Genomic DNA, 112,883 nt, shown 5'->3' with positions numbered 1-112,883 from the left:
GAAAAAATTTTGTATTTGTATGTTATTTTTCAAAGCTCAATTCAAACGTAATTTATACGATGATGCAACCTCTATAAATTTTGAATTTTTTCCCAAATTTATTGATTTGAAAAATTAAATTAGTACGTGTAGTGTTTTTTTGGTTTAATGAATAGCAAATTACTTATCGAAAAAAAATTTTGCAACGATTGGCGTTTTGAAGTGAAGGTTTAAAAAATTTTGAAATTTCCAATTGACATAGAACAAGGTGATTCTCGCCATATCTGGGGAGTTGTGGTGCCTGACCTTCCCGGCTGCTTTTCAGGCTCAAACCGAGGCATTGAACACGCCATTGATAACTCCAAAGAGGCAATTGAGTTGTGGATAGAAACTGCCCTAGACATGGGCCAAGTAATACCTCAACCTAGCCTCATATCAAAATTTCATCTACAAAATGAATACAGTGGATGGATTTGGGCCGCGGTGGAGATTGATACTACACTTTTGTCTGATGAAATGAAACGATTCACCCCTCTTCTCTAAATGTCCTGGCGCGATTAGATTCACTTGCTAAAAATATGGCAAAACCTGACTTGGCCTAATTGCACAGCTGGCATTGATGATTGAGTAAATGAAGCCATGTCACAATTGTTTTTACTAGACTCAATAGCACACATTAGCAATGCACATGCTAATGCGATTGTCATCTCTGGATCTCATGGCGGAAAATCAGCCGCTGAATTTGTCATTGCACTCAGCCAAAAACCAAGCTGCGTTTTCTTCAACGATGCGGGTGGTGGCAAAGACAACGCAGGAAAAGTTGCGCTAGAGATACTGCAAGCTCACAACGTTCCATGCGCTTGCTATTCCCATTTGTCTGCGCGCATTGGTGATGCACAAGATGGGTATGACAATGGCGTCGTATCTGCTATGAATGAATTAGCGCAGCTAAAAGGCGTCGAACTGAACATGCCAGTCAAGGTGGCCATGCAAATTGATTGGTCATCACATTAGGGAATGCCTGATCTGGACAGCCCAGTTTGATGCCACCAAAATGGTCTCTCCATTCACTCAGGAGAGGTCATGTCCATTTCGCGTCGTGATGTTTTACAAGTGGCCGGTGTGGCCAGTTTGCTCAGCGCTGTTGGCCAGCAGGCTTGGGCGCAAGCCCAACTTGAGAGTTTGAAAATTGTCACTGGCTTCCCGCCTGGTGGCACATCCGATGCCATCTGCCGACGCGTCTCCGAAAAGATCGCGCCCTCTGCCTATACCAAAGCCGCCTTTGTTGAAAACAAAACAGGTGCTGGTGGTCAAATTGCCGTGCAGTTTGTGCGCAACGCGCCCGCCGACGGCGCCACGGTGTTGCAAACACCCATGTCCATGCTGGGCATCTATCCGCACATCTACAAAAAGCTGCCCTACGATCCAGTAGGCGATTTAGCGCCTGTCTCTTTGGGTGCTGTGTTCGACTTCGGTTTTGCAGTGGGCCCTATGGTGCCAAACAGCGTCAGAAACGTTCCAGAGTTTTTGGCTTGGTGCAAAGCCAATCCCATGTTGGCCAACTTTGGTTCACCCGCTGCGGGCTCTACTCCTCACTTCATTGGATCCCTGCTTGGCCGAGAGGCCAACGTTGACTTGAAGCACATTGCGTTCCGCGGCACACAGCCTGCCATTCTGGACATGATCGGCGGCCAAATTGCCGCGGTGTCTGGCCCCATTGGCGAGTTCACGCAGCACGTGGCGGCCGGCAAATGCAGATTGCTGGCGGCTACTGGCGCCAAGCGCAGCCAGTTTGCGCCCAACACACCCACGTTGGTTGAGCAAGGTTTAAAAGGATTTGTTTACGACGAATGGTTTGGCTTTTATGTACCCGCCAAAACCCCCACCGACATCATCAATCGCCTCAACGCCGTCATGCGCGTGGCCTTGGCCGCCCCCGAAACCGTCAACGGCATGGCCATGATGGGCCTGGTGGCACAGTCCTCGAGCCCCGCCGAATTGGCAGCCCGACTCAAATCCGACACCGAACTGTGGGGCCCCTTGGTCAAAACCATCGGATTCTCAGCAGACGCTTGATGCGAAAAAAAAGCACCTGGCGCTTCCGCTAGGTGCTTCATCTAATTGGGGTCAGATCAACATTAATTTTTTCAAATTAATGTTGATCTGACCCCAATGACCTTCTCCTGTACAGTTCAGTGTTAACGAATCCAATTCAACATGAACTTACAAGGCACCCAACGTAAAGTCACTTACGTTGCCATCTACGAGGCCATCGCTTTCTTGTGCGGCACGCTTGGCTTTTTCAGTTTCAGCGACAGCAGCCTCGAGCGCGCAGGTGCCCTGGCTGTATTTGCATCACTCTTCGCGGTGGGTTGGAATTTTTCCTACAACGCTTTGTTCGAGCGCTGGGAGTCTAAAAGACTCACGCGCGGCCGTGGCTTTGGGCGTCGCGTACTGCACGCCGTGGGCTTTGAGATGGGCTTTCTGGTGGTGCTGATGCCGGCGGCAGCATGGTGGCTCGACATCAGTTATCTGCGCTCATTCACAGTCAACCTGGGATTGAACGTTTTCTTTTTTGTTTACACGTTTGCTTTTACGTGGTGTTTTGATCGGGTGTTTGGACTGCCTGAATCAGCGTCAGCGACAGGTACGGTATGAAGTCGTCACAATGAGTCGATGAACAATCATCAAAATTAATGTTGATCTGACCCCCATTAATTTCAAGGTTTGGTCGATCTTCTCAAAGCGCGATCAAACGGGTTGATTTTTGGACTCAGCAGTGCCGCCTCTTTCTTTAGCAAGTCCACCACAACCAACAATCTGTCGCCGCTCAATCGGGTGGACAGTGTTGCCACACTCAAAGCGCCAATCACCTGGCCTGCTGCGTCCCACACCGGCACAGCAACTGCTGCCACCCCTTCAATGACGCCCGTATCTTCTGCCGAATAGCCTTGCTGTTTGGTTCTTAAAATGGAGGCTCGCAACTGCACGCCATCCAAAGTTCCCATGCCCATCAGGCGTGGCACGTTGTAACGCAAAATTTCTTCGCATTCTTCGGGCGCAAGATGCGCAAGGATAGCCATGGCCCCTTGACCTCCACCCAACGGAACTCTGCCTCCCACATCCCCTGTGAGAGTTCGAATAGGAAACTGCCCCTCCCAACGATCGAGGCAAACGGCGTCAAACCCTGAACGCACAAAAAAGAAAACACTTTCACCCAATGCTGCACCCAATCGAGCCAGCACAGGGCGACAAAGTGATTTAAGCCCTCCGGGACCTTCACCCCCATGACTGACTTGTTCAACGGCATGCGTTGCAAGCGTGGCCAATCCCAAGCCAAGCGCATACCGTTTGTCTTCTGGAAACTGACACACCAATTCGCCTTCGGTCAGTTGTTGCAAAAGTCGATGGGTGGTGGCTTGTGTGTAGCCCAGGTGGCGGGCGAGATCGCTAATGCGGCTGGGACCCAACTCACTCAAGGCTTGCAGAAGTTCAAGGGCGCGCTTGAGACTTGTGACACTGCTTTCAGATTTTTTCTGCAATTTGATTCCACATATTGGACTTAAATTTATTGAAATCGACTTTATTTCCAAATGGTGGAACTAACCATGGGTGTTTTCCCTTTTTCGGAATCGCATCTATTGACCCTGAATTCATTCGTGCAATACGATGGGCAAGAACTATGACAAATCAAGCGTTCCCCATTTACACGCAACCCTGTGGTTGGAATGCATTGCTACCCCACCGAGAAGCGCGCCCTGCCGCTACAGGACAACTGGATGTTCAGTACGTTGTTGTAGGCGCGGGGTTTACAGGCATGGCAGCGGCCAGACGACTTAGCAAACTCAATCCAAATGCAGACATTCTTTTGCTGGAAGCCAGCACTGTCGGAGAGGGATCGTCTGCACGCAACTCCGGCTTTTTAACGCGCGAAGAGTATCCAAGCAGCAACTCTGCACAGGACGTCGAACAAAACAAGGTCTTGAATGCCTTCAACACTGAAGCGTTTGATGATTTGAAGCAAATCATTGAAGATCACCAAATTGAATGCGACTTTCATGCCAGTGGAAGAATCAGGGCTGCCGCAACACCTGATGGTGCGAACACATTGCGCAAAATCCAACAGGCACTTGAATCGACGGGACACGCAACGCAAACTCTGGATGCCACATCGCTTAACCAACTGATCGGTACAAGCTATTACAAATTTGGCGTTCAAACAGACACTGGCCACCTGGTTCAACCTGCTGCCTTGATCAGAGGCCTCCTTGGTGCCCTTCCCCAACAAGTCCAAGTTCATGAAAACTCGCCCGTGCTTGATTTAAAAAGGCACGGCAAGCGCTGGGTGCTGAAAACTAGTTCAGCCCAAATCACAGCAGACCATGTCATCATGGCCACCAACCCGTCCGTCAAATTTTTTGGCTACCTTCAAGACAAAATCGTCACCATTCACACCTACGCCGCTCTGACCGAGCGACTGAAGCCATCTGAAATGGCAAGCTTGGGCTCTTTGCAAAGTTGGGGCGTCTTACCCGCGCACAGACTGGGTACCACTGTGCGGCGAGTGGGCGCAGATCGATTGTTGGTCCGGTCACTTTACGCTTATGAACACAGTCTGAGCGAAACAGAAGTACACGAGGCACTGCGCCGGCGTTTCCACAACCGATACCCCGCGTTGACACACATTCAACTAGAACATGTTTGGGGTGGCGTGACCGCCTTGACCCTCAACGGATCCCCCTACGTCGGTTGCTTGGAACCAGGCCTCTATGCCTCGGCAGGCTGCAACGGTTCTGGCATTGTGAAAGGAACCGCGCTGGGCAGTTATTTGGCTGAACTTGCGCATGCCAACAAAATAGATCCGAAAATTCTCGAAGCCTACGGCACTGCGAACAAAATTCTGCCCGATCCTTTCAGAGCCCTTGGGTTCAAAGTGATTTCCGCTTGGGAAAGTCGAAAAGCAGGCCTTGAATCCTAACAGTGACAACTTCGTTTCAATTGATCAAAACCGCTGACAGCCAACCGTGAACCACACCGACTATTTATCTCTGCAAGGTTTGAGCAAATCCTACGGCAAAGTGACCGCGTTGAATGACTTTAATTTGACGGTTGCACAAGGTGAGTTCATCAGCCTGCTGGGGCCTTCTGGCTGCGGTAAAACCACCACGCTTCAATTGCTGGCAGGGTTTGTGCAGCCTTCTACAGGCGATATTCTGCTCAACGGCAAAAGCATCTCGCACCTTCCACCCAACGAAAGAGGCTTGGGCATCGTCTTTCAAAGTTACGCCTTGTTCCCACACATGACGGTGCGAGAGAACGTCAGTTTTGGACTTGAAATGCGCAGAATGGACCCTGTCGAGCGCACAGAAAGAGTGAGTCGAATCTTGGCCATGGTTCAACTGGCTGACTATGCAGACAGGTACCCCCGAGACCTTTCTGGTGGGCAAAGGCAGCGAGTTGCGCTGGCCAGAGCCATCGTCATTGAGCCGCCTGTTTTGTTGTTGGACGAACCCTTGTCCAATCTCGATGCCAAGTTGCGCGAAGCCATGCAGTTTGAGCTGCGCAGAATTCAACGCAAACTGGGCACCACCACATTGATGGTGACACACGATCAAGCCGAAGCCTTGTCCATCAGCGATCGCGTGGTGGTGATGGACAACGGCAGAATTCAGCAAATTGACACGCCCCACGCTGTTTACGAATCCTCTGGCAGCAGGTTTGTGTCAACCTTTGTCGGAAAAACTAACTTCTTAAAGGCCGCTGTGCGCGGTGGCACCTTGCAACTAGGCGCCAATATTCATGTGCAGGCGCAAGAGGTGCATGCACCTGAGGGCAGCGAAGTCACTTTGAGCATCCGCCCCGAAAAACTGAAATTCGCAACAGCCTCTGACACCCAGAAACTGAAAGTGCAAATTAAAGAGCGTTTTTTCCTGGGCAACCTTTGGCTCTACCGCGTAGACTGCGAACTGGGCGAGTTGGAAGTGAGTTGCATCAATGACGGCACGGCACCAAAACATGAATCGGCAGACGATCACCTAACATGGGATGACGCTCACTTTAAGCTGATGTCAGCCTTCGAGGCCTTGAAGTGATTCACAACACAAGAACCCCCTATTTCCTGAGCGCACCCGCACTGGGCTTGTTCGGCTTAATGGTTCTGTTTCCGTTTCTCTTAACTTTCTTTTTATCCTTCCAGCGCTTTGATCATCAAGTAGGCATTGTTCCTGGCTTCACATTGGATGTGTACAAGCACATCGTGAATGATCCGTTTTACTGGGAGGTTTTTGGCAGAACCGCTTGGGTGTCACTCACCACCACTTTGCTGTGCGTGTTGATTGGTGCCCCCGAAGCCTATGTCTTAAGCAGAATGAAAGCGCCATGGCGATCGTTCTTCTTGGTGGTCATTCTTTCCCCGCTGCTGATCTCAGTCGTGGTCAGAGCATTTGGATGGAGCCTTGTTTTGGGACCTGCAGGCTTATTGAACAGCTTCTTACAAACAATTGGACTCGATCGCGTTCGCATTCTTTACACGCCCACTGCTGTTGTCATTGCATTGGTGCATGTGATGTTGCCTTTCATGGTCATTCCTATTTGGACCTCACTGCAAAAACTCGATCCACAGATAGAGAATGCAGCACTGTCACTGGGCGCATCCAAGTTTCAAGTGTGGCGCCGGGTCGTTTTGCCTCAAATTACCCCTGGATTGTTGTCGGGTGCTTTGATTGTTTTTGCACTCAGTGCAAGCGCCTTTGCCATTCCAGGCTTGGTGGGTGGCCGAAGGGTCAAAATGGTTGCCACCCTGATTTACGACGAGTACTTGCATGAACTCAACTGGCCTTTGGGCGCCGCCATCGCCTTGATTTTGCTGCTGATCAATTTGCTGGTCATGTACGTCACGCAAACTTTGGTGGAGGGACGCTACGCGCGTCGCATGGGATCATGAAAAACGGCCCACTCGCCCTCCTCTTTCACACACTGGTGCTCGCCTTCATGTTGGCGCCGCTGGTGGTCATTTGCCTGGTGGCTTTTACGCCTTCCAACACACTGCAAATTCCTTGGGGCAGCTATTCATTGCGCTGGTTCTCGGCGGTTTTTGAGCACAGCGATTTATTGCAATCGTTTTGGAACAGTTTGGTTCTGGCAGGATTGGCGGCCACCATTTCTGTGGTGATGACGGTGCCTGCGGCCATCGCCATCACCCGTTACAACTTTGCTGGCAAACAACTGGTTCAAGGTCTTTTGATGAGCCCTTTAATAGTGCCGCATTTGGTGCTGGGAGTTGCCATGCTCCGACTGTTCACCCTCATCGGCGCCAAAGGTTCATTTGAATGGCTGACACTGGCCCATGTGATCATCGTAACGCCCTACGCATTGCGGCTCATGATCACGGCACTGGTGGGCGCAGAACAAAACGTCGAACAAGCTGCGGCTTCCTTGGGCGCAAAGCCTTGGGTGGTGTTCAGGCGCATTACCTTGCCGCTAATGTTGCCTGGCATTGCAGGCGGCTGGATTTTGGCCTTCATCAACAGTTTTGACGAAGTCACGATGTCGGTCTTCATCACATCGCCGCAAACCATCACCTTGCCTGTGCGCATGTACATGCTGGCCACCGAATCGATTGACCCCATGATGGCAGCTGTTTCGGCGCTCATCATTGCACTCACGGCTATCACCATGTTTGCACTGGACCGCTTGTATGGGCTGGACAAAGTACTGGTCGGTCAAAAATAATGAGCAAATCAGCAAACGGAGATCACACATGGCCCCATGACGATGCACTTGCAAATTCAAGCCCTAATTTCTAAAACCACACCCCACCTTTGACAATTAAATCGCCACGGCGATCAAGGAGAAGACAATGAACATTCAAAAAATCGGATTGCTCAGCGCTGCATTGCTGACGGCATTTGGCGCCAGTGCGCAAGTTAAAACGCTCTACATCGGCATGAATGGCGGCACCACAGAGCAAGCCTACGTGAAATACGTATTTCCAGAATTTGAAAAAAAATTCAACGCCAAAGTGGTGGTGGTGCCCGGCACTTCTTCAGACATCTTGGCAAAAGTTCAAGCCAGCAAAGAAAAACCACCTGTGCATGTGATGCATTTGGATGACGGTGTCATGATGCGCGCCGTTCGCATGGGGCTGTGCCAAAAACTGGCCGACACCCCTGTGCTCAAAGATCTGTATTCCACCGCTATTTTGGCTGGCGGCATGGCAGCCGGTGTCAGCGTGACCACCACCGGCATTGGCTACAACAAGAAATTGTTCGATGAAAAGAAATGGGCTGCGCCAACTTCTTGGATGGATTTTGCAGATGCCAAATACAAAGGCAAAGTTGTCTTTCAATCTGCGCCCTCCAGCAGCTATGGTTTGCACGGTTTCTTGATGATCAACCGCGCAATGGGCGGCACCGAAAAAAATGTGGAACCTGGCTTTACCAAATGGGCTAGCACCGTGGGCCCCAACGTGCTCGAATACATTCCAAGTTCTGCCAAACTCAGCGAGATGGTGCAAACTGGGGATGCGGCTATTTTCCCCTTGACGCCCACCGCTATCGATGGCCTAAAGGCCAAGGGCATTCCCATGGAGTACGCACAACCCAAAGAAGGATCTGTTGTGTTGATGGTCGGCCAGTGCGTCACAGCCAACAACGATGCCCCCGAGTTGGCTCAAAAACTGTCTGAGTTCATGTTGCAACCCTTTGCGCAAGCCGCCATGATGGAACATGCAACTCAAATACCGACCAACCCCAAAACTCAATTAACTTCGGCACCTGCCATTCAAATGATGGATCAGTTCCGTGGCTACATGAAAAATGCTGTGGCATTGGATTGGGACACCATCAACACGGTTCGTCCAGAATGGAACAGCCGTTGGAGCAGAACCATTGAGAAATAAACAGGAGTAAGCTTGGGTGAAAAAAAAGCGCTTACGAATGTTCGTAAGCGCTTTTTGAGTTTTTGGTGGGCAGTACAAGTTTCGAACTTGTGACCCCTGCAGTGTGAATGCAGTGCTCTACCCCTGAGCTAACCGCCCTATCGCTTTTCAGCGTAGCTCTAAATTATGCCACGGTTTTTTGGGCATTTTCAAGGTTTTTAAAAGTTTCAGGCTGCCGCGCTTTGTTCACTGCTGAGCTGTCGCCAGAGGGTTTTGCCGCCGCTGGCTTTGTCCAATTGGGCCAGCTGCTCTTGGTGGGCCGCTTGCTCTTGGGCATTGGCCTGGATGACCGGCAAAACAAAGCCTGACAGGTCGACAGACTCTTCAGAGCCGGCCTTCCCTTCATCACCACCGGCGTCGATCAGCAAAGCCTCTTGGCCGCGGGTGAGGTTAATGTAGACATCGGCCAGCAGCTCGGCATCGAGCAAGGCGCCGTGCAAGGTACGGCCAGAATTGTCGACGCCCAAACGGTCGCAAAGTGCATCAAGGCTATTGCGCTTGCCGGGGTACATTTGCTTGGCCATGACCAAGGTATCGACCACACCATTCACATAGGTGGTGAATGGCTTTTTGCCAGCCAACTCGAGTTCCTTGTTCAAGAACCCAACGTCGAAGGCGGCGTTGTGGATGATGATTTCTGCGCCGTCCACGTAGTCCAAAATTTCTTGTACGACGTCTTTGAACTTGGGCTTATCGCGCAGAAATTCATTGCTGATGCCGTGCACCTTGAGCGCATCTTCGTGACTGTCGCGGCCAGGGTTGAAGTAGAAATGCAGGTTGTTGCCCGTGAGCTTGCGGTTGACCAGCTCAACGCAGCCCAACTCAATGACGCGGTCACCGCCTTCAGCGGAAAGACCGGTGGTTTCGGTGTCTAGAAATAATTGGCGCATGACCTAACTGTAATCCCAATTCAAGCGCAAAAAACTGTCAATGGTTTTCTTTGGCGTGGTTGATGGTGTACTTGGGAATTTCAATGACCACGTCTTGCTTGCCCATAAACGCTTGGCAGCTCAAACGGGAATTGGGCTCTAAGCCCCACGCACGGTCTAGCAAGTCCTCTTCTGTTTCTTCGGCTTCGTTCAAGCTGTTCAAGCCCTCGCGCACAATGACGTGGCAAGTGGTGCAAGCGCAGCTCATGTCGCAGGCGTGCTCAATGTTGATTTTGTTGTCGAGCAAAGCTTCGCAAATGCTGGTGCCTGCAGGCGCAGAAATTTGAGTGCCTTCGGGGCAGTATTCAGCGTGCGGCAATATTTTGATAACGGGCATGGTGTTCTTTGTTAAAGGCTTTGAATGTTCTGACCCGACAAGGCTTTTTGAATGCTGTGGTTCATGCGCTCCGCGGCAAAGGCTTCTGTGCCTTTGGCCAAGGCTTCGGTGGCATCTTCCACGGCTTGGGCATCGGTGGCCGTGTCAACCGCTTGCCTCAATGTCACCATCAGTTGCTCAATGTGCGTGCGGTCTTCAGTACTGAGCAAATGGCCATCGGCATTGAGCGCACTTTGTGTGGCCAACAACATGCGATCGCCATCCACCCGCGCTTCCACCAAGGCACGTGCCTTCATGTCCACTTCGGCAGTTGTAAAACTGTCTTGTAGCATTTTGGCAATTTGATCGTCGCTCAAACCATAAGAAGGTTTGACATCGATCTTGGCCTCCACGCCACTGATCTGCTCTTTGGCAGCCACACTCAACAAGCCATCGGCATCAACCGTGAAGGTGACGCGAATGCGCGCTGCACCGGCAGCCATCGGCGGGATGCCGCGCAGTTCAAAGCGCGCCAAGCTACGGCAATCGACCACCAAATCGCGCTCGCCCTGCAACACGTGCAATGCCAAAGCGGTTTGACCATCTTGGTAGGTGGTGAAGTCTTGGGCCATGGCCGTGGGAATGGTTTGGTTGCGCGGAATAATGCGCTCAACCAGGCCGCCCATGGTTTCAATGCCCAATGACAAGGGAATCACATCTAACAGTAGCAAGTCGCCTGCGGCGTCGTTGCCGGCCAATTGATTGGCTTGAATGGCAGCGCCCAGCGCCACCACTTCGTCGGGGTTCAAATTGTTGAGGGGTGCTTTGCCAAAGAAATCAGCCACGGCCGCTTGCACTTGCGGCATGCGGGTAGAACCGCCCACCATCACCACGCCTTGAATGTCTTCGGCTTTGACTTTGGCATCGCGCAAAGCTTTTTTAACAGCCGACATGCAACGAGCTGTGAGCGCAGCAGTGGCTTCTTCAAATTGCGCACGCGTGATGTTCACTGCATGTGTTTGATCTGCATGGGTCCATGTCAGGGTCGCTTCAGAGGCTGAAGTCAAAGCTTCTTTCGCCTCACGCGCAGCCGCTTTCAAACGTGTTTTGTCTTCTGCGCTCAAGCCCGCTTGCACATCTTGCAGGCCCATTGATGCCAGGGCTGCATCGGCCAAAGCATGATCGTAATCATCGCCACCCAGGGCAGAGTCACCACCGGTGGCCATGACTTCGAACACACCGCGTGTTAAACGCAAGATAGAAATGTCAAAAGTACCGCCGCCCAAATCGAACACGGCGTAAATGCCTTCGCTGGCATTGTCCAAGCCGTAGGCAATGGCCGCCGCAGTAGGCTCGTTGATCAAACGCAGCACGTTGATGCCGGCCATTTGGGCCGCATCTTTGGTGGCTTGCCGTTGCGCATCATCGAAGTACGCAGGCACCGTGATCACCGCGCCGTGAAGGTCATCATTGAACGTGTCTTCTGCGCGGTAGCGCAGCGTGGCCAAAATCTCGGCACTCACTTCAACGGGCGACTTCTCACCTTGCACCGTTTGAATTGACAGCATGCCTTTTACAGATGCACCATCGGGCTTCACAAATTTGTAAGGCAACTTTTCTGGATGGGCAATGTCAGACAAACTGCGTCCCATGAAGCGCTTCACAGAAGCCAAGGTGTTCTCTGGGTCTTGCGCAGCGTTGGCCACGGCTTCTTGGCCAATTTGACGACCCTGGCCTGGCAAGTAACGAACCACCGAGGGCAAGATCACTTGGCCTTTGTCATCGGGCAAGCACTCCGCCACGCCGTTGCGCACCGAGGCCACCAAAGAATGGGTGGTGCCCAGGTCAATGCCGACGGCAATGCGTCGTTGGTGCGGATCCGGTGCCTGACCGGGTTCTGAAATTTGCAAAAGTGCCATGACTTATTGTTTGAATGTGTTAGCTGCAAGCGTCTAACTGGTGTTGCACTTCTTGTGAAAACTTGTCGATGAACATCAACGCCCTGACCTGCCCTACAGCTGCTGCAAAGTTGTGGTCCACATCGATCAATGCAGCCATCTGCTTCAAGACTTGGGCCTGCGAGGCGTCCACTTCGTCCAACAGTTTTTCCAATGCCTCTATTTTAGAGTCGACAACTTTGATGGCCTTGCAATCGTCCAAGGCTTCACGCCATTCCATTTGCTGCATCAAAAAAGCAGGCGGCATGCTGGTGTTGTTTTCGGCATTGACGGCAGCGCCGTTCAATTCACACAGGTAGGCTGCGCGTTTGAGTGGATCTTTGAGGCGGTTGTAGGCTTCGTTGATGCGCACAGACCACTGCATCGCAATGCGCTGCGCAGAGGCGCCTTCAGAGGCAAACCGGTCGGGGTGCGCCTCGCGTTGCAAAGACTTCCATTGCAAATCGAGTTGCGCGCGGTCCAATGCAAAAGTCGGCTGCAAACCGAACAGCTCGAAGTCTGACGCCTGCAGTGAAATCACACGCGGAACGATTCGCCACAGCCGCAGCGATCGCGCTCATTGGGGTTGTTAAAACGGAACCCCTCGTTCAAACCTTCACGCACAAAATCAAGCTGGGTGCCATCGATGTAGGCCAAGCTTTTGGGGTCGATCAACACCTTCACGCCGTGGTCTTCAAAGACCACGTCTTCGGGCGCGACTTCGTCCACGTATTCCAGTTTGTACGCCAAGCCAGAGCAACCGGTGGTTTTAACGCCCAAGCGCACACCCACGCCCTTGCCGCGTTTGGTGATGTAGCGCGACACGTGACGCGCTGCAGCTTCTGTCAATGAAATGGCCATGATGTACTTCCAGCAACCACCGCTTAGGCGGTTGCGTGTTTTTTCTTGTAGTCTTCGACGGCTGCTTTGATGGCGTCTTCGGCCAAGATGGAGCAGTGAATTTTGACGGGTGGCAAAGCCAACTCTTCGGCAATTTCGCTGTTCTTCAAGGCAGCGGCTTGGTCCAGTGTTTTGCCCTTCACCCACTCGGTGACCAGAGAGCTAGACGCAATGGCAGAGCCACAACCGTAGGTTTTAAAACGTGCATCTTCGATCACGCCCGTTTGGGGGTTGACCTTGATCTGCAACTTCATCACGTCGCCGCAGGCAGGTGCGCCCACCATGCCGGTGCCCACATCTTCGTCGCCCTTTTCAAAGGAGCCCACGTTGCGGGGGTTTTCGTAGTGATCAACAACTTTTTCGCTGTAAGCCATGGTGTTACTTCCTTAATCTGTTCTTGAACGCTAAAACGCTTAGTGTGCAGCCCACTGAATGGTACTGAGGTCGACGCCGTCTTTGTACATTTCCCACAAGGGGCTGAGTTCGCGCAACTTGGCCACGTTGGCTTTGATGGTCTCAATGGCAAAGTCAATTTCGGCTTCGGTGGTCCAACGGCCCACGGTCATGCGCAAACTGCTGTGGGCCAATTCGTCGCTGCGGCCCAAGGCGCGCAATACGTAGCTGGGCTCCAAGCTGGCAGAGGTACAGGCAGAACCTGATGACACCGCCAAACCTTTGATACCCATGATGAGCGATTCGCCTTCAACATAGTTGAAGCTCATGTTGATGTTGTGGGGCACACGCTTGGTGGGGTGACCGTTCAAGAACACTTGCTCAACGTCTTTCAAGCCATTGATCAGGCGCTCTTGCAAAGCTTTGGCCTTGGCAATGTCTTGGTCCATTTCTAAGCGCGCAATGCGGAAGGCTTCGCCCATGCCCACGCACTGGTGTGTCGGCAAAGTGCCAGAACGCATGCCGCGCTCGTGACCGCCACCGTGCATTTGCGCTTCGAGGCGCACGCGGGGTTTGCGGCGGACATACAAAGCACCAATGCCTTTAGGACCGTAGGTTTTGTGCGAGGCCAAGCTCATCAAATCGACGGGCAAGGTGTTGAGGTCGATGGGCAATTTACCGGTGGCTTGCGCAGCATCCACATGGAAGATGATGCCCTTCTCACGGCAGATGGTACCAATGGCGGGAATGTCTTGAATCACGCCAATTTCGTTGTTCACAAACATGACGCTGACCAAGATGGTGTCGGGGCGCAAAGCAGCCTTGAACACATCGAGGTTGACCAAGCCGTCTTCTTGCACGTCAAGGTAAGTGACTTCAAAGCCTTGACGCTCTAGTTCACGCATGGTGTCGAGAACAGCTTTGTGCTCGGTCTTGACCGTAATCAGGTGCTTGCCGCGAGATTTGTAAAACTGCGCTGCGCCCTTCAAGGCCAAGTTGTTGGACTCGGTGGCACCACTGGTCCACACAATTTCGCGAGGGTCGGCACCGATGAGGTCGGCCACGTCTTTGCGGGCTTTCTCGACGGCTTCTTCTGCTTCCCAACCCCAAGCGTGGCTGCGTGAAGCTGGATTGCCAAAGTGCTCGCGCAACCAAGGAATCATGGCATCGACCACGCGCGGATCACAAGGATTGGTGGCGCTGTAGTCGAGGTAAATGGGGAAATGAGGTGTGCTGTTCATGCTTGAAAACTTCTCAAGATTTCATCAATGTGTTGCCCAAGGCAAACACGGAATTGGGGGCGTTCACGCGCACAGGCTGAACCACTGGCATGGCCGAAATGGCGCGCTTGATGGCGGGCTTGTCTTCAATGGTGTGACCTGCGGCCAATTGGTCATCAACCAATTTTTGCAAGTTGACCGAGTCCAAAAACTCAACCATGCGGGAGTTGAGGGAGGCCCACAAATCGTGGGTCATGCAACGGCCAGTGCTGCCGTGGCAGTTTTCTTTGCCGCCGCAATGCGTGGCATCGATGGGCTCGTCCACCGACAAAATGATGTCGGCCACGGTAATGTCGGAAGCTTTTTTGGCGAGGGTATAGCCGCCGCCAGGTCCGCGGGTGGACTCGACCAATTGATGGCGACGCAACTTACCGAACAACTGCTCTAGGTAAGACAAAGAGATTTCTTGACGCTGGCTGATGGCAGCCAAAGTGACCGGGCCTGAATGCTGTCGCAGGGCCAAATCGATCATGGCGGTGACCGCAAATCGACCTTTGGTGGTGAGGCGCATGGCTAGATCCTAGGTTGTTGACTAATTCGCTCGACTATAGCAGAACTTGAGCGGAATAGTAGGAATACGATTTGAAGGTCTTTATGGTCATGGGGGAAAGCGCCCCACGCCCATTTCGGGCTCTGCTTCAGGCTTTCAGCACCACCACGTTGTCGGTTCCTGGTGCACCAAAAGCTTGCGCCTTGAGCATCTGCAGCTGGTCTCGCACCTGGGCCGCCTTCTCGAAATCGAGGTTTTTGGCGTGTTCCATCATCTGCTTCTCGAGTTGCTTGATGGCTTTGGAGATGTCCTTCTCGCTCATCTCCTCCACTTTGGCCCGTTGAACGGCGGCCAACTCTAAGCGTTCGGCTTCTTTGCCCGCCTTCTCGCTGTACACACCATCAATCAGGTCGCGCACTTGCTTCACGATGCTGCGCGGCGTGATGCCCATGGCTTCGTTGTGGGCCAGTTGTTTGGCCCGCCGGCGCTCGGTTTCGCCGATAGCCCGATTCATGGAATCGGTCATGCGATCGGCATAAAGAATAGCCCGGCCATGGAGGTTTCGCGCTGCACGGCCAATGGTTTGGATCAAGCTGCGTTCTGAGCGCAAAAAGCCTTCTTTGTCGGCGTCCAAAATGGCCACTAAAGACACCTCGGGAATGTCCAAACCTTCGCGCAACAAATTGATGCCCACCAACACATCGAAGGTGCCAAGGCGCAGGTCGCGCAAAATTTCAACACGCTCCACAGTGTCGACATCGGAGTGCAAGTAACGAACCTTCACGCCGTTGTCAGACAAATAGTCGGTCAGCTGCTCGGCCATGCGTTTGGTCAGTGTGGTGATGAGTACGCGCTCGTGCTTTTCAACGCGGATGCGAATTTCTTGCAGCACATCGTCCACTTGGTGAATGGCGGGTCGCACTTCCACTTGGGGGTCGACCAAACCTGTGGGCCTGACCACCTGCTCCACCACTTTGCCTGAATGCGTTTTTTCGTAATCGGCTGGTGTGGCCGACACAAAAATACATTGACGCATTTTGGTTTCAAACTCTTCAAATTTAAGCGGCCGATTGTCCAGCGCACTGGGCAACCTGAAGCCATATTCCACCAGCGTGGTTTTGCGTGCGCGGTCGCCGTTGTACATGGCGTTGAGCTGACCAATCATTTGGTGGCTCTCGTCCAAGAACATGATGGAATCCGAAGGCATGTAGTCGGTCAGGGTACTGGGTGCGGCACCAGGTTCTGCGCCCGACAAATGACGGGTGTAGTTTTCAATGCCTTTGCAGTGCCCCACTTCACTGAGCATTTCCAAATCAAAACGCGTGCGTTGCTCTAGCCGCTGTGCTTCCACCAATTTGCCCATGCCCACCAGTTGTTGAAGGCGCTCGGCCAGTTCAACTTTGATGGTTTCCACCGCAGCCAAAACTTTGTCGCGCGGTGTGACGTAGTGGCTGGAAGGATAGACGGTGAAGCGGGGAATTTTTTGACGGATTCGACCTGTTAGGGGGTCAAACAATTGCAGGCTTTCAACTTCGTCGTCAAACAACTCAATGCGCACCGCCAACTCAGAATGCTCGGCGGGAAACACATCGATGGTGTCGCCTCGCACACGAAACTTGCCGCGGCTAAAGTCTTGGTCATTGCGCATGTATTGCATGCGAATGAGTTGAGAGATCACATCGCGCTGCCCCACTTTGTCGCCGGTGCGCAATGTCATGATCATGCGGTGATAACTCTCGGGCTCGCCAATGCCGTAAATGGCCGACACGGTGGCCACAATGACCACGTCGCGACGTTCCATCAAACTCTTGGTGCACGACAAGCGCATCTGCTCAATGTGCTCGTTGATGGCGGAGTCTTTTTCAATGAACAAATCGCGCTGAGGTACGTAGGCTTCGGGCTGGTAGTAGTCGTAATAGCTGACGAAATACTCAACGGCGTTTTTAGGAAAGAACTCTCTAAATTCTGAGTACAGCTGTGCGGCCAAGGTTTTGTTGGGCGCAAACACAATGGCGGGCTTGCCCATTTGGGCAATCACGTTGGCCATGGTGAAAGTCTTGCCAGAGCCCGTCACGCCCAGCAAGGTTTGAAACACTTCGCCGTCATTCAGCCCCTCCACCAAACCTTCGATGGCGGTGGGTTGATCGCCCGCTGGCGGATAGGGTTGGTACAACTCAAAGGGCGAGCCCTCGTAATGCACAAATTTGCCTTCAGGTGCCACATGCGGCACGGCTTCGAGGACGGGTTCAAAAGAATCGGGTGAGACGACCATGGAACTTCTTGAGATGGGTCAATTTGGGGCGAAAAATGGAAGAAAGAGCCGTTAAAATTAGGGGCAACCCTAAAGCCTAACCTAGGTTTGGGATTTCTGCCATCCGCAACCTCCTTATCAAGGACTTTTTTCATGTCTCTGTTTACCGCCGTCGAAATGGCCCCCCGCGACCCCATCTTGGGTTTGAACGAACAATTTGCAGCCGACACCAACCCCAACAAAGTGAACTTGGGTGTGGGCGTTTATTTCGACGACAACGGCAAACTCCCCTTGCTCGAGTGCGTGCAAGCTGCTGAAAAAGCCATGATGGACAAACCCAGCGCCCGTGGCTACCTGCCCATCGACGGCATTGCCGCCTACGACGCCGCTGTGAAAAGCCTGGTGTTTGGTGCCGACAGCGAACCCGTCAAGTCTGGTCGCGTGGCCACCGTGCAAGGCATTGGCGGTACCGGCGGCCTCAAAATTGGCGCCGACTTCCTGAAAAAAGTCAGCCCCAACGCCAAGGTTTTGATTTCCGATCCCAGCTGGGAAAACCACCGCGCGCTGTTTGCCAACGCGGGCTTCCAAGTTGACACCTACGCCTACTACGACGCCGAAAAACGCGGCGTCAACTTTGACGGCATGTTGGCCAGCCTCAACGCAGCAGCGGCTGGCACCATTGTGGTGTTGCACGCTTGCTGTCACAACCCCACCGGCTATGACATCACAGCCGCCCAATGGGATCAAGTGATTGCGGCCGTCAAAGCCAAAAACCTCACAGCCTTCTTGGACATGGCCTACCAAGGTTTTGGCCACGGCATTGCCGAAGACGGCGCTGTCATTGGCAAGTTTGTGGCCGCCGGCCTCAACTTCTTTGTGTCGACCTCTTTCTCTAAGAGCTTCAGCTTGTACGGCGAGCGCGTCGGTGCTTTGTCTGTGGTCTGCGCAGACAAAGAAGAATGTGGCCGTGTTCTCAGCCAATTGAAAATTGTGATCCGCACCAACTACTCCAACCCTCCCATCCACGGTGGCGCGGTGGTGGCGGCTGTGTTGGCCAACCCCGAGTGGCGCGCCACTTGGGAAAAAGAGCTGGCTGAAATGCGCGTTCGCATCAAAGCCATGCGCCAAAAATTGGTCGACGGCCTGAAAGCCGCTGGCGTAAAGCAAGACATGAGCTTCATCACCACCCAAATCGGCATGTTCAGCTACTCTGGCCTGACCAAAGACCAAATGGTTCGCTTGCGCTCTGAATTTGGCGTTTACGGCACCGACACAGGCCGCATGTGCGTGGCCGCGTTGAACAGCAAAAACATCGACTACGTTTGCCAGGCCATTGCCAAGGTGATCTAAAAGTCCCAGTTTGTGAACCTGAATGTCGCGCATTCAATTCAATTTAGATGCGCGACTCCATTTTCCATGCATCACAACTGCTATATTGCTGCAGTGCAACAATTTAAGGTGATTTAGTCATGCTCTACCAAATCTACGAAACTCAGCGTTCCATCATGGAGCCTTTTGCAGACTTGGCTCAGGCTGCCGCCAAGATGTACAGCAACCCGCTCAACCCCATGGGCAATTCGCCTTTGGCACAGCGCGTGTCTGCCAGTTACGAATTGATGCACCGTTTGGGCAAGGACTATGTCAAGCCCGAGTTTGGCATTCGCACGGTCAAAGTGGGCAAGGTGGATGTGGCCATCCACGAGCGCGTCGAAATTGACAAAGCCTTTTGCGAGTTGCGCCGCTTCAAACGCTTCTCTGACGATGCACCCACACTGAACGCACTCAAAAAACAACCCGCTGTTTTGATCGTTGCACCTTTGTCTGGCCACTACGCCACGCTGCTGCGCGACACCGTCAAAACCATGCTCAAAGACCACAAGGTCTACATCACCGATTGGAAAAATGCCCGCTTGGTGCCTTTGGCTGATGGCGAATTCCATTTGGACGACTATGTGAACTACGTGCAAGAGTTCATTCGCCATGTGCAAGGCGTGTATGGCAACTGCCACGTGGTCAGCGTGTGTCAACCCACGGTGCCTGTTTTGGCAGCCGTTTCCTTGATGGCCTCGCGTGGCGAGAAAACACCTTTGTCCATGACCATGATGGGCGGCCCCATTGATGCGCGCAAGTCGCCCACTGCGGTCAACAACTTGGCCATGAACAAGAGCTTCGAGTGGTTTGAAAACAATGTGATTTACAAAGTGCCCAGCAACTTCCCTGGTGCTGGCCGCCGCGTTTATCCTGGCTTCTTGCAGCACACAGGCTTTGTGGCCATGAACCCCGATCGCCATGCCACCAGCCATTACGATTATTTCAAAGACTTGATCAAAGGTGATGACGCCAGCACTGAAGCGCACCGCAAGTTTTATGACGAGTACAACGCAGTGCTCGACATGGATGCCGACTACTATTTGGAAACCATCAAAACGGTTTTCCAAGATTACAACTTGGTGCACGGTACTTGGAACGTCAAGAACCCTCAAGGCAAATCCGAACTGGTGCGCCCTCAAGACATCAGCACCACCGCATTGCTCACCGTTGAAGGTGAGTTGGACGATATTTCGGGTTCTGGCCAAACGGCTGCGGCACATGGTTTGTGCAGCAACATCAAGCCCAACAATCGCAAGCACTTGGAAGTACCAGGCGCCGGTCACTACGGCATTTTCAGCGGCCGCCGTTGGCGCGATGTGGTGTACCCCGAAGTGGTCAAGTTCATTTTGGCGCACAACGATGTCAGCGGAAAAAAGAAGCCTGCAAGCAAAGCCGCCGCAAAACCAACAGTGAAAGCTGCTGCCAAAACCACAGCCAAAGCTGCGGTAAAGCGCACCGCCAAATCTGTGACTTCTAAAGCCGTCGCTCGCAAAAAGTGAGTTCGCTGGCTGACCGCATCAACGATGCGCTGCCGCAAACGCAGTGCACACGATGCGGCTATCCCGATTGCAAGGCCTATGCGCAGGCCATTGCGAATGACAACGCACCCATCAATCAGTGTCCACCCGGTGGCGCGGCAGGCATTGCCGTCTTAGCCCAGCTAACCCATCAAGCGCCCTTGCCTCTCAACCCTGAGCATGGGGTAGAAGCCCCGATGACCGTGGCCGTGATCGATGAGGCTTGGTGCATTGGCTGCACGTTGTGCATCAAGGCCTGCCCTACCGATGCCATCTTGGGCAGCAACAAGGTGATGCACACCGTCATAGAAGCTGTGTGCACTGGCTGCGATCTTTGCCTTCCTGTTTGCCCCGTTGACTGCATTGAGATGGTGCCCATCTCTGGCCACAAAACAGCTTGGGCGGCCTGGTCACCCGAATTGGCTGCACAAGCCAGACAACGCTATGAAGCACGTCAGCACCGACTGGTCATTGAAGAACGTGAACAAGCAGCAAGACTAGAAGCCAAAGCCGCCATGAAGCTGGCGGATTTGGAAGCACACACACGTCCGATGGAAACGCCATCGGGAACGACTTCCGATCAAGATGCGGCGGACAAAGAAATGGCCCGCAAGCGGGCCATCATCGAAGCGGCCATAGCCAAGGCCAAAGCGCGCCAAAAGGCTTGAAGCTTTAAGCGTATTGCGCGGCCAATGCGCCAAAGGCTTTGACCACTTCGTCGGGCGCTTGAACCAACTCGATCAACACACCCTCGCCGCCAATGGGCAACTCTTCATTGCCCTTAGGGTGAATGAAGCAGATGTCAAAGCCGGCTGCACCTTTGCGAATGCCACCCGGCGCAAAGCGCACACCTTGCGAAGTGAGCCACTCAACGGCCACTGGCAAGTTGTCAATCCACAAACCCACATGATTCAAGGGTGTGGTGTGAACGGCTGGTTTTTTCTCGGGGTCCATGGGCTGCATCAAGTCCACTTCCACTTTGAAGGGGCCCACACCCATGGCGCAAATGTCTTCGTCCACGTTTTCGCGGTCGCTTTTGTAGGTGCCCGTCACTTCTAGGCCAAACATGTCGACCCATAGTTTTTGCAGTTTGACTTTGTCAGGTCCACCGATGGCGATTTGCTGAATGCCCAAGACCTTGAAGGGACGGTTGATCACACTCATGCTTCAAACTCCACAATCACTTGGTCTACCGAGAGAGATTCGCCTTGAGCGGCCAAGACCTTTTTCACCACACCATCGTGCGCAGCAAACAAGATGTTTTCCATCTTCATGGCTTCAATCACCGCCACGCGCTCGCCGGCTTGCACTTTCTGACCAGGCGTGACGGCCACATTGACCAACAGGCCAGGCATGGGCGACAGAACAAAACGGCTCATGTCGGGTGGTGTTTTGAACGGCATCATTTGGTGCAACTCAGCCATGCGGGGCGACACCACCAAGGCTTCAATGCGCGTGCCGTTGTGTTGGATTTGCAATGCCAAAGGATTTTTGGGTGTGCCGCGTTCCACCTGTGATGTGAAAGGTTTACCGTTGACCGTACCGCTAATGCGCACATCGTTCAAACGTGAATGGCTTTCAATGATGTAGTGGTTCTCACCCACCTTGATGATGGCTTTGCCGCTCTGACCACGGAACTCGTCCACATGGACACTGATGTAGCGGTTGTCGCCTTTGGCACCCAACACAATGACACTGTAGTCATGGCCAATTTGCACGTCATAGCCTGGCAACTGGCCGCTGATGTTGGCGGCACGCTCGCGTGATTTACGACGAACAAACGCAGCCAAGGCTACCAAGAAATCAGGATCGTCGTGCGGCACATCTTCTGCGCGGAAACCATGCGCATAGTTTTCAGCAATGAAGCCTGTGTTGAAATCGCCGGCCACAAATTTGGGGTGTGCCAACAAAGCCGCTTGGAACGGAATGTTGGAGCTGATGCCGCGAATGACGAAACCATTCAAAGCTTCGCGCATTTTGGCAATCGCGTCATTGCGGTCGGCACCGTGCACGATCAACTTGGCGATCATGGAGTCGTAGAACATGGGGATCTCGCCACCATCCTGCACGCCGGTGTCCACACGCACGCCCAACAGGTCTTGCGTGTTGGACTGGAACATCGTTTGCACAGGCGTTTGGAAACGCACCAAGCGGCCTGTCGAAGGCAAGAAATTGCGGAAGGGATCTTCAGCATTGATACGGCACTCAATGGCCCAGCCGTTGCGCTTCACATCGGCTTGTGTGATGGGTAACTTCTCGCCGTTGGCCACACGAATCATCATCTCCACCAAGTCAACGCCCGTGATGGCTTCGGTGACGGGGTGCTCCACTTGCAAGCGCGTGTTCATCTCCAGGAAGTAGAAGCTTTGGTCTTTGCCGACCACAAACTCAACCGTGCCTGCAGATTGGTACTTCACAGCTTTGGCCAAGGCTACCGCTTGCTCACCCATGGCTTTGCGTGTGGCATCACTGATGAAAGGTGACGGCGCTTCCTCAATCACTTTTTGGTGACGACGTTGAATAGAGCACTCGCGCTCGTTCAAGTAAATCACATTGCCATGGCTGTCGCCCAAGACTTGAATTTCAATGTGACGGGGCTCTTCGACAAACTTCTCAATGAAGACGCGGTCATCGCCAAAGGAGTTGCGGGCTTCGTTGCGGCAAGACGTGAAACCTTCAAAGGCTTCTTTGTCATTGAAGGCGACGCGCAGACCTTTGCCACCGCCGCCAGCTGAGGCTTTGATCATGACGGGGTAGCCAATGCCCTTGGCAATTTCCACAGCTTGCTCGGCTGTGTCAATGGCATCGTTGTAACCAGGAATGGTGTTGACTTTGGCTTCGTTGGCCAATTTTTTCGAGGCAATTTTGTCGCCCATGGCGGCAATCGAGAAGTGGCGTGGGCCAATGAAGGCAATGCCCTCGTCTTCACAGCGCTTGGCAAAGGCTTCGTTTTCAGACAAGAAGCCGTAACCTGGGTGAATGGCTTGCGCACCAGTGGCTTTGGCCGCAGCAATGATCTTGTCGGCCACCAAGTAAGACTCGCGCGATGGCGCTGGGCCCAACAACACGGCCTCGTCGGCCAGCATCACGTGGCGAGCTTCTTTGTCGGCTTCGGAATAAACGGCAACCGTGGCAATGCCCATTTTCTTGGCGGTTGCAATGACACGGCCGGCAATTTCACCGCGGTTGGCAATCAAAATTTTGGTAAACATATTTTTTCTCCTAATGGCGTAATCAGTTCAAGCTTCGTCGGTCATGCCACTTAGAGTGGAATGTTGCCGTGCTTGCGCCATGGGTTTTCTACTTTTTTGTCTTTCAACATCACCAACGAACGGCAAATGCGTTTGCGTGTTTCGTGCGGTTGAATCACGTCGTCAATGAAGCCGCGTGCACCAGCCACGAAGGGGTTGGCAAAGCGGTCTTTGTATTCAGCTTCGCGCGCAGCCAACTTGACGGGATCGTTTTTGTCTTCGCGGAAAATAATTTCCACAGCACCTTTGGCACCCATCACAGCAATCTCAGCGTTGGGCCATGCAAAGTTAACGTCGCCGCGCAAGTGCTTGGACGCCATCACGTCGTAGGCACCGCCATAAGCTTTGCGTGTAATGACCGTGATTTTTGGCACTGTGCACTCTGCATAAGCGTAGAGCAATTTAGCACCGTGCTTGATGATGCCGCCGTATTCTTGTGAGGTACCCGGCATGAAGCCAGGCACGTCCACAAATGTCACCACAGGAATGCTGAAGGCATCGCAGAAGCGCACAAAGCGTGCCGCTTTGATGGAGCTCTTGATGTCCAAGCAACCGGCCAAGACCAAAGGCTGGTTGGCCACGATGCCCACAGTTTGGCCGGCCATGCGGGCAAAACCGATCAGGATATTTTTGGCGTAGTCGGGCTGGAGTTCAAAGAAGTCACCATCGTCCACCGTCTTGATGATGAGTTCTTTCATGTCGTACGCTTGGTTAGCGTTCATGGGCACCAGGGTGTCCAAGCTCATGTCTTGACGATCGGTCGGGTCGCCACTTGCGCGAACAGGGGCTTTTTCGCGGTTGTTCAGTGGCAGGTAGTTGTACAGACGGCGCAGCATCAGCAAAGCTTCCACGTCGTTTTCAAACGCCATGTCGGCCACACCGCTCTTGGTGGTGTGCGTTAAAGCGCCACCCAACTCTTCAGCCGTCACTTCTTCGTGCGTCACGGTCTTGACCACTTCAGGGCCCGTCACAAACATGTATGAGCTGTCTTTCACCATGAAGATGAAATCGGTCATGGCAGGCGAATACACAGCACCACCTGCTGAAGGACCCATGATCATGCTGATTTGCGGAATGACACCGCTGGCCATGGCATTGCGTTGGAACACTTCGGCATAGCCACCCAAGGAGGCCACGCCCTCTTGAATGCGCGCACCGCCCGAATCGTTCAAACCAATGACCGGGGCACCGACCTTCATGGCTTGGTCCATGATTTTGCAAATCTTCTCGGCATGCGATTCAGACAAGGCACCACCAAACACGGTGAAGTCTTGGCTGTACACAAACACCAAACGGCCATTGATCATGCCGTAGCCTGTGACCACACCATCACCTGGAATTTTGTTGTCTTGCATACCAAAGTCTGTGCAGCGGTGCTCCACAAACATGTCCCACTCTTCGAAGGTGCCTTCGTCTAGCAACACTTCCAGGCGTTCACGCGCCGTGAGCTTGCCTTTGGCATGTTGTGAGTCAATGCGTTTTTGTCCGCCGCCCATGCGAGCCGCAGCGCGTTTAGTTTCGAGTTGTTGAATGATGTCTTGCATGATTTACTTTCTTCACTCCAATGCGGGAAATTTCAATTCGTAGGAAAACCGGTTGCTTGATAAGCAGCCAGCAGTTGTCTTGCAGCAGTGGACGCAGGCATTTGGCCTGAAATCACTTTTTGCGAAAGCTCAGGCAACAGTGCTTGCACGGTCTCCTGACCTCGGAAGTTTTGTTTCAAGCCCGCATCAATGCGTTCCCACATCCATGCTTGGGCTTGTTGTTGTCTGCGATGTTCAAATTTGTGGTTTGCTTGTTGCAGGCGCTTGAACTTTTGTACGCGATACCAAAAACTGTCAACCCCTTGATTGAGCAGTGCACTGATCTGCAACACTTCAGGATGCCAAATGTCTTCGTTGTAGTGCGCATGATCGTGGTTGCCGTGCAAACCCAACAAACGCAATGCGCTGGTAATTTGCGCTTCGGCGCGCGTCGCAGCTGAAGTGTCAATGTCGGCCTTGTTGATCACCACCAAATCGGCCAATTCCATCACGCCTTTTTTAATGGCCTGCAAATCGTCACCGGCGTTTGGCAACTGCATCAGAACGAACATGTCAGTCATGTTGGCCACAGCGGTTTCGCTCTGGCCTACCCCAACGGTTTCCACAATCACCACGTCGTAGCCTGCTGCTTCGCACACCAACATGGCTTCACGCGTTTTCTCAGCCACGCCGCCCAAGGTGCCACTCGAAGGGCTGGGGCGAATGTAGGCTTTCTCGTGAACGCTCAGGTGCTCCATGCGCGTTTTGTCGCCCAAGATTGAGCCGCCAGAAACGGTGGACGAAGGGTCGATGGCCAGCACAGCCACACGATGACCTTGTGCAATTAAGAACAAGCCCAACGCTTCAATGAAAGTGGATTTACCGACGCCCGGCACACCACTGATGCCTAAGCGAAAGGACTTGCCTGAATGGGGCAACAATCCCGTGAGCAGTTCATCCGCTTGCACACGGTGTGCAGGCAGAGTGGACTCGAGCAAGGTGATGGACTTGGCCATGGCACGGCGTTGAACCGCCGGCTGGCCCTGCAACACACCCTGCATGAGGTCTTGAGGGCTCAACCTAAGGCCTTTTTGATTTGCTCCAATACATCTTTGGCGCTAGCTGGAATAGGCGTGCCGGGGCCGTAGATGCCCTTCACGCCGGCTTCGTACAAGAAGTCGTAGTCTTGACGTGGAATGACACCACCCACAAACACGATAATGTCGTCGGCGCCCTGCTTCTTCAACTCGGCAATGATGGCAGGCACCAAAGTTTTGTGTCCTGCTGCCAAGGTTGAAACGCCCACCGCGTGCACATCGTTTTCAATGGCTTGGCGTGCGCACTCTTCTGGCGTTTGGAACAAGGGGCCCATGTCGACGTCAAAGCCTAAATCAGCAAACGCAGTAGCCACCACTTTGGCGCCGCGGTCGTGGCCGTCTTGGCCCAACTTGCTGATCATCACGCGAGGACGACGGCCCTTGGTGTCAGCGAACTCATTGATTTCTTTTTTCAGTTGATCCCAACCTTCGGCTGAGTCGTAAGCAGCAGCGTACACACCGGTCACCTTTTGTGTATCGGCGCGATGGCGCCCAAAAACTTTCTCGAGCGCATCGGACACCTCACCCACCGTGGCGCGCAAGCGAATGGCTTGAATGCTGAGATCGAGCAAGTTGCCTTGGCCGCTTTCGGCTGAAGCTGTGAGTGCGTCCAAAGCGGCTTGCACTTTGGCGTTATCGCGTGTAGCGCGAATTTTCTTCAAGCGTTCAATTTGACCGTCACGCACTTTCACGTTGTCGATGGCCAAGATGTCAATGGGATCTTCTTTGGCCAACTTGTATTTGTTCACACCCACAATGACGTCTTTGCCAGAGTCAATGCGAGCTTGCTTCTCGGCCGCGGCTGCTTCAATTTTGAGCTTGGCCCAACCGCTGTCCACCGCCTTGGTCATGCCGCCCATGGCTTCAACTTCTTCAATGATGGCCCAGGCTTTGTCGGCCATCTCTTGCGTCAGCGATTCCATCATGTAGCTGCCGGCCCAGGGGTCGATCACGTTGGTGATGTGCGTTTCTTCTTGAATGATCAGCTGGGTGTTGCGAGCAATGCGCGAGCTGAACTCGGTAGGCAACGCAATGGCTTCATCAAAGCTGTTGGTGTGCAAAGATTGTGTGCCACCAAACACAGCGGCCATGGCTTCAATGGTGGTGCGCACCACATTGTTGTAGGGGTCCTGCTCGGTAAGTGACCAGCCAGAGGTTTGGCTGTGCGTGCGCAACATGAGGCTCTTGGGGTTCTTAGCATCGAAGCCCTTCATGATGCGGCACCACAGCAAACGCGCGGCACGCATCTTGGCAATTTCCAAATAGAAGTTCATGCCCACCGCCCAGAAGAAGGACAAGCGGCCTGCAAAGTCATCCACATCCATGCCTTTGGCAATGGCGGTTTTGACATACTCTTTGCCATCAGCCAAAGTAAAGGCCATCTCAAGCGCCTGATTGGCACCGGCCTCTTGCATGTGATAACCCGAAATGGAAATTGAGTTGAACTTCGGCATGTTCTTGGCCGTGTACTCAATGATGTCGCCAATGATTTTCATCGAGGGCTCGGGTGGGTAGATGTAGGTGTTGCGCACCATGAACTCTTTCAGAATGTCGTTCTGAATGGTTCCCGACAATTTGTCTTGGCTGACGCCCTGCTCTTCGGCGGCCACTACGTAACCTGCCAACACGGGCAACACCGCGCCGTTCATGGTCATGGACACAGACACCTTGTCGAGGGGAATCTGGTCAAACAAAATCTTCATGTCTTCGACAGAGTCGATGGCTACACCGGCTTTGCCCACATCGCCCGTAACGCGGGGATGGTCGGAGTCGTAACCGCGGTGTGTGGCCAAGTCGAAGGCCACTGAAACGCCTTGACCGCCTGCTGCCAATGCCTTGCGGTAGAACGCATTGGACTCATCAGCCGTAGAAAAACCTGCGTATTGACGAATGGTCCAAGGACGTACGGAATACATGGTGGCTTGAGGGCCACGCAAGAACGGCTCGAAGCCTGGCAAGGTGTTGGCGTACGGCAATGACGCTGTGTCTTCTGCCGTGTACAAAGGCTTGACGGAGATGCCGTCAGGCGTTTTCCAATTGAGGGCTTCGACATTGCCGCCGGGCGCAGACTTCTGCGCTGCACGCATCCAATCTTCGAGTTGTGCGTTCTTGAATTCGTTCTTGGGCTGGGTCATGTCACGGGGTCCTCAATATGATTCATAATTATTGATGCAAAATATTGTACTTGCCTTACAATCCGCCAAACGGCCCACTTTAGGCCAATTTTCACGATTTAGCCACCATGCCTGCCCTGTCTGCCGTCCCGTCTTTGGCGCCACGCGCGCTCTATGAAGAAGTTGCTGAACTGATCCGGCAGCGCATCTTCAGACGCGAGCTGGAACCTGGCAGCTGGATTGACGAGCTTCAAATTGCCAAAGCTTATGGCATCAGCCGCACCCCCCTCCGGGAGGCTTTGAAAGTATTGGCCGCTGAAGGCCTGGTCACCATGAAAGTGCGCCGCGGTGCCTATGTCACCGAGGTTTCAGAAAAAGATCTGCGGGATGTTTATCACCTGCTCAGCCTTTTAGAAAGCGATGCGGCTGCGGTGGTGGCCCAAACCGCCTCCCCTGCAGACTTGAAGAAACTGCAATCACTCCATGCCGAGCTAGAAGCAGCTGGCAAACCTGGCAAAGAAAAACACGACAAGTTTTTTGAAGTGAACGAAGCGTTTCACATGTGCTTGTTGGAGCTGGCCCAAAACAAATGGCGTGACCAAATGGTGGCCGACTTGCGCAAAGTGATGAAACTCAACCGTCACAACTCGCTCTTTAAGACCGGCCGCATTACCGAGTCGTTGGCTGAGCATCAGGCCATCATGGCAGCTCTCAATGCCAAAGACCCTGTGGCAACTGCCGCAAGAATGCAAGCGCATTTCGCCAATGGCCTGATGGCGGCTAGCGCTAGCCAGACATCTGCAAACTGATACCCAATGATGAAGGCCGCTTAGATTAAGCGGGGATTTCCGCACCTTTGGCCAGCGCTTCACGTGCAATGGCCATCACCTCTCGAGGTGGCATGGGTTTGAGTTTGTGATTGCTCCAAACCTGACGCCACAAGCGCCCACCTCGTTGGCCATGGTAAAGCCCCAACATGTGCCGCGCTATGGCATACCAAGGGCAGCCATCTTCTTTGAATGCACGCTCCATGTAAGTCACCATGGCTTCTTCCACCGCCTCGCGCGTGATGCTTGATCCGTTTGCATTGAAGAACTGCGCATCCCATGTGGTTAAGAGCCATGGGTTGTAATAAGCCTCGCGTCCAATCATGACGCCGTCGACCTCATTTAAGTGTTCTGCTATTTGGTCATTGCGCGTGATACCGCCATTGATGGCAATGGTGAGCGACGGAAAATCTTTCTTAAGCTGGTAAGCCAACTCATAACGCAACGGTGGAATTTCGCGATTCTCTTTGGGCGACAAACCTTGCAACCACGCATTGCGCGCATGAACGATGAAAACACTGCAGCCTGCGTCTTTAACTGTGCCCACAAAATCGCGAACAAAGTCGTAGCTTTCAATTTGGTCGATGCCAATGCGGTGCTTAACGGTCACGGGAACAGACACCACATCGACCATGGCCTTGACGCCATCGGCCACCAACGGAGGCTCGTTCATGAGGCATGCACCGAAAGCGCCGCGCTGCACACGATCGCTGGGGCAACCACAGTTCAAGTTGATTTCGTTGTAGCCCCATTGCTCTCCTAGCTTGGCGGCGAAGGCCAGGTCGGCGGCATCGCTGCCGCCGAGTTGCAAAGCCACGGGATGTTCTTCTGCGTTGAAGCGCAAATGGCGCTCAACACTGCCGTGTCGCAAAGCGCCCGTAGTGACCATCTCGGTGTAAAGCAAGGTGTGTTGCGTTAGCAAACGATGGAAAAACCGGCAATGCCGATCGGTCCAGTCCATCATGGGTGCAACTGACAGGCGCCAAGGACTTATTGAGGGTATGGAAGAATCAATCACAGCCCAATCATAATTAATAAATGAAAGGCTTCATGTCCTTCAGTAATTGCTTGTCTAGCTCGGGCAGAGATTTGGCCAAATTAAGTTGCTTGGTGAGCTGAGCGACTTGAAACTCGGGCTCATTGACCTGGTATGCCATTTTTTCACGCAACCAGGTCAGCAGGTCGGCCAAATGCCACATGACGGCTTTGCCCTCATGGACGGGTGCTGGAAATGAGGGGTGGTGCTGCAACATCAGCTTGCGCAAGTTTTGGCGGGTAACCCCAACCGAATCGGCAACATCAGACAAGCCAACAAAATCTGGCGCAGCCTCAATCAGCATAGCTTCTGGCAAGGCCTTTCGAACATCTGCCAAGGCACTCAAAAGCGCAAGTTCTGCTGATTTTGCTTTGCGAGAAAAGTTAAGTGCAATGCGACCGGGCTGACCTAAACCTAACAATGCATCATCGCAGCCCCCGCCTCCTAGACGTTCTGCAATATCGTCTCCGCCATCATCTCCGTGGCTGATTTGATACTTTAAAGTGAAGTGGTATTCCATGATTATTTCTTTTCAATCTTGATGAACTGCTGAATCAACCGTCGCATGTTTGAAACACGCACCTCGCATTTTTCGACAACTCGCTTTAAAGCCCGCGCATGGTTTTCGGTATCTCGGGGCGTACTCCAAATGGAGGTAATACAAAACTCGCCACAACGGCAAGTCTCTTGGTTAAAGGGGCAAAACATCTTTCCCCATGCATGCGATCCACCCACATCGATCCGCCATTTTTCTGACTCTGCAAATCGCAAGGCTGCTTCAATTTCTTTGTTGGGATGTTTGGCGCGTTTCAAATGAGTCTCCAGAATAGTTGCATTTGAATTGGTTGTCAATCGACAACCAATTATTGTTGATCGAAATAGCATTTATTCAGGGATTCTTTCAAGGAATCAACTTCTCAAACCTGCAATTGCTTGCAAACTGATGGCCCAAAAGAAAAACCCCGCCGAAGCGGGGTTCTGTCACAAGGCAGCAAGTGCCAAGTGCTGGGATCAACCCATGTGCAAACCGCCGTTGACGGAGAAGTCTGCGCCAGTGGCGTAACCACCTTCTTCAGACGCCAACCAGGCAATGATGGATGCAATTTCGCTGGGCTCGCCCAAACGCTTCACAGGCACAGTGGCCACAATTTTCTCAAGCACATCAGGACGGATGGCCTTGACCATGTCGGTACCAATGTAGCCTGGGCTGACTGTGTTGACTGTGACGCCTTTGGTGGCCAACTCTTGCGCCAAGGCCATTGAGAAACCGTGCATACCCGCTTTGGCAGCGGAATAGTTGGTTTGACCTGCTTGACCCTTTTCGCCGTTTACCGATGAAATGTTGACAATGCGGCCCCAGCCCTTTTCAACCATGTCGGCTACCACTTGCTTGGTCACGTTGAACATGGAGTTGAGGTTGGTTTCAATGACTGCGTCCCAATCTTCGCGTGTCATTTTCAAGAACATGCGGTCTTTGGTGATGCCTGCGTTGTTCACCAGCACATCAATGGTGCCGTGCTCTGCTTTGGCTTTGGTGAAGGCTTCAACCGTTGAATTCCAATCACCCACATTACCCACAGACGCATAGAACGTAAAGCCCAAAGCTTTTTGTTCATCAAGCCATTTGGTGAAATCACGCGTGGGGCCACAACCCGCGATCACTTTGAAACCCTCTTTGTGAAGGCGCTGGCAAATGGCGGTTCCGATGCCACCCATACCACCTGTGACGTAAGCTACTTTTTGACTCATGGTTTGTCTCCTTAAAAATGAGTTTTAGTTATTGAAAATTTATCGCTCGAGTGTCAATGACACGCCCATACCACCACCAATGCATAACGCTGCCAAGCCTTTCTTGGCATCACGGCGCTGCATTTCGTGCAGCAAGGTGACCAAAATACGACAACCAGACGCACCAATGGGGTGTCCGATGGCAATGGCGCCACCGTTCACGTTGACGCGCGCAGGATCAATGTCCAAAGCTTTGTTAACTGCGCAAGCTTGTGCAGCAAAGGCTTCGTTCAATTCAAACAAATCGATGTCGCTGGCTTTCCAACCAGCGCGCTGCAAAGCTTTTTGCGATGCAGGTACGGGGCCCATGCCCATGGTGGCGGGGTCCAAGCCACTGGTACCAAAGGAAGCAATGCGGGCCAATGGCTTCAATCCCAAAGCAGCTGCCTTTTTGGCAGACATCACCACCACTGCAGCCGCTCCGTCATTAATGCCTGAGGCATTACCTGCTGTCACTGAACCAGCTTTGTCAAAGGCAGGACGCAAACCCGCCAGAGCTTCAGCGTTGGTTTTTTTGTTGATGAATTCGTCTGTGTTGAAGACCAAAGGATCGCCCTTGCGCTGCGGAATGAGCACATCCACAATTTCATCTTTGAACTTGCCAGCATCTTGTGCAGCACTGGCTTTTTGTTGGCTACCTAGCGCCAATGCATCTTGCATTTCGCGCGTAATGCCATTGGCCTTGGCCACATTTTCTGCCGTGATGCCCATGTGATATTGGTTGTAGACATCCCACAGACCGTCAACGATCATGGAGTCGACCATGTTCCAGTTGCCCATGCGTTGACCGTCGCGTGAACCGGTCAACACGTGAGGAGAAGCGCTCATGTTTTCTTGGCCACCGGCCACCACGATGTCGCTGTCGCCCCAAGCCACGGCTTGTGCAGCCAACATGACGGCTTTCAGACCAGAACCGCACACAGCATTGATGGTCAGTGCCGGTGTTTCTTTGGCAACGCCTGCTTTCATCATGGCTTGACGCGCAGGGTTTTGGCCTGCACCCGCGGCCAACACTTGGCCCATGATGACTTCGCCAATTTGATCCATGCCAAGTCCTGCACGTGCGATGGCTTCGCGAATGGCAATGCTGCCCAATTCTGGTGCTGAAACCTTGGCCAGCGAGCCCCCAAATTTACCCACAGCGGTGCGGGCAGCTGAAACAATAACGATGTCTTCCATGTTGTCTTCCTTGTTTGTTAATCGGTCAATTTCAATTTGCATTAAGCACGTGCTTTGACGTACCGTCCTGGTGCAGGTTCTATGGTTTTAGACTTGGCGTCCTTGCCATAGTGTTTGGGCGCAGCAATTTGCTTGCCAGCGTGTGTTTTAAGCCAATCGGACCAGTCGGTCCACCAGCTACCTGGCAATTCTGTTGCGCCAGCAATCCACTCTTGGGCCGTTGCAGGAAACTTGCCATCTTCGCGCAACCAGTGGCTGCGCTTGTTGGCGGCAGGCGGATTGATCACACCCGCAATGTGGCCCGACGCCCCCATGACAAAACGCTTCTTGCCTGGCAGGTGCTGTGTGGATGCGTAAGCACCACCAATGGGCACGATGTGATCTTCGCGTGAGCCATAGATGTAAACCGGCATGTTCACTTTGCCGAGGTCAATTTTTTCACCACAGACAGTGACAGCGCCGGGTGTGACAAATTTGTTTTCAAGGTACGTATTGCGCAGGTACCACGCATAGAACGGACCTGGCAAATTGGTGGAATCGCTGTTCCAATAAAGCAAGTCAAAAGGCGGTGGCGACTCACCTTTGAGGTAATTGCCGACCACATAATTCCAAACCAAATCGTTGGGGCGCAAGAAGCTGAAAGTGGATGCCAAGTCTTGGCCCTTGAGCAAACCGCCCTGCCCCATTTGCATTTCGCGAAACTTCACAAAGTTCTCGTCGATGAAAACATCCAACACGCCGGTGTCAGTGAAATCAATGAGGGTGGTGAGGAAGGTGGCGCTGGCCACTGGCTTTTCGCCACGCGCCGCCAACACGGCCAGGGCATTGCTCAGAATGGTGCCACCGACACAGAAGCCCAATGCATTGATTTGTTTGGCGCCGGTGATCTCTTGAACTTGCGCAATCGCTTTGATGGCGGCATTTTCAATGTAATCATCCCAAGACTTTTGCGCCATGGACTCATCAGGATTGCGCCAACTGACCACAAAGGTGCGATGACCTTGGCTAACGGCATAGCGAATGAAAGAGTTGTTGGGCTGCAAATCCAAGATGTAAAACTTGTTGATGCAAGGCGGGATCAACAAAAACGGTTTTTCGTAAACTTTGGCGGTGAGTGGTTTGTACTCAATCAATTGAAAATATTCATTTTCAAAAACCACAGCACCTTCCGTGGTGGCCACGTTCTCACCCACCACAAACTTGCTTTCATCGGTCATCGACACATGGCCTTGTTGCATGTCGTGCAACAAATTCTGAATGCCTTTGGCCAAGCTCTCACCCTTGGTTTCGATGGCCTTTTTCTGGGCTTCCGCATTGAAGGCTAAAAAGTTGCTGGGGGCTGACGCCGCCACCCACTGCTCCACTGCAAATTTGATTTTGTTTTGGGTGTGCTCATCCGCTTCAACAGCTTCTGCCAAACCCATCATGGTTTTGGCATTGAGCAAATAGGCGCCTGCGGTAAATGCCGCCATGGGATTGCCCGTCCAAGCATCACTTGAAAAACGACGGTCTTTGATGTCATGCTTCGCTTCCAACCCGTGATTCCACAACGCGGTGGCCTCTTCCAGATAAGCCGCTTGGATAGCCTTGAGTTTTTCTTGAGAAAAACTCAAAGGTGTTGCAGCTTTTTCAGCACCGGGCAAAATACCGCCCAAGTCCATGGTTTGAAAAGTTTGCATGGCTTGGCCCCAGCTCTTGGCAAGGTTTTGCTGAAACTCTTCTCCGGCGCGAGACCAAAATTCATGGTTTGAATTCGTCATGTGCACTTCTCCTGTCTTTGAGCAATTTTTATCATGTACATCGTCCCAATCGCCTGGCTCTACGTCGCACTCATGATGAGCGTGGCGGAAGCAACCAACACCAATGGAACTGTCCTTGGAGGTATTCTGACCTTCATTCTTTACGGAATCCTTCCAACTTCAATCATCGTTTACGTGATGGGGGCCCCAAATCGTAAAAAAGCCAGATTAGCAGCGGAACAGGCTCAGAATGAGGCCACGCAGTTACAAAACGACGACAAAACCAGTCCTAAGCCGTAATCCAGATGTAAGCCGCCATGCGGCCCGAGCCACCTTTGGCCACTGCATCGCGCCTGTGAGAGTGATAAAGCGCTTCTTGTCGATAGGTGCACCAAGGCAAACTGCTGTCATTGCCATGGACCGACCCAAATCCTGCCAATTTCAAACGCTCCCGCGCTAAACCCGCCAAATTGGCCATGTATTTGGTCGGTGATGTCTGAACGAACAAATTTTCGGCGTTGTCGGATTTATCTAACAAACTGCCAAAGGCGGCGAAGACGTCTTCACCTACTTCAAATGCGGTGGGCCCTATGCAGGGGCCTAACCAAACCACACAGTCTTGAGGCGCTAAACCATGCGCTTTGGCTGATTGCGCCAAAGTTTCCACCACACCATGACCCTCAAGCCCCGCCAAACCACGCCAACCTGCATGCGCACCGGCCACCCATTTGGCCGTGGGGTGGCACACCAAAATGGGCAAGCAATCGGCCGCCATGATGGCAAATGCAACACCCGCTTGGGTGGTCCAGGCCACATCCGCTTCGGTGTTGGGCGGCGTCGATGGTGTGACAGCCACACCGTGCGTGCCATGAACTTGCCGCATGTAAACCGCTGGGACACCTAGCGCTTGGTCAACCAATGCGCGGTTCTGCTGCACGTCTGAGACCTTATCGCCCGACAAAAGGCCTAAATTAAGTTCATTCCAAGGCGCTTTGGAAACTCCCCCTTGTCGGGTGGTCATGAGGGCCCGCACAAAAGGCGGTGCAGGCCAATCAGGCTCAAAACCAATCAATGGCTTACTCTGCATCGGGACAGGCAGAGGGCTGTGCTTTTTGAAATGCTTCCAACTTCATGCAGGCATCAAAGGCACCCATGGTGAGGGGCAAGCCATCAAAGTTCACATCAAAGCGTTTGCCATTGAAAATTTGGGGTACCAAGCAACAATCGGCCATGGTGGGTGAGTCGCCAAAACAATAGGTCGATTTGGGACCCTGTGCCAACTGACGCTCAAAAGCATCAAGGCCTTCGCGAACCCAGTGTCGGTACCATGTGTTTTTTTGTTCTTCGCTGAGGCCCAAAGTTCCCGACAAATATTTCAACACACGCAAGTTGTTGATGGGATGAATTTCACAAGCAATGGACTGCGCCAAAGCCCTCACGCGAGCGCGGCCCAATGCATCTTGGGGCAACAAGGCGGGCGTGGGATGCGTTTCATCCAAATACTCCATGATGGCCAATGACTGACTTAAATGCTCGCCATCGACCAACAAATTGGGCACCAAATTGTCTGCAGCGACTGCGCTGTAACCAGGCAACTTGTGCTCGCCTTTGGCAATGTGAACCGCGATATATTCATAGGGCAAGCCCTTCAACTGAAGTGCAATGCGAACGCGAAAAGAAGCAGAAGATCGGAAGTAGTTGTAAAGTTTCATAAGCATTAGCATAAACTGGAAACATGTCCGCCGACACCCCTCAACCCCACTTGCCTTGGATTGAAAGCCAAGATCCTTTACCCCCGGTCGAAACCGCTTGGGGTAAGGACTCTGAGGCACCTGGTTTATTGGCAGCGGGCGCAGACCTTGGCGTTAATAGGTTGCTAGAGGCTTATGGTCAAGGTGTGTTTCCTTGGTTTAACCCCGATCAGCCTGTGTTGTGGTGGAGTCCAGACCCGCGCATGGTTCTCCAAATTAAAGACTTCAAGTTGCACCGGTCGCTGCGTAAAACGCTGGCTCGTTACGCGACGCATCCCCAGTTTGAATTGTGTTTTGACCGATCATTTGACCAAGTGATTGAGGCTTGTTCGCAGAGTCCCCGCGAAGGACAAAATGGCACCTGGATCGTACCCGCCATGGTTGAGGCCTACAAAGCATTGCACCAAGCAGGTCATGCCCACAGCGTTGAAACATGGTTGGACGGCAAGTTGGTAGCCGGTCTGTATTTTGTTTGCATTGGACGTGCTGTTTTTGGTGAGTCCATGTTCAGCACCATCAGCGATGGCTCCAAAATGGCCTTGGCCGCCCTGGTTCAAGTTTGCGAGCATCAAGGTGTTGTGGCCATCGATTGCCAACAAAACACCGCCCACCTGGCCTCCATGGGCGCCCAAGAAATGTCACGCGCTGAATTTTTAGCATTGACGCACACAGCCAAGCATGCACCCAGCCCCGACTGGCAAAATGCCACCATCGATTGGGACCACTGGCGAAGCGGCAAAGCAGCATGACACACCTGAAAGATTTGCCCTTTAGCACGCTGCAGTTTTATGCCACTGCAGCCTACCCTTGCAGCTACTTGGATGCGCGAGAAGCGCGCTCGCAAGTTGCCACACCCAGCCACCTGATTCAAAACGAGGTTTACTCTGATTTGGTGGCCAGAGGTTTTCGGCGCAGTGGTTTGTTCACTTACAGGCCTTATTGCGATGGTTGCCAAGCCTGCGTGCCCTTGCGCGTGCTGTGTGACGAATTCAAACCTGACCGCAGTCAAAAGCGTGCCTTGAAAAAACATCAAGATCTGGTGGCCAAGGTGTCACGACTGGGCTTTGAGTCAGAACACTACGACTTGTATTTGCGCTACCAAAACAGCCGGCACGAAGGTGGCGGCATGGACCAAGACAGCGTGGAGCAGTACAAGCAATTTTTGTTGCAAAGCCGCGTTAACTCGCGCCTGGTTGAGTTTCGTGAACCCACGGTCGATGGCGGCTTGGGTGAGCTCAAAATGGTCAGCATTGTGGATGTCTTGAACGACGGCTTGTCGGCCGTTTACACCTTCTTTGACCCCGATAAAGAAGCGAGCTTTGGCACCTACGGTGTGCTGTGGCAAATCAAGCAAGCCCAATCTTTGGGGCTACCCTATGTTTACCTAGGCTATTGGATTGGGGCCAGCCCCAAAATGCAATACAAGGAACGCTTTAGCCCCCATGAGCGCTTGATGAACGGCCAATGGCGCCGTCATTTCAAATCACCTCACGATTAGGCTACCCAAAGCCAATTTCATCTTGTAAAATCAAATTTCGCAATGTCTTCACATCGTGAAGGCCCCTTCGCTTTCAAAAAGACCGAGGTTAAGTCCCATGAGAAAAGCTGAAGCACCCACACCGGCTGTCCCCACCATTCAAGTCATTGAGCGACTGTTTTCACTCATGGATGTTTTGGCATCCAGGGAAGACGCCATCTCACTGAAAGAAATCAGCGAAAAAACGGGCCTGCACCCGTCCACAGCGCATCGCATTTTGAATGACCTCACCATTGGCCGTTTTGTAGACCGCCCCGAGCCTGGCAGCTATCGACTGGGCATGCGTTTGCTTGAACTGGGCAACATGGTCAAAGCACGACTGAACGTGCGCGATGCGGCGCTTGCACCCATGCGCGACTTGCACAAACTGATTCAGCAACCCGTCAACCTCAGCATGCGCCAAGGTGATGAAATTGTGTACATCGAGCGCGCTTACAGCGAGCGCTCTGGCATGCAAGTGGTGCGCGCCATTGGCGGTCGTGCGCCCCTGCACCTCACCTCGGTTGGCAAGTTGTTCTTGTCGGTGGATGAGCCGATGAAAGTGCGCAGCTACGCCACGCGAACTGGCCTCAGTGGTCACACCAAAAACAGCATTACCCAATTGCCAGTGCTAGAGCGAGAGCTTTCCAAAGTTCGCCAATACGGCATTGCACGCGACAACGAAGAACTCGAATTGGGTGTTCGCTGTATTGCCGCAGGCATCTATGATGACCAAGGCAAGTTGCTTGCGGGATTGTCCATCTCGGCGCCTGCAGATCGACTGGATGAAGCATGGCTACCCAAGCTGCAAGCCACAGCTGAGGGCATTTCACAATCCCTAGGCTACAAAGCTTAAAGAAAAAAAAGCCCGTCGATGACGGGCTTTTTGTTGGGCAACGTGATTTACGTTGGCGTGAAGACTCAACCTGCTGTGTTGGCGGATGCCACGACGTGACGCGCTTGGTTTGTTTCAACCCAACGGCGCACACGCTCTGCGTCGGCGATGCGACTGAGTTTGCCCGCTGAATCCAAAAACACCATGATCAACTTACGACCCGACACCTTGGTTTGCATGACCAAGCACTGGCCAGCTTCAGAGATATAGCCTGTCTTTTGCAAACCAATGTCCCAGTTAGGGCTCTTCACCAAACGGTTGGTTGTGTTGTATTGCAAAGTGCGGCGGCCCACGGCCACTTCGCGGCCTGGCGATGTCGACAATTCACGCAGCAAAGGAACGTTGTAGGCAGCACCTACCAGCACAGCCAAATCGGTGGCACTGGATTGGTTGCGGCTAGACAAGCCGGTAGGCTCAACGTAGTGCGTTGAGCTCATGCCCAAACCACTTGCGCGATCGTTCATGGCTTTGACAAAGGCTGACAAACCACCTGGATAAGTACGACCCAGCGCATGGGCTGCTCGGTTCTCGCTGGACATCAAGGCCAAATGCAACAAGTCACCACGGCTGAGAACAGATCCAACTGCCAAACGAGATGAACTGCCCTTTTCGGTGTCCACATCCTCTTGCGTAATGGTGATCATGTCGCTGTGTGGCAAATTCGCATCGCTGATGACCAAGCCCGTCATGAGTTTGGTCAAAGAGGCAATGGGCAAAACGGCTTGATCGTTTTTACGCAGCAAAACTTCGTGTGTGTCTTGGTCAATCACCAGCGCCACACTGGAGCGCAGGTCGAGGGCATCACCACTTTGATGCAGACCTGCAACACGGCCATAGGAAGGTCGCGTGTCAACCGGTTTGGCTTTGGCAACTTTGCGCGCTTTAGGCGCAGGTTTGGCGGCCTGTTGGGAGGCTTTGCTGGAATTAGCAGGCTTCCGAGCCTTTTCGCCGTCAGCCGCGAAAGATGAGATAGACATCAGGGCCATGATGCACACAGGCACGCAAAGGCTGATGAAACGGCGGGTGACCAAGCGATTTAGTGGAGTCAAAGCGGTACTTTCAATGCCCAAAATCAATCAGAATTTGGCGAGTGTAATAGAAACTTCCGACAGTGTACATAAATAAAAAAAATCGCGCAAGATCAATACCTTGCGCGATCTTCTTGAAGACGTTTTTCAGTCTACTGGCTTCTAGGCTTTAACCTTGTGCCGCAACCCGGTCGGCCTTGCTTTGAAGCTTGTTCAAGGCGCTCAAGTAGGCTTTGGCAGAGGCGACGATGATGTCGGGGTCTGAACCTACGCCGTTCACCACGCGACCACTGTTTTGCAGGCGAACCGTGACTTCCCCTTGGCTTTCGGTCGATCCGCTGATAGCGTTGACGGAGTAAAGCACCATTTCTGCCCCACTTTCAACGATGGATTCAATGGCTTTGAGAGAAGCATCGACGGGGCCGTTGCCATCGGACTTGCCATGGACTTCTTTGCCTCCCATGGTGAACACGATGGTCGCTTGTGGTTTTTCGCCAGTTTCACTGTGTTGCGCCAAAGACACAAAAGCGTACTGTTCTTTGTCCTGAGTAACGCTCTCTTCGCTGACCAAAGCCAAGATGTCCTCGTCAAAAATTTCACTCTTGCGATCGGCCAATTCTTTGAATCGGGTGAAAGCAGCATTCAACTCGGATTCACTTTCAAGCACCACACCCAACTCTTGCAAGCGTTGTTTGAAAGCATTACGGCCACTCAACTTACCCAACACAATTTTGTTGGCCGACCAGCCCACATCTTCTGCGCGCATGATCTCGTAAGTGTCACGGGCTTTCAAGACGCCATCTTGGTGAATACCTGACGCGTGTGCAAATGCATTGGCACCCACCACGGCCTTGTTGGGTTGAACCACAAAACCAGTGGTTTGACTGACCATGCGGCTGGCAGCAACGATATGAACCGGATCAATGTTCATCTCAAGGCCGAAATAGTCTTTGCGCGTCTTAACCGCCATGACAATTTCTTCCAAAGAGCAATTACCCGCACGCTCGCCCAATCCATTGATGGTGCACTCGACCTGTCGAGCGCCGCCCAACTTCACGCCCGCCAAACTGTTGGCCACCGCCATGCCCAAGTCATTGTGGCAATGCACGGACCAAATGGCTTTGTCTGAGTTGGGAATGCGCTCACGCAATGTCTTGATGAACTGGCCGTACAACTCAGGCACGGCATAACCGACTGTGTCGGGCACATTGATGGTGGTGGCACCTTCAGCAATCACAGCCTCAAGCACTTGGCACAAGAAGTCCATGTCGCTGCGGTAGCCGTCCTCAGGGCTGAACTCCACATCGGCCACCAAGTTGCGTGCAAAGCGCACGGATTGCTTGGCCTGCTCCAACACTTGCTCGGGTGTCATGCGCAGTTTCTTTTCCATGTGCAAGGGTGAGGTTGCAATGAAGGTGTGAATGCGGCCACTGTTGGCGCCCTTCAAAGCCTCTGCCGCTCTGGAAATGTCGCGGTCGTTGGCACGCGACAAAGAGCAGATGGTGGAGTCTTTGATGGCATTGGCAATGGCTTGAACCGCTTCAAAGTCACCGTTGGAGCTGGCTGCGAAACCTGCCTCGATCACGTCCACGCGCAATCGTTCCAATTGACGCGCAATGCGCAGTTTTTCGTCACGGGTCATGGAAGCGCCAGGTGACTGCTCACCGTCGCGCAATGTCGTGTCAAAAATAATCAATTTATCGGCCATGTTTCACTCCTGGTTTGAAAACTTCAAAAAAGCAAATTCAAAATAAAAAAAGCCCGCTGCGGTTGGCAAACGGGCTTGATGGGAAATAGAACAGCGTGCGCTACATATCCCGCCCGAGGGGCGTCAACAGTAGAGCTAGCAAGTTCAATTTCATGAGACGACTGTATCACAAGTTTTTGAAAACTGTTTACTGGTGTAAACCCCGTTCATCGGGATCTTCTGTGGAAGTGCTGATCACGCTGGTTTGTTGCCCCTTAAAACGGCGCCATCCGTAGAGGGCGTAACCGCTGAGGCCATACAAAACAAACAAGCCAAAAAGCACCATAGGTGGGTGAATGTTGACGGCAGCAATGCCCAAGGCAATGAGAACGATCACCACAAAGGGCACGCTCTGCTTCATGCTGACATCTTTGAAACTGTAAAAAGGCACGTTGGTGACCATGGTCAGGCCAGCAAACATGGCCACAACAAACATGGGCCAGGCCATGCTGGCTGCAGAAACTTCGGCATCGGTCATGATGGAAATGAAACCCATGACCAGCGCTGCGGCTGCCGGCGAAGGCAAGCCTTGAAAAAATCGTTTGTCAACGACGGCGGTGTTGACGTTAAAACGTGCCAGGCGCAATGCCGCGCAAGCACAGTAAACAAAGGCAGCAATCCAACCCCAACGGCCGAGCCCCTTCAAAGACCACTCATAGGCAATGAGCGCAGGCGCAGCGCCAAAGGAGACCATGTCGGACAAGGAGTCCATCTGCTCTCCAAAGGCACTTTGCGTGTTGGTCATGCGGGCCACACGGCCATCCAGGCTGTCGAGCACCATGGCGCAAAAAACTCCCACGGCCGCCATGTCAAAACGGCCATTCATGGCCATCACGATGGCGTAAAAGCCACCGAACAGGGCTGCCAACGTGAACAAGTTGGGCAGGACGTAAATGCCCTTGCGAGGCTTACGCACTTGTCCAGCCGAGTCGGCGTCGTCAGGAGTTTCTATGCCATCGTGCATGCGACAGTTCTTTCAGGTGTGTGGTTCACAACATCAGTTGCGTGATTTGTCGACCAATTTGTTTTTAGCAATCCAAGGCATCATAGAGCGCAATTGTGCGCCCACAACTTCAATGGAGTGCTCGGAGGTCAAGCGACGACGGGCTGTCATGCTTGGGTAGTTGGTACGGCCTTCCAAAATGAACATCTTGGCGTACTCACCGGTTTGGATGCGCTTCAAAGCATTGCGCATGGCAACACGAGATTGCTCATTGATCACTTCGGGGCCTGTCACGTACTCACCATACTCTGCGTTGTTAGAGATGGAGTAGTTCATGTTGCCAATGCCGCCTTCATAGATCAGGTCAACAATGAGTTTCAACTCGTGCAAGCACTCGAAGTAAGCCATTTCGGGGGCGTAGCCAGCTTCAACCAAAGTCTCGTAACCCATCTTGATGAGTTCGACGGCGCCGCCGCACAAAACAGCTTGTTCGCCGAACAAGTCGGTTTCTGTTTCTTCTTTGAAGTTGGTTTCAATGATGCCGGCCTTGCCGCCACCGTTGGCCATGGCGTAGCTCAGTGCCAATGCACTGGCTTTGCCGCTCTTGTCTTGGTGCACTGCCACGAGGTGGGGCACGCCGCCGCCTTGTGTGTAAGTGTTGCGAACGGTGTGGCCTGGGGCCTTAGGGGCAACCATCCAAACGTCGAGGTCTTCACGGGGCACCACTTGGTTGTAGTGAACGTTGAAACCGTGTGCAAATGCCAAAGAAGCACCTTTTTTGATGTTGGGTTCAACATCGTTGCGGTACACGTCGGCGATTTGTTCGTCGGGCAACAAAATCATGACCACGTCAGCAGCTTTCACTGCATCAGCAACTTCCATGACTGTGAGGCCAGCTTTTTCAACTTTGGGCCAGCTTGCGCCGTTTTTGCGCAAACCCACCACCACTTTCACGCCACTGTCGTTCAAGTTTTGGGCGTGTGCGTGGCCTTGTGAGCCGTAGCCAATGATGGCCACTGTTTTGCCTTTGATGACGCTGAGGTCACAGTCTTTGTCGTAAAACACTTTCATGGGTTCTCTCCTTCAAAAATCGTTCAAAAAGTAAATGGGTCAAACGCGAACTGACGCGCTAAGTTAGACGCGCAAAATGCGCTCACCCCGTCCAATACCACAGGCACCGGTGCGGACTGTTTCAAGAATGGCGCTGCGGTCGATGGCTTCCAAAAACGCATCGTTTTTGGATTGATCGCCCGTCAGTTCCACGGTGTAGCTTTTGTCGGTGACATCGATCACACGACCACGGAAGATATCGGCCATGCGCTTCATCTCTTCACGTTCTTTGCCCACAGCGCGAACTTTGACCAGCATGAGTTCGCGTTCGGTGTAGGCACCTTCTGTTAAGTCAACCACTTTGACCACTTCAATGAGGCGGTTGAGGTGCTTGGTGATTTGTTCAATGACGTCATCCGAACCCGCGGTTTGAATGGTCATGCGGGACAGGCTGGGATCTTCGGTGGGCGCCACACTGAGAGACTCAATGTTGTAGCCACGTGCGGAAAACAAGCCGACGACCCGCGACAAGGCGCCGGGTTCGTTTTCTAGCAAAACTGCGATGATGTGTTTCATGTGCGATTCCTCTTTTCGCCGCCCTCCCCTGCACACGGTAATGCGCAGGCTTGGCGGTCAATAGATTCTTCTAAAGTTAATTCAAATGATGGCCGTGGTTCAAAGGTCTTCGGGGCTGAGCAACATTTCTGTAATGCCCTTGCCTGCTTGAACCATGGGGAACACGTTTTCGGTGGGGTCTGTTCGGAAGTCCATGAACACCGTGCGGTCCTTCAATTTACGAGCTTCGCGCAAGGCTGGCTCAACATCTTCAGGACGCTCAATGAGCATGCCCACATGGCCATAGGCTTCGGCCAACTTCACAAAGTTGGGCAAGGCGTCCATGTAGCTGTGGCTGTAACGGCCCGAATATTCAATTTGTTGCCACTGACGAACCATGCCCAAGTAGCGGTTGTTCAATGACAAAATTTTGATGGGCGTGTTGTACTGCAAGCAGGTAGAGAGTTCTTGAATGCACATCTGCACAGAACCTTCACCCGTCACGCAGAACACTTCTGAATCGGGCTTGGCCAATTTGATGCCCATGGCGTAGGGAATGCCCACGCCCATGGTGCCCAAACCACCCGAGTTGATCCAGCGACGGGGCTCGTCAAACTTGTAGTACTGGGCAGCCCACATTTGGTGCTGACCTACGTCAGACGTGATGTAGGCATCGGCATCTTTGGTCATGCCATACAAAGTTTCAATGACTTTTTGGGGCTTGATGACTTCAGTGTTGTTGCTGTCGTACTTCATGCAATCGCGCTTGCGCCAGCCGTCGATGGTGGACCACCAGGCGCCCAATGAATTGTTGTCGGGCTTGAGGCCAGACTCTTTGATCATGGCGATGAGTTCGGTCAACACATCTTTGACGTCGCCCACAATGGGCACGTCCACCTTCACGCGCTTAGAAATGCTAGAGGGGTCGATGTCGATGTGAATGATCTTGCGTTCGTTTTGCGCAAAGTGTTTGGGGTTGCCAATGACGCGATCGTCAAAACGTGCGCCCACGGCCAACAACACGTCGCAGTGTTGCATGGCGTTGTTGGCTTCCCAAGTACCGTGCATGCCCAGCATGCCAAGGAACTTGGGATCGGTGGCGGGATAAGCGCCCAAACCCATCAAGGTGTTGGTGACGGGGTAACCCAACATGTCCACCAAGTGGCGCAACTCGGCTGAGGCGTTGCTCAGCAACACACCGCCACCGGTGTAAATGTAAGGACGCTTGGCGGCCATCAACAACTGAAGGGCTTTGCGAATTTGTCCGCTGTGGCCTTTGCGCACAGGGTTGTAAGAACGCATTTCAACGGTTTCGGGGTAGCCGGTGTAAGGCACCTTGTTGAAAGAAACGTCTTTTGGAATGTCGACCACAACAGGGCCAGGACGACCGCTACGCGCAATGTGAAACGCCTTCTTCATGACCTCAGCCATGTCGCGAGCGTCTTTCACTAAGAAGTTGTGTTTGACGATGGGGCGTGTGATGCCCACGGTGTCGCACTCTTGGAAGGCATCGAGGCCAATGGCGGCAGTGGGCACCTGGCCACTGATGATCACCATGGGAATGCTGTCCATGTAGGCGGTGGCAATACCGGTCACCGCATTGGTCAGGCCTGGGCCTGAAGTGACCAACGCAACACCGACGTCGCCAGTGGCACGCGCATAGCCATCGGCCGCATGAACTGCGGCTTGTTCGTGGCGAACCAGCACGTGCTGAATGGTGTCTTGTTTGAAGAAAGCGTCATAGATGTGCAAGACAGCACCACCTGGGTAGCCCCAGATGTATTTGACGTTTTCGGCTTGGAGCGCTTTAACGAGGATTTCGCCGCCGCGCAATTCTGCGGGGGACGATGAAGCTGCCGCGGCAGCTACGTTGGCCGCATTGGCCATTTCTGTTTTGGAGATTTCCATATTCAACCTTTGTGAATTTCTCTAACGAAAAACCTTGGGTGCTCTTTTGCGGGACTCTTGTGAAGTCGCATCAGAACTTAAGACCACCAACATAAGCCTGCACATGTAAGTGCCTTGGCCGGATGGTGATCCGTTTGCGTTTTTTCAATTGCAACCCAGCATTATAGGGCCCAGAATGCCATAATCCGACTCGCACAAAATGGGTGCAAGCTGTGGCCACCGAACAAGAACTTTCAGATTTCCTCAAAAACACGGAGAAGCGCGCCTTCAAACGCACGCTGTACCACGTGCGCAACGAGGAGTCGGCGTTGGACATCGTGCAAGACAGCATGATCAAGCTGGCCACCCATTACGGGGACAAACCAGCCGCCGAGTTGCCCATGCTGTTCCAGCGAATTTTGTCAAATACCACCCTCGATTGGTTCCGCCGGCAAAAAACCCGAAACGCTTTGTTCTCCAACATGAGCGACTTTGGGACTGACGCAGATGGCGAAGATTTTGACTTTTTAGAGAATTTGGGCGGTTTGGGCGAGCCAGGATTGGGCGAAAGCACCGAGGACCAAACCCATCGGAAACAAGTTTTTCACCAAATTGAAGCAGAAATTCAAGAATTGCCTCCGCGTCAACGGGAAGCCTTCCTGCTGCGTTACTGGGAGGAGATGAACCTTTCCGAAACCGCAGCGGCCATGGGCTGCACGGAAGGCAGTGTCAAAACTCACTGTTCTCGGGCTGTTCAGGCGCTGAGCAAAGCACTTCGCGCCAAAGGATTTAACACATGAAAACGCAAGCCAATCTCGACATGACACGCGTTGACCGGTTAGGTCAGGCGCTAGCGCGCCGTTTAAACGATCACGCCACAGAATTACCCCACGACATCACAGAGCGTTTGCGCGCCGCACGCATGCAAGCCTTGGCACAGCGCAAACGCGAGCCCATCCTCAACACCGTTCCACAGCTGGTTATGGCAGGTGCAAATGGCACCCCTCCTCTCGACGAAGGCTTGAACTTGTGGAGCCGTTTGGCATCCGCCCTGCCCGTGATGGCCTTGCTGTTTGGCTTGGCCAGCATTCATGTGTTTCAAAATGAACACCGAACCAACGAAATCGCATCGCTCGACGCCGAACTCCTCACCGATGACCTGCCGCCCGATGCCTACACCGACCCTGGCTTTTTGATTTTCTTGAAGTCCAATCCTTCGCACTCAAAGGTGTCGGATTGAAAATACAAGGCTTTCTCGCCATCGCTCTCAGCCTCATCCTCATGGGGTTGGGAAGTGTGTCTGCGCAGAATGCAAACACCCCTAGCGGCAAGCCGGCAACAACGCAAGCGCCACAAGATGCGGGTTGGCAAGCCTTAAAACCTCAACAAAAGAAAGCCTTGGCGCCCTTGGCCCCCCACTGGTCGCAAATCAGCGTGGCGCAAAAAAGCAAGTGGTTGGCCATGTCCAACAATTTCGACAACTTGTCCCCCAAAGAACAAGCCACCCTGCATGAACGCATGGCCGATTGGGCCGCTTTAAGCCCTCAGCAACGCGCGCAAGCTCGCTTGATCTTCAACGAAACCAAAAGCCTGGCCGCTGATGAGAAGAAAACTCAATGGGAGGCCTATCAGGCTTTAAGCCCTGAAGAAAAGAAGAAGCTTGCCGCCATGCAAACCACGGGTATTCAAGGGGCCGCAACAGCATCTCAGGCAGCACCCCCCAACAAAGTGATTCGCATGCCCAACAAGTCAACGCCTGCAGAAACCCCAGGTAAGTCGACACCGAGCATCGTGATCGATAAAAAAACCCTCCTCCCCACCCCCGTCGTGATTCCAGAAGGCACCTGAGTTGAGCGATTCGCCAAATACAGTTGCGACAGCTGAGCTGACAGCCGCTTCACAAGAACCCTCCTCCTTCGTCACGCCCTCCTTAGGCCGAAGAATGGCGTGTTGGTTGTACGAAGGCATGTTGCTCTTTGGCGTTGTGTTCATTTCAGGCTATTTATTTGGCACCCTTAGCCAAACCAAACACGCCTTGCACAATCGCCACGGGCTTCAAGCATTTCTATTTTTGGTGTTTGCCATTTACTTCACTTGGCTGTGGTCCAAGGGGCAAACATTGGCCATGAAGACTTGGCATATTCGGGTGTTAGACACATCCGGCCGGCCTTTAACGCAAGCACGCGCATTCTGGCGTTATCTGCTCAGTTGGTTTTGGATTTTGCCTCCTATGTTGATCACAGCCCCCTTCCAATTGCCTGCCACTGAAGTTGCGGTTTTGGTTTTGGGCTGGGTCATGGTGTGGGCCGTGTTAAGTCGCTTCCAGTCACGTGGACAATATTGGCATGATGTCTGGGCGGGTACACAATTGGTAGACGTCCAAAAACCACCCGTATCAACAGCTTCGGCTTCCAACTCATGACCGACTTCAACGTCAATCCTCAAAAAGCACGCAAGGGCTTGTCGCGTATTTTTCATGCGGGCGGCTATTCCCTTGCAGGACTTAAAGCAGGATGGGGCGAAACCGCTTTCAGGCAAGAAGCCATTTTGGCTTGCGTCTTATTGCCACTTGCTTTTTGGCTCGGCCAAACGTGGGTCGAAGTGGCTTTGCTGTGTGGCTCTGTCATCTTTGTGATGGTGGTTGAGTTGTTGAACACCGGCATTGAAACGGCCATTGATCGGATTGGCACCGAATGGCACGCTTTGTCCAAACGCGCCAAGGACATGGGCAGTGCTGCTGTGCTGCTCAGCCTGCTGCTGTGTCTGGGCATCTGGGCTGCGGCCATCTGGAAATTCATACATGGCTGAGCCCGCATTCTCCCTGTGCGTTTACTGTGGCTCTAAGGCAGGCGATCTGCCCGAATTTGCGTCGTCAGCCGTCCAAGTGGGTCAATGGATTGGTCAGCATGGCGGTCAATTGGTGTACGGAGGCGGCCGAAACGGCCTGATGGGCATTGTGGCCAATGCCACCTTGGCAGCAGGCGGCATGGTTGTCGGCGTCATTCCCCGTGCCCTGGTTGAAAAAGAATGGGCACACACCGAATGCACAGAGTTGCACATCGTTGAAACCATGCACGAGCGCAAACAATTGATGGCCGAACGTGCCGATGCTTTTCTGGCCTTGCCAGGCGGCATCGGAACTTTTGAAGAGTTTTACGAAGTTTGGACATGGCGCCAGCTGGGCTATCACAACAAGCCCATTGGCCTGCTGAATTTGAATGGCTATTACGACACCATGCTGAGTTTTCTCAATTCAGTGGTGACACATGAATTCATGGGCTCTTGGCAAATGGACTTGATCCAAACACATTCAGATGCCAAACAACTGCTGCCCTCTTTGGTCCAGGCTGCTGCCCTGCCAACGCCCTTTCAAAGCGAGTCCATTTAACAATAAGTCAATTGACCCATTGACCTTGATGCTTAAACTGCATCGTCGTCCAGTTCACCCGTGCGAATGCGAATGACGCGCTCAACGGAAGTGATGAAGATTTTGCCGTCGCCAATTTTGCCGGTACGGGCCGCTTTCACGATGGCATCCACGCAACGCTCAACGTCGTCGTCTTTCACAGCCACTTCCACTTTGACCTTGGGCAAGAAATCGACGACGTACTCGGCACCGCGGTACAACTCTGTGTGGCCTTTTTGACGGCCAAAGCCTTTCACTTCTGTCACGGTCAAGCCAGTGACGCCGCATTCGGCCAGGCCTTCGCGAACTTCTTCCAATTTGAAAGGCTTGATGATGGCTGTGATTTGTTTCATGAAATAGTCCAGACTGAAAAAATTAAGCTCGGAATCGATTGGTTATAGGATAACGCCAATCTTTGCCAAAACTGCGGTGCGTGACACGAATTCCAACCGGCGACTGGCGTCGCTTGTATTCGTTCAGTTTAATCAAGCGGGTGACTTTCTCAACATCGGCGCGTTCAAACCCATCGGCCTCGAGGGCATGAATGCCCTCGTCATTTTCCATGTAACGCTGCACAATGGCATCGAGCACTTCGTAAGGCGGCAAGCTGTCCTGGTCTTTCTGATCCGCGCGAAGCTCGGCACTGGGCGGCCGGGTGATGATGCGCTCTGGGATGGGGTTGGCACCCGTGCCATAGGGATCGTGCTTGTTACGCCACTCGGCCAAGTGAAAAACTTGCGTCTTGACCACATCCTTGATGACGGCAAAACCACCCGCCATGTCGCCATACAAGGTGCAATAACCCGTGGCCATTTCGCTCTTGTTGCCGGTGGTCAGCACGATGGCACCCGTCTTGTTGGACAAAGCCATCAGCAAAGTTCCGCGAACCCGAGCTTGAATGTTCTCTTCGGTGGTGTCCTCGGCCAAGCCCTTGAACTGATCAGACAATGCCGATTTAAAGCCTTCAAACAATGGCGCTATGGCGATTTCGTCGTAGCGCACGTTCAGACGTTTGACCATGTCGCGGGCATCCAACCAGCTGATGTCTGCCGTGTAAGGCGACGGCATCATGACGGCGTGGATTTTGTCAGCACCAATGGCATCGACGGCCAGCGCCAACACCAACGCGGAATCGATGCCGCCCGAAAGTCCCAGTATGGCCCCCGGAAAACCGTTCTTGCCCAAATAGTCTCGAATGCCCAAGACCAAGGCGTGCCAAAGATCTTCTTCCCAGGTGCTCTCGGGCACAATTTCACGGCCAGACAAGCGAACCCCCTGCGTTGCGCCATCCGCTTTCAGATCGATGTATTGCAAACACTCTTGGAAAGCAGGCGCCCTGGCCACCACTTTCGCATTGGCATCGATGGCAAATGAACGGCCCTCAAAAATCACCTCATCTTGTCCGCCAACTAGATGTGCATAGACAAGGGGTAATTGGCAGTCTTTCACGCGCTGGCTCATTTGAACCTCACGCTCTAGCCCTTTGCCAACGTGAAATGGCGACGCATTGAGCACCAGCAAGGCTTGTGCGCCAGCTTCACGCGCTTTTTGGGCGGGCGCCTCAAACCAAGCGTCCTCGCAAATCAGCAATCCCAACTTAAGGCCAGCCACCTCAAAAACACATGGCTGTTGGCCAGGTGTGAAATAGCGACGCTCATCGAACACTTGGTAGTTGGGCAACTCTTGCTTGGCATAGCTGGCCACAACCTGCCCTTCGCACAACACAGAAGCCCGGTTGAAGCGCTGCGTGATGGCCACACTTTTGCTTTGAATGCCGCCGCCCTGAGGATGGCCCAGCACCACATGCATGCCCTTTAACCCAGCCAGCTCACGGGCCACTGTTTTCAGGGCATCATCGCAGGCATCGATGAAGGCGGGTCGTAACAGCAAGTCTTCAGCGGCATAGCCACAAATGGCCAACTCGGGCGTGACCAAGACGCGTGCACCCTGAGCATAGGCTTGGTGAGCCGCGTCGATGATTTTGCGGGCATTGCCCGTCATGTCACCCACCACAAAGTTGAGTTGGGCAATACAAAGTTGAAGGGTCATACAGGTGCAGGAATTCAGTTCCAACAATTATGTCATCGCGGTGCAGGATTCCATGCGAAATATCACTGCGTCTGCATGGGATTCTTTGTTGGCTTCTCAATCTGAACCCACACCCTTCATGCGGCACGCCTATCTGTGGGCCATGGAAGAAAGTGCCTCGGCTTGCCCAGAAACAGGCTGGACACCTCAAGTTATCTGCCTATACCGCCCCAACGCAAGCCCAGAAACTGGTTTGGCCGCAGCAGCCGTGCTCTATGTCAAACCCCATTCCTATGGTGAATACGTGTTTGACTGGGCTTGGGCCGATGCCTATCACCGCCACGGCTTGGATTACTACCCCAAGGCTGTGGGTGCCGTGCCCTTCACGCCCGTTCCAGGCTCTCGCCTTTTGGCCGATAGCAAAGAGAGCAAGGCTGCATTGATTCAAGCCATGGTGCAAATGGCCCAAGACGCCAAGTGGTCATCTGTGCATGTTTTGTTTTTGTCAGGCGACGACCTGCAGGCCACTGAGGAGGCGGGCTGGCTCGAGCGGCATACCGTTCAATTTCATTGGCACAACGCTCAATACGAAGACTTTGATCATTTCTTGGCCAGCTTGAATCAAGAAAAGCGCAAGAAGATTCGGCAAGAACGGCGAAAAGTCCATGAAGCTGGCGTGACCTTCAAAACCCTGCGTGGCCAAGAGATTCAAACTCAAGACTGGGACTTTTTCTACAAGTGCTACGCGCAAACCTATTTTGAACACGGTAACGCACCTTATTTGAGCCGTGATTTTTTTCAACGCATGCAAGACACGATGCCCGAGAACTGGGTGCTGTTCATTGCCGACAAAGATGGCCAGCGAATGGCCTGCAGCCTGATCGCCATTCAAGGTGATGTCGCCTATGGCCGCTATTGGGGCGCTTTGGAGCGTGTTGACTGTCTGCACTTTGAGGCTTGCTACTACCAGCCGATTGCCTGGTGCATCGCCAATGGCTTTGTCCGCTTTGAAGGCGGCGCGCAAGGTGAGCACAAAATGGCCCGCGCTTTGCTGCCCGTCAAAGCCAGCAGCGCGCACTGGTTGGCGCATCCCAGTTTTGCGGATGCGGTAGAGCGCTATTTGGAAAAAGAAGGCCGCGGTGTTGCGGCCTATTTGGAAAACTTAGAAGCCAGATCACCCTTGAAAAAGGGCTGAGCTGGCACCCTGAACCCATGGCGAGTTCAAGGTACAGCTTGCGCCTGATTAGGCGTTGGCTTTTTGGTAGTTGGCGATGCCGTCCAAGATTTCTTTCTTGGCAGACTCTGGGCCTTCCCAACCCAAAATCTTGACCCATTTGCCCTCTTCCAAATCTTTGTAGTGCTCAAAGAAGTGGGCAATGGTTTTCAAACGCAAGGGGTTCAAATCTTCAGGCTTTTGCCATTGTGTGTAGATCGACAAAATTTTGTCGGTTGGCACAGCCAAGACCTTGCCGTCTTCACCGGCTTCGTCTTGCATTTTCAAAATACCAATGGGACGGCAAGGCACCACCACACCGGGAATCAAGGGCACGGGTGTGATCACCAACACATCGACAGGGTCGCCGTCGCCGCTGATGGTTTTGGGCACATAGCCATAGTTGGTGGGGTAATGCATGGCCGTGCTCATGAAGCGGTCGACAAAAATAGCGCCAGTGGCTTTGTCCACTTCGTATTTCACGGGGTCGGCATTCATCGGGATTTCGATGATGACGTTGAATTGCTCGGGAACTTTGCTGCCTGGGGTAACGTTGTCTAGGGACATTTTTCTGAAAATTAAAAGAGTTGATGTAAATCTAAGAAGCTTAGGATTAACCCCGATTTTACTTTCACAGGGCTTGCGATTTCGGATCATTGCCCTTTTAATGACTTTGTTGGCCAATCGTCTCCTTCTGGGAGCGAGGAAGCAACGCCGGGAGGTGTTTCTCGAGCGTTGCACCTCCTTTCAGCGGTAACAACTAAGGAGATTGATTTATGACAGGCAATTCAGCGTTGATTTTGGCGCTCGTTTGCGGACTGATCGCCGTAATTTATGGCGTTTGGGCTCGTGGATGGATTCTGGCCCAAGACCCCGGTAATGACCGAATGCAAGAAATTGCAGCCGCGATTCAAGCCGGTGCAGCCGCCTACCTAGCAAGACAGTACAAAACCATTGCCGTGGTGGGCGTGGTGTTGGCCATCTTGATGGGCGTTTTCCTTGACATGACCACAGCCATTGGCTTTGTCATCGGTGCGGTGCTTTCGGGCGCTTGTGGCTTTATTGGCATGAACGTTTCGGTGCGTGCCAATGTGCGTACTGCACAAGCTGCCACCAAAGGCATTGGCCCGGCCCTGGACGTTGCGTTCCGAGGCGGCGCCATCACGGGCATGCTGGTGGTGGGCTTGGGCCTATTGGGTGTCACAGGTTTCTACTGGTTCTTGGCAGGTAACGGCAACCTCACGCCCGATGTGAAGCTGTCTGTCATCCTCAATCCCCTCATTGGCTTTGCCTTTGGCTCTTCCCTCATTTCGATCTTTGCCCGTTTGGGCGGCGGCATCTTCACCAAAGGTGCTGACGTGGGCGCCGATTTGGTCGGCAAGGTGGAAGCTGGCATTCCAGAAGACGACCCCCGCAATCCAGCGGTGATTGCCGACAACGTGGGTGACAACGTGGGCGACTGCGCAGGCATGGCCGCCGACTTGTTTGAAACCTACGCAGTGACCTTGATTGCCACCATGGTGTTGGGCTCACTCTTGGTTGCAGGCGCACCTGGCAATGCTGTGATGTACCCGCTTGCCTTGGGTGCGGTGTCCATCGTGGCCTCCATCATTGGCTGCTTCTTTGTCAAAGCTTCACCCGGTATGACCAACGTCATGCCTGCGCTTTACAAAGGTTTGGCCATTGCCGGTGTTTTGTCCTTGATCGCGTTCTACTTCGTCACAATGTGGATCATGCCGGACAACGCCATCGCAGCCAGCGGTAGCCAAATGAAATTGTTTGGCGCGTGTGCTGTGGGCCTAGTTTTGACCGCCGCTTTGGTATGGATCACTGAGTTCTATACCGGAACACAGTACAGCCCTGTGCAACACATTGCGCAAGCCTCTACAACGGGTCACGGCACCAACATCATCGCAGGCTTGGGCGTCTCCATGCGCTCGACAGCTTGGCCAGTGATTTTTGTGTGCATTGCCATTGTGGTGTCTTATGGCTTGGCCGGTTTGTATGGCATTGCCGTGGCCGCCATGTCCATGTTGTCGATGGCCGGCATTGTGGTGGCCTTGGACGCCTATGGCCCTATCACTGACAACGCTGGCGGCATTGCCGAAATGGCCGAACTGCCCAGCAGCGTGCGTGACATCACAGACCCCCTGGATGCTGTGGGCAACACCACCAAAGCTGTGACCAAGGGCTATGCCATTGGCTCAGCCGGTTTGGCCTCCTTGGTTTTGTTTGCAGACTACACCCACAAACTGGAAACCTACGGCAAAGCCATCACCTTTGACCTGTCCGACCCCTTGGTCATTGTGGGCTTGTTCATTGGTGGCCTGATCCCCTACTTGTTTGGTGCCATGGCCATGGAAGCCGTGGGCCGCGCAGCAGGCGCTGTGGTGGTGGAAGTTCGACGCCAATTCAGCGAAATCAAGGGCATCATGGAAGGCACTGCCAAGCCAGAATACGGCCGCGCTGTTGACATGTTGACCACGGCAGCCATCAAAGAAATGGTGATTCCAAGTTTGTTGCCCGTCGTGGTTCCCATCGTGATTGGTTTGTTGCTGGGCCCCAAAGCCTTGGGCGGCTTGCTGATGGGCACCATCGTCACCGGGTTGTTTGTGGCCATTTCCATGTGTACCGGCGGCGGTGCTTGGGACAATGCCAAGAAATACATCGAAGACGGACACCACGGCGGCAAGGGTTCTGAAGCCCACAAGGCTGCTGTGACTGGCGACACCGTGGGCGACCCCTACAAGGACACGGCTGGCCCTGCCATCAATCCGCTGATCAAAATCATCAACATTGTGGCTTTGCTCATTGTGCCGCTGGTGATGAAGTTCCACAGCTGATCCGTCCAATTGAACGTGGCGCGCCTTTGGCCCGCCACGCAAGTGACACAAAGCCCGCGCATGGCCTTCATCGCGGGCTTTTTTACGCGCAAAATAGCACCATGCAACTCAATTTCATCCACAACCAATCGGTGGCCAGCCAAAGCGGGCAAACATGGCCTGTGATCGACCCCTCTGACGGCCAAACCTTTGACCACATTCAACGCAGCAATCCGCATGACATTGACATGGCCGTCAAGTCGTCGCGCGAATGTTTCGAAGGACCGTGGTCCCAATTGAACGCATCAGAACGCGGTCGATTGCTAATGGCACTGTCGCGCAAAGTAGCTGAACATGCCGAAGAGTTGATGCGACTGGAACAACGTGACTGCGGCAAACCCACACAACAAGCCATGGCCGATGCCAAAGCATTGGCGCGTTACTTTGAGTTTTATGCGGGCGCCTGTGACAAGTTTCATGGTGAAACCATTCCTTATCAAAACGGCTACAGCGTTTTGACCTGGCGTGAACCGCATGGCGTCACTGGCCATGTGGTGCCGTGGAATTACCCCATGCAAATTTTTGGCAGATGTGTCGGCGGCGCATTGGCAGCCGGCAACGTCTGTGTGGTCAAGCCCGCAGAAGATGCTTGCTTGAGCTTGATCCGTGTTGCGCAATTGGCGGCTGAGGTGGGGTTTCCGCCAGGCGCCATCAACATCGTGACGGGCTTAGGACATGAAGTCGGTGATGCGCTGGCCAAGCACCCTGGCATTGACCACATCAGCTTTACGGGCAGCCCCACAGTCGGCACGCTCATTCAACAAGCCGCCGCTGCAAGGCATTGCCCTGTTACGTTGGAGCTGGGTGGCAAAAGTCCGCAAATCATTTTTGCCGATGCTGACTTGGATGCTGCCATCCCCGTCATCATCAACGCCATTGTTCAAAACTCAGGGCAAACTTGCAGTGCAGGTTCACGCGTACTCATTGAGAAAAGCATTTACGAGCCTCTGCTTGCACGTCTGGGAGAAGCCTTCAGCAAATTACGTGTGGGCCCTGCAAGCGCCGATTTGAATTTAGGACCGCTCATCAGAGCCACGCAAAAAATGCGCGTACAAGGCTTTTTGGAAGAAGCCAAGGCCGCCGGCATTCGCACGGTGGCGCAAGGCAGTGTGGTGTCCGAAGCCCCTGAAACTGGTTTTTATCAAGCGCCTGTTTTGCTGCGCGATGTGCCCGTCGATCACCGTGTGGCACAAGAAGAAGTTTTTGGTCCGGTGCTCTCGGCCATGTGCTTCGAAGGTGAAGATCAGGCCATTGAAATGGCCAACGCCACCGCCTTTGGTTTGGTGGCAGGCGTTTGGACGCGCGATGGCGGCCGTCAATTCAGAATGGCCAAGCGCCTGCGAAGTGGCCAAGTCTTCATCAACAATTACGGCGCGGGGGGCGGCGTTGAATTACCCTTTGGCGGCGTGAAGTCTTCCGGCCATGGCCGTGAAAAAGGTTTTGAAGCACTGTATGGTTTCACAACTTTGAAAACCGTCGCTATTCAACACGGCTAAGCACGCAGCCTAGGCCTCATTCAAAGAACATCAGGATTTTTCATGAACATCAATCAAAAAGTGGTCATCGTCACAGGCTCAGGTGGTGGCATTGGCGAAGGCATCGCCAAACATTTTGCGGCCCATGGTGCCAAAGTCTTGGTCAATGACATCAACAGCGCAGCCGGCCAAAAAGTGGTGAAAGACATTCAAGCCGCTGGCGGTACCGCGGCATTCTTTGCAGCTGACGTGACGCGCTCAGACGATGTCAAAGCCATGGTGCAAGAAGCGGTCAAGCTTTGGGGGCATTTGGATGTGATGATCAACAACGCAGGATGGACACACCGCAATCGCCCTGCACTTGAAGTCAGTGAAGAAGAATTCGACAAATGCTACGCTGTCAACATGAAGAGCATTTACTTGGCCACGGTTCACGCTGTGCCCGAGTTCCGCAAAAACGGTGGCGGCTCGTTCATCAACATAGCATCGACTGCAGGCATTCGCCCTCGCCCTGGCCTCACTTGGTACAACGGCTCTAAGGGTGCTGTGATTACCACCAGCAAATCTTTGGCATCCGAATTGGGGCCCGACAACATTCGAGTGAATTGCATCAACCCGGTGTTCAATCCCGACACAGGCTTGTCGGCTGAATTTGCAGGCGGGCCTGTTGACGAAGCCAAGCGCGCCAAGTTCATGGCCACCATTCCCTTGGGTCGTTTTTCGACTTCTCTGGACGTGGCCAATGCGGCCCTCTATTTGGCCAGTGATGAAGGCTCGTTCATCAGTGGTGTGTGCATTGAAGTTGACGGCGCACGCTGTGTCTGAACGCGTCATTCCCATCATCACCCAGCCCCTGGGAAATTTGCCTCTCCCTACCTTTGTGGAGGGCGCGCTCGCTTTGTCAGGTGACAGCTTGAAGGATCGCTTGCATCGACCTTTAAGAGACTTGCGCATCAGCGTCACGGACCGTTGTAATTTCAGATGCAGCTACTGCATGCCGAAAGAAATTTTCAACAGCGACTACACCTATTTGCCGCACAGTGCACTTTTGAGTTTCGAAGAGATCACACGCACTGCCCAAAGCTTCATTGCGCTGGGTGTTGAAAAAATCAGGCTAACCGGTGGTGAACCCTTGCTTCGAAAAAACCTGGAAGTCTTGGTTGAACAACTGGCCGCATTGCGCACAGCCTCTGGCAAACCTCTAGACATCACACTGACCACCAACGGCTCGCTGCTGGCGCGCAAAGCCCAAAGCTTGAAAGATGCCGGCTTAAAACGCGTCACCATCAGTTTGGATGGCTTAGACGATGCCATTTTCAAAAGCATGAACGATGTGGACTTTCCTGTCAGCGATGTTTTGGAAGGCATTGCGGCAGCGCAAGCTGCGGGCCTGGGTCCCATCAAAGTGAACATGGTGGTGAAGCGCGGCACCAATGAGCAAGAAATCTTGCCCATGGCTCGCTACTTCAAAGGCACAGGCATTGCACTGCGATTCATTGAGTACATGGACGTCGGCGCAACCAATGGCTGGCGCATGAACGAAGTGATGCCCAGTGCAGACGTTTTGAAAATGCTACAGACCGAGTTCTCCCTCACGCCCTTGGCTCCTTCGCAAATTGGCGAAACAGCCGAGCGCTGGGGGTACCTCAATGCGCAAGGTGAACACGATCCGCTTTTGGGTGAAGTGGGTTTCATCAGCAGTGTGACCCAAGCTTTTTGCAGCGATTGCAACCGCGCACGACTCACCACAGAAGGTCAACTTTATTTGTGTCTGTTTGCCACGCAAGGCTATGACCTGAAATCTTTGGTCCGAGACAACCCAGATCCCAACGCACTGACGCATGCCATTGCGGCCATCTGGTCACAACGCGGCGACAGATACTCTGAGTTGCGTCGAGCAGAAAAAGATTCACCCAACGCTCCAAGCGATCAAGCCAACGCGACGCGTCGCAAAGTCGAGATGAGTTACATCGGGGGTTAATCCCCTGCTTTCAGATTGCCCCATCCCATGAACGATCACAGCATGACCGGTTTAATTTTGGCAGGCGGAAGAGGCGCGCGCATGGGCGGCCTCGACAAGGGCCTGCAAAATTTCAACGGTACACCCCTCGCCTTGCATGCCCTCATGCGATTGCAAATGCAGCACGGTTCGCCACTGTCCGACATCATGATTGTGGCCAATCGAAACCTGTCTGCTTATGAGTCATTAGGCGTGCAAGTTTGGCCCGACAGCACCGATGGTTTTGCGGGTCCTTTGGCTGGATTTCTCACAGGACTTGAGCGTTGCGAAACAGAACTCTTGCTCACCGTCCCCTGCGACAGCCCCTTGTTTCCCTTGGAATTGGCTCACAAATTACACGAGGCCCTGATCCAGCAAAATGCCGACATTGCGATCGCTGCGGCCAAGGAAGAAGACGGCACTGTGCGTCCCCAGCCTGTTTTTTGCTTGATGCGAGTCAGCCTCTTAGAAAGCTTGGTGAAGTTCATGCAAGCCGGCGGCAGAAAGATCGATGCCTGGACAGCACAACACACCTGCGCAGTGGTGCCGTTTGACACCCCCGACATCGATCCTCGCGCTTTTTTCAATGCCAACACGCTAGAAGAATTGCACCGCCTCGAAAAAACACCATGACCCAAAGCAAGTCACTGGCCGACATCGCCGCCAATCTTCAGGGCTATGACCCGCAAGCTTTGCCTGCGCATGAAGTTCTGAATTTTTTAAATCAACTGGTGACGCCCATCTCAGAGGTGGAAGACGTTCCTATTTTTGAAGCCTTGAATCGCGTCATCGCCAAAGATGTCATCAGTCCGATCGATGTGCCGCCTCATGACAATTCAGCGATGGATGGTTTTGCATTCAAAGGGGATGCGCTGCAAGCCAATCAAGCACTGAACTTGAAAGTCGTTGGGACTGCCATGGCAGGCAAGGCTTGGCAAGGGACAGTTCAAGCGGGTGAATGCGTCAAGATCATGACCGGCGCCATCATGCCCGAAGGCCTCGACACTGTCGTGCCACAAGAATTGTGCAGCGTGGCCACTGACAGCATCAGCATTCCGGCAGGCATTGTGCGGGCCGGAGACAATCGCCGCTTGTGTGGCGAAGATCTGAAAAAGAACTTTCCGGCTTTGACCAAAGGCACCAGGGTCACACCGGCCGCTGTGGGCCTGCTGGCCAGCTTGGGGCAACCCACGGCACCCGTGGTTCGTCGCTTGAAGGTGGCCTATTTCTCTACGGGCGACGAGATCCTGAGCCTAGGCGAAGCGCCACGCGAAGGCGCGGTGTACGACAGCAACCGCTACACCGTTTTTGGCATGCTGCAGGACTTGGGCTGCGAGATGATCGACTTGGGCGTTGTGCGCGACGACCCCGTGCGCTTGGAACAAGCTTTCACTCAAGCAGCACAGTCGGCCGATGCCGTGATCACCAGCGGCGGCGTCAGCGTTGGAGAAGCCGATTTCACCAAAGCCATGATGAAGAAATTAGGCGACGTTGTCTTTTGGAAAATTGCCATGCGCCCCGGCCGGCCCATGGCTGTGGGTCGTTTGACGCAAGGCAATCACTCGGCCGTGTTGTTCGGATTGCCAGGCAACCCCGTTGCCGTGATGGTGACCTTCTTGGCTTTTGTGAAACCTGCGCTGCTGCAAATGATGGGCGTGACCTCTGCACCCCCACCTTTGGTTCGCGCTAAAACACAAGAGGTTTTAAGAAAAAAACCAGGACGCACAGAATATCAACGGGGTACGGCAACACGCAATGCCCAAGGTGATTTAGAAGTTGTCACCACTGGCAACCAAGGCTCTGGTGTATTGAGCTCAATGGTACAAGCCAACTGCTTGATTGTGTTGTCACATGCCCAGTCCACCGCGCAAATTGGGGACTGGGTTGATGTGTTGATGCTTTGAATTAAGGATGTGCGTGGCCGGCCTCGGAGGGGGAATCCACCACATCTTTTTTGTTAGGACCCGGCACTGATTTGCGGGCAAACAAGCTGTACATGGTGGGCACCACAAAGACCGTCAGCAAGGTGCCGAAGGTCATACCGCCCACAATCACCCAACCGATTTGAATGCGACTTTCAGCGCCAGCACCTTTGGCCAGCGCCAAGGGCAACGCACCCAAGACCATGGCGCCCGTTGTCATCAAAATTGGACGCAAGCGTTGACCTGCGGCCTTCACAATGGCATCAAATGTGTCGACACCCTGCTCGCGCAATTGATTGGTAAATTCCACAATCAAGATACCGTGCTTGGTAATCAAGCCGACCAAGGTGATCAAGCCAATCTGAGAATACACATTGAGAGTGCCACCCGTCATTTTGAGCGTGATGAGCGCGCCGAACATCGAGAGCGGCACCGACAACATGATCACGAACGGGTCGATGAAACTTTCGAACTGCGCCGCCAGCACCAAGAAAATAAAGAACAGCGCCAGCACAAACACAATCACCAACGCACCTTGGGAGCTGCGGAATTCACGTGAGGTGCCATTCAACTCTGTGGTGTAGCCAGTCTTCAATATACCCGCCGCTGTGGCGTCCAAAAACTTCAAGGCATCGCCCAAGGCATAGTCAGGCGCTAAATTGGAGGTGATGGATACAGAACGGCGTTGACCAAAGTGGTTTAGCTCGCGCGGCGATACGCTTTCTCGCACTTTCACCAAGGCAGACAAGGGAATGACGGCATCATTGCGTCCGCGGACATAAATGTTGTCGATGTCATCTGGCGCATTGCGGCCACTGGCTTGGGTTTGCACAATCACATCGTATTGCTCTGCATCACGCTTGTAACGCGTCACAGTACGACCGCCTAACATGGTTTCAATGGCACGCGCCACCACATCCACACTGACACCCAATTCTGTGGCTTTGACACGGTCGACATCAATGCGAAGCTCTGGTTTGTTCAAACGTAAATCCACGTCAGGGGCAATGAAGCCTGGATTTTTGGCAATCGCATCCAACATTTGGCGAGTGACGGCGTTCAGATTTTGATAACTGTCTGACGTTTGAATCACAAAGTTGACAGGACGCTCGCGGAAGCCCTGCCCCAAAGAAGGCGGTGTGATGGGGAAGGCGTTGATGCCTGCAATGCCATTGAACTTGCCTTGCATTTCACGGGCAATTTCAAGCGTTGTGCGTTTGCGTTCATCCCAATCGACAGCGCGGTAAATGACGCTGCCCTGAGCCACCGTTGGATTGCCCAAGTTGGCAAAAATACGATCGAACTCTGGATAGGCGCTGCCAATTTTCTCGAGCGACTTGGCATATTTGTCTGTGTAATCCAGCGTCGAGCCATCGGGGGCTGTGACCGTGGCCAAAATGGTGCCGCGATCTTCCAAAGGTGACAGTTCTTGCTTCATGGTGGGGTACACCAACACAATGCCAACACCGCACGATGCCATCACCAAGACCACCAACCAACGTGCTTTTTTCAACACCAATGTGAGCAAATTTTCGTAGCCGTTTGACAAACCTGTCAGGATTTTCTCCATGAACACGTCAAAGCGGTTGGGATTGGGGTTGTGGCGCAAGAGCAAAGAACTCATCATGGGCGACAAGGTTAGCGCCACAAAGCCGGAGACCAACACAGCGCCCGCCAAGGCCAAGGCAAATTCACTGAACAACTTACCTGTGCGGCCTGGTGTGAAAGCCAAGGGGGCAAACACCGCAGCCAAGGTCAGTGACATGGCCACAATGGCGAAGCCAATTTCTTTGGCACCTTTGATCGCTGCCGAGAAGGGGTCCAAACCTTCTTCAATGTGCCGGAAAATATTCTCCAACATCACAATGGCATCGTCCACCACCAAGCCAATGGCCAGCACCAAGGCCAACAAGGTCAGGGTGTTGATGGTGAAGCCTGCCAAGGCCATCATGGCAAAGGTACCAATCAAACTGACTGGGATGGTGATGATGGGTATGATGGACGCACGGAATGTTCGCAAAAATACAAAAATCACCAGGGCCACCAAAATGACCGCTTCCAAAATGGTTTGGAACACGCTCTTGATCGACTTGTCGATGAACACCGAGTTGTCATTGGCCACATCGATGGTCACATCGCCTGGCAAATCTTGTTGCAAGCGCGGCATCATGTCGCGCACACCTTTGGACAACTCTAAAGGATTGGCCGTTGCCTGACGAATCACGCCAGCTGAAATAGAGGCCTTGCCATTCAAACGCACACGGCTGCGATCGTCTGCCGCGCCCTCTTCCACTTTGGCCACATCGCGAATTTTGATTGGAAAGCCATTGATGTTGCGAATGGTGATGTCACCAAATTGACCGGCCTTGATCAAATCGGTTTGTGACGTGACACTGAACTCACGCTGCTGAGATTCAATCCGTCCAGCAGGTAACTCCAAATTGCTACGGCGAATAGCGTCTTCCACATCTTGCGGTGTTAAGCGATAGGCCGCCAAGCGTTCGGCATCAAGCCAAACACGCATGGCGTATTTGCGTTCACCATAAATGCGAACGTCGGCCACACCTGTGACCGTTTGCAATCGCGGCTTGACCACTCGGTTGATCAAGTCATTGATTTGCAGGGGTGACAGGGTGTCACTAGAAAACGCCAACCAAATGACCGGGAAAGCATCCGCCTCCACTTTGGCAATGACAGGCTCTTCAATGGCTTGAGGCAATCGGCCGCGAATGCGCGACGTCCGGTCGCGCACTTCCGCTGCTGCCGTGTCAGCGTCTTTCTCTAAACGAAAGCGAACCGTGATTTGCGATTGGTCTGCACGGCTGATGGACGTGATCACATCAACCGCATCGATGCCCGCAATGGAGTCTTCCAATGGCTTGGTCACTTGCGATTCAATCACCTCGGCTGAAGCACCAGGGTACTTCACACTGACGGTGACAGTGGGCTCGTCAATTTTTGGATATTCACGCAGAGACAGACGATTGAAACTGACCGCGCCAATCAACAGAATCAGCAGCGACAAAACGGTCGCAAAGACCGGTCTGCGAATAGAGGTTTCAGCGAGTTGCATTCAGACCTCTTAAGCATGGGTTTTCACCGGTCACGGGAGGCATCTTGCCTTTGCCGGCTTCTTTGGCTGGCGCTGCATCAGGCGACTTGCCCCCCCCTGCGGCAGGACCTGCAGATGCAGCACCGCCTGCACCTGGCGCGCCATTGGCACCCGCTGCACCACCCGCTGCACCACCTGCTGCACCACCCGCTTGTCCTTTGGACATGTCCACAACTCGGACCAATGTGCCGTCTTTTTGCAAACGCTGCTGTCCGGCAACCACAACGGTGTCACCCAATGCCAAGCCTTCCAGAATTTCCACTTTGCCAGGTTGGCGCAAGCCAATCTTGACCGTGACACGCTCTGAAATCAGCTCATCTTTATTGGCGCCAGGTACGACCTTCACCACCGTGGCACGACCACCTTGAGGCACGATGGCCTCTTCTGGCAAGACCAAAGCTTCTGCACGTTCGCCGAAAACCGCATTGACGCGCGCAAACATACCAGGACGCAACTGCATCTGGCGGTTGTCAATGCAACCGCGAATGCCCACTGAACGTCCATTCGCATCGATCAAAGGATCAATGGCTTGAATGATGGCGGTGAATTTACGGCCAGGCAAAGCATCAAAGCTGACTTGGGCTTTTTGACCCGGTTTGACTTTGGTTTGAAAGCGTTCAGCCAAACGGAAGTCGAGCAACACCGCATCGATGTCTTCCACGTTGACCATGTCAGCGCCATCTTTCAAATAGTCGCCCACGTTGATTTGACGCAAACCTGCCACGCCATCAAACGGAGCGAGGATTTTCAAACGCTGAAGCGTGGCTTGAGCCAAGGCCAATTTGGCTTGGGCCACTTGCAATGCGGCTTCGCTTTCGTCCAAGGAACGCTTGCTGATGAAATTCTGAGACACCAACTCTTGGTTGCGCTTGTGATTGGCCTGTGCAATGGACAATTCGGCCTTGGCCTGCATCACTTGTGCTGCAGGCAATTGGTCATCAAACTGCACCAAGACTTGGCCCTTTTTGACACGCTGACCATCTTTGAACAAAACTTGGCTGACGCGTCCACCCACTTCAGGGCGCAAAACAACGCCTTGGTTCGAACGCAGACTGCCCACAGATTGAGTCTCGTCCACAATTTTGGCTTGCTCGACTTTGGCAACTTCCACGGCTGTGGGTTTTGCGGGTCCCCCCGGTGCACCGCCACCGGCAGCATTGGGCGCTGAAGGATTGGAAGCAACTGCGGCTGTTTCAGCAGCAGGGGCGTTCGGTTTATTTTGCAGCCACCAGGCAGCACCAGAAGCGGCTGCGACGCCGACCAAAGCAATCGCGAGATATGGTTTTTTGAAAGACATCAAAGTTTCCGAACAAGACCCAAAACAGTTCTGAAATGTAACAGTTGTTGGGGGGTCTTGGCATCGGAAAAAACCTCCAGTGCACCTTGGCCAAACTGTCCTTTACTTTGGCTTTACAACAAGGCGAATGCTTGAAAGCCTTGAAAGCACAAATTCAGCGACCTAAGGCTTGCTCAACGCCCAGGTTGGCCAGTGCATCGGCGCGCTCATTACCGGGGTCACCTGCGTGACCCTTGACCCAGCGCCATTCAATTTGATGTCCCGAATTGATCACTAAAGCGTCCAATTTCTGCCATAGATCGGCATTTTTTACAGGCTGCTTGGCGGCGGTTCGCCAGCCTTTGGCCTTCCAACCGTGAATCCATTCGGTGATGCCTTTGCGCACGTACTCGCTGTCTAAATAGAGGGTGACCTTGCAAGGTCGCTTCAAGGCCATGAAGGCCTCGATGACAGCCGTCAGCTCCATGCGGTTGTTGGTGGTGTCCAGCTCTCCCCCAAAAATTTCCCGGACATTCTCACCCGAGCGCATCAAAGCGCCCCACCCGCCAGGCCCAGGGTTGCCCTTGCAAGCACCGTCGGTGTGTATTTCAACGTGGTTCACATTCATTCTTTCTTTGAAGGCCGTTCGGCTCATTGGACATCGTCTGTCTTTGGGCGATGCCCACGGCCGCTTTGGCTTGAGGGCGACGTTTTTTCCAGGTGGCGCCCACGATGCGACCACCGTGAACTTTTTTCACGGCAACCAGCACGTAAGCCCCACCCAATATGGGCCACCACTGCGCTCCCAAACGGTCCATCCAAGACCATCGCTGCAGCCATTTGGCCTTGTCCATGGCGGGACGCCAACAGCCAAAGCGACTCAGTTTCACTTCAAAGCCCAACAATCGCAACCAATCTTTGAGTCGCCAATAAGCAATCATTTCGTCGCAAGGGGGGGCGCTGAGGCCTCGATACCCCCACTTCTGATACCACTGCGATCGTTTGTGACGCCAGCCCCAAAGGCTGGTGGGATTCAAGCCGGTAATGACCAAATGGCCCTCTGGCATCAAAACACGATGCGCTTCTCGCAGGCTGGCATGTGCATCCAGACTGAGCTCCAAACTGTGCGGCATGACCAACAAATCCAAACTGTCTGCTTGAAATGGCAAGGCCACACTGTGCGCTGCAAAATTCAAGGTTTGGCTGGGCAACACTGAATCGGGCTCTGGTGAAGCCAGCCACTGGTGTGGCATGCGATTGGTGCGCAAGCCCTCCAACTCGGGCATGCCCAATTGCAGTGCATGGTAGCCAAAGATGTCGGCCACCACCTCATCGATTTGGGCTTGCTCCCAATCGAGTAAGTAGGCACCTGCGGGCGAACTCAACCAATCACGCCAAGCTTGCGTCATTGAGCTGCTTTCTATAATAGGATGAGTCATGAACCTGATTCCACTGCCCGCATTCTCTGATAACTACATTTGGTTGATCCAGCACCAAGGCCGCGCTTTGGTGGTTGATCCTGGCCAGGCCGAGCCTGTGACACGCTGGCTCGCTGAGAACCAACACCAACTTGATTGCATTTTAGTCACGCATCACCATGGCGATCACACCGGCGGCGTCGCCAGCTTGCAACAGCAATGGGGCGCCAAGGTTTACGGCCCCGCAAACGAATCTTTGCCTTTTGAATATCAGCCTTTGAAACAAGGCGATGCTGTCAATTGGGGTGGCTTGGTTTTTCAAACCCTGGATGTACCAGGTCACACGGCAGGTCACATCGCCTATTGGTCACAGCCCAGCGCACAAGAACCCATTTTGTTCTGCGGCGACACTTTGTTTTCGGGTGGTTGCGGCCGAATTTTTGAAGGCACGCCCGCACAAATGCTCAAGGCCATGGACACATTGGCCACCCTGCCTGGCAACACCCGCGTTTGCTGTGCCCACGAATACACCCTGAGCAATTTGAAATTTGCGATGGCCGTCGAGCCTGACAATCTGGCGCTCCAAGCCTATGTGCAACAGTGTCAGAAGTTGCGGTCAGAGAACTTGCCAACCCTTCCTGCACAACTGGCCACTGAGCTGCAGATCAATCCCTTTTTGCGAAGTCGCCAAAGCACTGTCATTCAAGCAGTCAAGGCTTTTGCTCCTCAAACAGCCCACCAAGACGTCGAAATTTTCGCCAACTTGCGTTCTTGGAAAAACGATTTCAAATGACAACTCACTTTTTGCGTGCTTTGATTCAAAGCTTGGCATTTGCATGCTTCAGTTTGATCCTGGTCGGTTGTGCGAACTTAGATAAAGCATCCGATGTCAAGGCGGCTGCCACCGAAACTAGCCCTGAAACATCGCTGCCTGTACAACCCACTTCAGCTGCAAAGCCTGTCAAGGCCAAACAAAAAATAGAAGTCAGCTCGGAACCCCCGGCCGACATTTGGGTGCGCATTCGCCAAGGCTTTGCCATGCCAGATCTGGAAAATGATTTGGTCAAAGACCGTGAAGAATGGTACGCCGCAAGACCCGATTACATGCTGCGCATGACAGAGCGCTCACGCAAATACCTGTTTCACATTGTTGAAGAATTAGAGCGGCGCAACATGCCGACTGAATTGGCCTTGCTGCCTTTCATTGAGTCTGCGTTCAACCCTGAAGCCGTGTCGTCCGCCAAAGCGGCAGGCATGTGGCAATTCATGCCCGCCACAGGCAAATACTTTGACTTGAAACAGAACATCTTCCGTGATGAACGCCGCGGTGTGGTCGAGTCCACCCGGGCTGCCTTGGACTACTTGCAAAAGTTGTACGGCATGTTTGGCGATTGGCATTTGGCACTGGCCGCCTACAACTGGGGTGAAGGTAGCGTTAGCCGTGCATTGGCCAAAAACAAAGCCGCCGGTTTGGGTCTGACCTATTCTGACTTGAACATGCCCACCGAGACACGTTATTACGTGCCCAAGTTGCAAGCCGTCAAGAACATCATCGCGCAACCTCAAAGTTTCAACGCCCGCTTGCCCCTGATTCAAAATCACCCCTACTTTCGATCTGTCAGCATCACGCGTGACATTGATGTGAAACTGGCGGCCAATTTTGCAGGCATCAGTTTGGATGACTTCAAAGCGCTCAATCCGTCGATGAGCAGACCCGTGATCTTGGCTGCAGGCACACCCGAAATCTTGTTGCCTTGGGACAATGCCGACAAATTTCTACGTCGCCTTGAAGAGCATGCTAACAAGCCCCTTGCCAGTTGGACAGCCTGGTCGGTCCCCAAGACCATGAAGATTGCGGAAGTCGGTAAGTTGGTCAACATGTCCGAATCAGAGTTGAGAAGCATCAACCCCATTCCCAATGGCATGCAAGTCAAGCAAGGTTCCACCTTGCTGGTGGCACGACAAGGCAACTTGGACAATGACGTCACAGAGCATTTGGCAGACAACGCGCAAATTTCATTTGCACCCGAAGTGGTCTTGCGCCGCATCATGGTGACCGCATTGAAAGGCGACACCTTGGCCACCTTGGCTGCACGGCACGATGTGACACCCGCCAACATTGCGGCATGGAATAAATTGAAGATGCCTGTCGCACTGAAGCCAGGTCAATCGATTGCCATTTTGGTGCCCACCACGGCCAGTTCTAAAGGCAGCAAAACAGCCAGTAAAAAATCCAGCATCAACACCGGCGTGAAGTCTGCGCCAAATCAGAGCAAGGGCTCGAAGGCCAAGTCCAAAGCGCCCGTCAAGGGCAAAAAATAAGCAGCCGAATCAATTGCCAATTTTGCGCTTGGCCACTTGCGCAAATTGATTGGTAAAGCTTCGCTCTAGTGCCGACAGTGGACCTGCTTCTTGCGCCATGCGCAAGGCTCGCATGCGCCATGCAGTTTGAACAGCGTCTGTGCCAAACAGTCCGTCCAAGCTGTAGCTTTCACGCAGTTTTTCAAGGGCACCTAAATACAGCGCACGATCCCCCATCCAATGGTGGGAAGGCACTGTTTTCAAAATATCTGTAGGGCCTGCTGTTTTAAGCCATTTCAAGGCCCTCACCACGCCAAGCGACAAAGCTTGCGCGAGATCTGCGCGCTTTTGGAGAAACTCAACTTTTCCAAATAAACATGCGGAGGCCAAAGGTCCCCCAAACATTCGCTGCGAGCTGGACAATGTGCGTGTATCAGCCATCAATCGCAACTCGTTTTTTTGTTCCAAATAATGAAGAACAGGATCGACATGGCACAAAGCATCAACGGTGCCTGCGCGCATGGCTTCCATCACATTGCCTGTGCCAGCGCCCAGTGCCACAAACTGCACGGCGTCAGTCGACAGTCCCACCTGCTTGATCCAATGCTGCGCCACCCAATGCGTTGCCGAGCCCAAAGAAGAGATGCCCAGTTTCAATGATTTGAGTTCATTCACATGCTTCATGCCAATTGCACGCCGACTGGCCAAACCGACACTGATTTGGGGCGCCCTGGATTGCAAGACAAACGCACGCCACGACAAGCCTGATGTTTGCAAGTCGAGGACGTGTTCAAAGGCACCCGCAACCACATCTGCTTGCCCCGCCAAGGCCGCTTGAACCGCTTCAATGCCAGACTCACATTCGAGCCAATCAATTTGCAGGCCTTCGTGTTTCAAATAGCCCAATTGTTCGGCCAAGACCAGTGGCAAATGGTAAAGGCTGTTGTGGGCCGCCAAGGCGATGCTGACTCGCTGCGGCGAAGTTGAGGCACGCAGAACGCCATGCGAACTGAGCAACGTGGCCGCAGCCAACGCTGAAAAGTTGCGACGCCCTTGCCTGACAAACACCACAATACCTCTTGATAAGTTCCCATGAAAGATGGGTTCAGCATACAAAGGTATCGGTGTTTGCGCATTGGGAGACTTCCCAAGCGGGTAAGTACGTAATGAAGAACGCTAACTGCCGGCGCAGAACTACCGGCGGTCGACCAACGCATGGGCAATGGTGCCCAGGTCAACGTATTCCAGCTCGCTGCCAGCAGGCACGCCTCTGGCCAAACGCGTGACGCGCAGGCCACGTTTTTTGAGCATTTCGGCAATGACATGGGCTGTGGCTTCACCTTCGCCTGTGAAGTTGGTGGCCAAGATCACCTCCTGCACCAAACCATCGCTACAGCGCTCTGACAATTTGGCAAAGCCCAGATCGTTGGGGCCGACACCGTCGAGTGGACTGAGTTTGCCCATCAACACAAAATACAAACCTCTGAAGGTGGAAGTTCTCTCAATGGCAGCTTGATCGGCTGGTGTTTCAACCACGCACAATTGTGAGCGGTCGCGATCAGGATCACTGCACATCGCGCAAATTTCAGACTCCGTGAGGGTATGACACGTGGCGCAATGCCGCACATGGTCACAGGCATGCGTCAGTGCCTTGGCCAACAACAATGCACCACCCCGCTCATGCTGCATCAAATGAAAAGCCATGCGTGAAGCCGACTTGGCACCCACGCCCGGCAAGACGCGCAATGCCTGGATCAGCGCGTCCAACGCATGAGCTGTGGGTTTCTGCATGAGGATGAAAGGGGGTGAAACTTGATTGCGTTTGATTTAGAAAGGCAACTTCATGCCGGGAGGCAAACCGGCCGTTAACTTGCCCATCTTTTGTTGCGAAACTTCTTCGGCTTGGCGCACGGCATCATTGAACGCTGCGGCGACCAAATCTTCCAGCATGTCTTTGTCATCGGCCAGCAAGCTGGGATCGATGGTGATGCGCTTGACAGCATGCTTGCAAGTCATCAAAACTTTCACCAAACCACTGCCGGCTGAGCCTTCAACTTCAACGAATGCCAGTTCGTCTTGTGCTTTTTTGAGGTTGTCCTGCATGGCTTGTGCCTGCTTCATCAAACCTGCAAGTTGTCCTTTGTTGAACATGTTTTTCCTTCAATGAATTTAAGAAATCAGCTTGATGCTGCCCGGCACAATTTTGGCGCCAAAATCTTGCACCATGGCTTGCACCAAGGGGTCGGCGTGAATCAAATCTTCTGCCGCTTTTTGTTTCTCAGCCAATGCCGCCGCATTTCTTTGCGCCGGCGAATCGGATACTTTACCAATTTCGACCACCAACTTGACCGAATGCCCTGCAGCGTGCAGTGCCGCTTGCAAACGCTCACGCGCCACGCCTTGGTTCAGTGATTCGCTTTCAATGCGCAAATGCCACTGATCGGTGTCACGCGCAATCAATTGTGATTGCAAGGCCAGCTCGCGCACCAAGGCCGTGATGGCCTCAGCACTGATGAGATGGCGCACAGTTTCCGTCCAAAAATGACCTTCTTCTGTCAGCACCAAAGGTTTGGGCGCTAATTTTTCCGTGGGTTCAGAGGCTTGCCGCACAGGCAAGTTTTGAACGCGAAGCGGTACTGTGGGTGGAGCTTGCACAGGTTCAGCGAATTCATCTGGGGCTTCATGAACAACTGTGGGTTCAGTTTTTGGCGGCGCAGCGACGGCTTGCTGCAAGGGCGGGCTTTGAACTGCTTCAGTGCGCGTGATTGGGGCTGTTGTTAGAGTTTTTTTTTGAGCCGTTGGCGCGCTGCCTGAAGAATCGCTTGGCTTGGGCTTAAAGGCCAACAAGCGCAGCAACACCATGGTCAAAGCCGCATACTCATCGGGTGCCAAGCCAAGTTCTGCACGGCCGTGCAAGCACAAGCTGTAAAGCAATTGCGTTTCATCCGCAGGCATGGCCTGTGACAAGCGCACCAGTTCTAGATGGTCCGGCTCATTGGACGCCGATGCAGCTTGCGGCACAGCCTGCAAGACCGCCATGCGCTGCAAAGCCACTGACATGTCTTCGAGCGCAGAGGCAGCCGACAAACCATTGAGTCGCAATGTTTCAGAGATGCGAACCACTTCGGCGCCATCCCCGCGGGCCAACGCGTCAATCAGTCCCATCACGTGGCTTTGATCAACACTGCCCAACATCAATCGAACAGTGGCCTCTTGCAATTGACCGCTGCCAAAGGCAATGGCTTGGTCGGTCAAGCTCAGCGCGTCGCGCATCGAACCGCGCGCTGCTCGTGCCAGCAGTTTCAGCGCCATGGGATCGGCAGGTAATTTTTCTTGATCTAAGACGCGCGTCAGGTGCTCAAAAACTGTTTCAGGCGCCATGGGGCGCAAGTTGAACTGAAGGCAACGCGAGAGCACCGTGACAGGCACTTTTTGGGGATCGGTGGTGGCCAATACAAACTTCAAATACTCGGGCGGCTCTTCCAAGGTTTTCAACATGGCATTGAAGGCCGTGTTGGTCAACATGTGAACCTCGTCAATCATGAAGACTTTGAAGCGCCCTTGAACGGGTTTGTAAACGGCTTGCTCCAGCAAGCTTTGAACCTCGTCAACACCTCGGTTGGAAGCTGCATCGAGTTCGGTGTAATCGACAAATCGACCCGAATCAATGTCCTGGCAAGCCTGGCAGACGCCGCAAGGCTCTGCCGTGATCCCGCCTTGTCCGTCTGCGCCTTGGCAGTTCAGTGACTTGGCCAAGATGCGTGAAACAGTGGTCTTGCCCACACCCCGTGTCCCTGTGAACAAATAGGCATGGTGCAACCTTTGTTGCACCAAAGCATTCGTGAGGGCCTGCACCACGTGCTCTTGCCCCACCATTTCGGTGAAGTTGCGAGGACGGTATTTTCGTGCCAGAACAAGATAAGACATGTGCTGATTCTATCGGTGTCTTACAATAGACCCCGACGGGCCTTCCCGCATGGTTAAGCGGCCAACCGAGTCAGGTGGGGAACCAAGCAGCTCTAACTGCGGCGCCAGTGCCGGGGTCAAGGCTCGTCACCTTTCATTTTTTGGTGCAGTGCCTTCGCGGCCCATGCCCCAGTGGCCATACTGGCTGTGAGCAAATACCCCCCCGTTGGGGCCTCCCAATCGAGCATCTCCCCTGCACAAAACACACCTGGCAAGGCTTTGAACTCCAAGCTTGGCAGCAAGCCTTCCCAGGTCACGCCCCCTGCCGTGCTGATGGCTTCGTCCATGGGCCGAGTGGCCGTCAATTGAATGGAAAGACCCTTGATCGCTTGCGCCAATCGAATTGGATCGTGAAGGTCTTCGGGTGAAAGCAATTCGTTCAACAAACCCATTTTGACGCCCTCAATGCCCAGACGGCTTTTAAGGTGCGACGACAAACTGCGTGTGCCGCGGGGGTGCATGACCTCCTTTTGCACCTGGTCCAAAGTACGGTCAGGCAACATGTCCAATTGAGCCTCCGCCACACCCTTTTGATTGATTTGCTCACGCAAATCTGCCGACGCGGTATAGACCAAGCTGCCCTCGACGCCATAGGCTGTGGCCACAAACTCTCCTTGTCGCTTGAGCACTTGACCTTGTGGCGTTTGCCACGAAAGGGTGACCGATTTCAAGGGATGTCCTGCAAAACGCTGTTCAAAAAATGGCGTCCAACCTGAGCCTGATCTGCCCCTGACATGAAAACCACAATTTGAAGGCTGTAGTGGCTTGACAGGCACGCCCATGGCTTGGAGCCAGGGCACCCAAGCGCCGTCAGAGCCCAAACGTGCCCAACTGCCACCGCCTAAAGCCAAGATGACCGATTTGGCATGAACCTCTTTGGTTTGCGCGACTTCACTCGACAGATTTTGAACTTGGAACGTCAACTGGACTTGCGCGTGGCCTGAGACATTCAGTGCTTGAATGCATTGGAGACGATGACGCATGTGAAATTCAACGGGCAAGCCCGTGGCTGGATGACGCAAACGATGCAGCCACGACCTCAGCAAAGGGGCTGCCTTCATTTCTGTTGGAAAGACCCGCCCCGATGTGCCCACAAAGGTGTCGATGCCCAAGCTTTGAGCCCAATTGCGAAGTTCTGGTGCACCCCAGGCTTGGATAAAAGGCGTCAATTGCTGCTGATGTTGGCCGTACCGCGTCAAGAATTGCAAAGCGGGTTCAGCATGCGTCAAGTTCAGACCGCCCCGCCCCGCCAGCAAGAATTTGCGGCCAACGGAAGGCATGGCATCAAAGAGGTGAACCGCGTGCCCCCAACTTGAGAGCAACTCAGCCGCCATCAAGCCCGCAGGCCCGCCGCCGACGATGGCCACGTCGACGTTTTGGGAAGGCTGTGCATCAGCTCGGATGGAATTCATAGGAAAACGATGATCAAACAATGGAAAAGATGGCCCCATGCCTTAGCGGCTTATGGGTTTCTGTCAAAATACAAGCAGTTTACAAAGGCACGTTCGTTGCATTTCACATTCAAACAAGGAAAAGGCCATGGCCAGCGATTTGATCAAACACACTTCTGATGCCACATTTGACGCTGACGTTATCAAGTCAGCTACACCTGTGGTGGTTGATTTCTGGGCTGAATGGTGCGGCCCTTGCAAAATGATTGCGCCCATTTTGGACGATGTGGCAGGTGCCTATCAGGGCAAATTGCAAATCACCAAAATGAATGTGGATGAAAACCGTGACATTCCTGCCAAGTATGGCATTCGCGGCATCCCTACCCTCATGATCTTCAAAGACGGTCAACTGGCGGCAACCAAGGTGGGCGCCATGAGCAAAGCCCAATTGACAGCTTTCATTGACCAACAATTGGCCTGAAACTTTGAACAGGGCGAGTGCGCCAGCTCGCCCCACTTCAGGCAAAAGCCTTAATTTCTTGAGACCAGCGCTCATGCGCTTCTCAGGCACGGCTTGCGAAGCCCGCGAAATTCCTGTCATAATCCGCAACGTTGATCCCCAAAAGGGTTTCAACACAGTTTCAAGATAGAAACTTCGTAAAGCCCCAAGCGCCTGCTTATCCTACTGGCGCACCTTTCATGGCTTTGGTTTCTAGACGCTTGAAATTCTGGTTTTCCAACTCCCCCTGATTTTTTTGACATCAACCCACCAGGGTTGTTTTACGCAGGTAAATCCATGCACTTAAACGAACTCAAGGCACTGCACGTGTCTGAAGTCCTCAAGCAAGCCGAAGCACTTGAGATTGAAAACACGGGCCGCATGCGCAAGCAAGAGCTGATGTTTGCCATCATCAAAAAGCGCGCCCGCGCTGGTGAACAAGTGTTTGCCGATGGCGTTTTGGAAATCTTGCCTGACGGCTTTGGTTTCTTGCGCAGCCCCGACACCAGCTACACCGCCAGCACCGACGACATCTACATCAGCCCCAGTCAAGTGCGCCGATTCAATCTGCACACGGGTGACATGATCGAAGGTGAAGTGCGCATCCCCAAAGACGGCGAGCGCTACTTTGCCCTCACCAAGCTGGACAAGGTCAATGGCGATTTGCCAGAGAACAACAAGCACAAGATCATGTTTGAGAACTTGACGCCCTTGTTCCCCAACATTCAAATGCGCTTGGAGCGTGACATCAAGGCCGATGAGAACATCACCAGCCGTGTGATTGACATCATTGCCCCCATTGGTAAAGGCCAACGTGCCTTGATCGTGGCGCAGCCCAAGTCGGGTAAGACCGTGATGATGCAGCACATTGCGCATGCCATCACGGCCAACAACCCCGACGTCCACCTGATGGTTTTGCTCGTTGACGAGCGCCCTGAAGAAGTGACAGAGATGCAGCGCACCGTGCGCGGCGAAGTCATAGCCTCCACATTTGACGAACCTGCAGCGCGCCACGTTCACGTGGCCGAAATGGTCATCGAGCGCGCCAAGCGTTTGGTCGAACTCAAAAAAGACGTCGTCATCTTGCTCGACTCGATCACCCGTTTGGCCCGCGCGTACAACAATGTGGTACCCAGTTCAGGCAAGGTTCTGACCGGCGGTGTCGATGCCAACGCCCTGCAACGCCCCAAGCGTTTCTTTGGCGCAGCGCGCAATGTGGAAGAAGGCGGCAGCTTGACCATCATCGCAACCGCTTTGGTGGACACCGGTAGCCGCATGGACGAGGTGATCTTTGAAGAATTCAAGGGCACAGGCAATTGCGAAATTCATTTGGAACGCCGCTTGTACGAAAAGCGCGTGTTCCCCGCGATCAACTTGAACCGCAGCGGAACGCGTCGAGAAGAGATGTTGTTGCAACCCGAAGTGCTGCAAAAGACCCGTATCCTGCGCCAGTTCATGTACAACATGGACGAAATTGAAGCCATGGAAATGGTGCTCAAGAGCATGAAAGCCACGAAGAGCAATGTCGAATTCTTCGACATGATGCGACGCGGCGGCTAAAAAGTAGCTGTCTCAGCTCTAATTTGGCATGCAAGTCATTGATTTCATGCCATAATCTCGTTTTTCGCGAAAAGTACCCTGGAATGGTCCATGGGCGGCTGTCGCAACTGAACTCAAGGAAAAGACCATGAAAGAAGGCATTCACCCCAACTACCGAGAAGTTTGCTTCTTGGACCTGTCTAACGGCTTCAAGTTCGTCACACGTTCTTGTGTCAACGCCAAAGAAATGGTGAAAATGGACGACGGCCGCGAGTTGCCTTTGTTCAAGTTGGATACTTCCAGCGAATCGCACCCCTTCTACACAGGTACACAAAAATCTGTGGACAACATGGGTGGTCGCGTTGAGAAATTCCGCAATCGCTTTGGCAAGACAAGCGTCACCAAATAATTCCCCAAACGCATCACTGCGTGATCAAACAGGGCAGCCCGGGCAACCGGCCTGCCCTTGTTTTTTGCACCGGCTAAATTGCGCATGTTTTTTTACCTTGGGGTCGCTTTGATCCAAGGTGCTTCTCTGCTATCTTCTAAGTTGTGACTTTCAACTCTTCTGATTCATCTTCCAATCCAGCCATCGTGGCCCAAAGCGCTGTCAGGCGCTTGCCGCGGTGGGTACTGTTGATGTTCTGCTTGGCCTATGTGCTGCCAGGTTTTGTCGGCAGAACGCCTTGGAAGGCAGACGACATGGAAGCTTTTGGTTTCATGCTGCACTTGGCTCAGACCTTCGGGCCTGAAACAGTCTCGTGGCTAAAACCAACCCTGCTAGGGCAAGTCGATCCCCATGCGGCCTTGCTGCCCTATTGGTTAGGTGCATGGAGCATCCAAATCTTGCCCGCAGCCATTCCCATCGATTTGGCAGCGCGCGTTCCCTTCATGGGCTTGCTGGCCCTCACACTGGCCGCCACCTGGTATGGCGTTTATGCCTTGGCAAGAACGCCCGCCGCACAGCCTGTGACCTTTGCCTTTGGCGGCGAAGCACGTCCGGCTGATTACGCCAGGGCCATTGCCGACGGAGGTTTGTTGGCCTTGTTGGCTTGCTTGGGTTTGGCAAGGCTTTCACACGAAGCAACACCCGCGCTTGCGCAGTTGAGCTTTTCCACATTGCTCTTTTTTGCATTGGCCAATCTGCCTCGCAAACGCACAGGGGCTTGGGTCAGCTCGGCCATCGCCATTGTGGGCATGGCACTCTCAGGCGCACCGGCCTTGGCCATGATCTTGGGTGTCGGCGGTGCCATTGTCATGGCACTGGACACAGGCAAGCCCAGCGCATTGCGTGCGCGCAGTGTGGATGTGGCCTGGGTGTTGCTCATTTGTCTGGCCACTGCAGCCTTGGTCAGTGCCCTGGGGCTGTGGCGTTGGCGTGTGGCCTACTCGCACATTTTTGAAATCAAATCGATGACGCGCTTGTTGCTTTGGTTCACATGGCCCGCTTGGCCATTGGCCATTTGGACCCTCTGGCGCTGGCGCTTCCAACTGCAACACCTGACAGCCAATCCGCATTTGTCACTGCCGCTTTGGTTTGTTGCCGTCGCCATCTGCACAACCTGGTTTTCGGGTCTCAGCGATCGCGCTTTGCTTCTGAGTTTGCCAGCCATGGCAACCCTGGCAGCATTTGCGCTGCCAACGCTCCGCCGCAGTGTCAGTGCATTTGTGGACTGGTTCACTTTGGTGTTTTTCAGTGTGGGGGCATTGATCATTTGGGTTGTATGGACCTCTTTGCAAACCGGCATTCCGGCACAACCCGCTATCAACGTTGCACGACTCGCACCCGGATTTACGCACGTCTTTTCTGGCGCCGCTCTTGTCTTTGCTTTGATGGCCTCGCTGGTATGGGCTAGCTTGGTCAAATGGCGGGCGGGCCGTCACCGCGCCGCCATTTGGAAAAGCATGGCACTGCCCGCGGGTGGCGCCATTTTGTGTTGGCTTTTGGTCATGACGTTGTGGTTGCCTCTCTTGAATTTTGCGCGCAGCTACGAGCCTTTGGTGCTCAAAGTTCGCGACATGCTTGGCACGCCAGAATGCGTTCACTACCATGGCCTCACGCGCGCGCAAGGCGCTGCATTTGAGTTTCACGGAAAGTTCAAGTTGATTCCTACAAGCAAAGACTCAACGGATGGCAACCCGCAGGTTGCGCAATGCGAATGGTTGATTGTTGATACGCAAGCATTGAGCACCTTGAAAAAAGATGTCGACATGCAAACTTGGCAATACCAAGCCACTGTTCGTCGCCCCTCCGACAACAATGAAGACATTGTTTTGTACAAACGCACAGCACCCCACGTTGCCAAACCCTGAACGCGTGTTGCTGAATGTTTGAAGCGCGCATCATCCTTCGCCATGCTGGCACGGTCCTGATCGGCCAGTTGGCAGTGATGTCTTTTGGCATTGCCGACACGCTGATTGCGGGGCGCTACGATGCTTCTGCTTTGGCCGCTCTTTCAGTCGGCTCAGCCATCTACATCAGCATCTACGTGGCGTTGAATGGCCTGATGCAAGCCATGCTGCCTGTTTGGTCCGAACTGCGAGGCGCAGGCCAGCATGTGGCCTTGGGCAAATCTGTTCGTCAAGCCTTGTACCTTTGCTTGAGCGTCAGTTTGCTCGGCATGCTCGCGCTCTTGTGGCCCGGTATATGGCTAGAGGCAACCCAAGTTCCAGAAGCTTTGCAAGGGGATGTCCGCGCTTATTTACAAGTTTTGGCGGTGGCGGTTGGACCCTCCTTGCTGTTTCGCATGTATGCCACCTTGAATCAAAGTCTGGGCATGCCCTTGAGGGTCACCGCTCTTCAAATTGCAGCCTTGGGCATCAAGATTCCGCTGTCCATTTGGTTCACATTGGGTGGCTGGGGTTTGGCGGCTCACGGCGTTGTGGGATGTGCTTGGGCCACCTTGGTCGTGAACACTTGGTTGTTGCTCATGGGCATTTACCACTTACGCCATCATCCTGTTTATGTCCCCTATCGGATTTGGCAGCCAATGGAAGCCGTGCATTGGCCAACACTGCGTCAATTTTTACGCTTGGGCGTACCGTCTGGTTTATCACTCATGGTGGAAGTGACCGCCTTCACGATGATGGCCTTGTTCATCTCCCGGCAAGGCGTGGTTGCCGCAGCCAGTCATCAAATCGCCGCCAGTTTGGCCAGCCTGATGTACATGGTGCCCTTGGCATTGGGCATTGCCAGCAGTGCCCGTGTCGGATTTTGGTTGGGCGCCAGTCAAGCCCACCATGCCGAACAAGCAGCGAACACAGGGCTGAAAATTTGCTTGGCATTGGCCCTGCTTAGCAGCGGTGGCTTGGCATTGAACCGCGAGGGTTTGGCACAGCTTTTTTCTGCCAATGCAGAAGTTGCCATCACCGCTGCCAGCGTGTTGGTATGGGTGGCGTTGTACCACTTGGTGGATGCCTTGCAAGCGGTTTGCGCCTTCATTTTGCGTTGCTACCGAATCACCCTGATCCCCCTGGCCATCTATTGTGTGATGCTATGGGGCGTGGGTCTGGGAGGCGCCTATCTGTGGGCCTATGAAGGCTTAGGCCCATGGTCTGCACGTCCAGAAGTTAGCACTTTTTGGGCGACCAGCAGCTTTGCTTTGGTCATCGTGACCCTGTGCTTTGTGTCGCTCGTTTTGTGGACAGCCAAGCAACGTCGACTTTAATTTGTCAAAATAAGCCCGTTGACATTCACAACTCACACTTGAGGTTTTACATGATTCTCGAACTTGCAGACATTCGCATCACGCCTGGCCAACAGAAGGCTTTTGAAGAGGCCATTGCTCGCGGCCTGGCAACCGTTATTTCGCGCGCCAAAGGCTTTCAAGGCGCCAAAGTCAATCGAGGCATTGAGAGTCCAGATCGCTTTGTGTTGCAAATTTTTTGGGACACCCTAGAAGACCACACCGTTGGCTTTAGAGAGTCACCCTTGTTTGCAGAGTGGCGCGCCATTGTGGGACCCTTCTTTGCGGCGCCACCCGTGGTCGAACATTTTGAATTGACTTACAAAAGTTAACTCAGGCAGGCGCTGTTGCACAACGCTGCACAGCGCTTGCAAAAATGAATTCAATCGGTCGAAGCTCGCTCGTGGCCTGCGACCAACTTGGCCAACAACACCCGCAGAGCTTGCGCCTCCTCTGGCGTTAGAGGGCTCGTGATTTTTTCTTGAACTTGCTCCACCGCACGCTTCATTTGAAGGGTGGCTTCTTGGCCGGCAGGCGTCAACCATAAAAGCTTGCGCCGACGGTCCACTTGATCGGGCTCACGTCGAATCCAGCCTTTGGTTTCTAGGCGACCGATCACCGAACCTGAAGTGGCTGCATCAAATGCCACGCGATTGGCCAAGGTCACTTGATCGACACCTGGCGTGTCCATCACCGCATTCAAAATGGCAAATTGAACAGGCGTGACATCTTCTGCCGACAGCTCGCTCATGAACAAGGCAACAGCAATTTGATGCGCACGGCGGACCAAATGACCCGGCGCTTGGGCGAAATCGAAACTGTTGTTCATAGCACTATCATTGGGTGGTTTGGAAAGATGCGTATTTTCGTAAGTATACTTACGAAAAGCGCTTTATTTCCGCTGAAATCTCCTGATCTGAAAGGTTCCCATGAGCTTCGTTTTTGCACCTTCTGAAATTCCCTCTGTCCCGGTACTTGGACAACCAGAGCGTTTTCCTGTTCACCGTATTTACTGCGTGGGCCGCAATTATGAAGAGCATGCCAAAGAGATGGGTTTCACAGGTCGTGAACCGCCCTTTTTCTTTCTCAAACCAAGTGACTCCTTGGTGGTTGTCAATGCAGGTGAAACAGGTCACATGCCCTACCCCAGCATCACCCAAAATTTGCACCACGAAATTGAACTGGTTGTGGCGATTGGCATTGGCGGCAAAAACATCAAAGCCGCAGACGCAGAAAAACACATTTATGGCTACGCGGTTGGCCTTGACATGACACGCCGCGATTTGCAAAACGACATGAAGAAACAGGGTCGTCCTTGGTGCATCGGCAAAGCCTTTGATCACTCTGCGCCCATTGGCCCCATCACCCCAAAAGACAAGGCCGGCGATATCAACAATGCCCCGCTCGATCTGTTGGTGAACGGTCAAGTTCGTCAAACCAGCAGTGTTGCCAAGCTCATCTGGAATGTGGCAGAGACCATTGAACACTTGTCAGCAGCTTGGGAATTGCAACCTGGCGACCTGATTTACACGGGCACGCCTGAAGGTGTTGCTGCCGTTGTGGCGGGCGATACATTGGTGGGTCAAGTGGCTGGCTTGGGCTCTTTGACAGTCAAGATCGATCCTGCCAAATAATCATTGAATGGAAACCACGAGGCTGATGGCCTCGTGTGCCGGAACTCTCATGAAAATACTCGAACTATTGGCCAAGTTGTGCAGTGTGCTGTCTGGCATCTTGCTCACATTCATCACCCTCATGACCTGCTACAGCCTGATTGGCCGCAACACCACCGGCGACACGATTGTGGGAGACTTTGAATTAACAGGCGTTGCCACAGGCGCTGCCATTGCGTTGTTCATGCCCCTGTGCCAACTGAAGAAGGCCAACATCATTGTGGACTTCTTTACGGCCAAAGCCAGTGAAGCCACCATCGTTCAACTTGATAGGCTTGGCGCATTGTTCATGGCCATGGCCTTTGGACTTCTGGCTTGGCGCACCTACCTTGGCGGCATGAATGCTTGGATTTCGCAATCGGGCTCCATGATGTTGGGCTTTCCAGAATGGATTGTTTATGCAGCCATGACACCGCCCTTGGTCTTGAGCGGCGTGATTGCTTTGGCACAAGCCATCATGGGCGAAAAATTTGCGGTCAATGAAGGAGCTGCAGCATGAGCGCCCTGACACTGTGCTTGATCATCTTCGGCGCCATGTTGGTGCTCATGGCCATTCGCGTTCCGATTGCAGTGGCCATGTTTGCAGCAGGCACGCTAGGCTATTTGACGCAAACCGGATGGGGACCCTATTCCAGCTTCCTCAACAATTTAGCGTTTGCGCGTTTTGCCAGTTATGACTTGTCCGTCATTCCTCTGTTCATATTGATGGGGCACTTTGCAACGCAAGGCGGCATCAGCAAAGCCTTGTTTCAGTTTGCAGCCAGCGTGATGGGACGCTTCAAAGGCGGCTTGGCCATGGCAGCCGTGCTAGCCAGCGCAGCCTTTGGCTCGATCTGCGGCTCATCCGTGGCAACAGCAGCCACCATCACCGGTGTGGCATTGCCTGAGATGAAGCGACATGGTTATTCCGGTCGACTCTCAACCGGCACCTTGGCTGCAGGTGGCACCTTGGGCATTTTGATTCCGCCCTCTGTGCCCTTGGTCATCTATGCCATTTTGACGGAACAAAACATTGCCAAGCTGTTTGCTGCTGCAATGATCCCAGGCGTCATTGCCATGGTCGGCTACATGATTGCCATTGCCATTTATGTGCGCGTAGTGCCTGGCCAAGCGCCAGAAGTCGATGACAACATTGAGCGCTTTTCGCTTGCTGCATTGGGTGGCATCGCGCCCATTGCCGCCGTTTTCATCATTGTGTTTGGCGGCATTTACGGCGGCTTTTTCACCCCCACTGAAGGTGCTGGCGTGGGTGCGGCGTCCACCTTTGTGGCCGCACTGCTCAAGCGCGAAATCAACTGGGCTAAATTCAAAACCTGTTTTTATGCCACCGCCGAAAGCTCGGCCATGATTTTCATGATTTTCATCGGTGCGGATGTCATGAACTCGTCTTTGGCGCTGACGCAAGTGCCTAACCAACTGGCAGAAGTGGTTGGCGGCTGGGGTCTGTCACCTTTGATGGTGGTCACGGCCATCTTGCTGTTTTACGTGGTCTTGGGCGCAGTCATGGACGAGCTCAGCATGATTTTGCTGACCATTCCCATTTTCTTCCCCATGATCATGGGCCTTGACTTTGGCATGGCCAAAGAACCCACCGCCATTTGGTTTGGCATCATGGTCTTGATGACCGTTGGCTTTGGCATGCTGGCGCCGCCAGTCGGCCTGAATGTCTATGTGGTCAACAGCATGGCCAAGGATGTGCCCATCTCTGAAAGTTACAAGGGTGTCATGCCCTTCCTCATCAGCGACACCATCCGTACCACTTTGTTGCTTTTCTTCCCCGGGATTTCCCTGTGGTTGATTCAATACGTCGCTTGATTTGAAATCGGTTTTTAAGGCCTTGATCCGTTAACATTCAGTCCATCAATATTTGGAGACACACATGATTCAACGTCGCTCACTTTTGAAATCTGGCGCCGTCGCTGCGCTGGCTGCCCCAGCCCTCACAGGTTTTGCCCAGCAAACCGTCACCCTGAAATTTCACACCTTCATGGCACCTCAGTCCAACGTGTGGCTCAACATGCACAAAGCATGGATGAACAAGGTTGAAAAAGAATCGGGTGGTCGCATCAAATTTGAAGCCTACCCTGCTATGCAATTGGGTGGTACACCTGTGCAGTTGTATGACCAAGCACGCGATGGTGTGGTCGACATTATCTGGACCTTGCCAGGCAACACAGCTGGGCGCTTCCCACGCATTGAAGTTTTTGAACTTCCGTTCATGATGACCAATGCCGAAGCCACCTCCAAAGCCTATTGGGAATATGTGCAAACCATGGCGCCAGATGAGTTCAAAGAAACGCAAGTCATTGCCTTGCAAGTGCACGGCCCTGGCGTGATTCACACGGCTGACAAGCCCGTCAAAAATGTGGCGGACATGAAGGGCTTGAAAATGCGCGCGCCAACACGCCAAGTGACCAAACTGATGGGCGCTTTGGGCGCCATTCCGGTTGGCATGCCTTTGCCTGGCATCCCCGATGCGTTGTCCAAGGGCACCATCAATGGTGCGGTCATTCCTTGGGAAGTGGTGCCCTCTGTGAAGGTGCACGAGTTGACCAAAAACCACGCAGAGTTTGATCCTGCGGGCGGCAGCCTCTACACCACCACATTTGTGATGGCCATGAACAAAGCCAAGTACAACTCTCTGCCGCCTGATTTGAAGAAAATCATCGATAACAACAGCGGCATGGAAACATCTGCTTGGCTTGGCAAAGTGCAACAAGAAGGCGATATTGCCGGACGCAAAGCCGCCAGCGATCGTGGCAATGCCATCTTTACGGTCAGCCCCGAAGAAGCACAAGAATTCCGTCGCAAGTCACGTACTCTGGAAGTGGAATGGGTTGAAGACATGAACAAGCGTGGCTATGACGGCCGCAAACTACTTGACACTGCGCGCGCGCTGATTGAAAAGCACAGCAAGGCGCCAGCTGCTAAAGCACCAGCGAAAAAAGCTTGAGCTTCCAACGCCAATTGATCAAACACTGCCGAGCCTGTGGTTCGGCAGTTTTGTATCGACTCCCCGATGATGGCGACACCAAAGAGCGTGCGGTTTGTACGGCATGCAACTTGGTGCACTATGAAAATCCACTCAATGTTGTCGGCACAGTGCCTTATTTAGGCAATCGCGTCCTTCTTTGCAAACGCAACATTGAGCCACGCAAAGGCAAATGGACTTTGCCGGCAGGCTTTATGGAACTTGGTGAAAGCACGTCTGAGGGCGCCGCAAGGGAAACCACTGAAGAGGCGGGTGCCAATTTCACCATGGGCCCCTTGATCACGGTCATGAGTGTGCCGCGCGTCGGTCAGGTCCATCTTTACTATCTGGCCGAATTGCTCAACGAAGAATTCAACCCTGGTTTTGAAACGCAAGAGACACGCATGTTTCTAGAGTCTGAAATCCCTTGGGATGACTTGGCCTTTCGCACAGTCCAGGAAACTTTGAAGCATTATTTTGCGGATCAAAAAACGGGCCAATATCAGGTTCATGCCTTCAATATTGACTGAGGTCATCCTGAACCCCCTGTGATTCGTTGTATCCTCATCTTGTTTTGTTTTATTGAAGGAAGTTCCATGTACAAACTCATCGTTGCAGGTGTCTTGAGCACCATGGCCTTGGCCTCTGTGGCACAAACTGCTGCACCTACAGCACCCGTCGTTCCTGCAGCGCCTGCTGCAGCGCCAGCGCCAGCGCCCGCAGCAGCCCCTGCTGCCGCACCAGCAGCCAAGCCCGCCGCAGAAGCGCCTAAAGCCGCCAAAAAGGCTGCCAAAAAGAAAAAGTCCAAAAGCAAAAAGAAAGCAGCCTGATTTTTCTGGCGCTTCAAAACAAGCCCTGCTGAGCAGGGCTTTTTTGTGCCCAAGGACCCCCCTTCTTGGGTGAAAATAGACCCGTGGCCATTCCTCAATCATTTATTCAAGAACTGCTTTCACGCGTTGACGTCGTGGAGGTGGTGGGCCGCTATGTCCAGCTCAAAAAGGGTGGCGCCAACTTTATGGGCTTGTGCCCATTTCATGGCGAGAAATCACCCAGTTTCACGGTCAGTCCGACCAAGCAATTTTTTCATTGCTTTGGCTGTGGCAAAAACGGCAATGCCCTTGGCTTTCTCATGGACCACGCGGGCATGACCTTCATTGAAGCCGTCAAAGACTTGGCGCAGCAAACCGGCATGACGGTGCCAGAAGATGATCTGTCACCCCAAGACCGCGCCAAAGCCGCTGAGCAAAAACAAAAACAAAACTCGCTTACCGACATGCTTGAAAAAGCGGGTGAATCGTATCGCCAGCATTTGAAGACCGCACCCAAGGCCGTCGCTTACCTCAAAGGGCGCGGCTTGTCTGGGCAAATTGCCAAACGCTTTGGCTTGGGCTATGCGCCAGAAGGTTGGCGCAGTTTGGCCAGTGTGTTCCCCAATTACGACGACCCTTTGTTGGTTGAAAGCGGTCTGGTGATTGTGAATGAGGACGACGACAAGCGATACGACCGTTTTAGAGATCGGGTGATGTTCCCCATTCGCAACATCAAAGGCGAATGCATTGGCTTTGGTGGACGGGTCATGGGCGATGGCACCCCCAAATACCTGAACTCGCCAGAGACACCCGTTTTCCACAAAGGTCGTGAACTGTATGGCCTGTTTGAAGCCAGAGAAAGCATCCACAGTGCTGGCTATGTGCTGGTGACCGAAGGTTACATGGACGTTGTGGCGCTTGCGCAGTGGGGCTTTCCAAATGCTGTGGCCACCTTAGGCACTGCATGCACGCCAGACCATGTGCAAAAACTTTTCCGATTCACCGATTCAGTGGTGTTCAGTTTTGATGGCGACAACGCAGGTCGCCGCGCCGCCAGAAAAGCTCTGGACGGTGCCTTGGGTTATGCCACCGATGTGCGCAGCATCAAATTTTTATTTCTGCCCCAAGAGCACGATCCCGACAGCTACATTCGAGAAAAAGGCTCCGAGGCTTTCTCCCAATGCGTTGCACAAGCCACGCCTCTGTCCAAATTTTTGATTGAAGTGGCTTCTGACGGGTGCGACTTGCAATCCGCAGAAGGTCGAGCCCATCTCTCGAGCAATGCCAGTCCCTTGTGGCGCGCTTTGCCCGATGGCGCCTTGAAGCGCCAATTGCTCACCGAGTTGGCCCAATTGATTCAGCTCGATCCCGCTGAGTTGGCGGGACTGTGGTTGCAGCAAGCCGAAGCTGCGGCAGCCCGAAGCCAGCCCCGTGGCAGCGTTCAAAATTCTGCCAACCAAAGCTCGGGGCGTGATACACAGGCTTATGCAACTGACGCGGCCTACGACCCTGAAGGACAGGCCTCACCGTTCGAATCCACCCGAAGTGCCACGTTCCAGAAATCAGGTTCGCGTACGCGCCCAGATGGGAAAACTTGGCAAAAAGATGCCAATGGCAAGTGGCGCCTGGTGGGCGGCAGCGAGCAGCCTCTCCAATTGGGTCCTAGAACGCCACTGGCCAATCGCGCAGACCATGCTGTTAGGCTTGTTTTGACCAACATGGCCTTGTGGGACACCCTCTCGGCCGAGGACCACGCCCTTCTCTGCGATTTACCCGGCGAGCACGGTGAATTGATGCGCTGGATTGAGAGTCAATTCCATGACCATGGTCCTTTGGCTTGGGGCACCCTGCAATCGGAAATACAAAATCAAGCCTTTGCACCCTTGGCTGCCAAATTGATGGGGGGGCATTTGCCAGTTGAGCCTGGTGCTGCAGCCGAGCTTGAACCCGGTGAGGCCCACAAAGAAGTGCGGATGTTGCTCAACTTAATGCTGATTGACCAACTCAAAGTCCAAGAAACAGCGGCCCTCAAAGAGGCTGAAAGTGGCCAAGACCCCGCAGCCTATCAGCGTTGGCGTGAACTCCATCAAAGGCGAAAAAGCCTGATCGGCGCTCAAATTCCTTGATGCCGCGAAGCCTATTTGGGTATAATCCAAAATTCAGGCAAGAGCGACAGCAGCACCTCCGGACCCGGCCAACGCCACAGCGCACCTCCCTCCTCGGGACGGCCAACCTACCGCAAGGACTGCACTCCAAATGTTCGCCCAAACATCTTGCCCCAAAACCTTGCCAATGATTGCACCTGCATACAGGTCAGCGTTGGCATCTCCTCTCGCGTCAGAAGTTTGTGACGCAGCGTTTGTTTCCAAGTTCGTTTGCAGTCCTGAGGTCCATCATGCCCGCTCCAAAGCCGAAGAAGCCCGTTAAAGCACAAGCCAAATCTGGCGCAGCCAAATCAGTTAAACCCATTGCAAAAGTTGCTGTCAAACCAGCCGCCAAGTCCAATGCCAAATCTGTGGCCAAGTCGGCCCCAGCCAAAGCAGCGAAACCAGCGGTCAAAGCAGCTCCTAAAGCAAGTCCGGTCAAAGCCAAAGCAAGCGCCAAACCAACACCCAAAGTCACTGCCAAGCCTGTCGTGAAAACGCCTGTCAAAGCAGTGGCCAAGCCTGTTGCCAAGCCCGCTGCCAAAGCTGCCGCACCGGCCAAGAAAGTCAGCGCAGTGCCCGTTTCCAAAAAAGAAGTTCCCGCCAAGGCGGTTGCAAAAGCAAGCAACAAAAATGCTAAAGCCGAACCCCAAAAAGTAAGTGCCAAGGAAGTCGCCAAAGAAAGCACCAAGGCATCCGCCAAAGTCAGCGCAAAAACCGTCAGCAAAGAAGTTGCCAAACCGGAAGCCAAAGTTGCAGAGGCCAAGGCCACCAAAGCTGCAGCCAGCAAGCCTGCCAAAACAACAGCACCCGAAGCCGATCTGAAACCGACTGGCGCTAAGCGCGGCCGCAAACCCAAAGCAGGCGCAGCAGCACCTGTCGATGAAGATTTGAGTGACATCGAAGATGACCTGGCGGGCGAACCCGTTGCAGAGTCAACCGAAAAAGCCAAACCCCTGCGCATGAAAATCAGCAAGGCCAAAGAGCGTGCCTTGATGAAAGAGTTTGGTTTGGATGAAACGGTCTTGTCTGAAGAAGACATGGCCAAGCGCCGTCAACGCTTGAAAGCCCTGATCAAGTTGGGCAAGACTCGCGGTTACCTCACGCACGGCGAGATTTCAGACCACTTGCCCGACAAGCTGGTTGACGCAGAAACTTTGGAAGTGGTGATCGCCACCCTGAATGATTTGGGTGTGGCCGTTTATGAGCAAACACCCGATGCCGAAACGCTGATCATCACCGACAACGCACCCACGGGTTCCACCGAAGAAGAAGCCGAAGAAGCTGCTGAAGCTGCTTTGTCGACAGTGGACAGTGAGTTTGGTCGTACCACCGACCCCGTTCGCATGTACATGCGCGAAATGGGCACGGTTGAGTTGCTGACGCGCGAAGGTGAAATTGAAATTGCCAAGCGCATTGAAGGCGGCTTGATGGACATGATGACGGCCATCAGCGCCTCACCTGCCACCATCGCCGAAATTTTGCGACTTGCGGGTGAAATCCGCGAAGGCAAAGTTGTGATCTCCACCGTGGTGGACGGCTTCTCCAACATCAACGAAGCCGATGACTACGTGGCTGAAGAAGACTTCGACGAATTTGACGAGTCGGACGACGATGACGGCAAAGGTGGCTCCAAGGCTCTGACCAAGAAATTGGAAGAGTTGAAGAATCAAGCCCTCGAACGCTTCGACCGCATTACAGAGCTGTTCGAAAAAGTGCACAAAATTTCTGCCAAAGAAGGCTGGGGTACACCGGCTTACCAGAAGGCACAAAAAGAATTGTCTGAAGAGTTGATGACCATTCGCTTTACAGCGAAGACCATCGAAAAGTTGTGCGACATGGTTCGCGGTCATGTGGATGACGTTCGCAAAAAAGAACGTGAATTGCGCCGCATCATCGTGGACAAATGTGGCTACCCACAGGACCAGTTCATTGCTGACTTCAGCGGCCGCGACAAAAACAACCAGCGCATTGCCTCTCACTTGCTCGATTTGAAATGGATCGAAAAACAAGCTGCCGCAGGCAAGCCTTGGAGTGCTGTGATGGGCCGCAACATCCCGCCCGTTCAAGACATTCAGCAAAAACTGACCGACTTGCAAACTCGTGTGGTGGTGCCTTTGGACGAACTCAAGGACATCAACAAGCGCATGAACGCGGGTGAACGCGCCTCACGTCACGCCAAGAAAGAAATGATCGAAGCCAACTTGCGTTTGGTCATTTCGATTGCTAAAAAATACACCAACCGCGGTTTGCAGTTCCTCGATTTGATTCAAGAAGGCAACATCGGTTTGATGAAGGCCGTGGACAAATTCGAATACCGTCGTGGTTACAAGTTCTCCACTTACGCCACATGGTGGATTCGTCAGGCCATCACCCGCTCTATTGCGGACCAAGCTCGCACCATCCGTATTCCAGTTCACATGATCGAGACGATCAACAAAATGAACCGCATCTCGCGCCAGCACTTGCAGGAATTTGGCTTCGAGCCCGATGCCAGCATCTTGGCCGAGAAAATGGAAATTCCGGAAGACAAGATTCGCAAGATCATGAAGATTGCCAAAGAGCCAATCTCCATGGAAACGCCAATCGGTGACGACGACGACAGCCACTTGGGCGATTTCATCGAGGACAGCGCCAACACTGCGCCAATCGATGCAGCCATGCAAGCGGGCTTGCGCGATGTGGTCAAAGACATCTTGGACAGCCTCACACCGCGTGAAGCCAAGGTGCTGCGCATGCGCTTTGGTATTGAAATGTCCACCGACCACACCTTGGAAGAAGTGGGCAAGCAGTTTGATGTCACGCGCGAGCGTATTCGTCAGATTGAAGCCAAAGCACTACGCAAGTTGAAGCACCCTAGCCGCAGCGACAAACTGCGCAGCTTCATCGACACGATGTAAAGACACAAGGCTGCACTTCAGCAGTCTTGACGACATGAAAAAACCCCTCAAGCCTAGGCTTGAGGGGTTTTTTGTTGGATGAAACGAATTACTCGCTGGCCATCACAATGGCAGCACTCATCGCCAAGACACCACTGGGAACAGCCCAAGTCGACTTTTCTTGAGGCTGCTCTGACGTCACAGGATCCAAATTAACGGCCATCTTGGGTCTGCGTGCATCAATCACACGCGCAGGCCCCACTTCGCCCCTGATCTGCTTGGTCAACTCAGACAAAGCGCCGTGGGCCACACGAACGTTGACTGTGTTACCACCACTTTGAAGCAGTTGTGACAACTCAGAGGTCGTTTCCTGAGTCCATTCTTGGCGCCATTTTTTTTGTGCCGCATACGTGAGCCAACGACCTGTGTGGCGGTTGAGCCGAGGGGGACATCCAATCAAAACCCAATTGGCGGCTTGTGGTCTCTGTCCATTCGCAGGCAGCATGGGGATAACTTGTTGGAGTGCATATTGCTTGTCGTCTATGTAAACAATGAATGTTTCCATTTTTTTCTCCTGGTTAAAAAATTGATTAGATGGCTTGTGTCTCTGACTCTTCTTGCACCTGTTTTCGAGTTGCCCACCAACCCATCACCAACACACCGGCTATTGCAACGATGTAAGTTGCAGCACGGGCCAAGTTGTTGATGGTTTCGCCGCCATCAAAGATGGGGTCTAATAATTTTTCATTGATGATCATTTGCGCAGCGGTGAAAGCCAAAACAGCCGCACCCAAGTGAATGATCACGGGCCATTTTTCGACCAAGCGCAAGACCAACTTACTGCCCAACACCACAATAGGGATGCTGATCAGCAAACCAATGACCACCAAATCGAAAGATCCGTTGGCGGCGCCTGCCACACCCAACACATTGTCAACGCCCATCAAGGCATCGGCCACGATGATGGTTTTCATGGCACCCCAGAAGGTGGTGGCGCCAACACCTTGGTGTTCGTCTTCAGATGTGTCTGAAATGAGCTTGTAGGCAATCCACAAGAGGCCCAAGCCACCAACCAACATGAGGCCAGGGATTTTGAGAAGCCACACCACGCCAACCGTCATGGCAGAGCGAACCACAATGGCACCGACGGTTCCCCAGACGATGGCTTTATTTTGATGTTCAGGTGGGAGATTACGCGCTGCAAGCGCGATCACGATGGCGTTGTCGCCAGCTAAAACTAAGTCGATGAGAATGATTGCCAGCAACGCTGACCACCATGGCACTGAAAACAATTCCATGAAAGACCTTCAATAACGATCCGAACAAGTCACAAAGGTCTTAATGACGCCTGTAACACGAGAGATCGAAGGTCTTGCTTTGCTTGTTATGAATCAGTTATATGCCCAACAAACCGAGAGTTAAAAAACTCCGTAATGACGATTTGTTGATTCCTTCGTGCTGTCTGAACGTGAATTCGGACTTGAAACTGAACACAAAGGAATTGAGCTACTCCCCAACGATTGGGAGATTAGAAAGGAAATGGCCTGGATTTGCCAAGCCACGCCCTCATTAAGCCCAGAACTTGTAGGGATTTTGAAAGAACTGAAATCAGCCCTTTTTAGCCACCAAGGTCAGGATGTCGTAACTGGCGACCAACTCTTTGTCTTGGTTGGTCACTTCAACATCCCAAGCCACCACGCCCTGCCCTTGGCCATTGGCGTCCTTTTTGTTGCGGTCAATTTTGCGCTTGCAAGTCAAGCGCACTTGAATGCTGTCACCCAAGCCCACAGGTTTCACAAAGCGCAGTGTGTCCAAGCCGTAATTGGCCAAGACAGGGCCGGGCTCGGCCACCACGAACAAACCAGCCGCATCCGACAAGACCAAGTAGCCGTGCGCAATGCGTTTGCCGAAGGCAGAAGCTTTGGCGGCTTCGTCATCAAAGTGCATGTAGAACATGTCACCGGTGAGCTCACCAAATGCTTTGACATCGGCTTCACCGATCACTTTGGAAGGCGTCAACAAAGATTCGCCAATTTGCAATTCTTCAAAGTAACGCTTGAAGGGATGCGTGTCAGTTTCAATGACATTGGCACCCCGCGCATATTCGCGTGTGATGGCCGTCAACATGCTGGGGGAACCCTGCACAGCAGCGCGTTGCATCATGTGCGTCACAGCGCGAATACCGCCCAACTCCTCGCCGCCGCCCGCACGGCCAGGGCCACCGTGTTTCAAGGATGGCAAGGGGGAACCGTGTCCTGTTGATTCGCCCGCAGATTCACGATCGAGCACGTGCAAACGACCATGGTTGGCTGCCAGACGCGGCACCACTTGCGCGGCAACAGCAGGCGTCTTGGTGATCAAAGAACCCACCAAGCTGCCTTTGCCGCGCTTGGCCAAGGCCATGGCTTCTTCCATGTTGTCATAAGGCATGAGCGTGCTGACTGGACCGAATGCTTCGATGTCGTGCACGCTGTCGGTGTTCAGGGGTTGTTGGCACAACAGCAAAGTGGGCTGGAAGAAAGCGCCCTGGGCCACACCCTCACCCACCAAACTGAAATGGGCGTCGCCGCCACAAACCAGCTCTGCACTTTGGCGCAGCATGGCCACGCGCTCAGCGACGTCCGATTGTTGTGATTTGGAAGCCAAGGCGCCCATCTTCACGCCTTCCACAGAAGGATCGCCCACCACCACTTTAGACAAACGTGCTTTGATTTTTTCAGCCACGGCATCCAAATGTTTGCGAGGCACGATGGCACGGCGAATGGCGGTGCATTTTTGGCCCGCTTTGACCGTCATTTCGCGCACCACTTCTTTGACGAACAAATCGAATTCTTCGTCATCAGGCGACACGTCGTCAGCCAAGATGGCGCAGTTCAATGAGTCCGCTTCTGCGTTGAAAGGAATGCTGTTGCGCACGATGTTGGCATTGACGCGCAACTTGGCCGCCGTGTCCGCAGAGCCGGTGAAGGTCACCACATCTGCCACGTCCAAGCGATCGAGCAAATCACCCGTGCTGCCAACGACCAACTGCAAAGCACCCTTGGGCAAGATGCCGGATTGGTCAATCATGCGAACCAAGGCTTCTGTGAGGTAGCTGGTGGCGGTGGCAGGCTTGCCGATGCAGGGCATCCCTGCCAAAAAGGTGGGTGCGAATTTTTCCAACAAACCCCACACAGGAAAATTGAAAGCATTGATGTGAACAGCAACGCCGCCACGGGGCACCAAGATATGGGTGCCAGCAAAAGTGTTCTTCTTACCCAAAGATGCGACGGGGCCTTCGTGAATCAAATTGCCACTGGGCAATTCGCTGGCTGCCATGCCGGCGTAGGCAAACAAAGTGCCAGTACCGCCTTCAATGTCAACCCAAGAGTCAATGCGGGTTGCACCGGTATGGGCCGAGATGGCATACAGCTCTTCTTTGCGTTCGCCCAAGTATTTGGCCAATGCGCGCAGTGCAGCGGCGCGTTGCTGGAAGTCCATGGCCAACATGCCTTGCAGGCCTGTGGTACGACCATAGTGCAGAGCCTCTGCAAAATCCAGGCGCTCGGCGTGGGCGAAGGCCACTTCTTGGCCATTGATGGCGCTGTGCAAGGCTTGCGCAGCTTGTTGACCGACCCAGCGGCCGGCGACAAAACTCTGGAGAACGGTGGTCATAAGCGGTGCGCCTAAAGGCGGTGGGTAAACAGAGAGGAAACATGCAGTAGGAAACCAGTCAGATAATTAACCAACCGCACGGACTGGAAATATTATGCATGTTTCCATGTTTTTAGGCGACACTCAAAAATACGGGTTAACCCGTATTTTCCTCAATCCACAGAAAACGCCATCAGACCTGTGGCCGTATTGGAGATGGGGATGTGGTAGTTGCGATGCACTTCACGAACCCGGCCCGAAGCGCTGCTTAACGCGGCACGCATGGCCAGCCACATCAAGAGTTCCACGCCCTGAGTACCCGTTTTCTCAACCAGCTGCAAGGTATTGAACTGCGTGGCCCATTCGGGATTGCTGACCAAGCTGTCCATGAACTCCAAATCAAAGGCCTTGTTGATGAAGCCAGCTCGCTCGCCGTCCAGCTGATGGCTTAAACCGCCAGAGGCCACCACCGCCACCTTGTGATCAGAGGGCCATTGCGCAATGGCTTCACCGACAGCTTTGCCCAACGCATACACCCGCTTGGCCGATGGCAAAGGAAACTGAACCGTGTTGATGCAAATGGGCACCACTTGAACAGGGCAAGGACCATCAGGCCAGAACAACTTCAAGGGCAAGGTGCACGCATGGTCCACCAGCATTTCTTGGCAGGTGGTGACATCAAAGTCATGGGCCACCAAGTGATTGATCAAATGCCATGACAGGGCCGTATTGCCTTGGAATGGTGGCAAGGTTGGAATGCCCCAGCCTTCGTCTGCATTGTTGTACTGCGCGGCTGCGCCGACTGCGAACGTCGGCATTTTGTCCAGGAAAAAATTCAAACCATGGTCGTTGTAGAACACCACCACCACGTCAGGCTTTGCATTTTTTAGCCAATTTTGCACCGGTGGATAGCCATCGAAAAAAGGCTTCCAATATGGTTCTTGCTGAATACCTTTGTGGATAGCGCTGCCAATGGCGGGAATGTGAGATGTGGCCAAGCCACCCATGAGTTTTGCCATGCTGTTACTCCGAATGGATTTGCTGTTAGTCGTTTGCAGCTGCGCGCAATTTGGCTTGAAACGCCTCTTTGGTCATGCCCGTTTGTTGCGCACCAATGTCTTGCATGTCCAGACCAAAGATGCCGGCAAACTTGGCCAAGTAATACGCATTGCCACCTGCAGCGATGAGTCTCAAGACTTGTTTTGAACGAATGGCCTCGGCCTGTTCCGCATTCAGGGCGTAGCTGCGCATGTAGGCTTCAGGGTCTTCTACAAAGGCTTTTCTGTTGTCGGCCGAATTGAAAGAAAAGCACATTTTGTTCAGCGCATAGCCCTTTTGGGCTTGTTCTCCGTCAAAGGGGGTGGTTCCTAGGATGGCCATTGTTCAATCCTTTCTGCTGGCACAAGTTCAGACACTGATGCGGCCCTTCCGCTTCATGTTGACAAGCTTTTTGTTTGTACCAGTTCACCTTCTGACAAAAACTGATCTATGTCATGTATCACTTTGATTGCCACTTTTTAAAACCTGCCAATGACCATGACACAATGCCCTGATGAAATGCTTTCTACTTTGCATGTCGGTGAGCCTCAGCCCAGCCATGGCCTTGGCGGAGGCCTCTCCGGCCAGATCCGCTGGCTTTGAGATCATGACCTCGCGACAAACAGGCAATTGCATCGCTTGCCATGCGTTGCCAGGGGTAGAGGGCTTGGTCAGCACCTTCGGCCCTTCTCTCCAAGGTGTGGCACGCAAGTGGAACCGTGCTGAACTGACGCAATGGGTGAAAGATGCCCGGCAGATGAACCCGCAAACCCTCATGCCGCCGTTTGGCGCAACGGAGGGTCTGACAAAAGCTAACCCACCCCGTGCCATCTTGTCCGATGCGCAAATTTCCGAGGTGGTGGATACTTTGCAATCATGGCAATAAACACACCCTCCCTTTGCGGGACTGTTAATTCGCAACGTCGAACCGGTATGCTGTGGGCCGCCGGCGCATGGCTGCTGACGACGCAGCAGCGGGCATCGGCTGCACCCATGACAGAACTGCCAAGCGAAGGCATTGAATTGGTATTTCCGCGGCTGGCCGATACCGGCAATGCCGTGCCACTGCAAGCCAACATCCGCGCACCCGAAGGTACTTTCTTGAAATCACTGCGTGTGATCTTGCCGGAGAACCCCAACCCTCTGGCCTTGCATCTGAAACTGCACGGTGAACCGCAAAGCTACCTGCTCAACACGCGGCTGCGTCTTGCCGCCAGCCAATCGGTATGGGTCTTGGCGACCTTCAGCAACGGGCTCGAGCGCGCCAACAGCGCACCCACCGTGATTACGTCGACCGCTTGCTTGGACGACTCCTGATGAGCAACCCCATTCTGACCCGATTGGCCTTTGCAGGTCCTCTGAAAGCAGGCGCCACCCTAGAGGCACGCTGGTCTGCCGCACACCCCATGGACTCTGGTTTTCGGGTGGACGACTCAGGCCGCAAAATTCAGCGCAACATCATTCACACCGTCAAAGTGTTGCTCAACGACCAGTTGATCTTGGAAGCAGAGTTGGGCACCGCCATGACCTCGCCTGTGTACTTGGCATTTCCTGTGCAAGTTCCTGCGGGTGGTGGTCTGGTGCGCGTGCTCTGGCTCGATGACTCAGGCCAAGCCGGTGAAACCGTCCAGCGCTTGGTGGTCTGAAGCATGGTGAGGTGTCGCTTGAGCTTGCGAATGGCCTTTGCGTTTCTTGCCATGGTGCCACTCGTTCTGAATGCACAAACGCTGCCGCCTGCACAGCGCAGTGGCAATGCCTTCTTAAGCCCTGAGTTGCGGGCGATGCAAAACGATGCAACGCGTAACCCGGTTCAATTGTGGTTAGAACAAGGCCGCACCTTATGGGGCGCAGTCGACCAGCCCAACTCGTGTTTTCAATGCCATGGCGATGTTCAAAACATGAAGGCAGTGGCGACGCGCTTTCCAAAATGGTCGCCCTCCAAACAACAGTTGATCAATTTGGAAGATCAAATATTGGATTGTGCGCAGCGCAGTGGCAAACCCATGAAGGGTCTAGAGAATCCAGATGTTTTGGCCTTGAGTGCCCTCTTGCACGAAAGCAGCCAAGGCATGCCCTACCAAGTCACAGCAACGCCGGGCGATGCATCGCAATGGCAAAACGCACTGAACCAAGGCGCCGCGCAATTCACCACGCGCATGGGACGCATGAATTTGGCCTGCACGCATTGTCATGATTTGAGCATTGGCAAACAAATGCGCGCCGACGTGATTTCACCCGGACATCCCACTGGCTTTCCCATTTTCAAAATGAGCTGGCAAAGCATGGGCTCGATTGACCGTCGCCTGCGCGCCTGCTTCTCTGGCGTGCAAGCCGACGTGCCCGCGCCAGGCAGCCAAGCGCTGCGTCAACTGGAGTTGTTTCTCAAAATGCGCGCGCAAGGACTGCCCGTCGATGGGCCTTCCTTGAGACGGTGATGAGGGTCGCTTCCAATGAAGGAAGCGACCTAGGCCTTAGACAAATGTGAGGCCCGCATTTTTCAGCGGCAAATCACGAACGGGTTTGCCTGTTGCTGCAAAAATAGCGTTCATGACAGCAGGTGCCACCACGCAAATGGTGGGCTCGCCCACGCCACCCCAGAAGTCGTAAGTGGGCACCAAGACCGTTTCGACCTTGGGCATTTGGCCCATGCGCAGCAAGGGGTAAGTGTCAAAATTGGTTTGCTGAATACGGCCATTCTCAACCGTGCATTCACCAAAGAATGTGGCACTGAGGCCCATCGCCACACCGCCCTCAACTTGTGCAGCCACTTGGTGCGGATTGACAAAGTGACCCGCATTGGTGGCGAGCACCATGCGCAGAACTTTGACTTCACCGCGAGGACTGACGGTGACCTCGGCCACCGCAGCGGAATAAGCACCATAGCCCATGAACTGGGCAATACCGCGGAATACGCCTTTTGGCAAAGGTTTGCCCCAATCGCCTTTTTCTGCAGCGGCATTCAGGACCTGCAAATGCTTGGGGTGATTTTTCATCAGTGACTGACGGAAAGCCAGTGAATCTTTGCCTGCCGCTTTGGCCACTTCTTCAATGAAGCACTCCATGTACACACCATTTTGATTGGTGTTCACACCGCGCCAAGGGCCTACAGGGACGTGGGTGTTTCGAATGGCGTATTCAGTGAGCAAGTTGGGAATGGTGTAACCCAGTTGCGCTTCGCCCGGTTCTTTCCAGAAGCCCTGCAATTGGCGTTCGTCTTTGCCATCTTTGATGGCAGAAGGATTGACCCATGCGTTGATGGATTGACCCGAAGAACGCAAGGTCAGGCCCACCAAATTGCCTTTGTCATCCAAGCCAGCGGTCATGTGACACTGCGACAAGGGACGGTAGAAGTCATGTGCTTGATCTTCCTCACGGCTCCAAATCATTTTGATGGGCGTGCCTGGAAATTGTTTGGCAATTTTGACTGCTTGCGACACGTAATCTTGTTGACCACCCTTGCGACCAAATGCGCCACCCAAATCGGTGACGTAGACATCGCACTTCTCCAAAGGCAAACCCGATGTCTCTGCCAACACGGCCAAAGAGGCTTCTGCATTTTGGGTAGGTGCCCATACTTCTGCGCGATCCGCTGTGACGCGCGCTGTGCAGTTCATCGGCTCCATCGGTGCATGCGCTAAGAATGGCGTGCTGTACGTGGCCTCTACTTTTTTGACGGCATTGGCCACCGCCGCAATGGCATCGCCTTCTTTGCGGCCTGCATAGTTGCCTGGTGCTGTCAGGCCCTCTTTCAAATGGGCGGCAATCAATGCGCTGTTGACTTTGGCATGCGGACCTTCATCCCACACAATGGGCAACTGGGCCAGCGCATTTTTGGCGCGCCACCATGTATCGGCCACCACTGCCACCGTCGTGGCATCCACGCGCACCACGGATTTAACGCCGCGCAAAGATTTGACTTTGCTGTCATCAAAGCTGACCAACTTGCCACCAAAAACGGGACAGTCCATGACGGCAGCGCACAGCATACCGTCAAGCTTGACGTCAATGCCGTAGATTTTTTTGCCATTGAGTTTGTCGCTGGTGTCCAAACGGCGAATGGACTTGCCTGCAATTTTCCAAGTTCGAGGATCTTTCAACACCATCGACTTGGCATCGGGCACGGGCAACTTGGCCGCAGCAGCAGCCACTTTGCCGTAAGTGGTTTTTCGACCCGATGCAGCGTGCGTGATGACGCTGTTGGCAACTGTCAATTCTGAGACAGCCACAGACCATTCATTGGCAGCGGCTTGCATCAACATGGTTCGTGCCACAGCACCACCGCGGCGCACGTAGTCATGCGACATGCGAATGCCGCGACTGCCACCAGTGCTCATGTCACCCCATGCGCGCTTGCGTTTCAAGTTTTGTCCAGGCGTTGGGGACTCCGTGGTCACTTTGCGCCAATCGCACTCAAGCTCTTCGGCGACCAACTGGGCCAAACCCGTGCGTGTGCCCTGCCCCATTTCGGAGCGAACAATGCGAATGACGCAGGTGTCGTCGGGTTTGACCAAGACCCAAATGCCGACTTCAGGTGAAGCGTCAGTGGCTTGCGCCATGGCCTCCTGGTTTGCAAAAATATTCATACCCAGGGCCAGTCCACCGCCTGCCATGGCGGAAGTTCCCAGCATGAAACGGCGGCGCGACAATGGCGCCATTGAATTTGAAATTGAATTCATGGTGCTCGCCTTAAACTTTGATTTGCTGAACCAAGGCACTGACTTCATCAGCATCCATTTTGGGTAATTTGCGGGTGCCGGCGGCCACATGAATGGCCTCGCGGATGCGTTGGTAGGTGCCGCAGCGACAGATGTTGGTCATGACCTCATCGATGTCTTTGTCGGTGGGTTTTGGTTTGCGTTTCAACAATGACGAAGCCGCCATGATTTGCCCAGATTGGCAATAGCCGCACTGCGGCACATCCACTTGGGCCCAAGCCTTTTGCACAGGGTGACTGCTGTTGGCAGACAAACCTTCAATGGTGGTGATTTTTCGGCCCGTCATGGCAGAGCCTGGAATTGAGCAAGAACGAATGGCTTGGCCATCGACGTGGACCGTACAAGCACCACACTGGGCAATGCCGCAGCCAAATTTGGTGCCTGTGAGGCCGAGGACTTCTCGAATGACCCACAACAAGGGCATCTCTGGCTCCGCGTCCACTTTTTGGACTTTGCCGTTCACATTAAGGGAATACATGCGCATCTCCTGAAATTGGATGGTGATATGACCATTCTTGCATTCTGCAGTCTTGGCTTTGACCTGCTCTCTGATGGGGCTGAGTTTTTTTCACAAAAAAAAAGAGGCCGAAGCCTCTTTGCGGGTATGTACTCATTTTCATAACTCAAGACTCATGAAAGTTTCTTAAAACACCTCGGTGTCCACCTCTGAATTGGCTTGGGCGTTGTAACGACTGCCATGGACAGTTTTCTCATTGATGAGCGCCTCGAGTTTGGCCATCATGTCCGAACCCAATTGAATGTTCACGGCACCCAAATCGTCCAGTAAATGCTGCTCACTGGTAGTGCCAGGAATAGGAATGATGTGCGGCGCTTTGTGCAGCAACCAAGCCAATGCCAGTTGCGCTGTTGAGCAACCGACCTCATTCGCCAACTGTTGGTAGGGCGCGAAGAGTTTGAAGTTGGCCGCGTAATTTTCTGCCGTGAAACGCGGCATGGATTTGCGGATGTCTTTGGCATCCAAGCCTTGAATGTCAAGCGGTCCACACAAGAAACCCCTGGCCACAGGACTGAAGGCAACAAAGGCTGTACCCAACTCTTCGCAAGCTTTGAGAACCGCTATTTCCGGGTTGCGTGTCCACAGGGAATACTCTGTTTGTACCGCTGCAATGGGATGCACGGCATGGGCTTTGCGTAGCGTGCTGGCCGATACTTCTGACAAGCCAATGCTTTGAATTTTGCCTTGACGAACCAAATCGCTGAGGGCACCTACGCTGTCCTCAATGGGTACTTTTTTGTCCCAACGGTGCAGGTAATACAAATCAATGACATCGGTTTGAAGTCGCTTGAGTGCCTCTTCACACGTCTTGCGAATGGTTTCGGGACGACCATCAATGACACGCACCAATTTGCCATCACCGTTGACATCGACACCGGTCATGCCACATTTGCTGGCCAGGGTGAATTTCTGACGGTGAGATTTCAGCACCTTGCCCACCAAAGTTTCATTGGCACCAAAGCCATACAAAGCAGCCGTATCAAACAAGGTGACGCCTGAATCCAAGGCCGTCAACAACACCTTTTCTGCTTGTGCTTCCGAGACTGGCGCGCCATAGGCATGGCTCAGGTTCATACAACCCAAGCCAATTTCACTGACTTGGAAGGGACCGAGTTTTCTGTTTTTCATACGCTGACCTTTTGTGAGGATTGAGCCCATGCGGGCAAGGGTGCTGAGCGGTGCAAGACATCTTGGTGCAACCAAGTGGCACTTTTGCGCGCACGCTCGGCCACGATGTCCAATGGCAATTGTTGGTAGTCGTCGTTGAAGACCTCGAAGCTGTAGTCGCCTCGATAGCCAATGCGCTCAAGGCGCAAAACCAAATCGGCCAACTGATCACTGTGCACGCCCTCCCCCGGAAACACACGGAAGGTGCGGGCTGTGGTCATGCGCTCTTCAAACGAAGGCGTTTCGTTCCACATGAAATCGGACAGCTGCGCAAGGTAAATGCGATCAGGGTCTATGTCTTCAATGGCATCAAGTGAAGTCTTGGCTGCAAAGATGTGAAATGAGTCAATGCCAATGCCCAAGTTGGGGCAGTCTGCACGGCAAACCACATCCCAACTGGTGGTGAATTCGTTGACGGTACGCCCCCAAGACAAACCTTCGTAGGCCACCTTGATGCCCAAGGGAATGGCCATCATGGCGAGCTTTTTCAAATCCTTGGCAATGAGGTCCAAATCGTCTGTGGCATGGCGTGATGTTGATGAGCAAGCCAGCAACACTTTGCTGCCCGTTGCGGCGCACATTTCCAACATGGATTTGGCAATGTCAACTTTGTAGCTGTGCAAATGGCCAGACAGACCTTCAAAGTCTCGCAGCACCTGAAACCCGGTGGGGCGCAAGCCACTGTCTTGAACAGCTTTGACTGCGGCTTTCACACCCCCTGGATGACCCACCAAATCTCGCGCCATCAGCATGACCTGAGAGAAACCCACACTTTTCATGGCTTCTAATTTAGCCTCGAGTGGGCCAGCCATCGTGATGGTGTCCATGCCATAACCGTCCAGCATATTCATGGCAACTCCTTAAGTCGATTGATGAACCAGCTCAAAGGACACCGAGCCCAAGGCACTGCGCGTGAGGGCACCCCGATCTTCAGGATGCAACTCTTTGGACTCAACAAATTCAACACCGTTGGCTTTGAGCGTTTTAACAGCCTGTGCCACGTCTTTCACGCCAAAGCCAATGCGCTTGAGAGACTCAGGCGAATCATCAACTTCCATCCAGGGATCGGGTTCAATGAGCTGCCAGAGAAACTGGCCGCAAGGGCTCTTCATCAATTTGCCTTTAGGCAAGATGCCAAAGCGCTCCTCATCGGGAATGACACTGAAGTCAAACATGTGTTCGTAGTAGGCCAGCCAGTCTTCACTGCGTGATGCGCCAATGTACTGCACCACACCAAAGTAGCTCATGTCAGCCACAGCCATGGGATGCTGATCGACCGTGGGAATAGGTTTGAAATCGATGTCGTAAATGGAAAATTCTTGCCAACGATCAACAAAGTAATAGCGCGTGCCGCCAGGACCATGAATGGCTGGAATGTGCAGTTCCATGGCCTGCGCATGGCTGGCCACTGACCAAGCACCCAAATCAATGCAACGGGTGTGCGCCTTCAGCGCATCTTGCACTCGAAATGCCACCGCAGAAATTTCGGCTTGACCATCGGCTGTGGCACTGACGCGCGCATCATCAGGGTTGGCGTTGACCACCAAGTTCATGCCGCCTTGGCGATACAAAGTGACCTCACGTGAACGGTGACGGGCAATGGGCCGGAAGCCCATCGACTCCAACACCTGACCTAAAGCTTGAGGACGATTGGTGGCGTACTCAATGAACTCAATGCCTTGAATGCCCAAACGGTTGGGCATTTCTGGAACGGCTTCGCGGTCAGCTGTGCGTAAATTCATGGCTCACTCCCCTTTTCTTTCAGCCCAAACGGGCCACACTGCGCAAGACGTTGGCGGTGCTTGTCTTGAACCCGAAGTATTCCAGATAAGCAGGAATTTGTTCAAACAACATGTCTGAACCCACTTGAACCCGGCAGCCTCTTTGTTGTGCCGCCAGCAAGAACGCCGTCATCTCTGTGCGCATAACCACCTCACCCACAAATGTCTCAGGCGCAATGCGCGAAACGTCCATTGGCAAAGGGTCGCCCTCGTTCATGCCCATGGGGGTTGCATTCACAACCAAGTCATGGCCATCAGGGTCATTGGAACCTGTCTTGACTTGGATGTGTGGATATTCGTTCACAAGCCGCTGTGCCAAGCCCTCACATGCGGATGTATTGACATCAAACAAACTGATGGCAGCAATTTTTTCAGCAGCCAGTGATGCGGCAATGGCTGAGCCAACACCGCCCGTGCCGACCACCAAGACGCTTTTGCCAATCAGCTTAAATCCTTTCCGTTGAATGCCGCGAACAAAGCCTGCGCCATCAAACATGTCACCGACCAAGCGCCCTTGCGCATCGCGTTTAACGGCATTGCATGCGCCGGCCACTTTGACGGTAGGCGTCACTTCGTCCAGAAGGTCTACGGTACTCACCTTGTGCGGCATGGTGATCAATGCACCTCGGATGTTGGTCAACTCGAACACCGACTTTAAAAATGCAGGGTAATGCGCAGCCTGGCAACCCATGGGCACCACCAATGCGTTGATGCCCTCTTTCTCAAAGTAAGGGTTGTAAATCAGGGGTGATTTGAAGCTGTGCGTTGGATAGCCAATGTGGGCGATCAACTCTGTGTTGCCGTCAATGTTCATGATCTAGAAGTAAAAATGCGAAGCCTCAAGACACGCTAAGAGGCTTCGCATGGGGACTGCCAATAAGGTCTTAGAAGGACCTGAACTGCTGAAAATTATTTGCGCAGCTTGGCCAATTCAGCTTGCAATTCAGCAACCGTGCCGGCAATCGCCTCACCGTGCTTGGCAATGACAGGCTTCATCTTGTCGCGCAAGATGGCCATTTCAGAAGCAGGCAGCGTTGTGATTTGCATGCCATTTTTGCGCAGGTTGTCTGTGATGCTGGCAGACAAGTTACGCGACTGTGTGCGCTGGTGCTTGGTCGCCTCGACCATGGCATCTTCCATGATTTTCTTTTCTGCCGATGTCAGACCATCCCAGAATTTTTTGCTCATTAGCACAGACTGTGGGTTGTATTGGTGATTGCTCAAGACCATGTGCTTTTGCACTTCGTACAACTTGGCAGAGTTGATCGTAGCCACTGGGTTTTCTTGACCGTCCACAGCGCCCTGCTCCAAGGCGGCGTACAACTCAGGAAATGGCAGTGGCGTTGGATTAGCGCCTAAAGCTTTCACCCAGTCAACGTTGATGGCGTTGGGAATCACGCGCAGTTTCAAGCCTTCGATGTCAGAGACTTTGTTGATGGCGCGCTTGCCATTGGTCAGGTTCCTGAAACCCAATTCAAAATAGCCCAAAGCGATAATGCCTTTGTCGGCCAATTTGGCGTGCATTTTTTTACCAAAGGGACCGTCTACCACTGCATCGGCTTCAGCCGCGTTGGCAAACATGAAGGGGAAGTCAAACACTTCAAAGTCTTTCACTTGGCTGGCCAAAATGCCAGAGTTCAAAGACACCATTTCAAGTGCGCCACCTTGAATAGCCGACACGTTGGCTTGGTCACTGCCCAAGGTGCCACCTGGGAACAAATTGACTTTGATCTTGCCGCCAGATTTGCTCTCCACAACTTCTTTGAATTTTTCCATGCCCAAGACAACGGGGTGACCCGCAGCATTTTGGTTGGCAAACTTGATGGTTTTCTCTTGTGCAGAGGCTACGCCCATGGCTGCCAAGGCCACCGCGGCCAAGACAGTCTTGATCAAAACACGTTTCATGTCAGTGTCTCCTGATGAATTGAATGGTCGTACGCCGAACAAGGATTCCAAAGTCTGGCGTACCCGAACAGACTGTGGAAAGAAAAAATCAATAAAACCAGCGCGCTGGCACCATCACCAAAGCAGGCCAAGCCACCATGGCAAACATGATGGCAAATTGCGCCACCATGAAAGGCATCACACCGCGTGTTACTTCGTCCATGCTGACCTTGCCAACGCCCGCAACGGCATTCAGCACAGTCCCAACAGGAGGTGTGATCAAACCAATGGCGTTGTTGATGATGAACAACACACCAAAATAAACAGGGTCTATACCTGCTGCTTTGACAACAGGCATCAGCACAGGTGTCAACAACAGAATGGTTGGCGTCATGTCAAGTGCCGTGCCCACTACCATGGTGATAACCATGATGGTGAACATCAGCAGACGGGGGCTGTCCAGCAAAGGTTGCAACAATGCAATCAATTCAGCGGGCAGATTGGCCACCGTGATCAACCAAGCCGACACCATGGCAGCGGCCACCAAGAACATCACAATGGCACTGGTTTTGGCAGCGGACACAAACAGCGGCACCATGGTTTTGAAATTCAGTTCTTTGTAAATGAAGACTGAAATCAACAAGGCGTACATGGCGGCGACCACAGCAGCTTCAGTGGGCGTGAAAACTCCAAACTTCAAGCCAAAGACCACGATCAAGGGCAGGACCAAGGCCCATGTTGCTTGACGCATGGCTACACTGATTTCAGCCATGGATTTGCGGGGTGGCACTTGCACCACTTCTTTGCGCGCCAACCACCACCAAGTGACCCACAAAGATGCACCCAGCAAGACGCCCGGGACAATACCGGCCATGAACAATTTGGAAATTGACACATTGCCTGCCACGCCAAAAATGACAAAGCCAATGCTTGGCGGAATGACAGGCGCAATGATGCCGGCAGAAGCAATCAAACCCGCAGATCGCGCACGGTCATGACCCGCAGCCACCATCATGGGCAAAAGCAATGAAGCCAGCGCAGCCGCATCGGCCACGGCAGAACCAGACAAGGCAGCCATGATGACAGCGGCCATGATGGTGACGTACCCCAAGCCACCTTTGATGTGACCTACGCAGGCCATGGCAAAGTTCACGATGCGGCGAGACAAACCACCCGCATTCATGATTTCACCTGCCAACATGAAGAAAGGCACTGCTAGCAGCGGAAAGCTGTTGGAGCCTTCGATCAAGTTTTGCGCCAATATTTGTGCATCAAACATGTTGAGGTGGACCATCAGGGCCACACCGCAAATGAGCAAAGAAAAAGCAATGGGCACGCCGAGAGCCATCGCGCCCAGCAAGGAAAGGACAAATACAGCAATGGTCATTTGAATGTTTCTCTGTCTTTTGGGGCTGGTTCAGCGGGTTTCGCCATGTGGCGCATCTTCAGACTCTTGGAACATCATCAACTCTTCTTCCTTCATCTGGCCCGTGATCAATTTGATGAAATCAAGCGCAATCAAAAGGCCGCCCAACACCGCAAAAATGATGCCTGGGAAGTAAACCCAGCTCATCGAGACTTCCATCACAGCACTGGTACTGGTCCAGTTGATGATGGCTTGTTCAGATGCGCCTTTGAACAACAGCCAGCAGCACATCAACATGAGAAATTGCGACAAGCCCATGCAGATTTTTTTCCCGAATGGGCCAAGGCGCCCCACCAGCATGTCAGTTCCTAAGTGCTCATGCGTTCGCAGCGCCACCACGGCGCCCAAGAAAGTCATCCACACAAACAACCAACGCGACAACTCTTCTGACAAGGTAATGCCGGAGTTAAATCCATAGCGAAGCAACACATTGCCAAAAACCAATACCACCATGGCGGCCATGAATGCCGCAATCAAATATTCAATGGCCTTGCATGTGATGTCCATAAAACGAGTCATCTGCGAATTCCTAAAATGGGCTCAACCCATAATGTACGAACTAGTTAGTTTTTATTGATAAGTAGTTACCCTTAGTTTGTGAAAAACTTGGGCTTGCCTGTAGCGATCAAAGAACTTGAGTAAGCGCTCTGTTTATGCGCAAACGTAACTGACCATCATGTCGATCACTTGCGCTTTTTTCAAAGTCTGGGCCTTACCTTGCGGCGATTTGCTTTTAAAGATCAAACCAAAGGTGTGCTGATTCGACACATTGAAAAATGTCAAAGCAGAAATGGCAGAGTGAATTTCAAGCGGCGTCAGGTTTTTCTTAAAGACGCCCTTCTTCACACCACGGTTGTACAAGTCCTGAATGGTTTGGAGTGCTGAGCCATTGAGCTTTTGAATTTCTTTGCTTTGTGCCAGGTATTCACCACGGTGCACGTTCTCACTCATCACAAGACGAATGAATTCTTCGTTGCTTTGGTGGTGATCGTAGGTGAACTCCACCAAGCGCCGAAGCGCAGCTTCTGGTGACAAATCATTCAGATGCAGATCGGCTTCAATTTGTCGCATGCGTCCATAGGCAGCCTCCAAGACCGCCACATACAAGCCTTCTTTGCTACCGAAGTAGTAGTAGATCATGCGCTTGCTGGTACTGGTGGCCGCCGCTATTTCATCAATTCGAGCGCCTGCAAGGCCTTTGTCGGCAAATTCGGTGGTGGCGACGCGCAAGATTTCGGCCATGGTCCTTTCGGGATCATTGGTTCTTGGCGTGCTGGTTTTGCGTGAGGCTGAAGTGGTTGAAGTCGTCATTTGATCAATGTACCGTTTGGTTAATTATCAAATGAACAGTGGCCAAAGGTCAACAGGCCATCCCCTGCTCCAAGGGATGGCCTGCATGCTGTGATGCGTTGATCAAGCGGTCAATTGCAATTCCAAGTTGTGCAAGACCTTGTAGCAAGGCAGGACTTGCGCCACGCTGGAATTGGGCTCTCTGCCCTCTTTGATGGCAGCAAAGAACTCGCGGTCCTGTAGCTCAATGCCGTTCATGGAAACGTCCACTTTCGACACATCAATTTGCTCTTCTTTGCCTGTGTACAAATCATCGTAACGGGCCAAGTACGTGCCTGTGTCACCGATGTAGCGGAAATAAGTGCCCAAAGGACCGTCATTGTTGAAAGACAAGCTCAATGTGCAGATGGCACCATTGGCCGCTTGCAACTGAATGCTCATGTCCATGGCAATGCCCAAGGTGGGATGAATGGGGCCTTGAACCGCATTGGCTTTAACGATGGGGCTGCCCGCTTGGTAAGCAAACAAATCAACCGTGTGGGCAGCGTGGTGCCACAGCAAGTGATCGGTCCAGCTGCGCGCTTGGCCCAAAGCATTCATGTTGGTGCGTCGGAAGAAGTACGTTTGTACATCCATCTGCTGGATATTGAACTCACCGGCCTTGATCTTTTTGTTGACCCATTGGTGGCTGGGGTTGAAGCGACGTGTGTGACCGCACATGGCCACCTTGCCTGCCTCCTTGGCCAAACGCACCACTTCTTCAGCATCTTTCCAGCTGTCAGCCAATGGAATTTCGACCTGAACGTGTTTGCCCGCCTTCAAACAAGCAATGGACTGCGACGCGTGCATTTGCGTCGGCGTGCACAAAATCACAGCATCCACTTCAGGCAAAGCCAAACTGTCAGCCAAATCGGTGGTGACATGGCCGATGCCATATTTGTCAGCCACCTCTTTGGTTTTGGCGAATTCACGGCCAATCAATGACACCACTTCAACGCCATCGATGTTCTTGATGCCATCCAAGTGCTTGATACCAAACGCACCCGCTCCGGCCAGTGCAACTTTGATTGTTTTAGACATGTTTAATTTCCTCAGTTCAAAATTTGTTCTCTAAGATCACATGACCCACCGCCGTGTTGGAAGCGGGCACATGATAGAAGCGTTGTTTCAGTTCAGGGGCTTTGCCACCTGTCACATCGTTCATGGCGCCGCGAGCAATCAGCCACATCACCAACTCGATGCCTTCGCTACCCGCTTCACGCACATAGTCGATGTGGGGAATATTGGCAGCGGCTTGAGGGTCACTGATCAGCTTGTCTAAGAATGCATTGTCAAAGTCTTTGTTGATCAAGCCTGCGCGCGCGCCTTGAAGTTGATGACTCATGCCACCCGTGCCCCAAATGTGCACGTTGATGTCTTGGTCGTAGCTTTCAATGGCTTTGCGAATGGCTTTGCCTAAATTGAAGCAACGCTGACCACTGGGCACAGGGTACTGCACCACATTGACGGCAAACGGAATGACGGGGCATGGCCATTCAAAATGTTCGGCGGGCGGTTGGCCACACATCAAAGACAAAGGCACAGTCAGGCCATGGTCCACGTCCATCTTGTTGACGATGGTGAGGTCAAAGTCTTGTTGAATGACCGATTGCGCAATGTGCGAGGCCAATTCAGGATGCCCTTGGACAACAGGCACTGGGCGAGGACCCCAGCCTTCATCCGCAGGCTGAAACTGTGCCGCCGTGCCAATGGCAAACGTCGGAATGAAGTCGAGACTGAAAGCAGTGGCATGGTCGTTGTAGACCAAGAAAATCACATCGGGCTTGTTGTCCTTCATCCATTGTTTGCCGTACTCGTAACCCTTGAAAACAGGTTGCCAATAAGGCTCTTGGGTTTTGCCCAAATCAAGGGCGGCACCAATGGCTGGAACGTGTGATGTGAAAACGGAGGCTGTAATTTTGGCCATGGTCAATTTACTTTCTTACCAGCGGAGCCTTGAGGTTGGTTGTGCGCTTGGGCATCACCGTTCTCACCTACAAAACGGTTGCCTTCAACGGAGCGGCCACCGCTGATCATCATGTTGCGGTACTCCTCCTCCGTCATGCCAGTCATAGAGCCCGCCATTTGCTGGAAGCTCTTCCCATCGGTGGCACCAATTTTGGCTAAGAAATAAATGTTGCCGCCCGTGCGCATGCACCAGTTCAAGTCGCGTGCCATGACCGCTTGCTTTTGTTCTTCGGTCATCTGCCACTCGTCCAAATAAGCACGTTCATTGGCTTTGAACCGTTCCCGGTTTTCGGCCTTCATGAGGGACATGCAAAATTGGTTGATCCAATAGCCTTTGCGGCTTTGCTCGGCATCAAAAATGATGGTGCCAGGCACATCCAAATAAGGTTTCTCGAGCGCCATCAAACGTTCTCCTCAGGCCAGTACAAACGCATTGGGTTATTGACCAACAATTTTTTCTGTAACTCTGGCGTGGTGGCAATGTGCGGAATGAAGTCCACCAACAAGCCATCGTCTGGCATGTGCTTTTTCAAATTGGGGTGAGGCCAATCGGTTCCCCACAACACGCGGTCGGGAAATTCATCAACGATGGCTTTGGCAAAAGGCACCACATCTTGGTAGGCGTTTTGCTCGCCATTCAAAGCAGGCGCACCCGTCACCGACAATCGCTCTGGGCAAGTGACCTTGCACCAAACATTGCTGTGCTCACGCATGAATTTCAAGAACAATTGAAATTGAGGCCCCTCAACTGGCAACTTCACATCGGGTGTGCCCATGTGATCCACGACCACTACAGTAGGCAAACCTGTGAAAAAGTCCCACAACTCCGGCAAGTCCACAGCTTCAAAATAAATCACCACATGCCAGCCCAGCTTGGCAATGCGGCCGGCAATTTCCATCAACTCATCTTTGGGTGTGAAATCCACCAACCTTTTGACAAAGTTGAATCGAACGCCGCGCACACCGGCTTCGTGCATGGCTTGCAATTCTTCGTCCGTGACGCTGCGTTTGACCGTGGCCACGCCTCGCGCCTTGCCATTCGAGTGAAGCAAGGCATCGACCGTTGCACGATTGTCGGAGCCGTGACAGCTGGCACCCACCACAATGTTGCGCGAAAAACCCAAGTGATCACGCAAAGCAAACAACTGCTGCTTAGAGGCATCGCAGGGTGTGTACTTGCGCTCTGGTGCATAAGGAAATTCAGCACCTGGGCCGAAGACGTGGCAATGCGCATCCACAGCACCTGCGGGTAATTTGAATTTGGGTTTGCTGGGGCCAGAATACCAATCCAGCCAGCCGGGGGTCTTTTGAAATTCCATTTAGATACTCACTCAGTTCAATGATTAATCGGGTTTGATGTTGGCTTCACGCACCAACTTTTCGTAGCGTTGACGTTCACTTCGGATCAAGTTGGCAAACATCTCTGAAGAACCGGGAATGACTTCGCCACCCACAGCATTCATGCGCTCTTTCACCTCTTTGGTTTGCAATGCTTTTTGAATTTCGGCATGCAACTTTTGCACCACCGGCTTGGGCGTTGCAGCAGGCGCCACCACACCGTACCAAACGGATGCTTCAAACCCTGGGAAGCCAGACTCTGCAATGGTGGGAACATCCGGATAAATGGCGCTGCGTGTGGGGCTCAACACAGCCAACACTTTGAGCTTGCCACTTTTAGCATGCGGCAACACTTCCAAGGCATTCACGGCCACCAAGGGCAACTGTCCGCCAATTGCATCGGTAATGGCAGGTGAACCGCCCTTGTAGGGAATGTGTTGCAAATCAATGCCTGCCGCTTTGGCAAAAAATTCAATGGCCATGTGCGGGGTTGAGCCATTACCCGGACTTGCAAAAGCAATTTGGCCTGGCTTGGCTTTGGCAGCCGCGATCAGTTGGGCCACCGTTGTGTAGGGCACATTGGGGTTGGCCGCAATGACAACCGGAACACGGCCCACCAAAGACACGGCTGTTAATTCTTTTTCGGCATCAAATGGCATGGGCTGATACAAAGCCATGTTGGCCGCCAACGCATTGGCTGCCATCATCAAAGTGTAGCCATCGGGCTCGGCTGTGATGACCGACTTCACGGCAATGTTGGTACCGGCACCGGGTTTGTTTTCAACGATGAAACTTTGACCCAATTGCGCGGCCAAGCTCTGGCCCAAAGTGCGCGCCACCACATCCACCGCGCCGCCAGGCGCATAACCCACCACCATCTTCACGGGTTTGTTGGGATAGTTGGTCGTTGTTTGCGCCAACACGAGGCTGCTAGAGAAAGCAGCCAACACCACGCAAAGTGTTTGTGTCAATGAACGAATCGGTTTCATAGGATCTTTCAAGCTTAAGTTTTCAATCGCGGGCTGTGCCGCGCAAACCTGAACGCTGCACGGCTTTGTCCAACTCACCGCTGCGCGAGACTTCTTTGGCAAAATTTTCAACAAAGGAGCGGCCTGCTTCGCGTCCTTTGGGTATGGCAATGGCCAAATTTTCAAGCCCCCATCGTCCCGTCAAGACACGACTGCCTGGCAAGGCATCGGACATCTCAAACAAAATACCTTTGTTAGTGGCAAATGCATCAATTTGTTTTGAGTTCAACAGAATTTGGGCTT

Annotated in this window: 113 protein-coding genes, 1 tRNA gene and 1 other RNA gene (1 of these 115 cut by a window edge); 51 read left to right on the top strand and 64 right to left on the bottom strand. The window is 53.2% G+C overall.

The annotated features are described in order from the left end of the window. Nucleotides 1-273: 273 nt before the first annotated feature. From L103DPR2_RS14535 to L103DPR2_RS07995, 4 genes are all read left to right on the top strand, one after another. Complete coding sequence (locus L103DPR2_RS14535) at nucleotides 274-522, top strand: type II toxin-antitoxin system HicB family antitoxin (protein WP_442915085.1); 249 nt, start codon at nucleotides 274-276, stop codon at nucleotides 520-522. Nucleotides 523-618: 96 nt separating this feature from the next. Further along, a complete protein-coding gene (locus L103DPR2_RS08005; protein ID WP_055360560.1) occupies nucleotides 619-993 on the top strand; it encodes a hypothetical protein in 375 nt (124 codons plus the stop codon). 69 nt (nucleotides 994-1,062) lie between these two features. Continuing rightward, nucleotides 1,063-2,055 (top strand): Bug family tripartite tricarboxylate transporter substrate binding protein, encoded by a 993-nt coding sequence (locus tag L103DPR2_RS08000; RefSeq protein WP_055360558.1) that lies wholly within the window; start codon nucleotides 1,063-1,065, stop codon nucleotides 2,053-2,055. Nucleotides 2,056-2,196: 141 nt separating this feature from the next. Continuing rightward, a complete protein-coding gene (locus L103DPR2_RS07995) occupies nucleotides 2,197-2,637 on the top strand; it encodes a PACE efflux transporter (RefSeq protein WP_055360556.1) in 441 nt (146 codons plus the stop codon). 62 nt (nucleotides 2,638-2,699) lie between these two features. Here the strand turns inward: L103DPR2_RS07995 and L103DPR2_RS07990 are convergent, their stop codons facing one another. Beyond that, entirely contained in the window at nucleotides 2,700-3,521 is an 822-nt protein-coding gene (locus tag L103DPR2_RS07990) for an IclR family transcriptional regulator (protein ID WP_231717602.1), read from the bottom strand. A gap of 140 nt (nucleotides 3,522-3,661) precedes the next feature. On the opposite strand from L103DPR2_RS07990, the gene L103DPR2_RS07985 reads away from it, so the two are divergent. The 5 genes from L103DPR2_RS07985 to L103DPR2_RS07965 all read left to right on the top strand — a co-directional run bounded on the left by L103DPR2_RS07985 (nucleotide 3,662) and on the right by L103DPR2_RS07965 (nucleotide 8,878). Continuing rightward, nucleotides 3,662-4,957, top strand: coding sequence for an NAD(P)/FAD-dependent oxidoreductase (locus tag L103DPR2_RS07985; RefSeq protein WP_055360555.1), 1,296 nt, complete (start codon nucleotides 3,662-3,664; stop codon nucleotides 4,955-4,957). A 46-nt stretch (nucleotides 4,958-5,003) separates the two neighbouring features. Continuing rightward, nucleotides 5,004-6,071 (top strand): ABC transporter ATP-binding protein, encoded by a 1,068-nt coding sequence (locus L103DPR2_RS07980; RefSeq protein WP_055360553.1) that lies wholly within the window; start codon nucleotides 5,004-5,006, stop codon nucleotides 6,069-6,071. Between the two features lie 59 nt (nucleotides 6,072-6,130). Beyond that, nucleotides 6,131-6,922 carry an ABC transporter permease gene (locus L103DPR2_RS07975; protein WP_082466875.1) on the top strand — a complete coding sequence of 264 codons (792 nt, stop codon included), beginning with the start codon at nucleotides 6,131-6,133 and terminating at the stop codon, nucleotides 6,920-6,922. Next, nucleotides 6,916-7,710 carry an ABC transporter permease gene (locus L103DPR2_RS07970; RefSeq protein ID WP_055360549.1) on the top strand — a complete coding sequence of 265 codons (795 nt, stop codon included), beginning with the start codon at nucleotides 6,916-6,918 and terminating at the stop codon, nucleotides 7,708-7,710. Before L103DPR2_RS07975 ends, L103DPR2_RS07970 begins: the two co-directional genes overlap by 7 nt. Before the next feature lie 127 nt (nucleotides 7,711-7,837). Beyond that, nucleotides 7,838-8,878, top strand: coding sequence for an ABC transporter substrate-binding protein (locus L103DPR2_RS07965; protein WP_055360547.1), 1,041 nt, complete (start codon nucleotides 7,838-7,840; stop codon nucleotides 8,876-8,878). 63 nt (nucleotides 8,879-8,941) lie between these two features. On the opposite strand, the gene L103DPR2_RS07960 is transcribed toward L103DPR2_RS07965, so the two are convergent. The 10 genes from L103DPR2_RS07960 to uvrB all read right to left on the bottom strand — a co-directional run bounded on the left by L103DPR2_RS07960 (nucleotide 8,942) and on the right by uvrB (nucleotide 17,434). Beyond that, nucleotides 8,942-9,016 (bottom strand) — tRNA-Val (locus tag L103DPR2_RS07960). 68 nt (nucleotides 9,017-9,084) lie between these two features. Next, nucleotides 9,085-9,807 (bottom strand): DNA polymerase III subunit epsilon, encoded by a 723-nt coding sequence (gene dnaQ, locus L103DPR2_RS07955; protein ID WP_055360546.1) that lies wholly within the window; start codon nucleotides 9,805-9,807, stop codon nucleotides 9,085-9,087. Nucleotides 9,808-9,844: 37 nt separating this feature from the next. Continuing rightward, nucleotides 9,845-10,183, bottom strand: coding sequence for an ISC system 2Fe-2S type ferredoxin (fdx, locus tag L103DPR2_RS07950; protein ID WP_055360544.1), 339 nt, complete (start codon nucleotides 10,181-10,183; stop codon nucleotides 9,845-9,847). Between the two features lie 11 nt (nucleotides 10,184-10,194). After that, nucleotides 10,195-12,081, bottom strand: coding sequence for a Fe-S protein assembly chaperone HscA (hscA, locus tag L103DPR2_RS07945; protein ID WP_055360541.1), 1,887 nt, complete (start codon nucleotides 12,079-12,081; stop codon nucleotides 10,195-10,197). A 19-nt stretch (nucleotides 12,082-12,100) separates the two neighbouring features. Then, a complete protein-coding gene (gene hscB / locus L103DPR2_RS07940) occupies nucleotides 12,101-12,637 on the bottom strand; it encodes a Fe-S protein assembly co-chaperone HscB (RefSeq protein ID WP_055361940.1) in 537 nt (178 codons plus the stop codon). Continuing rightward, entirely contained in the window at nucleotides 12,637-12,960 is a 324-nt protein-coding gene (gene iscA, locus L103DPR2_RS07935) for an iron-sulfur cluster assembly protein IscA (protein WP_055360539.1), read from the bottom strand. Before iscA ends, hscB begins: the two co-directional genes overlap by 1 nt. Nucleotides 12,961-12,983: 23 nt before the next feature. Continuing rightward, nucleotides 12,984-13,373 carry a Fe-S cluster assembly scaffold IscU gene (gene iscU / locus L103DPR2_RS07930; protein WP_055360537.1) on the bottom strand — a complete coding sequence of 130 codons (390 nt, stop codon included), beginning with the start codon at nucleotides 13,371-13,373 and terminating at the stop codon, nucleotides 12,984-12,986. A gap of 39 nt (nucleotides 13,374-13,412) precedes the next feature. Further along, nucleotides 13,413-14,633, bottom strand: a complete 1,221-nt coding sequence (locus tag L103DPR2_RS07925) for an IscS subfamily cysteine desulfurase (protein ID WP_055360534.1) — start codon at nucleotides 14,631-14,633, stop codon at nucleotides 13,413-13,415. Between the two features lie 13 nt (nucleotides 14,634-14,646). Next, nucleotides 14,647-15,183, bottom strand: coding sequence for a Fe-S cluster assembly transcriptional regulator IscR (iscR, locus tag L103DPR2_RS07920; RefSeq protein ID WP_055360532.1), 537 nt, complete (start codon nucleotides 15,181-15,183; stop codon nucleotides 14,647-14,649). A gap of 127 nt (nucleotides 15,184-15,310) precedes the next feature. Then, nucleotides 15,311-17,434: an excinuclease ABC subunit UvrB gene (gene uvrB, locus L103DPR2_RS07915; protein WP_055360530.1), complete on the bottom strand. Its 2,124-nt coding sequence runs from the start codon at nucleotides 17,432-17,434 to the stop codon at nucleotides 15,311-15,313. 132 nt (nucleotides 17,435-17,566) lie between these two features. Here uvrB and L103DPR2_RS07910 point away from each other — a divergent pair, with 132 nt between their 5' ends. From L103DPR2_RS07910 to rsxB, 3 genes are all read left to right on the top strand, one after another. Continuing rightward, nucleotides 17,567-18,763 (top strand): amino acid aminotransferase, encoded by a 1,197-nt coding sequence (locus L103DPR2_RS07910; RefSeq protein ID WP_055360528.1) that lies wholly within the window; start codon nucleotides 17,567-17,569, stop codon nucleotides 18,761-18,763. Between the two features lie 119 nt (nucleotides 18,764-18,882). Further along, complete coding sequence (locus L103DPR2_RS07905) at nucleotides 18,883-20,283, top strand: polyhydroxyalkanoate depolymerase (protein WP_055360526.1); 1,401 nt, start codon at nucleotides 18,883-18,885, stop codon at nucleotides 20,281-20,283. Continuing rightward, nucleotides 20,280-20,969 (top strand): electron transport complex subunit RsxB, encoded by a 690-nt coding sequence (rsxB, locus tag L103DPR2_RS07900; RefSeq protein WP_055360525.1) that lies wholly within the window; start codon nucleotides 20,280-20,282, stop codon nucleotides 20,967-20,969. The genes L103DPR2_RS07905 and rsxB overlap by 4 nt, the downstream gene beginning before the upstream one ends. A 4-nt stretch (nucleotides 20,970-20,973) precedes the next feature. On the opposite strand, the gene L103DPR2_RS07895 is transcribed toward rsxB, so the two are convergent. Genes L103DPR2_RS07895 through scpA form a run of 5 tightly spaced genes read right to left on the bottom strand, consistent with a single transcriptional unit; the run spans nucleotide 20,974 to nucleotide 28,307 of the window. Continuing rightward, a complete protein-coding gene (locus L103DPR2_RS07895) occupies nucleotides 20,974-21,465 on the bottom strand; it encodes a VOC family protein (RefSeq protein ID WP_055360523.1) in 492 nt (163 codons plus the stop codon). Continuing rightward, nucleotides 21,462-23,513, bottom strand: a complete 2,052-nt coding sequence (locus L103DPR2_RS07890; RefSeq protein WP_055360522.1) for an acetyl-CoA carboxylase biotin carboxylase subunit — start codon at nucleotides 23,511-23,513, stop codon at nucleotides 21,462-21,464. Before L103DPR2_RS07890 ends, L103DPR2_RS07895 begins: the two co-directional genes overlap by 4 nt. 50 nt (nucleotides 23,514-23,563) lie before the next feature. Continuing rightward, the gene (locus L103DPR2_RS07885) at nucleotides 23,564-25,096 is read right to left on the bottom strand and encodes an acyl-CoA carboxylase subunit beta (RefSeq protein ID WP_055360521.1); all 1,533 of its coding nucleotides are present in this window, start codon (nucleotides 25,094-25,096) and stop codon (nucleotides 23,564-23,566) included. Nucleotides 25,097-25,128: 32 nt separating this feature from the next. Next, nucleotides 25,129-26,136: a methylmalonyl Co-A mutase-associated GTPase MeaB gene (gene meaB, locus L103DPR2_RS07880; protein ID WP_082466874.1), complete on the bottom strand. Its 1,008-nt coding sequence runs from the start codon at nucleotides 26,134-26,136 to the stop codon at nucleotides 25,129-25,131. 14 nt (nucleotides 26,137-26,150) lie between these two features. Continuing rightward, complete coding sequence (gene scpA, locus L103DPR2_RS07875) at nucleotides 26,151-28,307, bottom strand: methylmalonyl-CoA mutase (RefSeq protein WP_055360519.1); 2,157 nt, start codon at nucleotides 28,305-28,307, stop codon at nucleotides 26,151-26,153. Between the two features lie 116 nt (nucleotides 28,308-28,423). Between scpA and L103DPR2_RS07870 the strand changes: the two genes are divergently transcribed. Beyond that, nucleotides 28,424-29,095 (top strand): GntR family transcriptional regulator, encoded by a 672-nt coding sequence (locus L103DPR2_RS07870; RefSeq protein WP_055361939.1) that lies wholly within the window; start codon nucleotides 28,424-28,426, stop codon nucleotides 29,093-29,095. 25 nt (nucleotides 29,096-29,120) lie between these two features. On the opposite strand, the gene dusA is transcribed toward L103DPR2_RS07870, so the two are convergent. The 6 genes from dusA to L103DPR2_RS07840 form a co-directional block, all read right to left on the bottom strand. Next, entirely contained in the window at nucleotides 29,121-30,128 is a 1,008-nt protein-coding gene (gene dusA / locus L103DPR2_RS07865; protein ID WP_082466873.1) for a tRNA dihydrouridine(20/20a) synthase DusA, read from the bottom strand. A 16-nt stretch (nucleotides 30,129-30,144) separates the two neighbouring features. Beyond that, nucleotides 30,145-30,669, bottom strand: coding sequence for a helix-turn-helix transcriptional regulator (locus tag L103DPR2_RS07860; protein WP_055360517.1), 525 nt, complete (start codon nucleotides 30,667-30,669; stop codon nucleotides 30,145-30,147). 2 nt (nucleotides 30,670-30,671) lie between these two features. Continuing rightward, complete coding sequence (locus tag L103DPR2_RS07855) at nucleotides 30,672-30,962, bottom strand: hypothetical protein (protein WP_055360516.1); 291 nt, start codon at nucleotides 30,960-30,962, stop codon at nucleotides 30,672-30,674. Between the two features lie 198 nt (nucleotides 30,963-31,160). Further along, complete coding sequence (gene phbB, locus L103DPR2_RS07850; RefSeq protein ID WP_055360515.1) at nucleotides 31,161-31,898, bottom strand: acetoacetyl-CoA reductase; 738 nt, start codon at nucleotides 31,896-31,898, stop codon at nucleotides 31,161-31,163. 39 nt (nucleotides 31,899-31,937) lie between these two features. Then, nucleotides 31,938-33,116: an acetyl-CoA C-acetyltransferase gene (locus L103DPR2_RS07845; protein WP_055361938.1), complete on the bottom strand. Its 1,179-nt coding sequence runs from the start codon at nucleotides 33,114-33,116 to the stop codon at nucleotides 31,938-31,940. 41 nt (nucleotides 33,117-33,157) lie between these two features. Next, nucleotides 33,158-34,876, bottom strand: coding sequence for a PHA/PHB synthase family protein (locus L103DPR2_RS07840; protein WP_055360514.1), 1,719 nt, complete (start codon nucleotides 34,874-34,876; stop codon nucleotides 33,158-33,160). Between the two features lie 33 nt (nucleotides 34,877-34,909). On the opposite strand from L103DPR2_RS07840, the gene L103DPR2_RS07835 reads away from it, so the two are divergent. Continuing rightward, nucleotides 34,910-35,155, top strand: coding sequence for a hypothetical protein (locus L103DPR2_RS07835; protein WP_055360513.1), 246 nt, complete (start codon nucleotides 34,910-34,912; stop codon nucleotides 35,153-35,155). Here the strand turns inward: L103DPR2_RS07835 and pgeF are convergent. After that, the gene (gene pgeF, locus L103DPR2_RS07830) at nucleotides 35,145-35,876 is read right to left on the bottom strand and encodes a peptidoglycan editing factor PgeF (RefSeq protein WP_231717601.1); all 732 of its coding nucleotides are present in this window, start codon (nucleotides 35,874-35,876) and stop codon (nucleotides 35,145-35,147) included. The genes L103DPR2_RS07835 and pgeF overlap by 11 nt on opposite strands. Nucleotides 35,877-35,931: 55 nt before the next feature. Continuing rightward, the gene (maiA, locus tag L103DPR2_RS07825; RefSeq protein WP_055360511.1) at nucleotides 35,932-36,567 is read right to left on the bottom strand and encodes a maleylacetoacetate isomerase; all 636 of its coding nucleotides are present in this window, start codon (nucleotides 36,565-36,567) and stop codon (nucleotides 35,932-35,934) included. 23 nt (nucleotides 36,568-36,590) lie between these two features. Here maiA and aat point away from each other — a divergent pair, with 23 nt between their 5' ends. The 3 genes from aat to L103DPR2_RS07810 all read left to right on the top strand — a co-directional run bounded on the left by aat (nucleotide 36,591) and on the right by L103DPR2_RS07810 (nucleotide 38,978). Continuing rightward, the gene (gene aat / locus L103DPR2_RS07820) at nucleotides 36,591-37,355 is read left to right on the top strand and encodes a leucyl/phenylalanyl-tRNA--protein transferase (RefSeq protein ID WP_055360510.1); all 765 of its coding nucleotides are present in this window, start codon (nucleotides 36,591-36,593) and stop codon (nucleotides 37,353-37,355) included. Further along, nucleotides 37,352-38,104 carry an arginyltransferase gene (locus L103DPR2_RS07815; RefSeq protein ID WP_055360509.1) on the top strand — a complete coding sequence of 251 codons (753 nt, stop codon included), beginning with the start codon at nucleotides 37,352-37,354 and terminating at the stop codon, nucleotides 38,102-38,104. The genes aat and L103DPR2_RS07815 overlap by 4 nt, the downstream gene beginning before the upstream one ends. Before the next feature lie 97 nt (nucleotides 38,105-38,201). Then, complete coding sequence (locus L103DPR2_RS07810) at nucleotides 38,202-38,978, top strand: IclR family transcriptional regulator (RefSeq protein WP_055360508.1); 777 nt, start codon at nucleotides 38,202-38,204, stop codon at nucleotides 38,976-38,978. Between the two features lie 65 nt (nucleotides 38,979-39,043). On the opposite strand, the gene pbpG is transcribed toward L103DPR2_RS07810, so the two are convergent. The 6 genes from pbpG to L103DPR2_RS07780 form a co-directional block, all read right to left on the bottom strand. Further along, a complete protein-coding gene (gene pbpG / locus L103DPR2_RS07805) occupies nucleotides 39,044-40,066 on the bottom strand; it encodes a D-alanyl-D-alanine endopeptidase (protein WP_055361937.1) in 1,023 nt (340 codons plus the stop codon). Nucleotides 40,067-40,214: 148 nt separating this feature from the next. Further along, nucleotides 40,215-41,753: a 2-isopropylmalate synthase gene (locus tag L103DPR2_RS07800; RefSeq protein ID WP_055360507.1), complete on the bottom strand. Its 1,539-nt coding sequence runs from the start codon at nucleotides 41,751-41,753 to the stop codon at nucleotides 40,215-40,217. A 187-nt stretch (nucleotides 41,754-41,940) separates the two neighbouring features. Then, the gene (gene pssA / locus L103DPR2_RS07795) at nucleotides 41,941-42,756 is read right to left on the bottom strand and encodes a CDP-diacylglycerol--serine O-phosphatidyltransferase (RefSeq protein WP_055360506.1); all 816 of its coding nucleotides are present in this window, start codon (nucleotides 42,754-42,756) and stop codon (nucleotides 41,941-41,943) included. Between the two features lie 33 nt (nucleotides 42,757-42,789). Next, a complete protein-coding gene (gene ilvC, locus L103DPR2_RS07790) occupies nucleotides 42,790-43,806 on the bottom strand; it encodes a ketol-acid reductoisomerase (protein WP_055360505.1) in 1,017 nt (338 codons plus the stop codon). 63 nt (nucleotides 43,807-43,869) lie between these two features. Continuing rightward, nucleotides 43,870-44,361, bottom strand: coding sequence for an acetolactate synthase small subunit (gene ilvN / locus L103DPR2_RS07785; protein ID WP_055360504.1), 492 nt, complete (start codon nucleotides 44,359-44,361; stop codon nucleotides 43,870-43,872). 99 nt (nucleotides 44,362-44,460) lie between these two features. Beyond that, nucleotides 44,461-46,248, bottom strand: coding sequence for an acetolactate synthase 3 catalytic subunit (locus L103DPR2_RS07780; RefSeq protein WP_055360503.1), 1,788 nt, complete (start codon nucleotides 46,246-46,248; stop codon nucleotides 44,461-44,463). Between the two features lie 212 nt (nucleotides 46,249-46,460). Here L103DPR2_RS07780 and L103DPR2_RS07775 point away from each other — a divergent pair, with 212 nt between their 5' ends. From L103DPR2_RS07775 to L103DPR2_RS07750, 6 genes are read left to right on the top strand one after another with little or no spacing between them, the layout of a single operon-like run. Then, nucleotides 46,461-47,027, top strand: a complete 567-nt coding sequence (locus L103DPR2_RS07775) for an RNA polymerase sigma factor (protein WP_055361936.1) — start codon at nucleotides 46,461-46,463, stop codon at nucleotides 47,025-47,027. Continuing rightward, complete coding sequence (locus L103DPR2_RS07770; protein ID WP_156339873.1) at nucleotides 47,024-47,467, top strand: DUF3619 family protein; 444 nt, start codon at nucleotides 47,024-47,026, stop codon at nucleotides 47,465-47,467. Before L103DPR2_RS07775 ends, L103DPR2_RS07770 begins: the two co-directional genes overlap by 4 nt. After that, entirely contained in the window at nucleotides 47,464-48,075 is a 612-nt protein-coding gene (locus L103DPR2_RS07765; protein ID WP_055360502.1) for a DUF3106 domain-containing protein, read from the top strand. The genes L103DPR2_RS07770 and L103DPR2_RS07765 overlap by 4 nt, the downstream gene beginning before the upstream one ends. Before the next feature lie 37 nt (nucleotides 48,076-48,112). Beyond that, nucleotides 48,113-48,649 (top strand): RDD family protein, encoded by a 537-nt coding sequence (locus L103DPR2_RS07760; protein ID WP_257719818.1) that lies wholly within the window; start codon nucleotides 48,113-48,115, stop codon nucleotides 48,647-48,649. Beyond that, complete coding sequence (locus L103DPR2_RS07755; RefSeq protein WP_055360500.1) at nucleotides 48,646-49,035, top strand: diacylglycerol kinase; 390 nt, start codon at nucleotides 48,646-48,648, stop codon at nucleotides 49,033-49,035. Before L103DPR2_RS07760 ends, L103DPR2_RS07755 begins: the two co-directional genes overlap by 4 nt. After that, the gene (locus L103DPR2_RS07750; RefSeq protein WP_055360499.1) at nucleotides 49,028-49,615 is read left to right on the top strand and encodes a TIGR00730 family Rossman fold protein; all 588 of its coding nucleotides are present in this window, start codon (nucleotides 49,028-49,030) and stop codon (nucleotides 49,613-49,615) included. The genes L103DPR2_RS07755 and L103DPR2_RS07750 overlap by 8 nt, the downstream gene beginning before the upstream one ends. 32 nt (nucleotides 49,616-49,647) lie before the next feature. Here the strand turns inward: L103DPR2_RS07750 and L103DPR2_RS07745 are convergent, their stop codons facing one another. Together L103DPR2_RS07745 and L103DPR2_RS07740 are read right to left on the bottom strand one after the other, a co-directional pair. Beyond that, the gene (locus L103DPR2_RS07745) at nucleotides 49,648-49,986 is read right to left on the bottom strand and encodes a P-II family nitrogen regulator (RefSeq protein ID WP_055360498.1); all 339 of its coding nucleotides are present in this window, start codon (nucleotides 49,984-49,986) and stop codon (nucleotides 49,648-49,650) included. A gap of 22 nt (nucleotides 49,987-50,008) precedes the next feature. Then, complete coding sequence (locus L103DPR2_RS07740; RefSeq protein WP_055360497.1) at nucleotides 50,009-51,682, bottom strand: NAD+ synthase; 1,674 nt, start codon at nucleotides 51,680-51,682, stop codon at nucleotides 50,009-50,011. A 52-nt stretch (nucleotides 51,683-51,734) separates the two neighbouring features. Between L103DPR2_RS07740 and L103DPR2_RS07735 the strand changes: the two genes are divergently transcribed. Then, nucleotides 51,735-52,856 carry a GNAT family N-acetyltransferase gene (locus L103DPR2_RS07735; protein WP_082466759.1) on the top strand — a complete coding sequence of 374 codons (1,122 nt, stop codon included), beginning with the start codon at nucleotides 51,735-51,737 and terminating at the stop codon, nucleotides 52,854-52,856. A 48-nt stretch (nucleotides 52,857-52,904) separates the two neighbouring features. Here L103DPR2_RS07735 and ppa read toward each other — a convergent pair whose 3' ends face one another. Then, complete coding sequence (gene ppa / locus L103DPR2_RS07730) at nucleotides 52,905-53,441, bottom strand: inorganic diphosphatase (RefSeq protein WP_055360495.1); 537 nt, start codon at nucleotides 53,439-53,441, stop codon at nucleotides 52,905-52,907. A 209-nt stretch (nucleotides 53,442-53,650) separates the two neighbouring features. Between ppa and L103DPR2_RS07725 the strand changes: the two genes are divergently transcribed. The 6 genes from L103DPR2_RS07725 to moeA all read left to right on the top strand — a co-directional run bounded on the left by L103DPR2_RS07725 (nucleotide 53,651) and on the right by moeA (nucleotide 61,134). Next, entirely contained in the window at nucleotides 53,651-55,717 is a 2,067-nt protein-coding gene (locus L103DPR2_RS07725) for a sodium-translocating pyrophosphatase (RefSeq protein WP_055360494.1), read from the top strand. Nucleotides 55,718-55,818: 101 nt separating this feature from the next. Beyond that, entirely contained in the window at nucleotides 55,819-57,252 is a 1,434-nt protein-coding gene (locus tag L103DPR2_RS07720; RefSeq protein ID WP_055360493.1) for an aldehyde dehydrogenase family protein, read from the top strand. A gap of 42 nt (nucleotides 57,253-57,294) precedes the next feature. Next, nucleotides 57,295-58,056, top strand: coding sequence for an SDR family oxidoreductase (locus L103DPR2_RS07715; RefSeq protein WP_055360492.1), 762 nt, complete (start codon nucleotides 57,295-57,297; stop codon nucleotides 58,054-58,056). After that, the gene (gene moaA, locus L103DPR2_RS07710; RefSeq protein ID WP_055361934.1) at nucleotides 58,049-59,212 is read left to right on the top strand and encodes a GTP 3',8-cyclase MoaA; all 1,164 of its coding nucleotides are present in this window, start codon (nucleotides 58,049-58,051) and stop codon (nucleotides 59,210-59,212) included. The genes L103DPR2_RS07715 and moaA overlap by 8 nt, the downstream gene beginning before the upstream one ends. 27 nt (nucleotides 59,213-59,239) lie before the next feature. Beyond that, entirely contained in the window at nucleotides 59,240-59,863 is a 624-nt protein-coding gene (gene mobA, locus L103DPR2_RS07705) for a molybdenum cofactor guanylyltransferase MobA (RefSeq protein ID WP_055360491.1), read from the top strand. After that, nucleotides 59,860-61,134, top strand: coding sequence for a molybdopterin molybdotransferase MoeA (gene moeA / locus L103DPR2_RS07700; protein ID WP_055360490.1), 1,275 nt, complete (start codon nucleotides 59,860-59,862; stop codon nucleotides 61,132-61,134). The genes mobA and moeA overlap by 4 nt, the downstream gene beginning before the upstream one ends. Nucleotide 61,135: 1 nt before the next feature. Here the strand turns inward: moeA and L103DPR2_RS07695 are convergent, their stop codons facing one another. From L103DPR2_RS07695 to L103DPR2_RS07680, 4 genes are all read right to left on the bottom strand, one after another. Beyond that, a complete protein-coding gene (locus tag L103DPR2_RS07695) occupies nucleotides 61,136-64,225 on the bottom strand; it encodes an efflux RND transporter permease subunit (RefSeq protein WP_055360489.1) in 3,090 nt (1,029 codons plus the stop codon). After that, nucleotides 64,212-65,561 (bottom strand): efflux RND transporter periplasmic adaptor subunit, encoded by a 1,350-nt coding sequence (locus L103DPR2_RS07690; protein WP_055360488.1) that lies wholly within the window; start codon nucleotides 65,559-65,561, stop codon nucleotides 64,212-64,214. The genes L103DPR2_RS07695 and L103DPR2_RS07690 overlap by 14 nt, the downstream gene beginning before the upstream one ends. 154 nt (nucleotides 65,562-65,715) lie before the next feature. Further along, the gene (gene rnhA / locus L103DPR2_RS07685) at nucleotides 65,716-66,162 is read right to left on the bottom strand and encodes a ribonuclease HI (RefSeq protein WP_055361933.1); all 447 of its coding nucleotides are present in this window, start codon (nucleotides 66,160-66,162) and stop codon (nucleotides 65,716-65,718) included. Further along, nucleotides 66,149-66,949 (bottom strand): class I SAM-dependent methyltransferase, encoded by an 801-nt coding sequence (locus L103DPR2_RS07680; protein ID WP_055360487.1) that lies wholly within the window; start codon nucleotides 66,947-66,949, stop codon nucleotides 66,149-66,151. Before L103DPR2_RS07680 ends, rnhA begins: the two co-directional genes overlap by 14 nt. A gap of 28 nt (nucleotides 66,950-66,977) precedes the next feature. Between L103DPR2_RS07680 and gloB the strand changes: the two genes are divergently transcribed. Together gloB and L103DPR2_RS07670 are read left to right on the top strand one after the other, a co-directional pair. Next, on the top strand, nucleotides 66,978-67,751 hold the full coding sequence (gene gloB / locus L103DPR2_RS07675; RefSeq protein WP_055360486.1) for a hydroxyacylglutathione hydrolase: 774 nt from the start codon (nucleotides 66,978-66,980) through the stop codon (nucleotides 67,749-67,751). Further along, nucleotides 67,748-69,280 carry a transglycosylase SLT domain-containing protein gene (locus L103DPR2_RS07670; RefSeq protein WP_082466758.1) on the top strand — a complete coding sequence of 511 codons (1,533 nt, stop codon included), beginning with the start codon at nucleotides 67,748-67,750 and terminating at the stop codon, nucleotides 69,278-69,280. Before gloB ends, L103DPR2_RS07670 begins: the two co-directional genes overlap by 4 nt. Nucleotides 69,281-69,289: 9 nt before the next feature. On the opposite strand, the gene L103DPR2_RS07665 is transcribed toward L103DPR2_RS07670, so the two are convergent. The 4 genes from L103DPR2_RS07665 to dnaX form a co-directional block, all read right to left on the bottom strand. After that, nucleotides 69,290-70,327 (bottom strand): ABC transporter substrate-binding protein, encoded by a 1,038-nt coding sequence (locus L103DPR2_RS07665; RefSeq protein WP_197274849.1) that lies wholly within the window; start codon nucleotides 70,325-70,327, stop codon nucleotides 69,290-69,292. Between the two features lie 126 nt (nucleotides 70,328-70,453). Then, nucleotides 70,454-71,050, bottom strand: a complete 597-nt coding sequence (gene recR, locus L103DPR2_RS07660; RefSeq protein ID WP_055360484.1) for a recombination mediator RecR — start codon at nucleotides 71,048-71,050, stop codon at nucleotides 70,454-70,456. Between the two features lie 36 nt (nucleotides 71,051-71,086). Further along, nucleotides 71,087-71,410, bottom strand: coding sequence for a YbaB/EbfC family nucleoid-associated protein (locus L103DPR2_RS07655; RefSeq protein WP_055360483.1), 324 nt, complete (start codon nucleotides 71,408-71,410; stop codon nucleotides 71,087-71,089). Between the two features lie 18 nt (nucleotides 71,411-71,428). Then, a complete protein-coding gene (gene dnaX / locus L103DPR2_RS07650; RefSeq protein WP_055360482.1) occupies nucleotides 71,429-73,186 on the bottom strand; it encodes a DNA polymerase III subunit gamma/tau in 1,758 nt (585 codons plus the stop codon). Between the two features lie 34 nt (nucleotides 73,187-73,220). Here dnaX and ffs point away from each other — a divergent pair. Beyond that, an RNA gene (gene ffs, locus L103DPR2_RS14215) (signal recognition particle sRNA small type) lies at nucleotides 73,221-73,317 on the top strand. Here the strand turns inward: ffs and L103DPR2_RS07645 are convergent. Beyond that, on the bottom strand, nucleotides 73,303-74,637 hold the full coding sequence (locus L103DPR2_RS07645; RefSeq protein ID WP_055361932.1) for a TIGR03862 family flavoprotein: 1,335 nt from the start codon (nucleotides 74,635-74,637) through the stop codon (nucleotides 73,303-73,305). The two genes, ffs and L103DPR2_RS07645, sit on opposite strands and share 15 nt — an antisense overlap. A 127-nt stretch (nucleotides 74,638-74,764) precedes the next feature. Between L103DPR2_RS07645 and trxA the strand changes: the two genes are divergently transcribed. The 6 genes from trxA (at nucleotide 74,765) to L103DPR2_RS07615 (ending at nucleotide 80,672) form a co-directional block, all read left to right on the top strand. Continuing rightward, a complete protein-coding gene (gene trxA, locus L103DPR2_RS07640; protein WP_055360481.1) occupies nucleotides 74,765-75,097 on the top strand; it encodes a thioredoxin TrxA in 333 nt (110 codons plus the stop codon). A gap of 315 nt (nucleotides 75,098-75,412) precedes the next feature. Further along, nucleotides 75,413-76,675, top strand: a complete 1,263-nt coding sequence (rho, locus tag L103DPR2_RS07635; protein WP_055360480.1) for a transcription termination factor Rho — start codon at nucleotides 75,413-75,415, stop codon at nucleotides 76,673-76,675. Nucleotides 76,676-76,802: 127 nt separating this feature from the next. Beyond that, a complete protein-coding gene (locus tag L103DPR2_RS07630) occupies nucleotides 76,803-77,063 on the top strand; it encodes a type B 50S ribosomal protein L31 (protein ID WP_055360479.1) in 261 nt (86 codons plus the stop codon). A gap of 143 nt (nucleotides 77,064-77,206) precedes the next feature. Next, entirely contained in the window at nucleotides 77,207-78,967 is a 1,761-nt protein-coding gene (locus tag L103DPR2_RS07625; protein WP_055360478.1) for a hypothetical protein, read from the top strand. A 14-nt stretch (nucleotides 78,968-78,981) separates the two neighbouring features. Then, complete coding sequence (locus tag L103DPR2_RS07620; protein WP_055360477.1) at nucleotides 78,982-80,322, top strand: MATE family efflux transporter; 1,341 nt, start codon at nucleotides 78,982-78,984, stop codon at nucleotides 80,320-80,322. A gap of 50 nt (nucleotides 80,323-80,372) precedes the next feature. Beyond that, entirely contained in the window at nucleotides 80,373-80,672 is a 300-nt protein-coding gene (locus L103DPR2_RS07615) for an antibiotic biosynthesis monooxygenase family protein (RefSeq protein ID WP_055360476.1), read from the top strand. Nucleotides 80,673-80,722: 50 nt separating this feature from the next. On the opposite strand, the gene L103DPR2_RS07610 is transcribed toward L103DPR2_RS07615, so the two are convergent. Further along, the gene (locus L103DPR2_RS07610) at nucleotides 80,723-81,169 is read right to left on the bottom strand and encodes a MarR family winged helix-turn-helix transcriptional regulator (protein ID WP_055360475.1); all 447 of its coding nucleotides are present in this window, start codon (nucleotides 81,167-81,169) and stop codon (nucleotides 80,723-80,725) included. A 100-nt stretch (nucleotides 81,170-81,269) separates the two neighbouring features. On the opposite strand from L103DPR2_RS07610, the gene L103DPR2_RS07605 reads away from it, so the two are divergent. The 8 genes from L103DPR2_RS07605 (at nucleotide 81,270) to rpoD (ending at nucleotide 90,837) form a co-directional block, all read left to right on the top strand. Next, nucleotides 81,270-81,974, top strand: coding sequence for a fumarylacetoacetate hydrolase family protein (locus tag L103DPR2_RS07605; protein ID WP_055360474.1), 705 nt, complete (start codon nucleotides 81,270-81,272; stop codon nucleotides 81,972-81,974). Nucleotides 81,975-82,023: 49 nt separating this feature from the next. Continuing rightward, nucleotides 82,024-82,512 carry a TRAP transporter small permease gene (locus L103DPR2_RS07600; RefSeq protein WP_055361931.1) on the top strand — a complete coding sequence of 163 codons (489 nt, stop codon included), beginning with the start codon at nucleotides 82,024-82,026 and terminating at the stop codon, nucleotides 82,510-82,512. Beyond that, complete coding sequence (locus tag L103DPR2_RS07595) at nucleotides 82,509-83,828, top strand: TRAP transporter large permease (protein WP_055360473.1); 1,320 nt, start codon at nucleotides 82,509-82,511, stop codon at nucleotides 83,826-83,828. The genes L103DPR2_RS07600 and L103DPR2_RS07595 overlap by 4 nt, the downstream gene beginning before the upstream one ends. A 64-nt stretch (nucleotides 83,829-83,892) precedes the next feature. Then, nucleotides 83,893-84,966: a TRAP transporter substrate-binding protein gene (locus L103DPR2_RS07590; protein ID WP_055360472.1), complete on the top strand. Its 1,074-nt coding sequence runs from the start codon at nucleotides 83,893-83,895 to the stop codon at nucleotides 84,964-84,966. Continuing rightward, nucleotides 84,963-85,514 (top strand): NUDIX hydrolase, encoded by a 552-nt coding sequence (locus L103DPR2_RS07585; protein WP_055360471.1) that lies wholly within the window; start codon nucleotides 84,963-84,965, stop codon nucleotides 85,512-85,514. Before L103DPR2_RS07590 ends, L103DPR2_RS07585 begins: the two co-directional genes overlap by 4 nt. Nucleotides 85,515-85,580: 66 nt before the next feature. Continuing rightward, nucleotides 85,581-85,814 (top strand): hypothetical protein, encoded by a 234-nt coding sequence (locus tag L103DPR2_RS07580; protein WP_055360470.1) that lies wholly within the window; start codon nucleotides 85,581-85,583, stop codon nucleotides 85,812-85,814. Nucleotides 85,815-85,897: 83 nt separating this feature from the next. Further along, the gene (gene dnaG, locus L103DPR2_RS07575) at nucleotides 85,898-87,919 is read left to right on the top strand and encodes a DNA primase (RefSeq protein WP_055361930.1); all 2,022 of its coding nucleotides are present in this window, start codon (nucleotides 85,898-85,900) and stop codon (nucleotides 87,917-87,919) included. 269 nt (nucleotides 87,920-88,188) lie between these two features. Further along, nucleotides 88,189-90,837: an RNA polymerase sigma factor RpoD gene (gene rpoD, locus L103DPR2_RS07570; protein ID WP_231717599.1), complete on the top strand. Its 2,649-nt coding sequence runs from the start codon at nucleotides 88,189-88,191 to the stop codon at nucleotides 90,835-90,837. An 88-nt stretch (nucleotides 90,838-90,925) separates the two neighbouring features. Here rpoD and L103DPR2_RS07565 read toward each other — a convergent pair whose 3' ends face one another. The 5 genes from L103DPR2_RS07565 to L103DPR2_RS07545 form a co-directional block, all read right to left on the bottom strand. Further along, nucleotides 90,926-91,381: a hypothetical protein gene (locus L103DPR2_RS07565; RefSeq protein ID WP_055360469.1), complete on the bottom strand. Its 456-nt coding sequence runs from the start codon at nucleotides 91,379-91,381 to the stop codon at nucleotides 90,926-90,928. Between the two features lie 25 nt (nucleotides 91,382-91,406). Then, complete coding sequence (locus tag L103DPR2_RS07560; RefSeq protein WP_055360468.1) at nucleotides 91,407-92,114, bottom strand: TerC family protein; 708 nt, start codon at nucleotides 92,112-92,114, stop codon at nucleotides 91,407-91,409. A 310-nt stretch (nucleotides 92,115-92,424) separates the two neighbouring features. Continuing rightward, entirely contained in the window at nucleotides 92,425-94,470 is a 2,046-nt protein-coding gene (gene paaZ, locus L103DPR2_RS07555; protein WP_055360467.1) for a phenylacetic acid degradation bifunctional protein PaaZ, read from the bottom strand. A 152-nt stretch (nucleotides 94,471-94,622) separates the two neighbouring features. Then, nucleotides 94,623-95,468, bottom strand: a complete 846-nt coding sequence (locus tag L103DPR2_RS07550) for a class III extradiol dioxygenase family protein (protein ID WP_055360466.1) — start codon at nucleotides 95,466-95,468, stop codon at nucleotides 94,623-94,625. Nucleotides 95,469-95,493: 25 nt separating this feature from the next. Further along, nucleotides 95,494-95,829, bottom strand: coding sequence for a protocatechuate 4,5-dioxygenase subunit alpha (locus L103DPR2_RS07545; RefSeq protein ID WP_055360465.1), 336 nt, complete (start codon nucleotides 95,827-95,829; stop codon nucleotides 95,494-95,496). A 172-nt stretch (nucleotides 95,830-96,001) separates the two neighbouring features. Between L103DPR2_RS07545 and soxX the strand changes: the two genes are divergently transcribed. From soxX to soxA, 4 genes are read left to right on the top strand one after another with little or no spacing between them, the layout of a single operon-like run. After that, nucleotides 96,002-96,373: a sulfur oxidation c-type cytochrome SoxX gene (soxX, locus tag L103DPR2_RS07540; protein WP_082466756.1), complete on the top strand. Its 372-nt coding sequence runs from the start codon at nucleotides 96,002-96,004 to the stop codon at nucleotides 96,371-96,373. Nucleotides 96,374-96,420: 47 nt separating this feature from the next. Next, the gene (locus tag L103DPR2_RS07535; protein ID WP_055360463.1) at nucleotides 96,421-96,804 is read left to right on the top strand and encodes a thiosulfate oxidation carrier protein SoxY; all 384 of its coding nucleotides are present in this window, start codon (nucleotides 96,421-96,423) and stop codon (nucleotides 96,802-96,804) included. Then, nucleotides 96,804-97,133 (top strand): thiosulfate oxidation carrier complex protein SoxZ, encoded by a 330-nt coding sequence (locus tag L103DPR2_RS07530; protein WP_055360462.1) that lies wholly within the window; start codon nucleotides 96,804-96,806, stop codon nucleotides 97,131-97,133. The genes L103DPR2_RS07535 and L103DPR2_RS07530 overlap by 1 nt, the downstream gene beginning before the upstream one ends. Before the next feature lie 30 nt (nucleotides 97,134-97,163). Beyond that, nucleotides 97,164-97,922: a sulfur oxidation c-type cytochrome SoxA gene (gene soxA / locus L103DPR2_RS07525; protein ID WP_055360461.1), complete on the top strand. Its 759-nt coding sequence runs from the start codon at nucleotides 97,164-97,166 to the stop codon at nucleotides 97,920-97,922. 36 nt (nucleotides 97,923-97,958) lie between these two features. On the opposite strand, the gene L103DPR2_RS07520 is transcribed toward soxA, so the two are convergent. The 16 genes from L103DPR2_RS07520 to L103DPR2_RS07445 all read right to left on the bottom strand — a co-directional run. Continuing rightward, the gene (locus L103DPR2_RS07520; RefSeq protein ID WP_231717598.1) at nucleotides 97,959-100,163 is read right to left on the bottom strand and encodes a xanthine dehydrogenase family protein molybdopterin-binding subunit; all 2,205 of its coding nucleotides are present in this window, start codon (nucleotides 100,161-100,163) and stop codon (nucleotides 97,959-97,961) included. Nucleotides 100,164-100,173: 10 nt separating this feature from the next. Beyond that, the gene (locus tag L103DPR2_RS07515; RefSeq protein ID WP_108254818.1) at nucleotides 100,174-100,680 is read right to left on the bottom strand and encodes a (2Fe-2S)-binding protein; all 507 of its coding nucleotides are present in this window, start codon (nucleotides 100,678-100,680) and stop codon (nucleotides 100,174-100,176) included. A 165-nt stretch (nucleotides 100,681-100,845) separates the two neighbouring features. Beyond that, nucleotides 100,846-101,847, bottom strand: a complete 1,002-nt coding sequence (locus L103DPR2_RS07510) for an aldo/keto reductase (protein ID WP_055360459.1) — start codon at nucleotides 101,845-101,847, stop codon at nucleotides 100,846-100,848. Further along, nucleotides 101,844-102,737: a sugar phosphate isomerase/epimerase family protein gene (locus tag L103DPR2_RS07505; RefSeq protein ID WP_055360458.1), complete on the bottom strand. Its 894-nt coding sequence runs from the start codon at nucleotides 102,735-102,737 to the stop codon at nucleotides 101,844-101,846. The genes L103DPR2_RS07510 and L103DPR2_RS07505 overlap by 4 nt, the downstream gene beginning before the upstream one ends. 9 nt (nucleotides 102,738-102,746) lie before the next feature. Beyond that, entirely contained in the window at nucleotides 102,747-103,628 is an 882-nt protein-coding gene (locus tag L103DPR2_RS07500) for a 4-hydroxyphenylpyruvate dioxygenase (protein ID WP_055360457.1), read from the bottom strand. A gap of 19 nt (nucleotides 103,629-103,647) precedes the next feature. Continuing rightward, a complete protein-coding gene (locus tag L103DPR2_RS07495) occupies nucleotides 103,648-104,481 on the bottom strand; it encodes a shikimate dehydrogenase family protein (protein ID WP_055360456.1) in 834 nt (277 codons plus the stop codon). Nucleotides 104,482-104,576: 95 nt separating this feature from the next. After that, the gene (locus tag L103DPR2_RS07490; protein ID WP_055360455.1) at nucleotides 104,577-105,572 is read right to left on the bottom strand and encodes a TRAP transporter substrate-binding protein; all 996 of its coding nucleotides are present in this window, start codon (nucleotides 105,570-105,572) and stop codon (nucleotides 104,577-104,579) included. A gap of 88 nt (nucleotides 105,573-105,660) precedes the next feature. Then, complete coding sequence (locus tag L103DPR2_RS07485) at nucleotides 105,661-106,938, bottom strand: TRAP transporter large permease subunit (protein ID WP_055360454.1); 1,278 nt, start codon at nucleotides 106,936-106,938, stop codon at nucleotides 105,661-105,663. 30 nt (nucleotides 106,939-106,968) lie between these two features. Then, nucleotides 106,969-107,496 (bottom strand): TRAP transporter small permease, encoded by a 528-nt coding sequence (locus tag L103DPR2_RS07480; protein ID WP_055360453.1) that lies wholly within the window; start codon nucleotides 107,494-107,496, stop codon nucleotides 106,969-106,971. A gap of 132 nt (nucleotides 107,497-107,628) precedes the next feature. Further along, complete coding sequence (locus tag L103DPR2_RS07475) at nucleotides 107,629-108,288, bottom strand: TetR/AcrR family transcriptional regulator (RefSeq protein ID WP_055360452.1); 660 nt, start codon at nucleotides 108,286-108,288, stop codon at nucleotides 107,629-107,631. Nucleotides 108,289-108,390: 102 nt separating this feature from the next. Continuing rightward, nucleotides 108,391-109,347, bottom strand: coding sequence for a Gfo/Idh/MocA family oxidoreductase (locus L103DPR2_RS07470; protein WP_055360451.1), 957 nt, complete (start codon nucleotides 109,345-109,347; stop codon nucleotides 108,391-108,393). Between the two features lie 16 nt (nucleotides 109,348-109,363). After that, entirely contained in the window at nucleotides 109,364-110,233 is an 870-nt protein-coding gene (locus L103DPR2_RS07465; protein WP_055360450.1) for a class III extradiol dioxygenase subunit beta, read from the bottom strand. 2 nt (nucleotides 110,234-110,235) lie between these two features. Further along, nucleotides 110,236-110,676 carry a protocatechuate 4,5-dioxygenase subunit alpha gene (gene ligA / locus L103DPR2_RS07460; RefSeq protein ID WP_055360449.1) on the bottom strand — a complete coding sequence of 147 codons (441 nt, stop codon included), beginning with the start codon at nucleotides 110,674-110,676 and terminating at the stop codon, nucleotides 110,236-110,238. Continuing rightward, nucleotides 110,676-111,593, bottom strand: a complete 918-nt coding sequence (locus tag L103DPR2_RS07455) for an amidohydrolase family protein (RefSeq protein ID WP_055360448.1) — start codon at nucleotides 111,591-111,593, stop codon at nucleotides 110,676-110,678. Before L103DPR2_RS07455 ends, ligA begins: the two co-directional genes overlap by 1 nt. Nucleotides 111,594-111,617: 24 nt before the next feature. After that, nucleotides 111,618-112,601: a tripartite tricarboxylate transporter substrate binding protein gene (locus tag L103DPR2_RS07450; RefSeq protein ID WP_055360447.1), complete on the bottom strand. Its 984-nt coding sequence runs from the start codon at nucleotides 112,599-112,601 to the stop codon at nucleotides 111,618-111,620. A 22-nt stretch (nucleotides 112,602-112,623) separates the two neighbouring features. Continuing rightward, nucleotides 112,624-112,883 carry the final stretch of a transporter substrate-binding domain-containing protein gene (locus tag L103DPR2_RS07445; protein WP_082466869.1) on the bottom strand. It continues 595 nt past the right edge of the window, so the window shows 260 of its 855 coding nt (coding positions 596-855); its start codon lies off the right edge, out of view — the gene reads right to left on this strand; the stop codon is at nucleotides 112,624-112,626.

Source organism: Limnohabitans sp. 103DPR2 (assembly GCF_001412575.1).
In the GTDB taxonomy this organism is placed as follows: domain Bacteria; phylum Pseudomonadota; class Gammaproteobacteria; order Burkholderiales; family Burkholderiaceae_C; genus Limnohabitans_A.
Note: the sequence above shows the minus strand (reverse complement) of the source record. Positions and strands in the feature narration are given on the sequence as shown.

Coding starts and splice junctions, on each gene's coding strand:
- L103DPR2_RS08005 (WP_055360560.1), top strand. CDS start 619: ATGTCACAATTGTTTTTACTAGACTCAATAGCACACATTAGCAATGCA.
- L103DPR2_RS08000 (WP_055360558.1), top strand. CDS start 1,063: ATGTCCATTTCGCGTCGTGATGTTTTACAAGTGGCCGGTGTGGCCAGT.
- L103DPR2_RS07995 (WP_055360556.1), top strand. CDS start 2,197: ATGAACTTACAAGGCACCCAACGTAAAGTCACTTACGTTGCCATCTAC.
- L103DPR2_RS07985 (WP_055360555.1), top strand. CDS start 3,662: ATGACAAATCAAGCGTTCCCCATTTACACGCAACCCTGTGGTTGGAAT.
- L103DPR2_RS07975 (WP_082466875.1), top strand. CDS start 6,131: ATGGTTCTGTTTCCGTTTCTCTTAACTTTCTTTTTATCCTTCCAGCGC.
- L103DPR2_RS07965 (WP_055360547.1), top strand. CDS start 7,838: ATGAACATTCAAAAAATCGGATTGCTCAGCGCTGCATTGCTGACGGCA.
- dnaQ (WP_055360546.1), bottom strand. CDS start 9,807: ATGCGCCAATTATTTCTAGACACCGAAACCACCGGTCTTTCCGCTGAA.
- fdx (WP_055360544.1), bottom strand. CDS start 10,183: ATGCCCGTTATCAAAATATTGCCGCACGCTGAATACTGCCCCGAAGGC.
- hscA (WP_055360541.1), bottom strand. CDS start 12,081: ATGGCACTTTTGCAAATTTCAGAACCCGGTCAGGCACCGGATCCGCAC.
- iscA (WP_055360539.1), bottom strand. CDS start 12,960: ATGGCCATTTCATTGACAGAAGCTGCAGCGCGTCACGTGTCGCGCTAC.
- iscU (WP_055360537.1), bottom strand. CDS start 13,373: ATGGCTTACAGCGAAAAAGTTGTTGATCACTACGAAAACCCCCGCAAC.
- L103DPR2_RS07925 (WP_055360534.1), bottom strand. CDS start 14,633: ATGAACAGCACACCTCATTTCCCCATTTACCTCGACTACAGCGCCACC.
- iscR (WP_055360532.1), bottom strand. CDS start 15,183: ATGCGCCTCACCACCAAAGGTCGATTTGCGGTCACCGCCATGATCGAT.
- uvrB (WP_055360530.1), bottom strand. CDS start 17,434: ATGGTCGTCTCACCCGATTCTTTTGAACCCGTCCTCGAAGCCGTGCCG.
- L103DPR2_RS07910 (WP_055360528.1), top strand. CDS start 17,567: ATGTCTCTGTTTACCGCCGTCGAAATGGCCCCCCGCGACCCCATCTTG.
- L103DPR2_RS07905 (WP_055360526.1), top strand. CDS start 18,883: ATGCTCTACCAAATCTACGAAACTCAGCGTTCCATCATGGAGCCTTTT.
- L103DPR2_RS07895 (WP_055360523.1), bottom strand. CDS start 21,465: ATGAGTGTGATCAACCGTCCCTTCAAGGTCTTGGGCATTCAGCAAATC.
- L103DPR2_RS07890 (WP_055360522.1), bottom strand. CDS start 23,513: ATGTTTACCAAAATTTTGATTGCCAACCGCGGTGAAATTGCCGGCCGT.
- L103DPR2_RS07885 (WP_055360521.1), bottom strand. CDS start 25,096: ATGCAAGACATCATTCAACAACTCGAAACTAAACGCGCTGCGGCTCGC.
- meaB (WP_082466874.1), bottom strand. CDS start 26,136: ATGCAGGGTGTGTTGCAGGGCCAGCCGGCGGTTCAACGCCGTGCCATG.
- scpA (WP_055360519.1), bottom strand. CDS start 28,307: ATGACCCAGCCCAAGAACGAATTCAAGAACGCACAACTCGAAGATTGG.
- L103DPR2_RS07860 (WP_055360517.1), bottom strand. CDS start 30,669: ATGGAATACCACTTCACTTTAAAGTATCAAATCAGCCACGGAGATGAT.
- phbB (WP_055360515.1), bottom strand. CDS start 31,898: ATGAGTCAAAAAGTAGCTTACGTCACAGGTGGTATGGGTGGCATCGGA.
- L103DPR2_RS07845 (WP_055361938.1), bottom strand. CDS start 33,116: ATGGAAGACATCGTTATTGTTTCAGCTGCCCGCACCGCTGTGGGTAAA.
- L103DPR2_RS07840 (WP_055360514.1), bottom strand. CDS start 34,876: ATGACGAATTCAAACCATGAATTTTGGTCTCGCGCCGGAGAAGAGTTT.
- L103DPR2_RS07835 (WP_055360513.1), top strand. CDS start 34,910: ATGTACATCGTCCCAATCGCCTGGCTCTACGTCGCACTCATGATGAGC.
- pgeF (WP_231717601.1), bottom strand. CDS start 35,876: ATGACCACCCGACAAGGGGGAGTTTCCAAAGCGCCTTGGAATGAACTT.
- maiA (WP_055360511.1), bottom strand. CDS start 36,567: ATGAAACTTTACAACTACTTCCGATCTTCTGCTTCTTTTCGCGTTCGC.
- aat (WP_055360510.1), top strand. CDS start 36,591: ATGTCCGCCGACACCCCTCAACCCCACTTGCCTTGGATTGAAAGCCAA.
- L103DPR2_RS07815 (WP_055360509.1), top strand. CDS start 37,352: ATGACACACCTGAAAGATTTGCCCTTTAGCACGCTGCAGTTTTATGCC.
- L103DPR2_RS07810 (WP_055360508.1), top strand. CDS start 38,202: ATGAGAAAAGCTGAAGCACCCACACCGGCTGTCCCCACCATTCAAGTC.
- L103DPR2_RS07800 (WP_055360507.1), bottom strand. CDS start 41,753: ATGGCCGATAAATTGATTATTTTTGACACGACATTGCGCGACGGTGAG.
- pssA (WP_055360506.1), bottom strand. CDS start 42,756: ATGCACGATGGCATAGAAACTCCTGACGACGCCGACTCGGCTGGACAA.
- ilvC (WP_055360505.1), bottom strand. CDS start 43,806: ATGAAAGTGTTTTACGACAAAGACTGTGACCTCAGCGTCATCAAAGGC.
- ilvN (WP_055360504.1), bottom strand. CDS start 44,361: ATGAAACACATCATCGCAGTTTTGCTAGAAAACGAACCCGGCGCCTTG.
- L103DPR2_RS07780 (WP_055360503.1), bottom strand. CDS start 46,248: ATGGAAATCTCCAAAACAGAAATGGCCAATGCGGCCAACGTAGCTGCC.
- L103DPR2_RS07770 (WP_156339873.1), top strand. CDS start 47,024: ATGAAAACGCAAGCCAATCTCGACATGACACGCGTTGACCGGTTAGGT.
- L103DPR2_RS07755 (WP_055360500.1), top strand. CDS start 48,646: ATGACCGACTTCAACGTCAATCCTCAAAAAGCACGCAAGGGCTTGTCG.
- L103DPR2_RS07750 (WP_055360499.1), top strand. CDS start 49,028: ATGGCTGAGCCCGCATTCTCCCTGTGCGTTTACTGTGGCTCTAAGGCA.
- L103DPR2_RS07745 (WP_055360498.1), bottom strand. CDS start 49,986: ATGAAACAAATCACAGCCATCATCAAGCCTTTCAAATTGGAAGAAGTT.
- L103DPR2_RS07740 (WP_055360497.1), bottom strand. CDS start 51,682: ATGACCCTTCAACTTTGTATTGCCCAACTCAACTTTGTGGTGGGTGAC.
- L103DPR2_RS07735 (WP_082466759.1), top strand. CDS start 51,735: ATGCGAAATATCACTGCGTCTGCATGGGATTCTTTGTTGGCTTCTCAA.
- ppa (WP_055360495.1), bottom strand. CDS start 53,441: ATGTCCCTAGACAACGTTACCCCAGGCAGCAAAGTTCCCGAGCAATTC.
- L103DPR2_RS07725 (WP_055360494.1), top strand. CDS start 53,651: ATGACAGGCAATTCAGCGTTGATTTTGGCGCTCGTTTGCGGACTGATC.
- L103DPR2_RS07720 (WP_055360493.1), top strand. CDS start 55,819: ATGCAACTCAATTTCATCCACAACCAATCGGTGGCCAGCCAAAGCGGG.
- L103DPR2_RS07715 (WP_055360492.1), top strand. CDS start 57,295: ATGAACATCAATCAAAAAGTGGTCATCGTCACAGGCTCAGGTGGTGGC.
- mobA (WP_055360491.1), top strand. CDS start 59,240: ATGAACGATCACAGCATGACCGGTTTAATTTTGGCAGGCGGAAGAGGC.
- moeA (WP_055360490.1), top strand. CDS start 59,860: ATGACCCAAAGCAAGTCACTGGCCGACATCGCCGCCAATCTTCAGGGC.
- L103DPR2_RS07695 (WP_055360489.1), bottom strand. CDS start 64,225: ATGCAACTCGCTGAAACCTCTATTCGCAGACCGGTCTTTGCGACCGTT.
- L103DPR2_RS07690 (WP_055360488.1), bottom strand. CDS start 65,561: ATGTCTTTCAAAAAACCATATCTCGCGATTGCTTTGGTCGGCGTCGCA.
- L103DPR2_RS07680 (WP_055360487.1), bottom strand. CDS start 66,949: ATGACGCAAGCTTGGCGTGATTGGTTGAGTTCGCCCGCAGGTGCCTAC.
- gloB (WP_055360486.1), top strand. CDS start 66,978: ATGAACCTGATTCCACTGCCCGCATTCTCTGATAACTACATTTGGTTG.
- L103DPR2_RS07670 (WP_082466758.1), top strand. CDS start 67,748: ATGACAACTCACTTTTTGCGTGCTTTGATTCAAAGCTTGGCATTTGCA.
- recR (WP_055360484.1), bottom strand. CDS start 71,050: ATGCAGAAACCCACAGCTCATGCGTTGGACGCGCTGATCCAGGCATTG.
- L103DPR2_RS07655 (WP_055360483.1), bottom strand. CDS start 71,410: ATGTTCAACAAAGGACAACTTGCAGGTTTGATGAAGCAGGCACAAGCC.
- dnaX (WP_055360482.1), bottom strand. CDS start 73,186: ATGTCTTATCTTGTTCTGGCACGAAAATACCGTCCTCGCAACTTCACC.
- L103DPR2_RS07645 (WP_055361932.1), bottom strand. CDS start 74,637: ATGAATTCCATCCGAGCTGATGCACAGCCTTCCCAAAACGTCGACGTG.
- trxA (WP_055360481.1), top strand. CDS start 74,765: ATGGCCAGCGATTTGATCAAACACACTTCTGATGCCACATTTGACGCT.
- rho (WP_055360480.1), top strand. CDS start 75,413: ATGCACTTAAACGAACTCAAGGCACTGCACGTGTCTGAAGTCCTCAAG.
- L103DPR2_RS07630 (WP_055360479.1), top strand. CDS start 76,803: ATGAAAGAAGGCATTCACCCCAACTACCGAGAAGTTTGCTTCTTGGAC.
- L103DPR2_RS07620 (WP_055360477.1), top strand. CDS start 78,982: ATGTTTGAAGCGCGCATCATCCTTCGCCATGCTGGCACGGTCCTGATC.
- L103DPR2_RS07615 (WP_055360476.1), top strand. CDS start 80,373: ATGATTCTCGAACTTGCAGACATTCGCATCACGCCTGGCCAACAGAAG.
- L103DPR2_RS07610 (WP_055360475.1), bottom strand. CDS start 81,169: ATGAACAACAGTTTCGATTTCGCCCAAGCGCCGGGTCATTTGGTCCGC.
- L103DPR2_RS07605 (WP_055360474.1), top strand. CDS start 81,270: ATGAGCTTCGTTTTTGCACCTTCTGAAATTCCCTCTGTCCCGGTACTT.
- L103DPR2_RS07600 (WP_055361931.1), top strand. CDS start 82,024: ATGAAAATACTCGAACTATTGGCCAAGTTGTGCAGTGTGCTGTCTGGC.
- L103DPR2_RS07595 (WP_055360473.1), top strand. CDS start 82,509: ATGAGCGCCCTGACACTGTGCTTGATCATCTTCGGCGCCATGTTGGTG.
- L103DPR2_RS07590 (WP_055360472.1), top strand. CDS start 83,893: ATGATTCAACGTCGCTCACTTTTGAAATCTGGCGCCGTCGCTGCGCTG.
- L103DPR2_RS07580 (WP_055360470.1), top strand. CDS start 85,581: ATGTACAAACTCATCGTTGCAGGTGTCTTGAGCACCATGGCCTTGGCC.
- rpoD (WP_231717599.1), top strand. CDS start 88,189: ATGCCCGCTCCAAAGCCGAAGAAGCCCGTTAAAGCACAAGCCAAATCT.
- L103DPR2_RS07565 (WP_055360469.1), bottom strand. CDS start 91,381: ATGGAAACATTCATTGTTTACATAGACGACAAGCAATATGCACTCCAA.
- L103DPR2_RS07560 (WP_055360468.1), bottom strand. CDS start 92,114: ATGGAATTGTTTTCAGTGCCATGGTGGTCAGCGTTGCTGGCAATCATT.
- paaZ (WP_055360467.1), bottom strand. CDS start 94,470: ATGACCACCGTTCTCCAGAGTTTTGTCGCCGGCCGCTGGGTCGGTCAA.
- L103DPR2_RS07550 (WP_055360466.1), bottom strand. CDS start 95,468: ATGGCAAAACTCATGGGTGGCTTGGCCACATCTCACATTCCCGCCATT.
- L103DPR2_RS07545 (WP_055360465.1), bottom strand. CDS start 95,829: ATGGCCATCCTAGGAACCACCCCCTTTGACGGAGAACAAGCCCAAAAG.
- soxX (WP_082466756.1), top strand. CDS start 96,002: ATGAAATGCTTTCTACTTTGCATGTCGGTGAGCCTCAGCCCAGCCATG.
- L103DPR2_RS07535 (WP_055360463.1), top strand. CDS start 96,421: ATGCTGTGGGCCGCCGGCGCATGGCTGCTGACGACGCAGCAGCGGGCA.
- L103DPR2_RS07530 (WP_055360462.1), top strand. CDS start 96,804: ATGAGCAACCCCATTCTGACCCGATTGGCCTTTGCAGGTCCTCTGAAA.
- soxA (WP_055360461.1), top strand. CDS start 97,164: ATGGCCTTTGCGTTTCTTGCCATGGTGCCACTCGTTCTGAATGCACAA.
- L103DPR2_RS07520 (WP_231717598.1), bottom strand. CDS start 100,163: ATGAATTCAATTTCAAATTCAATGGCGCCATTGTCGCGCCGCCGTTTC.
- L103DPR2_RS07515 (WP_108254818.1), bottom strand. CDS start 100,680: ATGTATTCCCTTAATGTGAACGGCAAAGTCCAAAAAGTGGACGCGGAG.
- L103DPR2_RS07510 (WP_055360459.1), bottom strand. CDS start 101,847: ATGAAAAACAGAAAACTCGGTCCCTTCCAAGTCAGTGAAATTGGCTTG.
- L103DPR2_RS07505 (WP_055360458.1), bottom strand. CDS start 102,737: ATGAATATGCTGGACGGTTATGGCATGGACACCATCACGATGGCTGGC.
- L103DPR2_RS07500 (WP_055360457.1), bottom strand. CDS start 103,628: ATGAATTTACGCACAGCTGACCGCGAAGCCGTTCCAGAAATGCCCAAC.
- L103DPR2_RS07495 (WP_055360456.1), bottom strand. CDS start 104,481: ATGAACATTGACGGCAACACAGAGTTGATCGCCCACATTGGCTATCCA.
- L103DPR2_RS07490 (WP_055360455.1), bottom strand. CDS start 105,572: ATGAAACGTGTTTTGATCAAGACTGTCTTGGCCGCGGTGGCCTTGGCA.
- L103DPR2_RS07485 (WP_055360454.1), bottom strand. CDS start 106,938: ATGACCATTGCTGTATTTGTCCTTTCCTTGCTGGGCGCGATGGCTCTC.
- L103DPR2_RS07480 (WP_055360453.1), bottom strand. CDS start 107,496: ATGACTCGTTTTATGGACATCACATGCAAGGCCATTGAATATTTGATT.
- L103DPR2_RS07475 (WP_055360452.1), bottom strand. CDS start 108,288: ATGACGACTTCAACCACTTCAGCCTCACGCAAAACCAGCACGCCAAGA.
- L103DPR2_RS07470 (WP_055360451.1), bottom strand. CDS start 109,347: ATGTCTAAAACAATCAAAGTTGCACTGGCCGGAGCGGGTGCGTTTGGT.
- L103DPR2_RS07465 (WP_055360450.1), bottom strand. CDS start 110,233: ATGGCCAAAATTACAGCCTCCGTTTTCACATCACACGTTCCAGCCATT.
- ligA (WP_055360449.1), bottom strand. CDS start 110,676: ATGGCGCTCGAGAAACCTTATTTGGATGTGCCTGGCACCATCATTTTT.
- L103DPR2_RS07455 (WP_055360448.1), bottom strand. CDS start 111,593: ATGGAATTTCAAAAGACCCCCGGCTGGCTGGATTGGTATTCTGGCCCC.
- L103DPR2_RS07450 (WP_055360447.1), bottom strand. CDS start 112,601: ATGAAACCGATTCGTTCATTGACACAAACACTTTGCGTGGTGTTGGCT.